Origin of the sequence: Curtobacterium sp. TC1 (genome assembly GCF_019844075.1) — a bacterium.
GTDB lineage: Bacteria > Actinomycetota > Actinomycetes > Actinomycetales > Microbacteriaceae > Curtobacterium.
In genome coordinates this window covers 1,822,236-1,937,578 of sequence record NZ_CP081964.1, presented here as the reverse complement: position 1 = coordinate 1,937,578, position 115,343 = coordinate 1,822,236, and the positions used below count along the sequence as shown (strand labels likewise).

General features: G+C 71.2%; 99 protein-coding genes and 1 other RNA gene (2 of these 100 cut by a window edge). 40 read left to right on the top strand and 60 right to left on the bottom strand.

Features of this window, described 5'->3' with window-relative positions; translation table 11 throughout:
- Positions 1 to 924, top strand: partial view of an aldo/keto reductase gene (locus KZI27_RS10240; protein ID WP_123312750.1) — the 3' portion only. 48 nt of this gene lie to the left of the window's left edge; 924 of the gene's 972 nt are visible here — the last part of the coding sequence; its start codon lies beyond the left edge, outside the window; it ends in the stop codon at positions 922 to 924.
- 139 nt (positions 925 to 1,063) lie between these two features.
- Here KZI27_RS10240 and KZI27_RS10235 read toward each other — a convergent pair whose 3' ends face one another.
- The 3 genes from KZI27_RS10235 to zapE form a co-directional block, all read right to left on the bottom strand.
- The gene (locus KZI27_RS10235) at positions 1,064 to 1,714 is read right to left on the bottom strand and encodes a tyrosine-protein phosphatase (RefSeq protein WP_222661049.1); all 651 of its coding nucleotides are present in this window, start codon (positions 1,712 to 1,714) and stop codon (positions 1,064 to 1,066) included.
- A gap of 127 nt (positions 1,715 to 1,841) precedes the next feature.
- Entirely contained in the window at positions 1,842 to 3,116 is a 1,275-nt protein-coding gene (locus tag KZI27_RS10230; RefSeq protein ID WP_111086361.1) for an ammonium transporter, read from the bottom strand.
- Between the two features lie 202 nt (positions 3,117 to 3,318).
- Positions 3,319 to 4,275 carry a cell division protein ZapE gene (zapE, locus tag KZI27_RS10225; protein ID WP_261784229.1) on the bottom strand — a complete coding sequence of 319 codons (957 nt, stop codon included), beginning with the start codon at positions 4,273 to 4,275 and terminating at the stop codon, positions 3,319 to 3,321.
- 185 nt (positions 4,276 to 4,460) lie between these two features.
- Between zapE and KZI27_RS10220 the strand changes: the two genes are divergently transcribed.
- The 9 genes from KZI27_RS10220 to KZI27_RS10180 all read left to right on the top strand — a co-directional run bounded on the left by KZI27_RS10220 (position 4,461) and on the right by KZI27_RS10180 (position 15,231).
- Positions 4,461 to 5,366, top strand: coding sequence for a sulfurtransferase (locus tag KZI27_RS10220; protein ID WP_222661045.1), 906 nt, complete (start codon positions 4,461 to 4,463; stop codon positions 5,364 to 5,366).
- Positions 5,363 to 5,812, top strand: coding sequence for a SufE family protein (locus KZI27_RS10215; protein WP_123312753.1), 450 nt, complete (start codon positions 5,363 to 5,365; stop codon positions 5,810 to 5,812). The genes KZI27_RS10220 and KZI27_RS10215 overlap by 4 nt, the downstream gene beginning before the upstream one ends.
- Positions 5,813 to 5,957: 145 nt before the next feature.
- Entirely contained in the window at positions 5,958 to 11,327 is a 5,370-nt protein-coding gene (locus KZI27_RS10210; protein ID WP_222661043.1) for a DUF6531 domain-containing protein, read from the top strand.
- A 1-nt stretch (position 11,328) separates the two neighbouring features.
- Positions 11,329 to 11,700, top strand: a complete 372-nt coding sequence (locus KZI27_RS10205; RefSeq protein ID WP_222661041.1) for a hypothetical protein — start codon at positions 11,329 to 11,331, stop codon at positions 11,698 to 11,700.
- A gap of 203 nt (positions 11,701 to 11,903) precedes the next feature.
- Entirely contained in the window at positions 11,904 to 12,608 is a 705-nt protein-coding gene (locus tag KZI27_RS10200; protein WP_222661039.1) for a hypothetical protein, read from the top strand.
- Positions 12,609 to 12,844: 236 nt separating this feature from the next.
- Positions 12,845 to 13,240 (top strand): DUF6188 family protein, encoded by a 396-nt coding sequence (locus KZI27_RS10195; protein ID WP_222661036.1) that lies wholly within the window; start codon positions 12,845 to 12,847, stop codon positions 13,238 to 13,240.
- Positions 13,241 to 13,255: 15 nt separating this feature from the next.
- Positions 13,256 to 13,624: a hypothetical protein gene (locus tag KZI27_RS10190; protein WP_222661034.1), complete on the top strand. Its 369-nt coding sequence runs from the start codon at positions 13,256 to 13,258 to the stop codon at positions 13,622 to 13,624.
- 85 nt (positions 13,625 to 13,709) lie between these two features.
- Positions 13,710 to 14,456 (top strand): hypothetical protein, encoded by a 747-nt coding sequence (locus tag KZI27_RS10185; RefSeq protein WP_222661033.1) that lies wholly within the window; start codon positions 13,710 to 13,712, stop codon positions 14,454 to 14,456.
- The gene (locus KZI27_RS10180; RefSeq protein ID WP_222661031.1) at positions 14,446 to 15,231 is read left to right on the top strand and encodes an immunity 26/phosphotriesterase HocA family protein; all 786 of its coding nucleotides are present in this window, start codon (positions 14,446 to 14,448) and stop codon (positions 15,229 to 15,231) included. Before KZI27_RS10185 ends, KZI27_RS10180 begins: the two co-directional genes overlap by 11 nt.
- Before the next feature lie 197 nt (positions 15,232 to 15,428).
- Here KZI27_RS10180 and KZI27_RS10175 read toward each other — a convergent pair whose 3' ends face one another.
- A complete protein-coding gene (locus KZI27_RS10175; RefSeq protein ID WP_222661029.1) occupies positions 15,429 to 16,652 on the bottom strand; it encodes an alpha/beta fold hydrolase in 1,224 nt (407 codons plus the stop codon).
- 23 nt (positions 16,653 to 16,675) lie between these two features.
- On the opposite strand from KZI27_RS10175, the gene KZI27_RS10170 reads away from it, so the two are divergent.
- The 4 genes from KZI27_RS10170 (at position 16,676) to KZI27_RS10155 (ending at position 21,999) form a co-directional block, all read left to right on the top strand.
- Complete coding sequence (locus KZI27_RS10170) at positions 16,676 to 17,257, top strand: DUF3000 domain-containing protein (protein ID WP_123312757.1); 582 nt, start codon at positions 16,676 to 16,678, stop codon at positions 17,255 to 17,257.
- A 71-nt stretch (positions 17,258 to 17,328) separates the two neighbouring features.
- Positions 17,329 to 18,510 (top strand): HRDC domain-containing protein, encoded by a 1,182-nt coding sequence (locus KZI27_RS10165; RefSeq protein ID WP_222661307.1) that lies wholly within the window; start codon positions 17,329 to 17,331, stop codon positions 18,508 to 18,510.
- Positions 18,511 to 18,637: 127 nt separating this feature from the next.
- Positions 18,638 to 19,858: a thiolase family protein gene (locus KZI27_RS10160; RefSeq protein ID WP_222661027.1), complete on the top strand. Its 1,221-nt coding sequence runs from the start codon at positions 18,638 to 18,640 to the stop codon at positions 19,856 to 19,858.
- Positions 19,855 to 21,999 carry a 3-hydroxyacyl-CoA dehydrogenase NAD-binding domain-containing protein gene (locus KZI27_RS10155; protein WP_222661026.1) on the top strand — a complete coding sequence of 715 codons (2,145 nt, stop codon included), beginning with the start codon at positions 19,855 to 19,857 and terminating at the stop codon, positions 21,997 to 21,999. Before KZI27_RS10160 ends, KZI27_RS10155 begins: the two co-directional genes overlap by 4 nt.
- 124 nt (positions 22,000 to 22,123) lie before the next feature.
- Here KZI27_RS10155 and KZI27_RS10150 read toward each other — a convergent pair whose 3' ends face one another.
- The 6 genes from KZI27_RS10150 to dut form a co-directional block, all read right to left on the bottom strand.
- Positions 22,124 to 22,858, bottom strand: a complete 735-nt coding sequence (locus tag KZI27_RS10150; protein WP_222661024.1) for a hypothetical protein — start codon at positions 22,856 to 22,858, stop codon at positions 22,124 to 22,126.
- Positions 22,859 to 22,929: 71 nt separating this feature from the next.
- On the bottom strand, positions 22,930 to 24,861 hold the full coding sequence (gene dxs, locus KZI27_RS10145) for a 1-deoxy-D-xylulose-5-phosphate synthase (RefSeq protein WP_222661022.1): 1,932 nt from the start codon (positions 24,859 to 24,861) through the stop codon (positions 22,930 to 22,932).
- Positions 24,862 to 24,993: 132 nt separating this feature from the next.
- Positions 24,994 to 27,810 (bottom strand): aconitate hydratase AcnA, encoded by a 2,817-nt coding sequence (gene acnA / locus KZI27_RS10140; RefSeq protein WP_222661020.1) that lies wholly within the window; start codon positions 27,808 to 27,810, stop codon positions 24,994 to 24,996.
- Positions 27,811 to 27,938: 128 nt separating this feature from the next.
- Positions 27,939 to 28,694 (bottom strand): DUF3159 domain-containing protein, encoded by a 756-nt coding sequence (locus KZI27_RS10135; RefSeq protein WP_222661018.1) that lies wholly within the window; start codon positions 28,692 to 28,694, stop codon positions 27,939 to 27,941.
- A 47-nt stretch (positions 28,695 to 28,741) separates the two neighbouring features.
- Complete coding sequence (locus KZI27_RS10130; protein WP_261784215.1) at positions 28,742 to 29,479, bottom strand: DUF3710 domain-containing protein; 738 nt, start codon at positions 29,477 to 29,479, stop codon at positions 28,742 to 28,744.
- Positions 29,476 to 29,967 carry a dUTP diphosphatase gene (dut, locus tag KZI27_RS10125; protein WP_222661016.1) on the bottom strand — a complete coding sequence of 164 codons (492 nt, stop codon included), beginning with the start codon at positions 29,965 to 29,967 and terminating at the stop codon, positions 29,476 to 29,478. The genes KZI27_RS10130 and dut overlap by 4 nt, the downstream gene beginning before the upstream one ends.
- Before the next feature lie 66 nt (positions 29,968 to 30,033).
- Here dut and KZI27_RS10120 point away from each other — a divergent pair, with 66 nt between their 5' ends.
- Entirely contained in the window at positions 30,034 to 30,465 is a 432-nt protein-coding gene (locus KZI27_RS10120; protein WP_111086383.1) for a DUF3093 domain-containing protein, read from the top strand.
- 104 nt (positions 30,466 to 30,569) lie between these two features.
- On the opposite strand, the gene KZI27_RS10115 is transcribed toward KZI27_RS10120, so the two are convergent.
- Positions 30,570 to 30,869, bottom strand: a complete 300-nt coding sequence (locus KZI27_RS10115; protein WP_031263038.1) for a DUF4193 domain-containing protein — start codon at positions 30,867 to 30,869, stop codon at positions 30,570 to 30,572.
- A 266-nt stretch (positions 30,870 to 31,135) separates the two neighbouring features.
- Here KZI27_RS10115 and sepH point away from each other — a divergent pair, with 266 nt between their 5' ends.
- Positions 31,136 to 32,170 (top strand): septation protein SepH, encoded by a 1,035-nt coding sequence (gene sepH, locus KZI27_RS10110; protein WP_222661014.1) that lies wholly within the window; start codon positions 31,136 to 31,138, stop codon positions 32,168 to 32,170.
- Between the two features lie 28 nt (positions 32,171 to 32,198).
- Here sepH and KZI27_RS10105 read toward each other — a convergent pair whose 3' ends face one another.
- Positions 32,199 to 33,365, bottom strand: a complete 1,167-nt coding sequence (locus tag KZI27_RS10105) for an alkaline phosphatase family protein (protein WP_222661012.1) — start codon at positions 33,363 to 33,365, stop codon at positions 32,199 to 32,201.
- A 62-nt stretch (positions 33,366 to 33,427) separates the two neighbouring features.
- Here KZI27_RS10105 and KZI27_RS10100 point away from each other — a divergent pair, with 62 nt between their 5' ends.
- Positions 33,428 to 35,914, top strand: coding sequence for a DNA topoisomerase (ATP-hydrolyzing) subunit A (locus tag KZI27_RS10100; protein WP_222661010.1), 2,487 nt, complete (start codon positions 33,428 to 33,430; stop codon positions 35,912 to 35,914).
- A 242-nt stretch (positions 35,915 to 36,156) separates the two neighbouring features.
- Here KZI27_RS10100 and KZI27_RS10095 read toward each other — a convergent pair whose 3' ends face one another.
- Complete coding sequence (locus KZI27_RS10095; RefSeq protein ID WP_222661008.1) at positions 36,157 to 38,283, bottom strand: type IIA DNA topoisomerase subunit B; 2,127 nt, start codon at positions 38,281 to 38,283, stop codon at positions 36,157 to 36,159.
- Positions 38,284 to 38,451: 168 nt separating this feature from the next.
- On the opposite strand from KZI27_RS10095, the gene KZI27_RS10090 reads away from it, so the two are divergent.
- Positions 38,452 to 38,676: a hypothetical protein gene (locus KZI27_RS10090; protein ID WP_071255055.1), complete on the top strand. Its 225-nt coding sequence runs from the start codon at positions 38,452 to 38,454 to the stop codon at positions 38,674 to 38,676.
- Between the two features lie 217 nt (positions 38,677 to 38,893).
- Here KZI27_RS10090 and KZI27_RS10085 read toward each other — a convergent pair whose 3' ends face one another.
- The 6 genes from KZI27_RS10085 to KZI27_RS10060 form a co-directional block, all read right to left on the bottom strand.
- The gene (locus KZI27_RS10085; RefSeq protein WP_222661006.1) at positions 38,894 to 39,217 is read right to left on the bottom strand and encodes a hypothetical protein; all 324 of its coding nucleotides are present in this window, start codon (positions 39,215 to 39,217) and stop codon (positions 38,894 to 38,896) included.
- 125 nt (positions 39,218 to 39,342) lie between these two features.
- Entirely contained in the window at positions 39,343 to 40,116 is a 774-nt protein-coding gene (locus KZI27_RS10080) for a type 1 glutamine amidotransferase (RefSeq protein WP_222661005.1), read from the bottom strand.
- A complete protein-coding gene (locus KZI27_RS10075) occupies positions 40,113 to 41,372 on the bottom strand; it encodes a MurT ligase domain-containing protein (RefSeq protein ID WP_222661003.1) in 1,260 nt (419 codons plus the stop codon). Before KZI27_RS10075 ends, KZI27_RS10080 begins: the two co-directional genes overlap by 4 nt.
- Before the next feature lie 4 nt (positions 41,373 to 41,376).
- Complete coding sequence (locus tag KZI27_RS10070) at positions 41,377 to 42,627, bottom strand: RNA polymerase sigma factor (protein WP_123312773.1); 1,251 nt, start codon at positions 42,625 to 42,627, stop codon at positions 41,377 to 41,379.
- 193 nt (positions 42,628 to 42,820) lie between these two features.
- Complete coding sequence (locus tag KZI27_RS10065) at positions 42,821 to 44,140, bottom strand: MFS transporter (protein WP_222661001.1); 1,320 nt, start codon at positions 44,138 to 44,140, stop codon at positions 42,821 to 42,823.
- 156 nt (positions 44,141 to 44,296) lie between these two features.
- Positions 44,297 to 45,226, bottom strand: coding sequence for a proteasome assembly chaperone family protein (locus KZI27_RS10060; protein ID WP_222660999.1), 930 nt, complete (start codon positions 45,224 to 45,226; stop codon positions 44,297 to 44,299).
- Positions 45,227 to 45,301: 75 nt separating this feature from the next.
- On the opposite strand from KZI27_RS10060, the gene KZI27_RS10055 reads away from it, so the two are divergent.
- From KZI27_RS10055 to sucB, 3 genes are all read left to right on the top strand, one after another.
- Positions 45,302 to 46,810 carry a leucyl aminopeptidase gene (locus KZI27_RS10055; protein WP_222660997.1) on the top strand — a complete coding sequence of 503 codons (1,509 nt, stop codon included), beginning with the start codon at positions 45,302 to 45,304 and terminating at the stop codon, positions 46,808 to 46,810.
- Between the two features lie 154 nt (positions 46,811 to 46,964).
- Positions 46,965 to 48,338: a dihydrolipoyl dehydrogenase gene (gene lpdA, locus KZI27_RS10050; protein WP_111086393.1), complete on the top strand. Its 1,374-nt coding sequence runs from the start codon at positions 46,965 to 46,967 to the stop codon at positions 48,336 to 48,338.
- A gap of 73 nt (positions 48,339 to 48,411) precedes the next feature.
- On the top strand, positions 48,412 to 49,908 hold the full coding sequence (gene sucB, locus KZI27_RS10045; protein ID WP_222660995.1) for a 2-oxoglutarate dehydrogenase, E2 component, dihydrolipoamide succinyltransferase: 1,497 nt from the start codon (positions 48,412 to 48,414) through the stop codon (positions 49,906 to 49,908).
- A 105-nt stretch (positions 49,909 to 50,013) separates the two neighbouring features.
- Here sucB and KZI27_RS10040 read toward each other — a convergent pair whose 3' ends face one another.
- On the bottom strand, positions 50,014 to 50,829 hold the full coding sequence (locus KZI27_RS10040; protein WP_222660993.1) for a hypothetical protein: 816 nt from the start codon (positions 50,827 to 50,829) through the stop codon (positions 50,014 to 50,016).
- A gap of 128 nt (positions 50,830 to 50,957) precedes the next feature.
- On the opposite strand from KZI27_RS10040, the gene KZI27_RS10035 reads away from it, so the two are divergent.
- The gene (locus tag KZI27_RS10035) at positions 50,958 to 51,671 is read left to right on the top strand and encodes a DUF4191 domain-containing protein (protein ID WP_222660991.1); all 714 of its coding nucleotides are present in this window, start codon (positions 50,958 to 50,960) and stop codon (positions 51,669 to 51,671) included.
- 330 nt (positions 51,672 to 52,001) lie between these two features.
- Here KZI27_RS10035 and KZI27_RS10030 read toward each other — a convergent pair whose 3' ends face one another.
- Positions 52,002 to 52,457 (bottom strand): RDD family protein, encoded by a 456-nt coding sequence (locus tag KZI27_RS10030; RefSeq protein WP_123312780.1) that lies wholly within the window; start codon positions 52,455 to 52,457, stop codon positions 52,002 to 52,004.
- A gap of 140 nt (positions 52,458 to 52,597) precedes the next feature.
- On the opposite strand from KZI27_RS10030, the gene glnA (KZI27_RS10025) reads away from it, so the two are divergent.
- Positions 52,598 to 54,022 (top strand): type I glutamate--ammonia ligase, encoded by a 1,425-nt coding sequence (glnA, locus tag KZI27_RS10025; RefSeq protein WP_123312781.1) that lies wholly within the window; start codon positions 52,598 to 52,600, stop codon positions 54,020 to 54,022.
- Positions 54,023 to 54,383: 361 nt separating this feature from the next.
- Here glnA (KZI27_RS10025) and KZI27_RS10020 read toward each other — a convergent pair whose 3' ends face one another.
- The 6 genes from KZI27_RS10020 to KZI27_RS09995 form a co-directional block, all read right to left on the bottom strand.
- A complete protein-coding gene (locus KZI27_RS10020; RefSeq protein ID WP_222660989.1) occupies positions 54,384 to 55,811 on the bottom strand; it encodes a UDP-glucose dehydrogenase family protein in 1,428 nt (475 codons plus the stop codon).
- Positions 55,808 to 57,430, bottom strand: coding sequence for a glycoside hydrolase family 26 protein (locus KZI27_RS10015; RefSeq protein WP_222660987.1), 1,623 nt, complete (start codon positions 57,428 to 57,430; stop codon positions 55,808 to 55,810). Before KZI27_RS10015 ends, KZI27_RS10020 begins: the two co-directional genes overlap by 4 nt.
- Entirely contained in the window at positions 57,423 to 59,051 is a 1,629-nt protein-coding gene (locus KZI27_RS10010; RefSeq protein ID WP_222660985.1) for a glycosyltransferase family 2 protein, read from the bottom strand. Before KZI27_RS10010 ends, KZI27_RS10015 begins: the two co-directional genes overlap by 8 nt.
- Before the next feature lie 580 nt (positions 59,052 to 59,631).
- Positions 59,632 to 62,583: a bifunctional [glutamine synthetase] adenylyltransferase/[glutamine synthetase]-adenylyl-L-tyrosine phosphorylase gene (locus KZI27_RS10005; protein WP_222660983.1), complete on the bottom strand. Its 2,952-nt coding sequence runs from the start codon at positions 62,581 to 62,583 to the stop codon at positions 59,632 to 59,634.
- Between the two features lie 13 nt (positions 62,584 to 62,596).
- Entirely contained in the window at positions 62,597 to 63,934 is a 1,338-nt protein-coding gene (gene glnA, locus KZI27_RS10000; RefSeq protein ID WP_123312786.1) for a type I glutamate--ammonia ligase, read from the bottom strand.
- Positions 63,935 to 64,042: 108 nt separating this feature from the next.
- Positions 64,043 to 64,222 (bottom strand): SPOR domain-containing protein, encoded by a 180-nt coding sequence (locus KZI27_RS09995; RefSeq protein ID WP_123312787.1) that lies wholly within the window; start codon positions 64,220 to 64,222, stop codon positions 64,043 to 64,045.
- Positions 64,223 to 64,407: 185 nt separating this feature from the next.
- On the opposite strand from KZI27_RS09995, the gene map reads away from it, so the two are divergent.
- The 3 genes from map (at position 64,408) to rnpB (ending at position 66,696) form a co-directional block, all read left to right on the top strand.
- On the top strand, positions 64,408 to 65,271 hold the full coding sequence (gene map / locus KZI27_RS09990) for a type I methionyl aminopeptidase (RefSeq protein ID WP_123313131.1): 864 nt from the start codon (positions 64,408 to 64,410) through the stop codon (positions 65,269 to 65,271).
- A 75-nt stretch (positions 65,272 to 65,346) separates the two neighbouring features.
- On the top strand, positions 65,347 to 66,096 hold the full coding sequence (gene ppgK / locus KZI27_RS09985; protein ID WP_123312788.1) for a polyphosphate--glucose phosphotransferase: 750 nt from the start codon (positions 65,347 to 65,349) through the stop codon (positions 66,094 to 66,096).
- Positions 66,097 to 66,335: 239 nt separating this feature from the next.
- An RNA gene (gene rnpB / locus KZI27_RS09980) (RNase P RNA component class A) lies at positions 66,336 to 66,696 on the top strand.
- Positions 66,697 to 66,847: 151 nt separating this feature from the next.
- On the opposite strand, the gene KZI27_RS09975 is transcribed toward rnpB, so the two are convergent.
- The 11 genes from KZI27_RS09975 to KZI27_RS09925 form a co-directional block, all read right to left on the bottom strand.
- Complete coding sequence (locus KZI27_RS09975; protein WP_222660981.1) at positions 66,848 to 67,582, bottom strand: zinc ribbon domain-containing protein; 735 nt, start codon at positions 67,580 to 67,582, stop codon at positions 66,848 to 66,850.
- Between the two features lie 2 nt (positions 67,583 to 67,584).
- Complete coding sequence (locus tag KZI27_RS09970) at positions 67,585 to 68,442, bottom strand: Nif3-like dinuclear metal center hexameric protein (RefSeq protein ID WP_222660979.1); 858 nt, start codon at positions 68,440 to 68,442, stop codon at positions 67,585 to 67,587.
- A gap of 71 nt (positions 68,443 to 68,513) precedes the next feature.
- Positions 68,514 to 69,548, bottom strand: a complete 1,035-nt coding sequence (locus tag KZI27_RS09965) for a hypothetical protein (protein ID WP_222660977.1) — start codon at positions 69,546 to 69,548, stop codon at positions 68,514 to 68,516.
- A 118-nt stretch (positions 69,549 to 69,666) separates the two neighbouring features.
- Positions 69,667 to 70,251 (bottom strand): RBBP9/YdeN family alpha/beta hydrolase, encoded by a 585-nt coding sequence (locus tag KZI27_RS09960; protein ID WP_222660975.1) that lies wholly within the window; start codon positions 70,249 to 70,251, stop codon positions 69,667 to 69,669.
- Positions 70,252 to 70,279: 28 nt separating this feature from the next.
- Positions 70,280 to 71,239: an AraC family transcriptional regulator gene (locus KZI27_RS09955; RefSeq protein ID WP_222660973.1), complete on the bottom strand. Its 960-nt coding sequence runs from the start codon at positions 71,237 to 71,239 to the stop codon at positions 70,280 to 70,282.
- Positions 71,240 to 71,346: 107 nt separating this feature from the next.
- Positions 71,347 to 71,760: an ATP-binding protein gene (locus tag KZI27_RS09950; RefSeq protein ID WP_123312794.1), complete on the bottom strand. Its 414-nt coding sequence runs from the start codon at positions 71,758 to 71,760 to the stop codon at positions 71,347 to 71,349.
- On the bottom strand, positions 71,760 to 72,095 hold the full coding sequence (locus KZI27_RS09945) for an STAS domain-containing protein (protein WP_123312795.1): 336 nt from the start codon (positions 72,093 to 72,095) through the stop codon (positions 71,760 to 71,762). The genes KZI27_RS09950 and KZI27_RS09945 overlap by 1 nt, the downstream gene beginning before the upstream one ends.
- 60 nt (positions 72,096 to 72,155) lie before the next feature.
- Positions 72,156 to 73,364 carry a multidrug effflux MFS transporter gene (locus KZI27_RS09940; protein ID WP_261784211.1) on the bottom strand — a complete coding sequence of 403 codons (1,209 nt, stop codon included), beginning with the start codon at positions 73,362 to 73,364 and terminating at the stop codon, positions 72,156 to 72,158.
- Positions 73,365 to 73,418: 54 nt separating this feature from the next.
- A complete protein-coding gene (locus KZI27_RS09935) occupies positions 73,419 to 76,076 on the bottom strand; it encodes a phosphoenolpyruvate carboxylase (protein WP_222660970.1) in 2,658 nt (885 codons plus the stop codon).
- Between the two features lie 220 nt (positions 76,077 to 76,296).
- Complete coding sequence (locus KZI27_RS09930) at positions 76,297 to 76,590, bottom strand: DUF2470 domain-containing protein (RefSeq protein ID WP_222660968.1); 294 nt, start codon at positions 76,588 to 76,590, stop codon at positions 76,297 to 76,299.
- Positions 76,587 to 77,270 carry a heme oxygenase (biliverdin-producing) gene (locus tag KZI27_RS09925; protein WP_222660966.1) on the bottom strand — a complete coding sequence of 228 codons (684 nt, stop codon included), beginning with the start codon at positions 77,268 to 77,270 and terminating at the stop codon, positions 76,587 to 76,589. Before KZI27_RS09925 ends, KZI27_RS09930 begins: the two co-directional genes overlap by 4 nt.
- Positions 77,271 to 77,328: 58 nt before the next feature.
- Between KZI27_RS09925 and KZI27_RS09920 the strand changes: the two genes are divergently transcribed.
- Together KZI27_RS09920 and KZI27_RS09915 are read left to right on the top strand one after the other, a co-directional pair.
- The gene (locus tag KZI27_RS09920; protein ID WP_222660965.1) at positions 77,329 to 78,174 is read left to right on the top strand and encodes a siderophore-interacting protein; all 846 of its coding nucleotides are present in this window, start codon (positions 77,329 to 77,331) and stop codon (positions 78,172 to 78,174) included.
- A 101-nt stretch (positions 78,175 to 78,275) separates the two neighbouring features.
- The gene (locus tag KZI27_RS09915) at positions 78,276 to 78,842 is read left to right on the top strand and encodes a GIY-YIG nuclease family protein (protein WP_222660963.1); all 567 of its coding nucleotides are present in this window, start codon (positions 78,276 to 78,278) and stop codon (positions 78,840 to 78,842) included.
- Between the two features lie 47 nt (positions 78,843 to 78,889).
- Here the strand turns inward: KZI27_RS09915 and KZI27_RS09910 are convergent, their stop codons facing one another.
- The 4 genes from KZI27_RS09910 to KZI27_RS09895 form a co-directional block, all read right to left on the bottom strand.
- Positions 78,890 to 80,440, bottom strand: coding sequence for a GMC family oxidoreductase (locus tag KZI27_RS09910; protein WP_222660961.1), 1,551 nt, complete (start codon positions 80,438 to 80,440; stop codon positions 78,890 to 78,892).
- Positions 80,437 to 81,819 carry an alpha/beta fold hydrolase gene (locus KZI27_RS09905; protein ID WP_222660960.1) on the bottom strand — a complete coding sequence of 461 codons (1,383 nt, stop codon included), beginning with the start codon at positions 81,817 to 81,819 and terminating at the stop codon, positions 80,437 to 80,439. Before KZI27_RS09905 ends, KZI27_RS09910 begins: the two co-directional genes overlap by 4 nt.
- Positions 81,820 to 81,895: 76 nt before the next feature.
- A complete protein-coding gene (locus KZI27_RS09900; protein ID WP_222660958.1) occupies positions 81,896 to 82,864 on the bottom strand; it encodes a hypothetical protein in 969 nt (322 codons plus the stop codon).
- A 61-nt stretch (positions 82,865 to 82,925) separates the two neighbouring features.
- Positions 82,926 to 83,177 carry a DUF4287 domain-containing protein gene (locus KZI27_RS09895; RefSeq protein ID WP_222660956.1) on the bottom strand — a complete coding sequence of 84 codons (252 nt, stop codon included), beginning with the start codon at positions 83,175 to 83,177 and terminating at the stop codon, positions 82,926 to 82,928.
- A gap of 131 nt (positions 83,178 to 83,308) precedes the next feature.
- Here KZI27_RS09895 and KZI27_RS09890 point away from each other — a divergent pair, with 131 nt between their 5' ends.
- The 3 genes from KZI27_RS09890 to KZI27_RS09880 are packed head-to-tail and all read left to right on the top strand — an operon-like array spanning position 83,309 to position 86,308.
- Complete coding sequence (locus tag KZI27_RS09890) at positions 83,309 to 84,457, top strand: amino acid ABC transporter permease (RefSeq protein ID WP_261784210.1); 1,149 nt, start codon at positions 83,309 to 83,311, stop codon at positions 84,455 to 84,457.
- The gene (locus tag KZI27_RS09885) at positions 84,457 to 85,230 is read left to right on the top strand and encodes an amino acid ABC transporter ATP-binding protein (protein WP_131846160.1); all 774 of its coding nucleotides are present in this window, start codon (positions 84,457 to 84,459) and stop codon (positions 85,228 to 85,230) included. Before KZI27_RS09890 ends, KZI27_RS09885 begins: the two co-directional genes overlap by 1 nt.
- Before the next feature lie 52 nt (positions 85,231 to 85,282).
- A complete protein-coding gene (locus KZI27_RS09880; protein ID WP_222660954.1) occupies positions 85,283 to 86,308 on the top strand; it encodes an ABC transporter substrate-binding protein in 1,026 nt (341 codons plus the stop codon).
- Between the two features lie 345 nt (positions 86,309 to 86,653).
- Here KZI27_RS09880 and KZI27_RS09875 read toward each other — a convergent pair whose 3' ends face one another.
- The 13 genes from KZI27_RS09875 to KZI27_RS09815 form a co-directional block, all read right to left on the bottom strand.
- The gene (locus tag KZI27_RS09875; RefSeq protein WP_222660952.1) at positions 86,654 to 87,832 is read right to left on the bottom strand and encodes an LLM class flavin-dependent oxidoreductase; all 1,179 of its coding nucleotides are present in this window, start codon (positions 87,830 to 87,832) and stop codon (positions 86,654 to 86,656) included.
- Positions 87,829 to 89,454, bottom strand: coding sequence for an ABC transporter substrate-binding protein (locus tag KZI27_RS09870; protein ID WP_261784209.1), 1,626 nt, complete (start codon positions 89,452 to 89,454; stop codon positions 87,829 to 87,831). Before KZI27_RS09870 ends, KZI27_RS09875 begins: the two co-directional genes overlap by 4 nt.
- Entirely contained in the window at positions 89,451 to 91,109 is a 1,659-nt protein-coding gene (locus KZI27_RS09865) for a dipeptide ABC transporter ATP-binding protein (RefSeq protein ID WP_222660950.1), read from the bottom strand. The genes KZI27_RS09870 and KZI27_RS09865 overlap by 4 nt, the downstream gene beginning before the upstream one ends.
- Positions 91,106 to 91,999, bottom strand: coding sequence for an ABC transporter permease (locus KZI27_RS09860; protein WP_222660948.1), 894 nt, complete (start codon positions 91,997 to 91,999; stop codon positions 91,106 to 91,108). The genes KZI27_RS09865 and KZI27_RS09860 overlap by 4 nt, the downstream gene beginning before the upstream one ends.
- Positions 91,996 to 93,054 carry an ABC transporter permease gene (locus tag KZI27_RS09855; RefSeq protein WP_222660947.1) on the bottom strand — a complete coding sequence of 353 codons (1,059 nt, stop codon included), beginning with the start codon at positions 93,052 to 93,054 and terminating at the stop codon, positions 91,996 to 91,998. The genes KZI27_RS09860 and KZI27_RS09855 overlap by 4 nt, the downstream gene beginning before the upstream one ends.
- Positions 93,051 to 94,073 carry an LLM class flavin-dependent oxidoreductase gene (locus KZI27_RS09850; RefSeq protein WP_222660945.1) on the bottom strand — a complete coding sequence of 341 codons (1,023 nt, stop codon included), beginning with the start codon at positions 94,071 to 94,073 and terminating at the stop codon, positions 93,051 to 93,053. Before KZI27_RS09850 ends, KZI27_RS09855 begins: the two co-directional genes overlap by 4 nt.
- The gene (locus tag KZI27_RS09845; protein ID WP_222660943.1) at positions 94,070 to 95,506 is read right to left on the bottom strand and encodes an NtaA/DmoA family FMN-dependent monooxygenase; all 1,437 of its coding nucleotides are present in this window, start codon (positions 95,504 to 95,506) and stop codon (positions 94,070 to 94,072) included. The genes KZI27_RS09850 and KZI27_RS09845 overlap by 4 nt, the downstream gene beginning before the upstream one ends.
- On the bottom strand, positions 95,503 to 96,717 hold the full coding sequence (locus tag KZI27_RS09840) for an LLM class flavin-dependent oxidoreductase (protein WP_222660941.1): 1,215 nt from the start codon (positions 96,715 to 96,717) through the stop codon (positions 95,503 to 95,505). Before KZI27_RS09840 ends, KZI27_RS09845 begins: the two co-directional genes overlap by 4 nt.
- Positions 96,718 to 96,727: 10 nt before the next feature.
- Complete coding sequence (locus KZI27_RS09835; protein WP_222660939.1) at positions 96,728 to 97,144, bottom strand: carboxymuconolactone decarboxylase family protein; 417 nt, start codon at positions 97,142 to 97,144, stop codon at positions 96,728 to 96,730.
- A 280-nt stretch (positions 97,145 to 97,424) separates the two neighbouring features.
- The gene (locus KZI27_RS09830) at positions 97,425 to 98,702 is read right to left on the bottom strand and encodes an LLM class flavin-dependent oxidoreductase (protein ID WP_222660937.1); all 1,278 of its coding nucleotides are present in this window, start codon (positions 98,700 to 98,702) and stop codon (positions 97,425 to 97,427) included.
- Positions 98,699 to 99,481, bottom strand: a complete 783-nt coding sequence (locus KZI27_RS09825; protein WP_222660935.1) for a hypothetical protein — start codon at positions 99,479 to 99,481, stop codon at positions 98,699 to 98,701. The genes KZI27_RS09830 and KZI27_RS09825 overlap by 4 nt, the downstream gene beginning before the upstream one ends.
- Positions 99,482 to 99,637: 156 nt before the next feature.
- Complete coding sequence (locus tag KZI27_RS09820) at positions 99,638 to 100,858, bottom strand: acyl-CoA dehydrogenase family protein (protein ID WP_222660933.1); 1,221 nt, start codon at positions 100,856 to 100,858, stop codon at positions 99,638 to 99,640.
- A gap of 95 nt (positions 100,859 to 100,953) precedes the next feature.
- The gene (locus KZI27_RS09815) at positions 100,954 to 102,438 is read right to left on the bottom strand and encodes a reverse transcriptase family protein (RefSeq protein ID WP_222660931.1); all 1,485 of its coding nucleotides are present in this window, start codon (positions 102,436 to 102,438) and stop codon (positions 100,954 to 100,956) included.
- A gap of 62 nt (positions 102,439 to 102,500) precedes the next feature.
- On the opposite strand from KZI27_RS09815, the gene KZI27_RS09810 reads away from it, so the two are divergent.
- Positions 102,501 to 103,061 (top strand): histidine phosphatase family protein, encoded by a 561-nt coding sequence (locus tag KZI27_RS09810; RefSeq protein ID WP_222660930.1) that lies wholly within the window; start codon positions 102,501 to 102,503, stop codon positions 103,059 to 103,061.
- 172 nt (positions 103,062 to 103,233) lie between these two features.
- Here KZI27_RS09810 and KZI27_RS09805 read toward each other — a convergent pair whose 3' ends face one another.
- Both KZI27_RS09805 and KZI27_RS09800 read right to left on the bottom strand, forming a co-directional pair.
- A complete protein-coding gene (locus KZI27_RS09805) occupies positions 103,234 to 104,043 on the bottom strand; it encodes a DUF1684 domain-containing protein (RefSeq protein ID WP_222660928.1) in 810 nt (269 codons plus the stop codon).
- Positions 104,044 to 104,135: 92 nt separating this feature from the next.
- Positions 104,136 to 105,383, bottom strand: a complete 1,248-nt coding sequence (locus KZI27_RS09800; RefSeq protein ID WP_222660927.1) for an ROK family transcriptional regulator — start codon at positions 105,381 to 105,383, stop codon at positions 104,136 to 104,138.
- A 134-nt stretch (positions 105,384 to 105,517) separates the two neighbouring features.
- On the opposite strand from KZI27_RS09800, the gene KZI27_RS09795 reads away from it, so the two are divergent.
- From KZI27_RS09795 to KZI27_RS09775, 5 genes are read left to right on the top strand one after another with little or no spacing between them, the layout of a single operon-like run.
- The gene (locus KZI27_RS09795; RefSeq protein ID WP_261784208.1) at positions 105,518 to 106,516 is read left to right on the top strand and encodes a carbohydrate ABC transporter permease; all 999 of its coding nucleotides are present in this window, start codon (positions 105,518 to 105,520) and stop codon (positions 106,514 to 106,516) included.
- A 3-nt stretch (positions 106,517 to 106,519) separates the two neighbouring features.
- The gene (locus KZI27_RS09790; protein ID WP_222660925.1) at positions 106,520 to 107,464 is read left to right on the top strand and encodes a carbohydrate ABC transporter permease; all 945 of its coding nucleotides are present in this window, start codon (positions 106,520 to 106,522) and stop codon (positions 107,462 to 107,464) included.
- Positions 107,461 to 108,852: an ABC transporter substrate-binding protein gene (locus KZI27_RS09785; protein ID WP_222660923.1), complete on the top strand. Its 1,392-nt coding sequence runs from the start codon at positions 107,461 to 107,463 to the stop codon at positions 108,850 to 108,852. The genes KZI27_RS09790 and KZI27_RS09785 overlap by 4 nt, the downstream gene beginning before the upstream one ends.
- A gap of 43 nt (positions 108,853 to 108,895) precedes the next feature.
- Positions 108,896 to 109,912 carry a Gfo/Idh/MocA family protein gene (locus tag KZI27_RS09780; RefSeq protein WP_222660922.1) on the top strand — a complete coding sequence of 339 codons (1,017 nt, stop codon included), beginning with the start codon at positions 108,896 to 108,898 and terminating at the stop codon, positions 109,910 to 109,912.
- 52 nt (positions 109,913 to 109,964) lie between these two features.
- Entirely contained in the window at positions 109,965 to 110,987 is a 1,023-nt protein-coding gene (locus KZI27_RS09775) for a Gfo/Idh/MocA family protein (protein WP_222660921.1), read from the top strand.
- 81 nt (positions 110,988 to 111,068) lie between these two features.
- Here KZI27_RS09775 and KZI27_RS09770 read toward each other — a convergent pair whose 3' ends face one another.
- Positions 111,069 to 112,076 (bottom strand): transporter, encoded by a 1,008-nt coding sequence (locus KZI27_RS09770; RefSeq protein ID WP_222660920.1) that lies wholly within the window; start codon positions 112,074 to 112,076, stop codon positions 111,069 to 111,071.
- Positions 112,077 to 112,155: 79 nt separating this feature from the next.
- On the opposite strand from KZI27_RS09770, the gene KZI27_RS09765 reads away from it, so the two are divergent.
- Complete coding sequence (locus KZI27_RS09765; RefSeq protein WP_222660919.1) at positions 112,156 to 113,382, top strand: cobalamin-independent methionine synthase II family protein; 1,227 nt, start codon at positions 112,156 to 112,158, stop codon at positions 113,380 to 113,382.
- Positions 113,383 to 113,483: 101 nt separating this feature from the next.
- Here KZI27_RS09765 and KZI27_RS09760 read toward each other — a convergent pair whose 3' ends face one another.
- Positions 113,484 to 114,446 (bottom strand): SDR family NAD(P)-dependent oxidoreductase, encoded by a 963-nt coding sequence (locus tag KZI27_RS09760; protein ID WP_222660918.1) that lies wholly within the window; start codon positions 114,444 to 114,446, stop codon positions 113,484 to 113,486.
- A gap of 75 nt (positions 114,447 to 114,521) precedes the next feature.
- On the opposite strand from KZI27_RS09760, the gene KZI27_RS09755 reads away from it, so the two are divergent.
- A complete protein-coding gene (locus KZI27_RS09755; protein WP_123312828.1) occupies positions 114,522 to 114,785 on the top strand; it encodes a hypothetical protein in 264 nt (87 codons plus the stop codon).
- A gap of 29 nt (positions 114,786 to 114,814) precedes the next feature.
- Here the strand turns inward: KZI27_RS09755 and KZI27_RS09750 are convergent, their stop codons facing one another.
- The gene (locus tag KZI27_RS09750; RefSeq protein ID WP_123312829.1) at positions 114,815 to 115,018 is read right to left on the bottom strand and encodes a hypothetical protein; all 204 of its coding nucleotides are present in this window, start codon (positions 115,016 to 115,018) and stop codon (positions 114,815 to 114,817) included.
- Between the two features lie 144 nt (positions 115,019 to 115,162).
- Between KZI27_RS09750 and KZI27_RS09745 the strand changes: the two genes are divergently transcribed.
- On the top strand, positions 115,163 to 115,343 hold the beginning of the coding sequence (locus KZI27_RS09745; protein WP_222660917.1) for an alpha/beta fold hydrolase. 818 nt of this gene lie beyond the right edge of the window; 181 of the gene's 999 nt are visible here — the first part of the coding sequence; it begins with the start codon at positions 115,163 to 115,165; the stop codon falls past the right edge of the window.

Here is a 115,343-nt window from a genome sequence, read left to right as displayed (position 1 = left end):
GTGCTCGGCACGATGAACTTCGGCCCGGAGACCACAGAGGACGACTCGCACGCCATCATGGACCGGGCCCACGAGCTCGGCGTCAACTTCTTCGACACCGCCAACGGCTACGGCGGCTCGGTGGGCAAGGGCGCCACCGAGGAGATCATCGGCCGCTGGTTCGCGAAGGGCGGCGGCCGCCGCGAGAAGACGGTCCTGGCGACCAAGGTCTACGGCGAGATGATCGACTGGCCGAACGGCGGCAAGCTCAGCGCGTTCAACATCCGCCAGTCGCTCGACGCCAGCCTGCAGCGGCTGCAGACGGACCACATCGACCTGTACCAGTTCCACCACGTCGACCGTGCGACGCCGTGGGACGAGATCTGGCAGGCGATCGACGTCGCCGTGCAGCAGGGCAAGGTCCTGTACGTCGGGTCGTCGAACTTCGCCGGCTGGCACATCGCCCAAGCACAGGAAGCGGCGAAGCGCCGCCACACCTTCGGCCTGGTGAGCGAGCAGTCGATCTACAACCTCGTGGTGCGCGACATCGAGCGCGAGGTCCTGCCCGCCGCCCGCGAGTACGGCCTCGGCGTCATCCCGTGGTCGCCGCTGCAGGGCGGCCTGCTCGGTGGTGTCATCGAGAAGACCGAGAACGGTTCCCGCCGCCTGTCGGGTCGCAGCGCCGAGTACGTCGAGGGGCACCGTGACCAGCTCACGGCTTACGAGTCGTTCGCGAAGGAGCTCGGCCACACCCCGGGTGAGCTTGCCCTCGCGTGGCTCCTCCACCAGCCCGGCGTGACCGCGCCGATCACCGGCCCCCGCACGATGGAGCAGTGGGAGTCCGCGGTCCGCGCCGTCGACATCCGCCTGGACCAGCGTGCGCTGGACCGGCTCGACGAGATCTTCCCGGGGCACGAGACCTCACCGGAGGACTACGCCTGGTGAGCTGACGGAACGGGCCGGAACCACGGCCCCCGATCAGGACCACGGACGGGAGGCACGGTGCGCGTCGGACGCGTACCGTGCCTCCCGTCCGTCGTTGCGACCACTGCACGTGGCGAGCCGCCAGGACGACGCACGCCCGTCAGAGTGACGCGATCTCCGCGTCCGTCAGTCCGGTCCAGCGCAGGTACGCGCCGACGCTCCCCCAGCGCGCCTCGACGTGCCGGACCACGGCCGTCATGGTCTCCGGCACGCACCGTTGCGCGACGGCGGTGGCCTCGGGGTCGGTACTGACCGCACGTTCCGCGGCGAACCGGTCGGCGAGTCCGACAGCGCTGGCGGCGTAGTCGACGCCGACGGTCTCGAGCGATGCGCCCCAGTGTCGGGCGAGCAATCCGCTGACGACGCCGGTGCGGTCCTTGCCGGCCGAGCAGCAGACGAGCACGTCGCCGTCGGCCCGGGCGATGGCGCGGAACGCCGCGGCGATCCCGGTGCGGTGCCGTTCGAGCCAGTCGACGTACTGCTCCTCGAGCTGCACGGCCCGGGCGCCGGACTCGACGGTCGACGGGTCGAACAGCGGGACGAGCCGGTAGCCGTCGGTGGTCGCGAGCGGGTGCGGGACGCGGGCGACCTCGTCGTCGCGGCGGAGGTCGACCACGGCGCTGAGGCCCGTCGGGTACGCGTCGGCACCGACGCGCTCGGTGTTCGCGCGGTACACGGTGCGGGGACGGGCGTCCTGCAGGCCCGGTCCTCCGACCTCGCGCAGGTTGGTGAGGGTCGACGTCGTCGTCATGCGACCACCCTGTCAGAAGACGGATGCCGGACGCCGGACGACGGACGCCCACACGCACGACGACGGGCCCCGCGCTTGCTGTGTGCGCGGGGCCCGTCGTCGTGCGGGTGGTGCTGGTGTCTGCCGGTTAGCGGACCGAGACCGGCGAGTCGTCGGTCTGCTCGTAGAGGACGTAGCCCTCTTCGCCGTGGACCGCGGTGTCGATACCGGCGACCTCGTCCTCGGTCTTGACGCGGAAGCCGATCGTCTTCTCGATGAGGAAGCCGATGACGAACGCCAGGACGAAGGAGTAGATGCCGACGGCCAGGGCCGCGGTGGCCTGCTTGCCGAGCTGCTCGAACGAACCGGAGTAGATCAGGCCGGTGTCGTTGGCGAAGAAGCCCAGGTACAGCGTGCCGACGATGCCGCCGACCAGGTGGACACCGACGACGTCGAGCGAGTCGTCGAAGCCGAGACGGTACTTCCAGTCGATGGCGAAGCAGCAGATGATGCCGGCGACGAAGCCGAGCAGGATGCCCCAGCCCGGGGTCAGGTTGGCACATGCCGGGGTGATCGCGACGAGACCGGTGACGGCACCCGAGGCGGCGCCGACCGAGGTGGCCTTGCCGTCCTTGAGCTTCTCGACGAGCAGCCAGCCGAGGATGGCGGCGGCCGGAGCGGCGAGGGTGTTGACCCAGGCGATCGCGGCGATGCCGTCAGCAGCGCCCTCGGAGCCGGCGTTGAAGCCGAACCAGCCGAACCACAGGATGGCGGCACCGAGCAGGACGAAGGGCGGGTTGTGCGGCTTGTGCGCACCCTTGGCGAAGCCGACGCGCTTGCCGAGGACGAGCGCCAGGGCGAGACCCGCTGCACCGGCGTTGATGTGCACCGCGGTGCCACCGGCGAAGTCGATGACGCCCCACGTGGCGGCCCAGCCCGAGGTCAGGTTGAAGACCCACGAGGCGACCGGGAAGTAGACGACGGTGACCCAGATGCCGGCGAAGACCATCCACGCGCCGAACTTGGCGCGGTCGGCGATGGCACCGGAGATGAGGGCGACCGTGATGATCGCGAACGTGGCCTGGAAGCCGACGAACGCCATCGACGGGTACGCCGCCTGGATGTTCGAGGACTGCGCCTCCTCGAAGGCCTGGCCGAGACCGATCTGGTTCCAGTCGATGCTGAAGAACCCGACCACACCGGAGACCGCCGTGCCGTCACCGTGGTTGGCGAAGGCGATCGCGTAGCCGTAGAGCACCCACAGGACGCTCACGAGTGCGATCGCTCCGAACGACATCATCATCATGCTGATGACGGACTTGGCCTTCACCAAGCCGCCGTAGAAGAAGGCCAGGCCGGGTGTCATGAACAACACCAGCGCCGCCATGACCAACACGAACGTCGTGTTGCCCTGATCAAGCATCTGTTCACCTCTCGATTGCACGAACGGCTCTTGGACCGCCTCGGGTGTCACCGAGTCTGGCGATGCGAGGTTTCGCGAGGGAGCACGATGTGTTTCGCGGATGTAACGCGACGGCGCGGTTTGTAAACGTCGTGTTTCGCACGGCCCGAAGCCCCCTGGAAAGGGGGTGCACCGACCGGTCAGCGGACGGTGAGGGCGAGCGTCAGTCCTGGGCGCGCGTCAGCGCCACGACACGGCTGGCTGCACGCAGGTACTTCTTCCGGTACCCGCCGTCGAGCATCGCGTCGGGGTACACCTGGTCGAGCGGGGTGCCGGAGGCGACGATCCGGACCTGGGCGTCGTACAGCCGGTCGACCAGGGCGACCCAGCGCAGCGCGTCGGTCTGGTCGGTGAACGCCCGGACGTCGGTGAGCCCGACGGCGTCGAGACCCTCGACCAGCGCGACGTACTTCGACGGGTGGACCGACCCGAGGTGCGCGACCACGGCCGAGAAGTCGTCGAGCGTGACGTCCCCGGACGGCAGGGTCGCGGCGACGTCGGACACCACACCCGCCGACTCGTCGACCGCGCGGCGCCGGTAGTCGAGCCCGTCGATCCGCATGGTGTCGAACCGGTCGGACATCGCCTGGATCTCGCGCAGGAAGTCCTGGGCCGCGAACCGTCCCTCGCCGAGCGCGCCCGGAGGCGTGTTCGAGGTGGCGGCGAACCGGGTGCCGGTCTCGGTGAGCTCCTTGATGAGGCGCGTCATGACCATCGTGTCGCCCGGGTCGTCGAGCTCGAACTCGTCGATGCAGACCAGCGCGGTCCCCCGCAGCAGGTCCACCGTGCCCTGGAACCCGAGCGCACCGACCAGGGCCGTGTACTCGATGAACGTGCCGAACGTCTTCCGCCCTGATGCGGCGTGGTACGCCGCGGCGAGCAGGTGGGTCTTGCCGACACCGAACCCGCCGTCCAGGTAGACGCCCGACTTCGCAGCGGGCTCGACCGACTGCTTCCGGCGGCCGAACAGCCCGCGACGGCGCGCCTCGGTCGGACCCGCCGCGACGAACGCGGCGACGGCGTCGCGCACGTCGGCCTGCGAGGCGTAGTCCGGGTCCGGCCGGTACGAGTCGAACGAGGCGTCTGCGAACTGGGGCGGTGGCACGAGTGCCGCGGCCATCTGCTGCGGGGTCACCTGGGGGTCACGGTCGACGAGGTGCGCTGGCAATCGAGTGGGCCTTCCGGGAAGCAAGTCGTGCGGTGTCACGTTGCGGCTGGGGCACGGTACGTCCGCGTACCGTTGCCCACAGGCACCGACGACCGATCCTAGTCCGGTGCCGGATGACCACCTGGAGGTAGCCCACCATGACCGCACCGGTCGACCCGTCCGAGAAGTTCACCGCCTACGCCCACCCGGAGCGTCTCGTCTCCACCGAGTGGCTGCAGGAACAACTGGACGCCCACACCCCCGACCTGGTCGTCGTCGAGTCCGACGAGGACGTCCTGCTCTACGAGACCGGCCACATCCCCGGCGCGGTCAAGATCGACTGGCACACCGACCTCAACGACCCGGTGCAGCGCGACTACATCGACGGCGAGGCCTTCGCGGAACTCCTCGGCAGCAAGGGCATCGGCCGCGAGACCACCGTCGTGGTCTACGGCGACAAGAACAACTGGTGGGCCGCGTACGCCCTCTGGGTCTTCTCGCTGTTCGGCCACGAGGACGTCCGCCTGCTCGACGGCGGCCGTGCGAAGTGGATCGCCGAGGACCGCGCCCTCATCACCGACGAGACCGCCGTCACGCCGGCCGAGTACCCGGTCGTCGAGCGGATCGACACCGAGATCCGTGCCTACAAGGACGACGTCCTCGCCCACCTCGGCAAGCCCCTCATCGACGTCCGCAGCGCGCCGGAGTACAGCGGTGAGCGCACGACCGCGCCGGACTACCCGGAAGAAGGAGCGCTGCGCGGCGGCCACGTCCCCACGGCGGTGAACATCCCGTGGGCCACCGCCGCCGCTCCGGACGGCACCTTCAAGCCGCGCGCGGAACTCGACGCGATCTACCGCGAGGGCGCCGGCATCGGCGACGCGGACGAGGTCATCGCGTACTGCCGCATCGGTGAGCGGTCGAGCCACACCTGGTTCGTCCTGCAGCACCTGCTCGGTTACGACAGCGTCCGCAACTACGACGGTTCGTGGACCGAGTGGGGCAGCGCCGTGCGCGTCCCGATCGTGCAGGGCGCGGAGCCGGGTACAGTCCCGAACCGATGAACGACGCCACCCTCCCCGCCACCCTCGCCGAGATCCGCGACGACTTCCTCGCCCTGGGCCAGAAGGACCGCCTGCAGCTCCTCCTCGAGTTCTCGAACGAACTGCCCGCGTTGCCCGAGCGCCTGCAGGGGCACGAGGACGAACTCGAACGGGTCGAGGAGTGCCAGTCCCCCGTGTTCATCACGGTCACCGTGGGCGAGGACGGCGACGCACCCGACGTCGTCCGCATGCACGCCACCGCTCCGCGCGAGGCGCCGACCACGCGCGGCTTCGCCTCGATCCTCGCGCAGGGCCTGAGCGGCCTGACGGCAGCGCAGGTGCTCGCCGTGCCGGCGGACTACCCGCTGACGATCGGGCTGTCCGAGGCGGTCAGCCCGCTGCGGATCCGCGGCATGGTGGGCATGCTCGGTCGCGTGCAGCGTCAGGTGCAGGCTGCGGTGTCGTAGACGCAACCGGAAGGCGGACGGGAGGCCCGTGGCGGATCCGCCACGGGCCTCCCGTCCGTCTCCCACTCGTCACGCATGCCGTCCTCTGGAATACCAGTCCGGATCCGTGCCAGGATGGTGCGGTCAGCACCAGGGGGGAATGACGATGGCGAAGATCCACGGGAACGATCCGACCGGTTACTCGTACAGCGCGGCGGATGCGCTGAAATCGGCCTCGACGGCGCTCGCGTCGTCGATCGGCGGCCAGTCCGGTTCGCGCTCGTCATCGGTGACGACTGCGCGTGCGGAGTTCCGCGGGTACTTCTCCGAGGTCTTCGCGGACAACGCCGACATCGGTTCGCGCAGCGCGACGAAGCTCGTCGAGTCGCTGCAGAGCCTGTCGGGGTTCGTGCAGCAGCTGCGCGACGCCGCGAAGGACGAGGACGACCGGCGGAAGCAGGCGAAGGAGTGGACCGCCCGCAAGCGTGAACGCGAGGAGAACTTCCTCGTCGCCGCCGGGCACGAGGTCTCGACGTGGTTCGGCGGGGGCGACGACCCGAAGCCGCCGGAGCCCGAGCCGGAGCCACGACTGCAGGCGGACGAGGTCAGCGTCACGGGGCGGGAGTTCCCGGCGGGCGGCGGGACCAGCGGTGGGACGTCGTCCGCCGTCCCCGCGGACCTCCGCTCCTTCGAGGCGAACACCCGGACACTCGACGCCGATCTGTCCGGCGCCGTCTCGACGTTCCGGAACGCCCTGAGCGACTACGAGGCCGAGTGCAACCCGTGCTGGGGCACCCTGAACGCCCAGTCGCTGCTGACCGCGGTGACCGACTGGCTCACGGCGAACGGGAAGGACGCCGACTGGGCGGGCACCGTCGCAGCGCAGTTCGAGGCCGCCGGTGGTGGTGCCGGGCCCGCGACGCTGTCGGACGCGGCGATCGCGGCCGCCCTGTCCTCGGCGGGGATCGACGCCGGACGTGACGACTTCACCATCGGACCGTTCTCGGCGATGGGGACGCCCCCGACCAACGGGTTCGCCGACGACCCGGTGAACACCGCGACAGGGAACTTCCTCGAGCCCGAGACCGACCTGTCCTTCGCGGGGCAGGCCGCGTCGCTCCGGCTCACCCGGATGTACAACTCGCTCGACAGCCGCATCGGGGTGTTCGGGATCGGATGGTCCTCGATCCTCGACGTCCGGCTCGAGATCAGTGACGAAGCCGCCTCGGTCGTGCTCGACGACGGTCGGCAGGTCGACTTCCCGCGACAGGGGGACGGGTGGAGCCGCGGCGTCGGCGAGGACCTGTGGCTCCGGGCCGAACAGGACTCGCTCGTCGTCCGGGACAACGCCGGCGGTCGGTGGGCGTTCACGCCGTCCGGACTGTGGCTGAGCAGCGATCGTGGAGCGGGCACCGCCGTGACCGTGCGACGCGACGAGCAGGACCGGATCACCCGGCTCGCGCACGTGTTCGGGCGGTTCGTCGACATCGAGTACCGCGCCGACCGGGTGGCGTCGGTGACGGCGTCGGACGGGCGACGCGTCGACTACCACTACGACGACGTCCGCCGGCTGGTCCGGGCGACCGATGCCGTCGGCAGTCGCGGGTACCGCTGGAACGCGGACGGCCTGATCGACCGGGTGACCGCTGCGACGGGGGTCATCGAGTGCGAGAACACCTACGACGACCGCGGCCGGGTCGTCGAGCAGCGCACACCGTTCGGTCGACGGGTCCGGTTCTCGTACCTGCCGGGTCGGGTTACCTCGGTCTCCGACGTCGACGGCGACCACGCGAACACCTGGATCGCCGACCGGAAGGGCCGCGTCGTCGGGATCATCGACACCGACGGGCAGCGCCAGTCGATGTCGTACGACCCGCACGGCAACCTCGTCTCGGTGACCGAGCGCGATGGTCAGGTGACCGTCCACGGGTACGACGACCGCGGGCGTCGGGTCCGGACCGTGACGCCGGAGGGCGCCGACATCACCTTCGGGTACGACGAGCAGGACCGCATGACCACGGTGGTCACCGCGAACGGCGGGGTCGCCGAGTACGAGTACACGGGCGACGACCGGAACCCGTCGGCCGTCGTCGATCCCGTCGGCGGACGCACGCTGCTCGACTGGCAGGACGGGGTGCTCGTCCGCACCACCGATCCGACGGGCGTCGTCGTCACGTTCCACCACGACGTGTCCGGTGAGCTCGTCGGCGTCGAGAACGCCGTCGGCGACACCGCGCGGTTGGTGCGCGACTCCGGAGGCCGGATCGTCGAGGCTGTCACACCGCTCGGCCACCGGACCCGGTACCGCTACGACGCCGCCGGGCTGCTCACCGCGCGCGAGGATCCGGACGGCGGACTGTGGCGGTTCGAGCACGGCGACGGCGGCCGGGTCACCGCGACGATCGATCCGACCGGTGCCCGCACCGAGGTCACCTACGGCCAGCACGGCGAGATCGTGTCCACCACAGATCCCCTCGGTCGCGTCGTGACGAAGGACTTCGACGCCTTCGGCAACGTCTCGACGATGACCCTGCCCGACGGCGCCGAGTGGGCGTTCGTCCACGACGCGCTCTCGCGGCTCGAAGCCGTGGTCGACCCGGCCGGTGGCACCTGGACACGCGAGTACGACGCGGTCGGAGCCCTCGACGCCACGGTCGACCCGACCGGTGTCCGCACCGAGGTGGGGCACTCGCGCACGGACGGCGTCTCCACGGTCCGCGACGCCTTCGACGCCGTGTCCGTCACGACCGACGAGTTCGGGCGTCCGACCCGGCTCGAGCACGCGGATTCCTCTGCTGAGCTGACGACGTACGACGCTTGCGGCCGCCCGGTCGAGCTCGTCGACGCGAACGGTGGGCTCACCCGCATCGAACGTGACCTCGCCGGACGCGTCGTCGCCGTCACCACCCCGGCGGGCCGCACCACCCGGTACGAGTACGACGCGTGCGGCCGACCGGTCTCCGCGATCGATCCCGCCGGCGCACGCACCACGCTGACCTACGACGCCGATTCGCGGGTCGTCGCGCGCACCCTGCCGACCGGCGAGGTCGCTCGGACCGAGTACGACCGCCAGGGTCGAGTCGTCCACGCCGACGTCCCCGGGGTCGACACCGTCCGGTACCGGTACGACCGGGTCGGTCGCGTGGTCTCGGCGCGGGACACCCGCTTCGGCCAGCGGACCTTCCGGTACGACGCCGCCGGACAGCTCGTCGCCGCGGTGAACGGGCTCGGCGGCACCACCCGCTACGAGTACGACCAGCGTGGACGACTCGTCCGCACCGTCGATCCGATGGGTGGCGTGACCATCCGGACGTACACGCAGCTCGACGAGGTGGCCTCGTCCACGGATCAGCTCGGGCGCACGACGACGGCGACCTACGACGCTGCCGGACGACAGCTCACCCAGACCGATCCGGACGGCACCGTGCTGCGGTGGGAGTACGACGCGGCCGGTCGGGAATCCGCGCAGTACGCCGGCGACCGTCTGATCGGCCGCATCGACCGCGATGCCCGCGCCCGCACGGTGACGATCACCGATGAGACCCGTCCGGGCTCCCCCACTGCACACGTCCTCGAGTTCAGCCGGCTGGGCCAGCTCGTCCGACGCTCGACCGGCGCGCGCGAAACGCGGTGGACCCACGACGCCGACGGACTCCGCACCTCGGTGCAGTCCCCCGACGGGTCCACGACCCGGTACGAGCACGACGCCACCGGACGGGTCGTCCGGGTCGAGCACTCCGCATTCGGCGAGGCCCGGTACGAACACGACGCAGCCGGTCGGATGCTGCAGGCCCGGGCCGGCGACCAGTTGCAGACCTGGGAGTACGCGAACGGACACGTCGTCCGGCACGCGCGCATCGACTCGGACGGCACGCACCTCAGCACCATCGGGCGCGACGCCGACGGGCGCATCACCCGGGTCGACGGACCCGGCGGCAGCACCACCTACGAGCACGACGATGCCGCGCAGCTGGTGGCGTCCGTCCAGGACGGCAATCGCACCGGTTGGGTGTACGACGGAGCGGGTCGCCTGGTCGAGGAACGAACGGACTCCGGGACCCGACGGTTCTCGTACGACGCCGCCGGACAGCTGACCAGGGTCGACGCCCCGGACGGGGCGCCCGAGGTGGAGTACGCCTACGACGGCGCAGGTCGACGGATCCAGGCGCTCCGAGCCGACGGCGTGACGACCACGTACGCCTGGACCCCGCAGGGTCACCTCACCGGGGTGGCGGAGACCACCGCGGCGGGCAGCACCACGACCCACCTGCACGTCGACGCCCTCGGTGAACTCGCCGATGTCGACGGCGTCCCGATCGACTGGGACACCGCCGCGTTCGCGCCGACGCTCCTCGCTGTCGGCGACACCCCGGTCGTCCGCGCTCCCGGTGGTCTCACCGGGACGGACGACCGGTGGATCACCAGCGGTCGGCGCACCACGAGAGCAGCCGACGACGCCGACCCGTGGCAGACGCTCGTCGACCTCGGCGGCTCTGGCCTGCCCGGCGGGATCGCCCTCGGCGCCGACGGTTCGCTGCAGGTCGCCAGCCTGGAGTGGATGGGTGCCCGCGCCTACGACTCGTCGTCGCGCGGCTTCCTGTCCGTCGACCCGGTCGCCGCGCCCGCCGGAGCAGCCTGGGCGGGCAACCCCTACTCGTTCGCCGGCAACGATCCGCTGCACGCCATCGACCCGCTCGGTCTCGCGCCCGTCACCGACGCGGAGCTGGAGGCCTACGCGGCGGCCGAACAGGGTCCGCTCGCCCGAGCGGCTGCGGCCACCGGCGACTGGTTCGCGGACAACTGGGAGTACGTCGCCGGCGGCGCGATGGTCGTCGCGGGCGGTGTGCTCGTCGCCACCGGCGTCGGCGGTCCGGTCGGCGCGATGCTCATCAGCGCCGGTGCCGACACCATCATCCAGAAGGCCACCACCGGCGAGGTCAACTGGGGCCAGGTCGCCGTCAGCGGGGCCTTCGGCGCCGTCGGGGGTGGTGCCGGAGCCCTGATCGGCAAGCAGCTGGTCAAGAACGCAGCAGAAGGTGCGGCCGAGAACGTCGCGAACTACGCGGTGAGCGGCCAGCCGGTGACCCCGGGTGGTCTACTCCGGAACGCTGCCGAGGGTGCGGCGACGTCGGCGGCGACCGGCGGCACGATGTCGAAGGTGCATCTGCCGACGGCGGTGAACAAGCTCGGCGACGAGCTCCCCACGCCCTTCGAAGGTCAGAAGATCTACCGTGTCTACGGCGGAGATGCTCAGGCGACCGGTGCCTCATGGTCGCCGTCCCACCCTGGTTCTGTTGCCAACTACCGCGACGTCGCAGGACTACCGTCAGGGAAGACTGGGCCCGATTACAGCGTGAACTCGGGGCGGTTCCTGCTCGAAGGGACGTTGCGCGACCCCAGCGCGGTGGTGAAGACGAGGGCAGCGCTTCCCCTGGACGGCAACCGAGGCGGACTTGACGAGTACATCATCCCGAACGGCATCGAGAATGGCGCCATCCAACTCGATCGCGTCAGCGGCATCAATCCGGAGTTCTGACATGCAAGAAGTCTTCTTTCTCTCGTCCATGGACAGCAAGCGGTTCTCGTCTGTCTTCCGGTGCGAAGTGCAACGACCGATCGAGCTACCGAACGGTCACCATGCGCTGATGGTCAGCTGCGATCCGCCGCTGAACGGTCAGGAGCTCGGCCACCCGCTGGGCGTCGGCGAGCTGTTGCTCTGGAGTCGCTTCGAAGACGAAGACCTCTGGACCTTCCCCACCTTCCCGCACTTCGTGCAGATCTGTCTCCCTGACGTCGATCTGCCTGTCCATGCCATGCCTCCGAGCATCGCATGGGGCGAGATCTACAAGACCGAGGCAGACGCGCACGCCCACGAGATGAGCGCTCGCCCGCGCTCCTCGACGAAGTGATCGATATGGGAACATCGATCCTTGAGTTGACCAATCCAAGTCGTTGGATCGATACGAAATCCGCCAAGAGGCCGCGGCGTGATCCTCAGCACAGATCTCGAGCCGTACCGGAGCAGGGTAGTTCCCGGGCCTGACGAGTTCGGTGAGTCCGAAGTCCTCATCCGCGGAGTCGTCCGTGGCGCAAAGGTGGAGCGGTACGCGAGTTGAGCGAAGTCATGACTGTCGAGGTGCTCGAAGGGATGATCGAGCGCTCGGGATTGAACGTTCCAGCAGATGCACTGACCCTGTTGACAGAACTGCCACCTGAACAGGAATTGTTTGTAGACCAGTTCGAGGCAGCAGAATTCGAGAGAATGGTGCGGGACAATTACCTGGTTCGAGCTCCGAACTTAGTTGAACTTCTAGCGCCAGTGCGTGATCTTGGCAATGGACCGATCCTGTTTTGCCAGGCCGAGGCGGGCGAGCGGATCGCGTCCTTCGTCGTAGACGCCGAACACCAAGTTCCGCTCGCAGCGACATACATCGATCGGGCACCGACGCAAAAAACAATCTCCGTAGGAGCACTTCGTCCTCTCTTGAAGGAATTGACAACCCCGGCCACTTTGAAGGCGTCCGCGGCGCTTCTGCCTCAAGCCTGTGAAAAAGATCTCCGACTCAGCGTACAGGACGCCTCGAGCATCGCGCGGACACTTTTGACGAAGTACAACTTGGCCAGGGAGAAAGGTGTCGTAGTGATTGGGTTGGAAGAATTCACGACGAATCTCGCTCTCCTCGGTTCCACCGAGGTTCGCCTGTGTTTCGTGTGGCTTGAGGACTCCCTCGTGACTGTCGCACTCGAAAAGGAAAGGGACCAGGTGATGGGTGCGCTGTTCGTCACCAACTTCATCGGGAAACCAGGCGAACGTTGAGAACCAGTCTGGTCGCGGCCGATGACGACACCGTGTATCACCCGCGACGGCGGATCCAGTTGTGCGCATCGATTCTGTCGACAGCACCACGGTGACAATCGTCTTCGACGAGGCAGCGGTCAACCCGACGATGAGATTGGACGACTTCCTGGGGCGGTGTTCCGCAACCTTGACGAATCCATGTACGCTTTCCGGAGCGGTAAGTACGTCGTTTGGCCAAAAGAAACGGAGATGACATGCGCCTGTCCGTTGTGGGAGAAACCGTCAATTTCATCGGAATCGACCACATGGTCACGTTGCGCTTCTCCAACGGTGCAAGCACGGCTTTCGAATCCACATTCACGGTGCGTGAGCCGAGCGGAGCCATTTCCCAAGTTGCCCCGGACGGCGACAAGTCTTCGCTCGTTCCAGCCTTGCGTCTGCACACCCAGACGGTAATCGAGGCCCGGATCGACGAAAGCTCTCTGGAGCTGACCTTCTCCAGCGGAGTCGTGCTGAGAGCCGATCCTGACGCGCAGTACGAGTCTTGGCACTACACCGGCCCGGAGAGACCGCCGGTGCGGGTGATCGCTCTCGGGGGCGGAGATCTGTTCACCTCGATCCCAGACGACGAAGATGACCGAGCTGAATAACGCTGAGGGCTGACGATGACCAGAACACAGCCAGACCTCTCGATCGCACACCTTCGAGCGGTCACCTGCAGGACGACCATCGAACCACCCGGCGGTGTCGTCTCGATGATCGCCGCGATCCCGGCCGACGCTGAGGTGCACTGCGACGCTGTCCCCTCGGACTTCACCGGTGCAGTCCGACGGCACTCCACGAAGAAGGAAGACCCTCTCCGACCGTTCATCGGTCCACTCGACGCCTTCGCGGACACGCTCGGTGACTACGCACCCTCGTCTCGCTCGGTCAGACCCCGATCGTCAGCGGGATCAATGAAACGCCTCACGAGAAGGCTGCGGATCATCGTCATGCCGAGCGAGGGGCCCGCGATCTGGCTCACCAACGCCTGATGACCGGCCGACGAGAGGCCGCTCAGCGATTCTGGTTCTTCCGGAGGGGCCCTCACACGAGGGGCCGCTGCCTGGCTTCCGGGACGTGTTCGAATCGTTGAACCTCACGCCCCTGTACTGGCTCGTCACGGAGCTCGACATGGTCATGCAACCGAGCTCGACTGTCGACGTGCACGAGTGGGACCGGCGACTCATGGCAGCGTCGGGACCCGGGCTGTGGTTCTCGCACGACGAGATGCTGACGCTCGTCCAGGAGAACCACCAGATGATCGACTGCGAGTTCTTCGGCGTTCCCGTCGCCGCCGGACCCGATCCGGCGCAGGCAGTGCTCCGCATCGACTTCTTCGACAGCACTGAAGTCACCGTGTGCATCGACGGATCAGTCATCGAGATCTCGAACGCGATCGAGCGGGCTCTCGGACCCGCGGTGGCTTCGCACGTGGTCGGCAGTCGGGAGGGCGACACCACGGCACACCACATCGCGGCGATCCTGCGGACGTGCTTTGACGCGTCGCCGGACCCCAGGTCCGCCTTGCTGCGCGACCAGGTCGAGGCGGTGCGGACCGTCGACGAGTCGGTCCCGCGGATCTTCGACATCGTGCTCGCCGAGGCACCTCGGTCCGACTACGCCGACGGTCCTCTCCCATGGGCCGTGTACTACTGCTCCGACGAGGCCCCCCTCGCGGGCGAGGTACTCGTCTGGATGCTCGAGGGTCGCATCAACTTCGTCGAGCTCCCGTGGTTCACCACCGACATGCCGGCCGAGCTGCCTCGACCGGACCAGCTCATCCTCACATCCACCGACGAAGACGGAGTCCGCGATGTTCGGTAGACGGAGCAAGCCCGATCGGTCGACGCAGCAGTTTCACCAGGCCGACAGCGGCGCACAACTGTTCGCGCAGCTCCTGACCGAGACGCGCGCTGACCCCGAAACGTTGTTCACAATCGAAGTCGTCGACCACGGATGGCCGGGTCGGGACCTCGACGAGCGCGCACGCCAGCTCCGGCGCACCAGGGTGCCACGGACACCACTCGCGGCACCGGATCCAAGGGGACCCAGCACCCCCTCCGGGACAGCCAGTGTGTTCTCCCCATGCAGCCGTCCGCCGTTCGCGGCCGCCGCTGGCGACGTCTTCCTCATACCGGACGGAGCGGGCGGTGTTTTGCTCGGGCACGTGATATCGGAACATTTCGATGCCGTCTACGTCGCCGTCTTCCAACGTCCCGAAGAAGTACCGCCGCCGGCGGATCCGCTCGTGGTGCTCGCGACGCAGCCCGTCATCGCCGGACTGACCCTGCCGGCGCGGTTCCAGCCAGGCATGTGGGAGGTCGTCGGCACCACGACGCCCGACTCTGACCGGCTCCTCCCCGCGTACTCCTGGGGCACTGCCACCGACGTCGAACACGTCACGGATTTCTCCGGCAAGAGGTCGCGGCCGGCGAGCGAGGTCGAGGCAGAGACCGTCCCCCATCGGATGGTCGTATCCCCGTTCTTCGTCGACATCGCCGTCCGTGCGGTGGTAGGCCTGGTCGACTGGCACCCGGACTTCGAACACCTGCGATACCGGGCTACGCCACGGTCAGTCGATCTCTTCCCACGGACCTGACGTGCGGGCGTGCGGCGCAAGCATCGCCGTCCTCCCAGCCTTCTTCCCACACCGTGCCGAGTGCCGGCCCATGTCTTTTTACCGTTCTGCGCGCTCGGCGGACCAGGGGTCACCGAAGTGGCGACGACATGAGCAGGTAACGGACGGGAGGCGCGGTGCCAGCTGGCACCGCGCCTCCCGTCCGTCTGCTCTTGCGCCTACCGCGCGCTGGCCGCCCCGCGCCGCTGGACCACCTCGGTGAGCCACGCGAGGATCCGGGCGTCGAACCAGTCGGCGTCGTGGTTCCAGAGCTTGGTGTGCCGGGCCGTGGTCTGCACCTCGAGCCGCACCAGGTCGGGTCGGGCGCGGGCCAGGTCATGCGATGCCGAGGACGGCACGAACCCGTCGTCGTCACTGTGCAGGAGCAGGATCGGCACCGTGAGCTCGGCGGACCGCGTGACCATGTCGAGCTCGCGCAGGTCGACGGGCCGCTGCAGCCCCGCCAACCGGTGGAGCACCGGCGTTCGGAGCAGGCGCTGCGCGACCTTGCGGACCGGCCGCGGCAGTCCTATCAACTGACTCTGCGACTTGAGCACCGCGTGCCAGTCGACGACGGGCGACTCGAGCACCACGCCGTCGACGAGCCCGGCGAAGCGCGAGCGCAACAGGGTCTGGAGCACGACAGCACCGCCCATCGACCACCCCATCAGCACGACGCTCTGAGCGTTCTGCGCACTGAGCCATCGGAGGACGGCGTCGACGTCCTCCCACTCGGTGCTGCCGAGGCCGTACCGGCCGTCGACGCTCGGCGGTGCGACGCCGTCGTTCCGCCACGACGCGAGCACGACCGAGTAGCCGGCGGCGCGGAACACCGGGACGGCGCGGATGGTCTCGGCGCGGGTGACGCCGCGCCCGTGCACCAGGACGGCCCACGGGGCATCCGAGTCGTCGGCACGGACGACCCAGGCGGGTGCAGGCCCGTTCGGGGTGGGGATGTCGATGTCCTCGACGGGTACGTCGAGTTCGCCGGGGGTCAGGTAGAACCAGCCGCCCCAGCGGCCGCGGCGTGCAGCGGTCGGGTCGCCGGCGTCGATCGCGATGATGCGGCGCGTGACGGTGGTGTCGGTGGCGCCGAGGACCTCACCGACGCGCATGTGCCCGGTGCCGGCGCCGAACCAGAGGGAGTAGCGGCCCTGCAGCTCGGTGTCGGCGGTCCGCTCGATGGTCACGGTCATCCGGACCGGGTCGACGGCGTGGATCGGGACGCGTTCGGTGCGCTTGCGGTCTGGGGTGACGACGGCGCGGGCGACGGCGGCGACGAAGCCACCGATGACGGCCGTTCCCACCGCGGCGGCGGCCAGACCGGCGCCGAGTGCGATGAACCCGGCCGATCGTGCGGTCTCCTGGACGGCGTCCTCGGCGGGTCGCGCGGATCGGGACATGGCCCGGAGCCTAGTCTGCATGTGTGTCCGAAACCCGAGAGCCCGACGCCTTCGCGCGGCTCCGCGCGTTCGTGTCCTCCGGCAGCAGCCGCTCCGAGACCACCGTCACCGAGATCCCCTCGCCCACGCGGATCGCACCGTTCTCGATCGCCCTGGCGGCGGACGTGTCCGGCACCGCGCACGGCGTCGAGTCGGACCTCGGCACCGGGCGCTTCATCGCCCTGTACGACCCCGAAGAACCCGAGGGCTGGGGCGGCGCGTTCCGGGTGGTCTCGTTCGCGCAAGCACCACTCGAACCCGAGATCGGCGTCGACGAGTTCGTTGCCGACGTCACGTGGAGCTGGCTCGTCGACGCACTCGAGACGCACGGCGCCGAGTACGACCACGCCTCGGGCACGGCCACCAAGATCATCTCGCGCGGGTACGGCGACCTCGCCGCACAGGGCGACGGCGCCCAGCTGGAACTCCGCGCATCGTGGACGCCGCGCGGTGACGACCTCACCGCGCACGTCAGGGCGTGGCAGGACATCGTCGCCATGCTCGCCGGTCTGCCTCCTGCCTCGGACGGCGTGACCCTGTTGGCCCCGAGGAGGCTCGCCAAGTGACCGACCCCGTCAGTTCGACCCCCGGTGCACCGGACCCCGCGTTCGAGGACTCGCACGAAGCCGTCAAGGTCATCGAGTCGCGCGACGACTACCTGGCCGCCGTCGCGGCGATCGCTGCGGGTCACGGCCCCGTCGCCGTCGACGCCGAGCGCGCCAGCGGCTACCGCTACTCGCAGCGCGCCTACCTGATCCAGGTGTTCCGCCGCGGTGCCGGCGCGTACCTGTTCGACCCGATCCCGATCGGCGACTTCTCCGAGCTGCAGGCGGCCATCGTCGACGAGGAGTGGCTCTTCCACGCCGCGTCGCAGGACCTGCCGTGCCTGCAGGAGGTCGGCCTCGTCCCGACCCGCATCTTCGACACCGAACTCGGCGCACGCATCGCCGGGTTCCCCCGGGTCGGCCTCGGCGCGGTCGTCGAGCAGCTGCTCGGGATCACGCTCGCCAAAGCGCACTCGGCGGCCGACTGGTCGACCCGACCGCTGCCGCAGTCGTGGCTCGTGTACGCATCGCTCGACGTCGAACTCCTGCCGGACCTGCGCGACGCCCTCGCCGCGAAACTCGACGAGGCCGGCAAGTCCCGCATCGCGGAAGAGGAGTTCGACGCGGTGCTGCACCGCGCCCCGAAGCCCGTCCGCGCCGAGCCGTGGCGCCGGCTGTCCGGCATGCACGCGCTCCGTGGCGCCCGCGCGCTCGCGATCGCCCGGTCGCTCTGGCTCGCCCGCGACGAGTACGCCCGCGCGGCCGACATCGCTCCCGGGCGCACCATCCCCGACGCCGCGATCGTCGCAGCGGCCGCCGCCGCACCCGCGTCGCGCGCCGAACTCGGCGGTCTGAAGGCGTTCACGGGGCGGGCCAGCCGGTCCGAGCTCGACCGATGGTGGGCCGCGGTGGACGAGGGCCGGACGACCGAGGACCTGCCGAAGCTCCGCGGATCCGGCGAGGCCACGCTCCCGCCGCCCCGCGCCTGGGCCGACCGCAATCCCGCGGCCGACCGCCGGTACAAGGCCGCCCGTGCTGCGGTGACGAAGCGGTCCGAGGAGCTCGACATCCCACTCGAGAACCTGCTCACCCCGGAGACCCTCCGGGTGGTGTCGTGGGCACCGCCGTCGCCACCGTCGACCGAGCTGGTCGGGGCTGCCCTCGCCGCGCACGAGGCCCGTCCGTGGCAGGTGGAGGAACTGGCCTCGGTCATCGCCTCGGCCTTTGTCGCTGCTGCACAGCAGCCCGCGGCGACGGATGACGTCGAGTCGTAGGAACCGCCCAACCGGCATGCGGCCGCCCAGCCTGGGGGCATAGCGTCGGGAGCGTCGCCGGGCGAGGCCCGGCCGGCCGGAGCGACCAGCGTTCCGGCCCGATCGAAGAGGATCTGGGAGGCCCGGATTGCCAAAGGCATCAGACGTCGTGTTCGTGGACGGAGTACGGACGCCGTTCGGACGAGCCGGCGAGAAGGGGGTGTTCTGGAAGACCCGGTCCGACGACCTCGCGGTGCACGCGATGCGCGGACTGCTCGACCGGAACGCCTCGCTCGACACCGCAGCGGTGGACGACGTCGCCGTCGCGGCGACCACGCAGCAGGGTGACCAGGGACTGACCCTCGGCCGCACCGTCGGCATGCTGGCCGGCCTGCCGAAGTCGGTCCCGGGGTACGCGATCGACCGCATGTGCGCCGGTGCCATGACGAGCGTCACGACGCTCGCGGGTGCCATCGCCTTCGGTGCCGCGGACATCGCGATCGCCGGCGGCGTCGAGCACATGGGACGCCACCCGATGGGCTTCAACTCCGACCCGAACCCGCGGTTCATCGCCGAGCGCATGGTGTCCAGCGACGCACTGGTCATGGGTTCCACCGCCGAGCGCCTGCACGACCGCTTCCCGGCGATCACGAAGGACCGCACGGACGCCTACGCCGTCCAGTCGCAGCAGCGCTACGCCGCCGCCTGGGCAGCCGGCAAGCTGCAGCCGGACGTGATCCCGGTCGAGGTGAACAAGGGCGACGGCTGGGACGTCGTCAGCACCGACGAGCCGCCGCGTCCGGGCACGACGCTCGAGGCACTGGCCGCGCTGAAGACGCCCTTCCGCCCGCACGGACGGGTCACCGCGGGCAACGCCGCCGGCCTCAACGACGGCGCGACGATGAGCCTGCTCGCCTCGGCCGAGGGCGCCAAGGAGCACGGCCTGCCCACGAAGATGCGGATGGTCTCGTTCGCCTTCGCCGGCGTCGAGCCCGAGGTCATGGGTGTCGGCCCGGTCCCCGCCACCGACAAGGCGCTGTCGAAGGCCGGCCTGTCGATCGACGACATCGGCTTGTTCGAGATCAACGAGGCGTTCGCGGTGCAGGTGCTCGCGTTCCTCGACAACTACGGCATCGCCCAGGACTCCGCGAACGTCAACGCGTGGGGCGGCGCGATCGCCGTCGGCCACCCGCTGGCGTCGAGCGGTGTCCGACTGATGACGCAGCTCGCGGCGCAGTTCGCCGAGCGTCCGGACGTCCAGTACGGCATCACCACGATGTGCATCGGGCTCGGGCAGGGCGGCACCGTCATCTGGGAGAACCCCGGTTTCAGCAAGTCCGCAGCACGTTCGGCTCGGAAGGGGGCATGAGCATGACCACCGTCGACACCGACCGTCTGTCCGAACTCAGCGAGGACGAGGTCGTCACGCACTCGTTCGTCAAGCACGTCACGATGCCCTCCGGCGGCACCCTGGCGCTCATCACGCTCGACAACGGCAAGGACTACAAGCGTCCGAACACCCTCGGGCCGCGCACCCTCCAGGAACTCTCCGGGGTGCTCGACACCCTGAAGACCGAGGCGGCCGCCGGGACGATCCAGGGCGTCGCGATCACCGGCAAGGAGTACTGCTTCGCCGCCGGGGCCGACCTGTCCCAGGCCGCGGCGGTGCCCTCGCGCGAGGCCGCCCACGACCTGGCCGCCCTCGGGCACGCCACCCTCCGCAAGTTCTCCGACCTCGGGGTGCCGTCGTTCGCCTTCGTGAACACCCTGGCCCTCGGCGGTGGGCTCGAGATCGCCCTGCACTGCACGTACCGGGCGTTCTCGTCCGCCGCGCAGGGCATCGGCCTGCCCGAGGTCTTCCTCGGCATCATCCCCGGCTGGGGTGGTGCGACGCTCCTCCCCCGCCTGATCGGCCCCGAACGAGCGCTCCGCGTCATCGTCGAGAACCCCCTCAAGAACAACCGCCTGATGGACGGCCCGGCTGCGGTCGAGATCGGCATCGGCGACGTGCTCATCCCGTCGGTGACGTTCCTGCCCGCAGCGGTGGCCTGGGCCGACGGCGTCATCACCGGCGCGACCAAGGTGGTGCGCAAGAACGAGCCGGGCATGCTCGAGAAGGCTGCCTGGGGCACCGTCGTCAAGGTCGCGCGCGGGCAGGTGGCGTCGAAGATCGGCACCGTGCCGAAGTCGCCGTTCCGAGCGCTCGACCTCGTGGCCGCCGCTCGCGGCGGCTCGTTGGACGAGCGGTTCGCCGACGAGGACGACGCCCTCGCGGACCTGCTCTCCGGCGACCAGTTCGCCGCGTCGATGTACGCGTTCGACCTCGTGCAGAAGCGTGCGAAGAAGCCCGTCGGCGCTCCGCAGGGCGTCGAGCCGAAGAAGATCACGAAGGTCGGTGTCCTCGGCGCCGGGCTGATGGCGTCGCAGTTCGCGTTGCTGTTCGCCCGTCGCCTCGGCGTCCCCGTGGTGATCACCGACGTCGACCAGTCCCGCGTCGACGCCGGCGTGGAGCGCATCCGTGGCGAGGTCGCGAAGCTGCTCGACAAGGGCCGGATCTCCCCCGACGACGCCAACCGCATCACGGCCCTCGTCAGCGGCTCGGTGTCCTACGACGCCTTCGCCGATGCCGACTGGGTGATCGAGGCCGTCTTCGAGGAGATGACCGTCAAGCAGGAGGTCTTCCGGAAGATCGAGCAGGTCATCGCACCGGACGCCATCCTCGCCACCAACACCTCGTCGTTGTCGGTCTCCGAGATGGGCTCGGTGCTGTCCGACCCGTCGCGCCTGGTCGGGTTCCACTTCTTCAACCCGGTCGCCGTCATGCCGTTGCTCGAGGTCGTCCGCACCGCCGACACCTCCGACGAGACGCTCGTCACGGCACTCGCCGTCGCGAAGACGCTCAAGAAGACGGCGATCATCACGGCCGACCAGCCGGGCTTCGTCGTCAACAGGGTGCTCGCACGGGTCCTCGGTGAGGCCATGCGCGGCGTCGAGCAGGGCACCTCGTTCGACGTCGTGGCGGCCGGCGCCGCACCGCTGGGACTGCCGATGTCGCCGTTCGAGCTGCTCGAGCTCGTCGGTCTGCCGGTCGGGGCGCACGTGCTCGACTCGCATCACGCCGCGTGGCCGGAGCGCTTCTACCCCGGTGACGGGCTGAAGAAGATCGCCGAGCACGGGAAGATCCTCACCCGCGACAAGAAGGGCAACGCGACCGGGTACGACCCCGCCGCCGTCAAGCTCGTCGCGCCGTCCAAGAAGGACGCGAAGCCCGTCGACGCCGCAGCGATGCAGCAGCGCTTCGAGGACGCCCTGGCCGACGAGCTGCACCGCATGCTCGAGGACGAGGTCGTCCAGCACGTCGAGGAGATCGACCTCGGCCTGATCCTCGGTGCGGGCTACCCGTTCCAGGCCGGTGGGATCAGTCCCTACCTCGACCGCAGCGGTGCGTCCGAGCGCGTCTTCGGCGGGAGCTTCCACGACCCGCTGATCGTCGGCCCGGCTTCGCGCTAGGCGGCGCGAGTCCGTCCCGCACAACAGAAGTCACCCCGAACCGCGGATCGCCGTGGTTCGGGGTGATCTTGGTTGTGCGCGGCTGGCTCGCTGCGGTGTTGTCCACCGCCGTCGTGAGCCGCCGTCAACCGCCGACGCAGTCGTTGCTGCCGCTGAAGCACGGCGGGATCGACGGCCGTGGTGCCGACGGTTCGGGCGGCTCGTTGTCGTACGACGTGAAGTACGCGGCGCTGTGCGTCACGACGAGCACGTAGTCCGCCCCGCTCGCCCGGACGGCGTCATCACGTGGGTCGTCGCCGAGACCCGGTGCGGACTGCACGACGGAGGATCCCTCCGACTGCCACAGTCCGAGTGACCCGTCCCAACCGCGGACCCGCACGACCGCGAACCGGTCCTGCCCGAGGTCGCTGCCGAGTGCGATCGACTGCCGCCCACCGATGTCGACCAGGGACGGCGTCGATCCGTCCGGCTGGATCGCCTGTGCCACGAGGTCCTCGTCGGTCAGGCCGCCCGCGCGCAGCGCCGGACCGACGATGCGCACCGCGTCAGCCGGTGTGGTCGCACCGTCGATCGTGTACACCGCTCCGGCGTCGATCCGGCACGTCGTCCCCGAAGCGGGCTGGAAGAACCCGGCGTTGCTCGCGTTGCCGCACGAGTCGGTCCAGGTGGCATCGACCCGGTGGACTGCGGCGGTGCCCTTCCAGTCGACCACACGGTGCATCGTCTGTCTGGCGCCGACCCGGGCGTCGGCACCGAGCTCCGGCGCGACCGAACCGTCGTTCATCGTTGCGCACCCTGAGGACAGCGCCACCACGGCGAGACCGATCGCCACCGCCGTCGTCCTGAACCCCCGTCGCATGGGGCGATCCTGCCAGACGTCCCCGAGGGACATGCCCCTGACGGCATGGGTGACCTTCCGGCGCGACCCGCCTAGCGGTCCGCGGACTCCCGCGATCGCACGGGCTTCGCCTGCGGCAACTTCGTCCCGACGACCTGGTCGATGACGTCGCGGGCGATCGCCTGCGCCGTCAACCCGACGTCGGCGAGGATCTGCGACCGGGTCGCGTGGTCGATGAACTCGTCCGGCAGGCCCAACTCGTTCACGCCGGTGTCGACCCCGGCGGCCCGCAGGTCCTGCCGCAGTCGTGTGCCGACGCCGCCGACCCGCACGCCGTCCTCGATCGTGATGACCAGGCGGTGCGTCCTCGACAGCTCGATGAGCGACGACGGGATCGGCACCACCCAGCGCGGGTCGACGACGGTGACGCCGATGCCCTGCGCCTCGAGCAGCCCGGCGGCCTCGAGTGCGGTCGGCACCATCGAGCCGACGGCCACGAAGAGCACGTCGTCGACGCCGTCCGCGGCGGCGTGCAGCACGTCCACACCGTCGGGGAGACGACGGACCGCGGGGATGTCCGGCCCGACCTGCCCCTTCGACCAGCGCAGCACGGTGGGGGCGTCGTCGACGGCGATCGCCTCGCGAAACTCCTCACGCAGGGTCGCGGCGTCGCGCGGAGCCGCGATCCGGATCCCCGGCACGACCTGCAGCAGTGCAAGGTCCCACATGCCGTGGTGCGAGGGGCCGTCCGGCCCGGTGATCCCGGCGCGGTCGAGCACGAAGGTCACGCCGGCCTTGTGCAGGGCGACGTCCATCAGCACCTGGTCGAACGCACGGTTCAGGAACGTCGCGTAGAGCGCCACGACCGGGTGCAGGCCGCCGTAGGCCAGACCAGCTGCCGTGGTGACGGCGTGCTGCTCGGCGATGCCGACGTCGTACACGCGGTCGGGGTGCTGCTCCTGGAACAGGTGCAGCCCGGTCGGCCGGAGCATCGCCGCCGTGATCGCGACGATCCGGGGGTCGGAGTCACCGGCCGACGCCAGCGCCGATGCGAACACCGAGGTCCACGACGGCCCCGACGCGGCGTCGAGCGACTCCCCCGTTTCCGGGTCGATGTGTCCGACGGCGTGGAACTGGTCGGCCTGGTCGCGCAGGGCGGGTTCGAACCCGTGCCCCTTCTCGGTGATCGCGTGCACGATCGTCGGAGCACCGTAGGCCTTCGCCTGGCGGAGCGCCGCTTCCATCGCACGTTGATCGTGGCCGTTGACCGGGCCGATGTACTTGATGTCGAGGTTCGAGTACAGCGCCTCGTTGTTCGTGAACCGCGACAGGAACCCGTGCAGGCCCCCGCGCATCCCCCGGTAGACCGCACGTCCGGGGGCACCGAACCGGTCCGCCACCGCCCGCGAGGTCTCGTACAGCGCCCGGTACTCGCGCCGCGTCCGCATCGAGCTGAGGAACCGCGCCATGCCACCGATCGTCGGGGCGTAGGACCGGCCGTTGTCGTTGACCACGATGACCAGCCGGCGGTCGTTGTCGTCCGAGATGTTGTTGAGCGCCTCCCACGTCATCCCGCCGGTGAGGGCACCGTCACCGACGACCGCGACGACGGTGCGGTCGGTCTGGCCGGTCTGCCCGAAGGCACGGGAGATCCCGTCGGCCCAGGACAGCGACGACGACGCGTGCGAGGACTCGACGATGTCGTGCTCCGACTCGCTCCGCTGCGGGTAGCCGGCGATGCCGCCCCGCTCGCGCAGCTTCGAGAAGTCCTGCCGCCCGGTGACGAGCTTGTGCACGTACGACTGGTGGCCGGTGTCGAACACGAACGGGTCGTTCGGCGAGTCGAAGACCCGGTGCATCGCGAGCGTCAGCTCGACGACGCCGAGGTTCGGTCCGAGGTGCCCGCCGGTCTTCGCGACCTCGGCCACCAGGAACCGGCGGATCTCGGCGGCGAGGTCGGTCATCTGCGCGTCGGAGAGACGCTTCAGGTCGCGCGGCGACGTGATGCTGCTGAGCAGGCTCACGGGCGCTCCTTTCGTGGGGCTGTCCGCACACTCTATTCTCGGGACCCGACAACGGACGGGAGGCGCGGTGCCAGCTGGCACCGCGCCTCCAGGCCGGTCGTCGGTCGCGTCAGCGACCCGTGCTCACGTCGCTCAGACGAGCGAGCGGAGCACGTACTGCAGGATGCCGCCGTTGCGGTAGTAGTCGGCCTCACCCGGGGTGTCGATGCGGACGACCGCGTCGAACTCGACCGGCTGCTTGCCGGCGGGCGAGTGCTCGCTCGGCATCGCGGTGACGTGCACGGTCTTCGGGGTGCGACCCTCGTTCAGCTCGGTCAGGCCGGAGATCGAGACGACCTCGGTGCCGTCGAGTCCGAGGGACTCGACCGTCTCACCCGCCGGGAACTGCAGCGGGACCACACCCATGCCGATCAGGTTCGAGCGGTGGATCCGCTCGAAGCTCTCGGTGATGACGGCGCGGACGCCGAGCAGGTTCGTGCCCTTGGCCGCCCAGTCGCGCGACGAGCCCGAGCCGTACTCCTTGCCACCGAAGATGACGAGCGGGATGCCCTGCTCCTGGTAGTGCTGCGAGGCGTCGTAGATGAACGACTGCTCGCCGTCGGCGGTGGTGAAGTCACGGGTGTAGCCGCCCTCGACACCGTCCAGCAGCTGGTTGCGCAGACGGATGTTCGCGAACGTGCCGCGGATCATCACCTCGTGGTTGCCACGACGGGAACCGTAGGAGTTGAAGTCCTTGCGGTCCACGCCGTGCTCCGCCAGGTACTTGCCGGCCGGGCTGTCCGCCTTGATCGAACCGGCGGGCGAGATGTGGTCGGTCGTGACCGAGTCGCCGAGCTTCGCCAGCACGCGGGCGCCGGAGATGTCCGACACCGCGTCGGGCTGCATGGTCATGCCCTCGAAGTACGGGGGCTTCCGCACGTAGGTCGACTCCTGGTCCCACTCGAAGGTGTCGCCCGTGGGGGTCGGCAGGTTCTTCCAGCGGTCGTCGCCCTCGAACACGGAGCCGTACTCGTGGGTGAACATCGCGGTGTCGATCGACTCGTCGATGACCTGCTGCACCTCGGCCGCGTCGGGCCAGATGTCCTGCAGGTAGACGTCGTTGCCGTCCTGGTCCTGCCCGAGGGCGTCCTTGTCGAAGTCGAAGTGCATCGACCCGGCGAGGGCGTAGGCGATGACCAGCGGCGGGGACGCCAGGTAGTTCATCTTGACGTCGGGGTTGATCCGACCCTCGAAGTTGCGGTTCCCGGAGAGCACCGCGGTGACGGCGAGGTCGTTGTCCTGCACGGCCTGCGAGATCTCGTCCGGCAGCGGGCCCGAGTTGCCGATGCAGGTGGTGCAGCCGTAGCCCACCGTGTAGAAGCCGAGCTGCTCGAGGTAGGTCGTGAGACCGGCCTTCTCGTAGTAGTCGGTGACGACCTTGGAACCGGGCGCGAGCGTCGTCTTGACCCAGGGCTTCGAGGTGAGGCCCTTGGCGGCGGCGTTCCGCGCGAGGATGCCGGCCGCCATCATGACGGACGGGTTCGACGTGTTCGTGCACGACGTGATCGCGGCGATCGCGACGGCGCCGTGGTCGATCGTGAACGGGTCGGCCCCGTCCATCGCGACCTTCGTCGGGGCCGAGGCCGTCGACGGGGCGCTCGACACGTGGACGTGCTCGTGCAGGTCGGTGTCCTCGTTGGTGGAGCCCGCGGCGATCGGGTCGGAGGCCGGGAAGGTCTCCTCCACCGCGTCGTCGAGGTCGGTCTGCTCGCTCGGGGTCGTGTAGTTGTTCAGGTCGACCTCGAACTGGCTCTTCGCGTTCGTCAGCTCGATGCGGTCCTGGGGACGCTTCGGACCGGAGATCGACGGCACGACCGTGGAGAGGTCGAGCTCCATGTACTCGGAGTAGTTCGGCTCCACCGAGGCGTCGTGCCAGAGACCCTGGGCCTTGGAGTACGCCTCGACCAGGGCGATCTGCGCCTCGTCGCGACCGGTCAGGCGCAGGTAGTCGAGTGTGACGTCGTCGACCGGGAAGATCGCCGCCGTCGAACCGAACTCGGGCGACATGTTGCCGATGGTGGCGCGGTTCGCGAGCGGGACGGCGCTGACGCCCTCGCCGTAGAACTCGACGAACTTGCCGACGACGCCGTGCTTGCGGAGCTCCTGCGTGATGGTGAGCACCACGTCGGTCGCGGTCACGCCGGCCGGGATCTCGCCGGAGAGCTTGAAGCCGACCACCTTCGGGATGAGCATCGACACGGGCTGGCCGAGCATCGCGGCCTCGGCCTCGATGCCGCCGACGCCCCAGCCGAGCACGCCGAGCCCGTTCACCATCGTGGTGTGCGAGTCGGTACCGACGAGGGTGTCCGGGTAGGCGTACATCTCACCGTCGAAGTCCCGCGTGTAGGTGACCTTCGCCAGGTACTCGATGTTCACCTGGTGCACGATGCCGGTGCCCGGCGGGACGACCTTGAAGTCCTCGAACGCGGTCTGGCCCCAGCGGAGGAACTGGTAGCGCTCACCGTTCCGCTCGTACTCGAGGTCGGTGTTGCGCTGGAGTGCGTCCGTGCTGCCGAAGAGGTCGGCGATGACCGAGTGGTCGATGACCATCTCGGCCGGGGACAGCGGGTTGATCTTGTTCGGGTCGCCGCCGATGTCCGCCATGGCCTCGCGCATGGTGGCGAGGTCGACGATGCACGGCACACCCGTGAAGTCCTGCATCACGACGCGCGCCGGCGAGAACTGGATCTCGGTGTCCGGGTCGGCGTCGGGGCGCCAGGAGCCGAGCGCGCGGATCTGCGCCTCGGTGACGTTCTTGCCGTCCTCGGTGCGGAGGAGGTTCTCGAGCAGCACCTTGAGGCTGTACGGGAGCTTCTCGTGCCCGGGCACCGTGTCGATCCGGTGGATCGCGTAGTCGACACCCCCAACCGACAGTGTGTCCTTCGAGCCGAAGCTATTGACTGCAGCCACCGTGCCGCCTCCCTACTGATCGGTTTGCCCTCATCCTCGCGGGCCGTGGACCGTCCCACCAGCAAGGCAAACCTAATCCCGGGAACGCGTGCGCGCTCTCCGAGAACTATCTCGATGTCGAGACAACGCTACACCGTGGCGGCGTCGTCCCCTCGCACGAACACGGTCCGGACCAGCAGCCACGTGACCCAGAGCACGGCGGCGTAGAGCGGCACGCCGAGGATGAGCTTGAGGCCCGCCAGCAGCTCGACCTGGGCGGTGAGGTACAGCGGCACCTCGACGGCCAGGCGGAGCGCGAACAGCCCGACCCAGATCCAGGTGGCGACCGTGAGCACGCGGCGCTTGACCGGGTCGGCGCGCCAGTCGACGTGCGAGCCGTCCTCGTTCGCCGGCAGCAGGAACCCGACGACCAGACCGATGAGCGGCCACCGCACGGCCAACGAGACCAGGAGGCCGACCAGCCACACCGAGTTGATGACGATCCCCGGGATGAAGTTGCTCTCGGCACGCCCCGTGATGAGCGCGAGCCCGGCCGACACCGCGACGCCGAGGATGCCGGCGAAGGACATCGTCAGCGACTGCCGCTGCGCCAGGCGCAGTGCGACGAACACCAGACCGACCACCACGGGGATCACGACGCTCGGCACGAGCTCCTTCGTGATCGCGTAGACGACCAGGAACGCGAACCCGGGCAGCACCGACTCGGCCAGCCCACGGATCCCGCCGACCGCACCGAGCAGCGCACGGCCGGACGGTGCCTCGCCGGGAGCGACCCGGGCGATGCCGGCGTTCTGCACCGCGTCGCGGAACTGGGAGGAGAACGACGGCGCGACGGGCTCGGACCCGGCCGTCTCGGGTCGTGGGGTGTCGTCGTGTTCCGGCACCGTGCCTCCAGGCGGGTTCGTCGTCAGGTCGTCAGCCGGCCGCAGCGTCAGATCGCGGTCTGCGTCGACTTCGGCATGTGCAGCGGGATGAGGTCGCGCGGCGGCATCGGCGTCGTGCCACGCACGACGACGACGCTGCGGAACAGCTCCTCGATCTCGCTCGCGTCGTCGGGCTGCTCGGCGGCCTTGCCGGCGATCACGCCGCGCAGGAACCAGCGGGGACCGTCGACGCCGACGAAGCGGGCCGGCCGGACACCGGCCGCGCCGCCGTCGCCGTCGACCGCGACGGGCACGGATGCACGGAGCTCGGGGCCGAACGGGCCGTCGACCTCGGTCACGACACCGCCCTGGCGCTCGATCTGCTCGGCGATCTGCGCACGGATCTCGTGCCACAGGCCCGTCGAGCGGGGTGCGGCGAACGGCTGGACCTGGAGTGTCGAGTCGTCGTAGTCGAGCCCGACCGCGACGACGCGCTGCGAGCCCTCCTCCACCTCGAGGCGCAGGTGCAGCCCCTCGCGCGGCAGGACCTTCACGCCACCCAGGTCGACGTACGGGCGGACCAGGTTCGCCTCGGTCTCGTCGTGCGGGCCGTTCTCGGCGCGGTCCTCGGGCGCGGACTTGTCCGTGGGGGCCACCGCGTCGACCTCGTCGAGGTCCGCGTCGGCGTCCGTCGCGATGTCGACCTCGGGAGACGTGTCCGCGATCTCGACCTCGTCGGCGACGGCCTCGGCCACCTCGACCTCGGCCACCTCGCCCTCGTCACGCTTGCGTCGACCGAACTTCATGCGTGCGTTCCTTCCTGAACATCGTCGGCGGCACCGGTCACGGCGCCGCTCCGGTCACCGTAGCCCGACGAGCCGAAGCCACCCTGGCCCCGGACGCTGTCGGGCAGCTCCTCGACGTGCGTGTACGTCACCCGCGGGACGGGCATCACGATCAGCTGTGCGATCCGGTCACCGACGTGCACCTCGTACGGCTCGGACCGGTCGGTGTTGAGCAGTGCGACCTTGATCTCGCCGCGGTACCCGGAGTCGACCGTGCCCGGGCTGTTGACGATGCTGATGCCGTGCTTCGCGGCGAGGCCGCTGCGCGGGACCACGAACGCGGCGTACCCCTCGGGGAGCGCGATCCGCAGCCCCGTGGCTACGAGGTGTCGCTCGCCCGGCTGCAGCACGAACGACTCGGCCGAGACGAGGTCGGCACCCGCGTCGCCGGGGTGGGCGTGTCCGGGGCGGTTCTCCCCGGTCCAGAGGACGTCGACTGGTTCGGTCACGTGTCGAGGGTAGTGCAGAGACGTGACCCGACCGTGACCTGGCCCGAGTCGTGGTCGAATGGACTCGTGACCCTGTACCGCGAACGACTCTGGGCCCCGCCCGCCCTGTACCTGGCGACGGCGCTCGTCATCCCCGCCACCCTGCTCGTGTTCCTGCCCATCAGCGTGCTCGCCGGTGTGCTCGTGGCGATCGGCATGGAGCTCGGCGTCCTCGTGCTCCTGTGGGCACTCGCACCCACCATCGAGGTCACGGACAGCGAGTTCCGCGCCGGCAAGGCGCACCTCCCCCGCGCACTCGTCGGCAGCGTCGAGGCGTTCGAGGGCGCCGAGGCGACCACGCAGCGCGGCCCGAAGCTCGACGCACGAGCGTGGACGCTCTTCCGCGGCTACGTGCGCGGGGTCGTCAAGGTCGAGGTCCGCGACGACGCCGACCCGACGCCCTACTGGCTGGTCAGCGTCCGGCAGCCCACCAAGGTGGTCGAGGCGCTCCGGTCCTGACGGACCGCGACGGGCGGACGGGAGGCCCGGCGCGCGTCCGCCCCGTACCGTACGACGAAGGCCCCGCATCCTGGAGGATGCGGGGCCTTCGGTGATCGTTGCGCCTAGAGCGCTGCGCATTCCGCGCAGACCGGCCCGAGCTTCGACTCGTGGTCGAGCTGGGAGCGGTGCTTCACGAGGAAGCACTCGACGCAGGTGAACTCATCGACCTGCGGGGGCAGCACCACGACGTCGAGGTCGACGTCGCTCAGGTCCTGCCCGGCGAGTTCGAAGCTGCCGGGGTTGTCCGAATCATCGTCGACGACCCCCGACATCTTGTCGGGAACGCGCTCCTTGAGGGCCTCGATCGACTCCGAATCGGAGTTGTCATCGGTCTTCCGGGGGGCGTCGTAATCGGTGGCCATGCCCATCCATTTCTCGTATCGAGAGGTCGTCGCCGGGTGATCGGCGGCGACAGTTTGCACGACGTCCCGCCAGAGTGCAAACCGAGATCTGCGGCGCGTCGTCACGGCCCTGCAACCCGTACCCCGTTCCGGACATTCCCGACACCCGTCGACGCTCGCCGCAGACTCCGCGGCACGCCCGTGCGCCTCCGTGGAAACCGTCCACGACCACTGCATACTCACGGGGTACGACGCACGACCGTACGCGACGCTGGGAAGGCTGGACCATGCAAGACGTGAGAGTCATCGGAGTCGAGGCAGGCGCACTCCTCCTGGCGACCGACGGCGGTACCGAGTTCCGGTTGCCCGTCACGTCCTCGCTGCCGGGGCAGGTCCGTCAGGCCAACCCCGACGCCGGGCCGCAGAAGCGGGTCTCGCCGAAGGACGTCCAGGCACGCATCCGCGGTGGTGCCGACGCCGCCGACGTCGCCGCCGCGCTCGACGTCGACGTCGAGTACGTCCGACGCTTCGAGGGTCCGGTGCTGGCCGAGCGCGCGTTCGTGCTCGACGCCTCGCACCGCGTCCCGGTGACCCCGTTGGACGACGAGGCCCCGGACACCTTCGGCGCGGCGATCACCGCGAAGCTCGAGGCCGGCGAGGCCACCGCGATCAGCTGGGGCTCGTGGAAGCACCCGGAGAGCGGCTGGCAGGTCCGGGTCCGCTACACCGCGGCCGAGGTCGAGCACGACGCCCAGTGGCGCTTCGACCCGAAGACCTCGACCCTCGTGCCGGACAACGGCGACGCGCACCGGCTCTCGCACACCGACGACGAGGGCATCGCGCCCCGCCTGCGCGCCGTGGAGTACGAGCAGCAGGACGACGACGGCACCCGCTTCGACTCCGGCGCCTTCCGCGTCGAGGAAGAGGACGAGGCCGTCACGAACCCCGACGTCCCCGACCGCGCGCCGCTCCGTGCACCGCTGCCCCGCATCGGACAGGCGGCCGTCGAGGAGCGCGCACCCGGCAACGAGACCGCCGACCTGCTCGAGGCCCTCCGCCGACGCCGGGGCGAGCGCGAAGCCGCCTCGTTCGGCGAGCAGCGCGACGAGCCCGCCCGCGGCACGTCGATCAGCGTCGTCGACATCCCGTTGCAGGGTTTCGAGGACCAGCCCGTGAGCGACACCGCCCCGTCGTCGGCCGACGCCCGCCCGGCATCGGCACCCGAGGCCGAGGGACGTGCCGAGCGCAAGAAGCGCAACCGCCGGTCGATGCCGAGCTGGGACGAGATCGTCTTCGGCACCCGCCCGGAGGACCCGGCCTGATCCGCTCGGACTGATCCGCGGCGGCCGGCTACTGCGCGAACGCCCCGGCGAGCCGGAGCGGCACGAGGGTCTCCTCGTCGGTCATCGCACCGTGCTGTCCGATCATGCGCTTCGGGACCTCGCCGTCGCGCAGCGCCCGGTCGTCGTTGAACGCCCACGAGCCGCGTGCCACGACGATCACGTCGCCGATGCGCGGGACCACCTCCGGCGAGACCGCACCGAACCAGCCGGCGGCGATCGCCTCGTCACGGCTCGCGACGTACGCCTTCTTGCCGTAGCGCGCACGGAAGGCCCCCACGAGCCCGCGCACGTCGGTGCCGGGCGCCACCGTGAACTGGCGGCACCGGGGGTCGCCCGCCACCCCGACGACGTCCGTCAGCAGCAGCGGGTCGACGGCGATGTTCGCGTGGTCCGGCACGTCGAGCACACCGTGGTCCGCGGTGACCAGGATGCCGACGTCGCGTGCACCACGGGCGTCGAGGCGGGCGAGTTCGCCGTCGAGCAGCTCGAGCGTCGCCGTCCACCGGTCGGACTGCCACCCGGACTTGTGGCCGATCGAGTCGAGCTCCGGCACGTACAGGTAGACGAGGGACCGGCCGGTGGCGGTCTCGGCCAGGGCGGCGTCGATGCGCTCCGGGATCGTGTCCGCTGCCACGTAGCGCGCGCCACCGAGGACGTTCGCGGTCATGCCGGACGCCCGGTAGCGCTCCGGACCGACCACGACGGGGTCGACGCCGAGTTCCGCGGCCCGGGTGAACAGCGTCTCGACGAGGAACCAGTCCGCCGGCACCTCGGTGTCCCACCCGCCGAGCAGGTTCATCACCGCGCCGGTGTCCGGGTTCCAGCCGCTGTAGCCGACGACGCCGTGCGTGCCGGGCGACCGTCCGGTCGTCAGGGTGCTCAGTGCCGCGGCCGTCGTGGTCGGGAACCCGCTGCGGAGCTTCTTCGCGGTGCTGGTGCCCTTCGCCGCGGTCAGCCAGCGGGCGTGGCCGGCGCGAGCCGACAGCGCGACCGAACCGAGGCCGTCGACCAGGACGACGATCGCGGAACGGGCGGGACGGAGGGCGATCCGGGCCTCCAGGCCGTTGGCACGCGACCACGCGTCGTCCGCAGCCCCGAGCGCCACGAGGCAACTCGGGAAGACGTCGGCGAGGTTCGCGGCGGCGTCGGGGGCCGTCGGTACGCTTGTTCCCATTCCACAGAGTCTTCCAGACGACCCCGGTCTTCCAGACGACTCCGGTCTCCCAGAAAGGTGCCATGGCACGCACGGACGCAGTCGGACTGCCCGACGGTGAGCGCATCGAGGACGTCGACGTCTCCGAGGAGATGCAGGGCTCCTTCCTCGAGTACGCGTACTCCGTCATCTACTCGCGGGCGCTGCCCGATGCACGTGACGGCCTGAAGCCCGTCCAGCGGCGCATCCTGTACCAGATGGCCGAGATGGGGCTGCGGCCCGACCGCGGGCACGTCAAGAGCGCCCGCGTCACCGGCGAGGTGATGGGCAAGCTGCACCCGCACGGCGACGGCGCGATCTACGACGCCCTGGTGCGGATGGCGCAGCCGTTCACCATGCGGGTGCCGCTGATCGACGGCCACGGCAACTTCGGCTCGCTCGACGACGGTCCCGCTGCCGCCCGGTACACCGAGGCACGTCTGGCCGAACCGTCGATGGCCATGACCGAGGGCCTCGGCGAGGACGTCGTCGACTTCGTCCCGAACTACGACAACCAGATCATGCAGCCCGGCGTGCTGCCGGCGGCGTTCCCGAACCTGCTCGTCAACGGCGCCTCGGGCATCGCGGTCGGCATGGCGACCAACATGGCGCCGCACAACCTGGGCGAGGTGGTCGAGGCCGCGAAGCACCTGCTCATGAACCCCCAGGCCACCCTCGAAGAGCTCATGGAGTTCGTGCCCGGCCCGGACCTGCCCTCGGGCGGCACGATCGTCGGCCTCTCCGGGGTCCGCGACGCCTACGCCACCGGCCGCGGCACGTTCCGCACACGCTCGAAGGTGAGCGTCGAGAACCTCACACCGCGCAAGGTCGGCCTCGTCGTCACCGAGCTGCCGTACCTGGTGGGCCCCGAGCGCGTCATCGAGAAGATCAAGGACGGCGTCCAGTCCAAGAAGCTCGTCGGCATCTCGGACGTCAACGACCTGACCGACCGCAACCACGGGCTCCGGCTCGTCATCGGCATCAAGAGCGGCTTCAACCCCACCGCGGTGCTCGAGCAGCTGTACAAGCACACTCCGCTCGAGGACGGCTTCGGCATCAACAACGTCGCGCTCGTCGGCGGGTCGCCCCGCACGCTCGGGCTGCGCGAGCTGCTCGACGTCTACGTGCAGCACCGGCTGTCGGTCGTCACCCGGCGCTCCGAGTACCGGCTCGCGCGTCGTCGCGAGCGGTTGCACCTGGTCGAGGGACTGCTCATCGCGATCCTCGACATCGACGAGGTCATCCAGGTCATCCGCACCTCGGACGACTCCGAGGCGGCACGCAGCCGACTCCGCGACGTCTTCGACCTGTCCGAGGTGCAGGCGGAGTACATCCTCGAGCTGCGGCTCCGGCGCCTGACGAAGTTCTCGCGCATGGAGCTCGAGGCCGAGCGCGACCAGCTGCTCGCCGACATCGCCGCGCTCGAGGAACTGCTGGCGTCCGACGAACGGCTCCGCGCTCAGGTCGCGCTCGAGCTCACCGAGGTGTCCGACCGGTTCGCCACCCCGCGCCGCACGCTGCTCACCGAGGCCGACGCACCCGTCAAGGGCGGTCGCAAGGCAGCCGTCGACCCGGAGTCGCTCCAGGTCGCCGACTCGCCGTGCCGTGTGCTGCTCTCGACCACCGGACGGCTCATCCGCGTCGACATCCCGACGTCGGAGCTCAGCATCGTCCGCGTGCCGAAGCGCTCCAAGCACGACGCCGTCCGGTCCGCCGTGGTGAGCACCGTCCGGGGCCAGGTCGGCGCGCTGACCTCCACCGGTCGGGTGCTGCGGCTCTCCCCCGTCGACGTCCCGGCGGTGCCGCCCGCAGCCGTCCGGCTCGACGCCGGCGTGCGGGTCACCGACTTCCTGGCGCTCACCAAGGGCGAGACGGTCGTCGCGCTCGTCGACCTGTCCGGCGCATCGTCGGACGCACTCGCCATCGGTACCGCACAGGGTGTGGTCAAGCGCGTCGTGCCCGGCACCTGGCCGGACAAGCCGGAGTTCGTCGCGATCGGCCTGAAGCCCGGCGACACGGTGATCGGCGCCGCTCAGGCACCCGAGTCCGACGACCTGGTGTTCATCAGCTCGAACGCCCAGCTCCTGCGGTTCCCCGCGGCCGGTGTCCGCGCCCAGGGGCTCCCCGCCGGCGGTGTCGCGGGCATGGCGCTGGCCTCCGGCGCCTCGGTGATCTGGTTCGGGTCCGTCGCCCGCTCCGACGACGCCGTGGTCGCCACCGTGTCCACGACGTCGACGGCGCTGCCCGGCACGGACTCCGGTCGCGCCAAGGTTTCCGCGCTGTCCGAGTTCCCCGCCAAGGGCCGTGCGACCCAGGGCGTCCGGGCGCACGCGTTCCTGAAGGGCGAGGACGGGCTCACCGTGGGCTGGGCGGGCATCGCTCCGCCGCACGCGGTCGGCACGGACGGCGCGGCGCGGACCCTGCCGGACTGGCTGTCGAAGCGTGACGGGTCCGGTGCGCCGCTCGAGGCCGTCATCGGCTCGATCGGTGGCAGTGCCGCTGCGCTCGACGGCACCGCCGGCGACGCGTAGGCGGGCGGGGCGCTGCGCCGCCCGCACCCTTCGCTGCGCCCACCCTTCGCGAAAGCGACAGTGTCCCGCGAACAGTTCGCGGGACACTGTCGCGTTGGCGGTACGGACGGCGCAGGGTGGCGGCACGGTGTCGCTCTGGCGGCACTGAGACTCGGCCTGAGCGACATCATTCGCGGTCCGGCGCCCGAGACGAGTCGCCCACCGCGAGACTCGGGCCGGCAGCTGCGCCGCGGTCCGGCGCGCTACGCGTCGATGCGGTCGCGGTCGAGGCCCTCGCCGGCCAGGATGAACTCCTTGCGCGGGGCCACGTCGTTGCCCATGAGCAGCTCGAACACCTTCGCCGCGCTCTCGGCGTGCGTGATGTTCACCCGCCGCAGGGTGCGGTGCGCTCGGTCCATCGTGGTCTCGGCGAGCTGGTCGGCGTCCATCTCCCCCAGGCCCTTGTACCGCTGGATCGGCTCCTGGTACTTCTTGCCGGTCTTCTCGAGCTTCTTCAGCACGGTCTGCAGTTCCTGCTCGGAGTACGTGTAGAGCGTGTCGTTGGGCTTGCCGCGGTTCACCACGACGACCCGGTGCAGCGGCGGGACGGCAGCGAAGACCCGGCCTTCCTCGATCATCGGTCGCATGTACCGGAAGAACAGGGTCAGCAGCAGTGTGCGGATGTGGGCGCCGTCGACGTCGGCGTCCGACATGATGATGACCTTGCCGTACCGCGCCTGGTCGATCTCGAACGTGCGACCGGAGCCGGCGCCGATGACCTGGATGATGGACGCGCACTCGACGTTCGACAGCATGTCCGAGACGGACGCCTTCTGCACGTTGAGGATCTTGCCGCGGATCGGCAGCAGCGCCTGGTACTCGCTGTTGCGTGCGAGCTTCGCGGTCCCGAGGGCCGAGTCGCCCTCGACGATGAAGAGCTCGGTGCCCTCGGTCTCCTGCGACCGGCAGTCTGCGAGCTTCGTCGGCAACGACGAGTTCTCGAGCGCGTTCTTCCGGCGCTGCGTCTCCTTGTGGGCGCGGGCCGAGATGCGGGTCTTCATCTCCGCGACGACCTTCTCGAGCAGGGTCGCGGCCTGGGCCTTCTCGGTACGCTGCGTCGACGTCAGGATCTCGGTGATGCGCTTCGACACGACCTGGTCGACGATCTTCCGGACCGCTGGCGTGCCGAGGATCTCCTTCGTCTGCCCCTCGAACTGCGGCTCGGGCAGTCGGACGGTCAGGACGGCGGTCATGCCGGCGAGCACGTCGTCCTTGTCGAGCTTGTCCTGCCCGACCTTGAGCTTGCGGGCGTTCGCCTCGACCTGTGCGCGGACGGCCTTGACCAACCCAGACTCGAAGCCGGCCTGGTGTGTGCCGCCCTTCGGTGTGGCGATGATGTTGACGAAGCTGCGGAACGCCGTCTCGTACCCGTCGCCCCACCGGAGGGCGAGGTCCACTTCGCAGGAGCGCTCGACCGCGGTGGAGACCATGTGGCCCTTGTCGTCGAGCATCGGGACGGTCTCGGTGAAGGTCCCGGTGCCCTGCACGCGCCAGACGTCCGTGACGGCGGTGTCGGTGGCGAGGTGCTCGACGAACTCGCCGATGCCGCCCTCGTAGCGGAAGCGCTCGACGACCGGACCGGCCTCGACGGCGGTGCCCGTCGCCTCGGCACGCGCGGCGGCGGCCTCGATCGAGGACACGCGTTCGTCGGTGATCGTGATGCCGAGTCCGGGAACGAGGAACGCCGTCTGCCGTGCGCGCGTGACCAGGTCGTCGGTGCTGAACCGCGCGTCGGCCGTGAAGATCTGCCGGTCCGCCCAGTAGCGGATGCGGGAACCGGTGACGCCCTTCTTCACCTTGCCGACCACCCGCAGCTCGCTGCCCGAGGTGAAGGGGCTGAACGGGGCGTCCGGACCGATCCCCTTCGTGTCGTCGAACGTGCCGGGCTCGCCGCGGTGGAAGGACATGGCGTAGGTCTTGCCGCCGCGGTCGACCTCGACGTCGAGGCGCTCCGACAGCGCGTTGACCACCGAGGCACCGACGCCGTGCAGACCGCCCGACGCGGCGTACGACCCCGACCCGAACTTGCCACCAGCGTGCAGCTTGGTGAACACGACCTCGACCCCGGTCAGGCCGGTCTTCGGTTCGACGTCCACCGGGATGCCACGAGCGGTGTCGCGGACCTCGACCGAGCCGTCGGCGTGCAGCACGACGCCGATCTCGTCGCCGTGCCCCGCCAGGGCTTCGTCGACGGAGTTGTCGATGATCTCCCACAGGCAGTGCATGAGCCCCCGGGAGTCGGTCGAGCCGATGTACATCCCCGGACGCTTCCGGACCGCCTCGAGCCCTTCGAGGACGGAGAGATGGCGTGCGGAGTAGTCGGAGCTCACCGTCCGATGCTACCGAGCCGCACCGACACCCCCGGCGTGGACACTCGCACTGGGGACAACCGGTCCGCGCTCAGCGAAACAGCGCTGCACAATGCATCGTTCTCAGGCATCACGTGTTGAAATGGTGCAACCACCCGGCACCACCTGCGATCCGTGAGGAGCACAGCAATGACCCAGACCGTGCAGGACCCCTCCATCGACGAAGTCAGCAACCACCAGCTGACCGCCGCCGACCGTTGCGACAGCTGCGGGGCGCAGGCCTACATCCGAGCCACCATGTCGAGCGGCGAGCTGTTCTTCTGTGCCCACCACGGCGCCGAGTTCAAGGACAAGCTCGCGGCGACCGCCATCGAGTGGCACGACGAGAGCAGCCGACTCTACGAGTCGAAGTAGCGCGCGAAGGCGCGAGCACAGCAAGACGGGAGGCCCGGTGCCAGCTGGCACCGGGCCTCCCGTCTGTCTGTTGCCCGTCTCAGAACGCGCGGTTCAGCGCCCAGGCGGCGCCGCGGTAGCTGTTCGGCCCCCAGACACCGTCGATGGGGCCGCTGTAGCGGCCGTGGGCGGCCGCCCATCGTTGCAGTGCTGCCACGACGTCCTTGCTCTCGTACCCCTACGCGATCGGGGCCTGGTAGTACCCGCCCTTCGCGAGCTGGTTGGACGCCCCGATCCACGAGTTCGGCCCCATCACGCCGTCGATGGGGCCGGTGTAGGTGGCCATGCTGCCGAGACACTGCAGCCGCTTGGAGAAGACGGAACCGGGGAAGCCGTCGGATTCGGTCGTGGTCGTCGGGACCGAAGCGCAGGCCGGACTGATCCGGGTCATCGCCGCCTCGGCCGTCGTCGTCTGTCCGACGGCACCGGCACCGGCACCGACACCGACCAGGGTCACGACGAGTGCACCGACCAGGGCGAGTGTGCGTGTGTTGCGTTGCATGGGACCTCCTTTGTCCGCACTCACATGTCACATGCACAACGCGACGTTCCGGAACTGGCAACAGTTGCCACCGCCCTCGGGAACGACGAAGGCCGGGCCCCTGCAGGCCCGGCCTTCGTCGTGTCTCACGCGATGCGCTTGAACGCCTTGTCGACGTAGCGGTCGACGGTGGCGCGCGCCTCGCGTGCGTAGCGGTCGATGGTCGCCGTCTGCTCCGGGTCCGGCGTGTACTCGCGGCCCAGCCGTGCGCCGGCTGCGGCGAGGACACCATCGGTCAGCTGCGGGTTGAGCGGCAGGATCGGGCCCTGGGTGTGCGTGCCGAAGGACGTGCCGACGATCGCACCCTCGACCGGGGCGCCCGCCTGGTTGCCGCCGCCGGACACGACGTCGGCGAAGGGAGTGACCCCGGCCGCGAGCTCGATGCTGGTGGCGTGGTCCTCGAACCCGGCGAGACGCGTCGGCGCTCCGGGAAGCAGCGGGTACCGGGTCTCCAGCACGAAGTAGTTCACGCGCCGCTCGGCACCGCGGACGGCGCGGGCGTCGAACACGCCGAATCCGGCGACCGGTGCGCCCTCGGTGGGGACGACCTCGTTCGTCGACAGGTCGAACCCGCCGCCGACCGCGATCACCGGCACCCCGTCGCTGGCGAAGGCGCGGAGCGTCGCACCGATGCGCGCGACGTCGGCGCCGAGGGACCGCATCGCGCTGAGCGGCCCGTTGCCGATCACGACGACGTCGGCCGCCGTGGGGAGTTCGTCGCCGGGCGCGTACTCGAGCACCTCGGTGTCGAGGCCGGCTGCAGCGGCACGGCGCACCAGGGCCGCGACGTTGCCACGGTCGCCCGAGACGCCCATCTGTCGGGGGTAGACGTGCAGGATGGTCAGCCGGTCGGCCGTCATGCGGTCTTCTCCATGTCCGGGTGGCCGAGGGCCTTGCGGGCGATCATCATGATCTCGTAGTTGACGATGAAGTTCTTCGTCCCGCTGGTCGTCGACCCGAGCTGCTCCATGTGCTTGATCGCCGCCTCGACGTCGGGTTCGACCCGACCGATGCGGACACCGGCGTGCTCGAGGGCGATCGCGATCTGCCAGGCCTTGTCACCGGAGACGACGTCGACGTGGTCGAGCTTGGAGAAGTCGATGTCGTAGATCCAGGAGATGTCCGGCGTGCCCTCGTCGATCGCCATGAGGACCTGCTCGGGGCGGTCCGGCAGCGCGTCGAGGTTGAGCTGGAGGCTCGCGGCGTTCTTGAACATCGTGAACTCGGCGGACTCGCCAGCGATCGGGAGTCGTTCCCCGCGGCCGTAGGCAGGCTTCATCGTGCCGAAGGCCTTCGTGACGGCGTCGGCGCGGAACTGCGTGCCGAGTGCCGCGCTGGCCGTGGCCGTGGCCGCGGCGGCGTCGACCGCGTAGTGCAGGCCGCGGGCGGGCAACCGGACCGGGATCTCGGTGCCGTCGAAGCGGATCGTCGCACCGTCACCGGTGTTCACGACGACCTCTGATTCGGCGGCGTTCGGCTGGGCGTCCTGCCGGTCGAAGTCGTCGGCGTTCTGCAGGCCGTTCGGCGCGGCGGCGACGACCTCGGCGCTCGCACCGAAGCGCAGCACCCGCTGGCCGGTCCGCGCCACGTAGGCGTCGAGGAACTGGTCGTCGCGGTTCGTGATGACGTTCGCCGTCGACAGTGCCGCGGTGTCGAGCATCATGTCGGCGACGCGTTCGGTCTCGAAGAACCGGTACAGCTGGTCGACCTGCACGTTGAGCATCGTCACCGTGGACGGCGACAAGATGCCGGCGAGTTCGACCGCGAAGGCCTCGTCCACCTCGAGGATGCCGATGTCCGCCTTCAGGCGACCGGTCAGCGAGACCTCGGACAGCAGCGCCGACGCGATGCCCTGCGGCAGGTTCGCGCCCGAGGGGTTGGTGAACACACGCAGCCCGTGCGCCCGGACGATGTCCGAGATCATGTGCGTCGTCGTCGACTTGCCGTTCGACCCGAGCACGAAGACGACACCGTTGGGGAACTGCTTCGTCACGTGCTGCAGGAAGTCGGGCACGAGCTTGAGCACGATGAAGCCGGGGTACGCGGATCCCCCGCCCCGCGCTCGCGCGAGGGCACGGAGGATCCGCCCGATCAGGATCGGGATGAAGAACCGCATCGGCCTACTCGAGGTAGTCGCGCAGCGACTGCGACCGCGACGGGTGGCGGAGCTTCGCCATCGTCTTGGACTCGATCTGGCGGATGCGCTCACGCGTCACACCGAACGTGTCACCGATCTGGTCGAGGGTCTTCGGCTGGCCGTCACCGAGGCCGAAGCGCATGCGGATGACGCCCGCCTCGCGCTCGGACAGGGAGTCGAGCAGGCTCTCGAGCTGCTTCTGCAGCATCGTGAAGCCCACGGCGTCGGCCGGCACGACCGCCTCGGTGTCCTCGATGAGGTCACCGAACTCGGAGTCGCCGTCCTCACCCAGGGGCGTGTGCAGGGAGATCGGCTCGCGGCCGTACTTCTGCACCTCGACGACCTTCTCCGGGGTCATGTCGAGCTCGCGGGCGAGCTCTTCCGGAGTGGGTTCGCGACCGAGGTCCTGCAGCATCTGGCGCTGGACGCGGGCGAGCTTGTTGATGACCTCGACCATGTGCACCGGGATGCGGATGGTCCGGGCCTGGTCGGCCATGGCACGGGTGATCGCCTGACGGATCCACCACGTCGCGTAGGTCGAGAACTTGAAGCCCTTGGTGTAGTCGAACTTCTCGACCGCACGGATGAGGCCCAGGTTGCCCTCCTGGATGAGGTCCAGGAACTGCATGCCGCGGCCGGTGTAGCGCTTGGCGAGCGAGACCACGAGGCGGAGGTTCGCGCCCAGCAGGTGCGACTTCGCACGCTGACCGTCGCGGGCGACCCAGCGCAGCTCGCGCTCGGCTGGCTTGGTGAGGCCGGTCGAGTGCTGCAGCTTGTCCTCGGCGAACAGGCCGGCCTCGATGCGCATCGCGAGCTCGACCTCCTGCTCGGCGTTGAGCAGGGCGACCTTGCCGATCTGCTTGAGGTAGTCCTTCACCGGGTCGGCGGTCGCGCCCGTGATGGTCGTGGAGTAGACCGGCGCCTCGTCGTCGTCGGTCTGCGAGATGACGAGCGCGCCGGCGGCGACCGCAGCGGCGGCGTCGGGCTTGATCGCCTTGTCGTCGGTTTCCTCGACGTCCTCGGTCGGCTCGTCGGTGGCTTCGTTCGCCTCGTCGACGGGGTCGACCTTCTTCGCCTTCGGGGCGGCCTTCTTGGCCGGGGCCTTCTTGGCGGGGGCCTTGGTGGCGCGCTTCTTCGGCGCGTCGGTTCCCTCGGTGTCCGTGGCGTCCTCTGCCACAGCACCTTCGGGCTGAGTGTCCTTCGTGGGATCGATCGTCGTGCTCCGGGCAGCCATGCGATCACCTCTCTCGTCGTGCCACGTTCGTGGGGTCGTGGCCTCCCTCGCCGCCCAGGGCCCGAGCCGCAGTCCCCCGCGTCGTCGAGTCCTACCGTTCCGGGCAGCACTAAGACCCATGTCAAGTCCCCCGTGTCGATCGGCGCTCCGAAGTGCTCCGACAGGAAGGGGGTCCTGAGTGGGTCCGTGATCATTATTGCACGTGCCGCTTCCGCAGGCGCGCAACGAGTGCAACCCAGAGCGGTCCGACGCCTATTCCCTCCTCCGCGTGGAGCACTCGCCGTGTCCGGCGCCGAGCGTGCAGGAGCATCGCGACGCCGAACCCGACCACCAGGTACTGCACCGTGAGGGCCACCCGGAAGTTGTCCCAGGCGAAGACGGTCTCGCCGGTGACGCGGGACACCACGTCGAGCAGCAGCCCGATCAGGTACATCATCACGAACGCCGCCAGGAAGCCGCCGACGTTGACGACGCCGTTCGCGGACCCCAGGGAACCGACCGGGTTGAACGTCCGGGCGAAGTCGAACCCGATCAGTGAACCGGGGCCACCGATCCCCATCGCGACGACGAGCAGCACGAGCAGCCAGGTGGGCGGGTGGCCGGGCCAGAGCAGGATGGCGGTCCAGACCACGGCGAGCAGTACGACGACCCCGAGCACGAGGTTCGAGCGGCGCATCGGGAACCGCGCGCACAACAGGCCCAGCACCGGTCCGGCGACGAAGCCCACGGCGACGATGATCGTCAGGAAGCCGGCGGCCTCGGCCGGGCTGTAGCCGAGTCCACGGAGCATCGGGACGCCCCACAGCAGCGAGAACACCGTGCCGGAGGACTGCGTCACGTAGTGCGACCAGAAGCCGAGCTGCGTGCCCGGACGCCGCAGCGCGTGCCCGAAGGTCCGGAAGGCGGCACCCCACGAGTGCGGCAGCGGGATCGTGCCGGTCCGGACGACGACCGGGCCGTTCCGGACGAAGACGAAGGCCAGGACGAGCCCGACTGCGCTCACCGCGGCGGCGACCCCGAACGCGGGCGTCCACCCTGCGGCGTGCAGGAGCACCGCGAACGGGAACGCCGACAGGATCTGGCCGATCTGCCCGAGGTTGCCCGTCCACTGCGAGATCTGCGGGAGGATCCGGCCGCTGAACCACATCGGCACCAGACGGATCACCGAGATGAAGGTCATCGCGTCGCCGGCACCCACGAGCACGCGTCCCGCGATCGCCGGGCCGATCGTCGGCGAGAAGGCCACCACGGCCTGCCCGACCACGAGCAGCGCGGCGCCGAGCAGGACGAGCTTGCGCGGCCCCACCCGGTCGAGCGCGACCCCCACCGGGATCTGGAGTCCGGCGTACACGGCGATCTGCACGACCGCGAGTGTGGAGAGCACCGCCGCCGACACGGCGAACCGGTCCTGCGCGTCGACGCCGGACACCCCGAGCGAGGACCGCTGGACGACCGCGAGGACGTAGGCGAGCACCGCGATGCCCCAGACCAGGAAGGCGCGACGGGAGTTCACCCCGACAGGTTACCGATCCGGCGGAGCCGGATACGCGACGACTGTCGTCGAGGCTCGCGACGCCCTGGTCACGACCGGACGACGGACGGGAGGCGCGGTGCGGGCCCGCCACGGGCCTCCTGGCCGCCGTTCCGGACCGTCCAGGGCCCGACCCGGCTACTCGCCGCCGTCACCCTGGGTGCGACGATCCGCCAGGAAGCGCTCGAGCTCGGCCGCGATCGCGTCCGCGGTCGGCACCTCGCCGTCGACGTCCGTGAGCGGCGACGCGACCGGGTTGCCCTCCATGTACGTGTCGTGCCGCTCCTCGAGCACACCGACGAGCCGCTGCAGCTCGGCGTTGCCGGCGACCTGCTCCTCGACCCGGGTGAGGAACTCGCGACCCGCCTCGCGCAGGGCGTCCGTCGGGAAGATGAGGCCGGTGGCCGCGGCGATGCCGGACAGTGCGGCGACGGCCGCGTCGGGGAACTCGGTGTCCGACAGGTAGTGCGGCACGAGGAGGACCAGGCCGGTGACCTGCGAGCCGGTGGACGCGAGCCGGTGCTCGACCAGGTGCAGGACGTTCGCCGGCGCCTGGGTCTCGGGCTTCCAGACGCTCATCTGCTCGACGAGGTCGGCGCGGGTGCCGGAGACGGTCAGGCTGATCGGCCGGGTGTGCGGGACGGGCATCGGGATCGACTGCACCCAGGTGGTGTCCGCGACCTGGAGCCGGGCGGCGAGGCCGGTGACGGCGTCCACGAACCGGTTCCACTGGAAGTCCGGCTCGTACCCGGACAGGAAGAGGAACGGCTGACCGATCTCGTCGCGCACCAGGTGCAGCTCGAGCCGGGGCGGCTCGACGGCGGCGATGTGGTCGTGCTCGAAGGTGATGACCGGACGTCGGGCGCGCCAGTCGAGCAGGACGTCGGGGTCGAACTCGGCGACGAGTTGGGTGTCGAGGTCCTCGAGCACGGACGTCGTCACCTGGGCCACGGCCGAGCCGGCATCGGCGAAACCGGTGAGCCCGGCGACCAGGTGCAGTCCGGCCGGGACGGTCGGGGCGGCCTCGTCGAACGTGTAGAGCTCCTCGGGGTGGTTCACCGTCCCCATGCTAGGCGGGCCCACCGACGCCCCCGCGCGGGACGGCCACGCCGACAGCGAACAGCGCGCGGATAGGGTTGGCGCATGGTCCGACCGACGCTCTCCACCACCAGTTCCGCCCCCGAGACCACCACCGCCGACGTGCTCGTCGTCGGGGTCCGTCCCGGGTCGTCCTCCGACGCCGCACCGTCCGGCGACACCGCTGCCGGCGCGTCCCTCGCGCCGAGCGCCGCCGGTGTCGTCGAGGCACTCGCCGGGCTCGACCTCGCCGCGATCGGCGTCACGGGCGCCAAGGACCAGCTCGTCCGGCTGCCCGGCACCGGCGTGGCCGCGTCCTCGATCGCACTCATCGGTCTCGGGTCGGCCACCGGAGTCGCGGCGATCCGTGCCGCCGCCGGCAGCGCCGTCCGCCAGCTCCCGCAGGTCGCCTCGATCACCCTGGCCCTGCCGACCGACTCGGCCGAGCTCGTCGACGCCGCACTCGAGGGCGCCGCACTCGGCGCCTACGCCTTCACCCGCCACAAGGGCGCCGGCACGACCACGCCGACGCGGGGTGACCAGCGCATCGAGGTCGTCGCGCCCGCCGACGTCGCCGCCGATGCGGCAGTCCGGCCCGCGATCGTCGCCGACGCCGCGTCGCTCGTCCGCGACCTGGTCAACACCGCCGCCGGCGACCTCGGGCCGCAGGACGTCGCCGACGTGGCGACCGGTCTCGCCGCGGACCTGCCGCTGACGGTCGAGGTCCTCGACGAGCAGGCGCTCGAGGAGCAGGGCTTCGGCGGCATCCTCGGTGTCGGCCGCGGTTCGGCCCGTCCTCCGCGCCTGGTCGTCGTCCGCTACGCGCCGGAGTCCGCCACGAAGCACCTCGCCCTCGTCGGCAAGGGCATCACGTTCGACTCGGGCGGGCTCTCGCTCAAGCCGGCGGCGTCGATGCTCGGCATGAAGACCGACATGACCGGCGCCGCCACCGTGCTCGCCGCGACCGTCGCCGCCGCGCGCCTCGGCCTCGACGTGCGCGTCACCGCCTGGCTCGCGCTCGCCGAGAACATGCCGTCGGGCACGGCGACCCGCCCGGGAGACGTCCTCACGCTGAAGAACGGCAAGACGGTCGAGGTCACGAACACCGATGCCGAGGGCCGCCTGGTGCTCGGTGACGGCATGGCCGCCGCCTCGCTGGAGACGCCCGACGCGATCGTCGACGTGGCCACCCTGACCGGCGCGCAGGTCGTCGCACTCGGCGACCGCACGACGGGCCTGATGGGCAGCGACGACCTCGTCGCGAAGGTCCGCGCCGTCGCCGAGGGCGTGTCGGAGCCGATCTGGCCGATGCCCCTGCCCGAGGAACTCGACGCACGGCTCGCCAGCGACGTCGCCGACATGGTCAACGCCACGGTCGGCAACCCTGCCGGCGGCATGCTGCTCGCCGGCAAGTTCCTGGAGCGCTTCGTCGGCGAGGGCATCCCGTGGGCGCACCTCGACATCGCCGGCCCGTCCGAGCACAAGGGCGGCGGCTACGGGTGGCTCGGGAAGGGCGCGACGGGTGTGATGGTCCGCACGCTCATCGCACTCGCAGAAGACCTCCAGTCCGAGTAGTAGGTTTGGTACCGGTGGGACGGGGCATCGACGCGCCTCCCACCGGTACTGCACGGGACGGGACCGGAACCACGCGGTCCGACCGTCGGACGCCGCCCCCGCGGTGTCCACGTAGGGCCCGATCGGCCCGACACGCACGAGGGAGTTGCACCAGGTGACGGAACAGACTTACGACGTCGTGGTCCTCGGTGGCGGGAGCGGTGGCTACGCCGCTGCGCTCCGGGCCGCCGAACTCGGCATGAGCGTCGCGCTCATCGAGGGCGACAAGCTCGGAGGGACGTGCCTGCACCGTGGCTGCATCCCCACCAAGGCGCTGCTGCACGCGGCCGAGGTCGCCGACGCGACCCGCGACGCCGAGAAGTACGGCGTGATCGCGGAGTTCGCCGGTGTCGAGGTCCCGAAGGTCATCGAGTACCAGCAGGGCGTCATCACCTCGAAGTACAAGGGCCTGCAGGGCCTCATCAAGGCCCGCGGCATCACCGTCGTCGAGGGCTGGGGTCGACTCACCTCGCAGAACACCGTGCAGGTCGGCGACCAGAACATCGTCGGCAAGAACGTCGTGCTCGCGACCGGCTCCTACTCGAAGTCTCTGCCGGGGCTCGAGATCGGCGGGCGTGTCATCACGTCCGAGACCGCGCTGCGCATGGACTACGTGCCGAACAAGGTCGTCATCCTCGGTGGCGGCGTCATCGGCGTCGAGTTCGCCAGCGTCTGGAAGTCCTTCGGTGCCGAGGTCACGATCGTCGAGGCGCTCCCCCACCTCGTCCCCGCCGAGGACGAGTCCATGTCGAAGCAGCTCGAGCGCGCCTTCCGCAAGCGCGGCATCGAGTTCTCGCTGGGTGTCCGGTTCCAGGGCGTCGAGCAGCACGAGAACGGCGTCGTCGTCACGCTCGAGGACGGCAAGACCTTCGACGGCGACGTCCTGCTGGTCGCCGTCGGTCGTGGCCCGGTCACGCAGAACGTCGGCTTCGACGAGGTCGGCGTCGCCATGGACCGCGGCTTCGTCACCACGAACGAGCGCCTCGCCACCAACCTGCCGAACGTCTACGCGGTCGGCGACATCGTCCCCGGCCTGCAGCTCGCGCACCGCGGCTTCCAGCAGGGCATCTTCGTCGCCGAGGAGATCGCCGGGCTCAACCCGGTGGTCATCGAGGACAAGAACATCCCGAAGATCACGTACTCCGACCCCGAGGTCGCCTCCGTCGGCCTGTCGCAGGCGAAGGCCGAGGCCGAGTACGGCGCCGACAAGGTGGACTCGTACGAGTACAACCTGGCCGGGAACGGCAAGAGCCACATCATCGGCACGTCCGGTTCGGTCAAGGTCGTCCGCGTCGTCGACGGCCCCGTCGTCGGCGTCAGCATGATCGGCGCCCGCGTCGGCGAGCTCATCGGCGAAGCGCAGCTCGCCGTGAACTGGGAGGCGTACCCGGAGGACATCGCTCCGCTCGTGCACGCCCACCCGACGCAGAACGAGGCGCTGGGCGAGGCGTTCATGCACCTCGCGGGCAAGCCGCTGCACGCGCTGTGACCCGCACGAGTCCGCGCCCTGTGACAATGACATCAACAACAACTGCAACCCCCCGCGAAGAGGAGTCCACCCGATGAGCGAATCCGTCAGCCTCCCGGCGCTCGGCGAGAGCGTCACCGAGGGCACGGTGACCCGATGGCTGAAGAACGTCGGTGACCGGGTCGAGGTCGACGAGCCGCTGCTCGAGGTCTCGACCGACAAGGTCGACACCGAGATCCCGTCGCCCGTCGCCGGCGTCATCGAGGAGATCCTCGTCCAGGAGGACGAGACCGTCGAGGTCGGCACCGCGCTGGTGAAGATCGGTGATGGCTCGTCCGACTCCGGGTCCTCCGACGCCGGTTCGTCCGACGAGTCCTCGAACGAGGCCGCCGCCGAGTCAGCGGCCCCCGAGGCCGAGCCGAGCACCGAGCAGGAGTCCGAGACCCCCGCCCCGGAGCCCACCGAGCCCGAGCCGGCTCCGGCCGGACAGACGCAGCCTGCAGCCCCGCAGGCACCGTCCGCGCCGCCCGCCGCCGCCCCGGTTCCGCAGGCAGCCCCGGTCCCGCCGCCCGCCGCCGCCCCGGCTCCCCCGGCCGCGGTCCCCGCCCCCGCAGCACCGGCCGCAGCGCCCAGCGCGACGACCGCCGCCGCGGTGCCGAACCCGTCGCAGGACGGCGCAGCCTCCGGCTACGTCACGCCGCTCGTCCGCAAGCTCGCCAACGAGCAGGGCGTCGACCTGTCCACCGTCACCGGCTCCGGTGTCGGCGGGCGCATCCGCAAGGAGGACGTGCTCGCGGCCGTCGCGAAGGCCCCGGCCGCCGGTGGTGCAGCTGCACCCGCCGCCGCGTCCGGCCCGTTCGTCGCCGAGGTCTCGCCGCTGCGCGGCACCCGCGAGAAGATGACCCGCCTGCGCAAGGTCGTGGCCGAGCGTGCCGTGCAGTCGATGACCTCGACCGCACAGCTCACGAGCGTCGTCGAGGTGGACGTCACGAAGGTGGCGCAGTTCCGCGACGCCCACAAGGCGGAGTTCCTCGAGAAGACCGGTTCGAAGCTCTCCTTCATGCCGTTCTTCGCCCTGGCTGCCTCCGAGGCGCTCAAGGCCCACCCGAAGATCAACTCGACGGTCGAGGGTGACGAGATCGTCTACCCGGAGTCCGAGAACGTCTCCATCGCGGTGGACACCGAGCGCGGCCTGCTGACCCCGGTCATCAAGGACGCGGCGTCGCTCGACCTGGCGCAGTTCTCCAAGTCCATCGCGGACCTGGCGGAGCGCACCCGGAACAACCAGCTCAAGCCCGACGAGCTCGCCGGCGGCACGTTCACGCTGACGAACACCGGTTCGCGTGGCGCGCTGTTCGACACCCCCGTCGTGTTCCTGCCGCAGTCGGCGATCCTCGGCACCGGCATCGTCACGAAGCGTCCCGCGGTCGTGAAGGTCGACGGCCAGGAAGCGATCGCGATCCGTTCGTTCGTCTACCTCGCGCTGTCGTACGACCACCGGATCATCGACGGTGCGGATGCATCGCGGTACCTGGTCGCGGTGAAGAACCGCCTGGAAGAGGGCAACTTCGCCCCCAACCTCGGGTACTGACACCCCGCAGCACGGCCGACGGCCCCGGTTCCCCTTCGTGGGGAGCCGGGGCCGTTCCCGTTCGTGGGGAGCCGGAGCGGTCCTCGTTCGTCGTCGGCGGGGGCGTCACCCGCCACCTCCCGGCGCACCGGCACCGAGCGCGGTGACGGCCGCGACGACCGTGCCGATCGCGACGACGACGCCGACCAGGGCGCGCCGGAGCGGCACGCGTCGCTCCATGCCGACGGGGATGCCGAGTTCGACGACCGCGCGCAGCCGAGCCGCCACGCCACCGGGATCGAGCGGCGGGTCGGACTCCGCGAACACCAGGTCGGCCGGGGGTGGCGTCCACCGGAACGGCCGTGGCGGCGCAGCGCCCCGCACCGTGTCGAGGGCCGTGCTCGCCGCGGTGCGGTCACCGTCCAGTGCCGCGACGAGTGCGGCGTCCACCTGCTCGCGCGACGGATCGCGCGGGTCCACCCGGTCCCAGACCACCCGCGCGGCAAGCACGAGGACGCGTGCGGCGTCGGTGCTGCCCGGGTCCGCGCCGTCGCGGACCGCCCCAGCCGGGTGGTCGCACAGCACGACGGCGCCGGCGTCGTCGACCAGGACGTCGTCGATCCCCGCGACACCGAGCCGCAGCGCACCGCCCACCGCCGCGACGAGCAGCTCGAGCAACGGGACGCAGAGGGTCACCGCGACCCCGGTCGTCGGGGCGCCGAGCCGTTCGAGCGCAGCCGGGAGCGGCGTCCCGCACGGGCGGTCGAGGAGCACCACGAGTGCGCCGTCAACGGTCCGACCGACCGCCGAGACGGGGACCAGGTGGCGGTGCCCGGTGGCGCACCGGTCCGCCACCCACGAGGCAGCTGCAGCGTCGTGGGCCTGCGCGACCCAGCGGTCGGTCCGGGCGCCGTGGGTGCCCTGGTCGGTGCTCGTGTCCATGGTGACGAGCGTGTCGGACGCGGGTCGGGCCTCCTGGCCGTCCGGCCCGACCTGTGGACAACGCGTGTTCGCGCACAGCCGGACCGGCTGCGGTCTCCCCCGGACCGCGGAGGCCGTATCCTGTCAGCATGGCACGCAGCACTTCCACAGACACGAAGGCGAAGGAGCCGGGGCGTCTCAAGCAGATGTTCCAGGTCTTCCAGATGACCCGGCGGGCCGATCCGTCGTCGGTCTGGTGGTTCGCCCTCGCATTCGTCGGCCCGGTCGTCCTCGGCATCGTGCTGGCGCTGGTGCTCCCCGGCCAGAACTGGCTCGCGATGATCCTCTGGATCGTCGCCGGTGTCCTGATGGGCGTGCTCCTCTTCCTGATCGTCCTCGGCCGGTTGGCCGAACGCGCCGCGTACTCCCAGATCGAGGGGCAGCCCGGCGCCGTCGGTGCGGTGCTCTCCAACTCGCTGCGTCGGCAGTGGCGCTCGAGCGAGATGCCTGTCGCCGTGCACGGCCGGTCGCAGTCCGCGGTCTACCGCGCGGTGGGTCGCCCGGGCGTCGTCCTCATCACCGAGGGCCAGCGCGGCAACCTGAAGCGGCAGCTCGACGAAGAGCGCCGCAAGGTGCAGCGCATCGTCCCGAACGTCGCGGTCCACGTGGTCAGCGTCGGTGACGGCGGCGACACCATCACCCTGCACAAGCTCCCCCGTGCGATGAACAAGTTCAAGAAGTCGCTCAACCGCAACGAGGTCCTGGCGGTCGCGAACCGCCTCGACTCCCTGACGCAGAGCCCCGCGGCCGCGATCCCGAAGGGCATGGACCCGATGCGGGCCCGCGCCGGCCGTCCACGCTGATCCGTCCCCGGAGCCGCACTGCAGAACGCCCCCGACCGTGCCAGGTCGGGGGCGTTCTGTGTGCGTGCGGCGGGTGGCTCTGGCCGAGCGCACCGTGCGGCTTCGGTTACCGGGTGCGGGGTTGGCCGCTCGGTGCGAGCCTGTCGCGCTGCACCGAGCGGGCAGCCTCGCACGTGCCGACGAACCTCGCACCGTGCGCCGCAGGACCCGGCCGCACCCCAGCGACGAACCTCGCACCGTGCGCCGTAGGGCCCGGCCGCACCCCGGCGACGAACCTCGCACGGTGCGCCGCACCCCCGCCGCACGAGGGCGAGCCGCACGGGACGCCGGTCAGCGCCGGACCAGCACCGTCCCGGCGATGCGGTCGTGCGCGCCGCGGCTGTCCCGGTCGATGATGAGCGCCGGCACCACCAGGCAGAGCAGGACGGTCCGGACGACCGGACGCCACACCCCGACGTAGCCTCCGCGCATCGGCACGACGCGAAGACCGACGCAGATGTGCCCGAACGAGCCGGACAGCAGGCAGATGAACAGCACCTGGAGCGCGGCGAAGATCGCCAGCTGCACCCACGAGTGCGCGATGTCCCCGGAACCGTTCACCGGCGACCAGACCCCGGTCACGTAGGCGATGAGGTCGGCGAGTGCTCCGTCGATCAGCAGGGCGACGATCCGCCGTCCGATCCGCCCGACGCTGCGGGGACCGTCCTCGGGCAGCCCCAGGTCCTTGCCGGGCCAGCCGTCCGGGTGCTCGGAGGGCGCGGACGGTCTGGAGGAGCTGCTGGCCATGCGACAAGCGTAGGCGACCGGCCGCCCGTAACACGCCCGAAACAATCCAGTCATGTCCGGGAAACCCCGTGTCAATAGCCTCGTCGGAGGTGCCTTGATCGGTGCCTCCGACATCACCCAACCCATTGGAGATCGGCCCCATGTTCAGCGATTCCTCCGAGGTCCTGGCCTTCATCAAGGACACCGACGTCAAGTTCCTCGACATCCGATTCACGGACCTGCCGGGTGTGCAGCAGCACTTCAACATCCCCGCCTCGACCGTCGACGAGGACTTCTTCTCGGTCGGCCAGCTCTTCGACGGCTCCTCGATCCGTGGGTTCGCGTCAATCCACGAGTCCGACATGCAGCTGATCCCCGATGTGACCACCGCGTACGTGGACCAGTTCCGCGCCGAGCGCACGCTCATCATGATCTTCGACATCTACAACCCGCGGAACGGCGAGATCTACGGCCGCGACCCGCGCCAGGTGGCGAAGAAGGCCGAGAAGTACCTCGCGTCGACGGGCATCGCGGACACCGCGTTCTTCGCCCCCGAGGCCGAGTTCTACATCTTCGACGACGTCCGCTACTCCGTCACCCAGAACGAGTCGTTCTACGCGGTCGACTCCGAAGAGGGCGCCTGGAACACCGGTCGTGACGAAGAGGGCGGCAACCTCGCCAACAAGACCCCGTACAAGGGCGGCTACTTCCCCGTGTCGCCGGTCGACAAGACCGCCGACCTGCGCGACGACATCACCCTCAAGCTGATCGACGCGGGCTTCGAGCTCGAGCGCTCGCACCACGAGGTGGGCACGGGCGGCCAGCAGGAGATCAACTACAAGTTCGACACGATGGTCCACGCCGCGGACGACATCCTGAAGTTCAAGTACATCGTGAAAAACACCGCTGACCAGTGGGGCAAGGTCGCGACGTTCATGCCGAAGCCGCTCTTCGGCGACAACGGTTCGGGCATGCACACCCACCAGTCGCTCTGGTCGGAGGGCAAGCCGCTGTTCTACGACGAGAACGGCTACGGTGGCCTGTCGGACCTCGCTCGTTGGTACATCGGCGGTCTGCTGAAGCACGCTCCGGCGCTGCTCGCCTTCACCAACCCGTCGATCAACTCGTACCACCGCCTGGTCAAGGGCTTCGAAGCGCCGGTCAACCTGGTCTACTCGGCCGGTAACCGTTCGGCTGCGATCCGCATCCCGATCACGGGCACCAACCCGAAGGCCAAGCGCATCGAGTTCCGCGCACCGGACGCCTCAGGCAACCCGTACCTCGCCTTCGCCGCGCAGCTGATGGCGGGCCTCGACGGTATCCAGAACCGCATCGAGCCGCACGAGCCGGTCGACAAGGACCTCTACGAGCTCCCGCCCGAGGAAGCCAAGGGCATCCCCCAGGTCCCCGGCTCCCTCGACGAGGCGCTCGACTTCCTCGAGGCGGACCACGAGTTCCTCACGAAGGGCAACGTCTTCACCGAGGACCTCATCCAGACCTGGATCGACTACAAGCGCGAGAACGAGATCCTCCCGCTGGCCCAGCGCCCGCACCCGTTCGAGTACGAGCTGTACTTCGGCGTCTGATCGTCGCTGACACACGAAGGCCCCGCACCGTCAGGTGCGGGGCCTTCGTCTGTGTGTCGCGACAGCGACAGTGTGCCGCGAACCATCCGCAGGAATGTGTCGCTTCGGCGGGGTGGGCGGTTGCGGCGACCGCCTGGAGGCCCGGCGCCGGTCCGGCGGGCCGGCGACGGGCCTCCAGGCTGGTCGCGACGCACGTTCCTTCCCAGCTCACCCGGACTGGAAAGCGGGATCGGGCGTACCTGGTCGGAAGTTCTGACCAGGTACGCCCGATTCGGCACGGTACGCCCGTTTCCGCACGGCTCAGCGCGCACGGGAACGGGGCCCGTGCCGCCCGGCACGGACCCCGCTTCGCGAACGGTGACTACCGAGCCGTGGCCAACGAGTCGTTCGTCCCCGCTGCGACGCTCACGGGTGCACCCGTGACCGGCGTGGGCCGTCCCAGGGAACGGACGGTCCACCCCGCTTTGACCCAGTCGTGGACCGGGAGGCAGTTGCGCGCGTCGATCACGACGCGGCGGCCGACGAGGTCACCGAGGGCGACCGGGTCGGCGGTGATGATCTCGTCCCACTCGGTGAGCACCAGGACGACGTCGGCGCCCTCGATCGCGTCCGTCATCGACGCCGCGTAGCTCAGCGTCGGGAACGAGCGCTTCGCCGGCTCCATCGCCTCGGGGTCCCAGAGGGTGACCTGGGCGCCGCGCAGGTGGAGTGCGGCGGCGACGTTGAGCGCCGGGGAGTCCCGCACGTCGTCGGTGAGGGGCTTGAACGCGGCGCCGATCACGGCCACGCGACGGTTCAGCACCGATCCCCCGGCCGAGTCGATCGCCATGTCGATGACCCGCTGACGCTGGCCCATGTTGATCTCGTCGACCTGCTGCATGAGCCCGACGACCTGGCCCGCGCCGATCTCGTTGGCGCGGTGCATGAGGGCTCGGATGTCCTTCGGCAGGCAACCGCCTCCGAAGCCGAGGCCGGCGTTCAGGAACTTCCGGCCGATGCGGGCGTCGTGACCGAGGGCGTCGGCGAGGGTCGACACGTCGGCGCCGGTGATCGCGCACATCTCCGAGATCGCGTTGATGAACGAGATCTTCGTGGCGAGGAACGCGTTCGCGCTCACCTTGACGAGCTCGGCCGTCGCCAGGTCGGTGGTGATGACCGGGGTGCCCTCGCTGATGGGTGCGGCGTAGACCTCGCGGATGACGGCGTCGGCGGCCTCGGACGCACCGCCCCAGACCAGGCGGTCCGGGTGCAGGGTGTCCTCGACGGCCTTGCCCTCGCGGAGGAACTCCGGGTTCCAGATGAGCTCGGCGTCGATCCCCGAGGGGGTGAACTCGCGGACGATGCCGCGCAGCCGCGTTGCGGTACCGACCGGGACCGTCGACTTGCCGACGATGAGGCCAGGGTGGGTCAGGTTCTCGGCGACACCGCGGGTGGCGCTCTCGACGTACGCCAGGTTGGCGGCGTGCGAGCCCGCCTTCTGCGGAGTACCGACGCAGACGAAGTGGACGTCCGCGGCGGCGACGGCCGACGCGATGTCAGCGGTGAACCGGAGCTTGCCGCTCGCGACGTGCTTCGTGATGAGCTCGGGCAGCCCGGGTTCGAAGAACGGGACCTCGCCGGCGGACAGTGCGGCGAGCTTCGCCGGGTCGACGTCCACGCCGATGGTCTCGAAGCCCATCTCGGCCATGGCGGCCGCGTGGGTGGCACCGAGGTAGCCGGTGCCGATGACGCTGATGACGGGTGCGGGACGGGTGTCGGCCTGGTCGGGCGACTTCTTGGACGCGGTCATGGCGTGACCTCCTGCAGGTCGTAGTCGATGTCGTTGCGCTTGATGCCCTCGGCGAAGGCCGCCAGGGAGTCGGCTCGTGAGTTGAGCCGCCAGTCGTTCGTGGTGCGTGTGCCGTCGACGATCGTGGTCGCGGTCTCGCTGAAGTACGCGAAGCCGATGATGTCCGAGTTGGCGGGGTCGGCCAGGGCGTCGAAGAGCGAGTCGATCCACTGGGTCTTCTGCGGGTTCGTGACGCTGCCCCCGGTCTCGGTGGCCCCGATCTCGTTGAGCACGATGCCCTTGCCCGGCGCGACCTGCCGGATCTGGGCGAGCGTCGCGCCGAACGTGTTCTCGAAGGTCGGCTGCTCGGTGGCGTCACGGTAGTAGCCGCTCATGCCGACCCAGTCGACGTACTCGGCGCCCGGGTAGTAGTTCTGCATGTACTCGAGCGTCTGGTACTTCGCGTTGCCGAGCTTGTCGATGCGCGACGGCGACCAGTCCCAGATGGCGTACTGGTTCGCCCCGTTGGCCTGGAAGACGTTCCAGACGTGCTGCCACATCGCGGTGTACGAGCCGGCGGCGTTCTGCTGCTTCGCCGATTCGGACCAGTTGTACCACTGACCGTTCATCTCGTGGTCGAACCGGATGACGAGCGGCTGGCCGTTGGCCGCCAGCGCCTTGGCGTACTGCGTCAGGTAGGCGTCGAACTTGCCGGAGATGACGTCCTCGTTGGTGTAGCCCTCGACGTACGGCTGGTCGTTGCCCGTCTTGGCGGGCACCGACTCCCACGTCATCATCGGCAGACGCCCGTTCGCCCACGACCGCTGGACGGCGTTCTGGTTGAAGTCCTGGTCGAAGCCCTGGAAGAAGCCGACCATGTTCGTCGCCTTCCCGACCTCTTGCGAGACCTGGTCGTACTCGGACCAGTTGAACGGGGACTGCGCCGTGTACAGGCCGTACCAGCGGGACTGCTGCGCGAGGATGTCCGCCTTGGTCGGGACCGCCACGGGTGTGGTGCCCGGGTCGGTCGACGGGCCGGGGTTCGGGTTGGTGACCCCACCGGAGCCGCCGCCGGAACCGTCGGACCCGCCAGACCCTCCGGAGCCGCCGCCCGAGCCGCTCCCGCTCCCGCTCCCCGAGCCGGACCCGTTGTCGGACACACCGGACCCGCCGGACCCACCGGACCCGCCGGTCCCGGATCCCGAGCCCGAGCCCGAGGTGCCGGCCCCGTTCGCACCGGAACCCGACGCGTTGACGGAGGACGAGCCTCCCGAGCCCTTCGCGGAACCGAGCTGGGACTGGAGCGACGCGATCTGCGCCTTGAGCTGCGTGATCTGGTCGCCGCGCGACCCGGCCTGGGCCGTGCGGGAGTCGAGCTTGCCCTCGAGCGCCCAGATGCGGTCCTGGGCGGCGTCGAGCTGCGTCTGCAGCTCGGCGGCGGACACCTTCTTGGCCTTCGGGGCGGTGACCCCGAGCGCCTGGTGGACGGCGGTGGAGACGGGGCCGGCCGGGGAGACCCAGACCGACCAGGTGATGAGGGCGAGGGCGAGGACGATGGCGGTCGTGCCGACGGCCGTCCAGCGGGCGTGCTTGCTCGACTGCGCCCACCAGGTACTCGAGGAGCGGATGATGTCAGACAATGAGGAACGCCTCCAGGGCGAAGATCGCGAAGCCGATGCAGTACGGGATCGCGGCGTACGGGTTGTAGCGGCGGGCCTTCACGGGGGCGGTCCGTGGGGCCGCGGGCTGCTGGTCGGCGAACGCCGCTGCTGCCTCGCGCCGGGTCGCGAGCACGGTCGCGGTGGAGTTGGTCGTGGCGTCGGCACCGAAGAGCTCGTCGAACGCGCGGTCCACGGCCACCTGCTCGTGCGCGGCGCCGGCCGGTGTGCCCTGCAGCTGGACGAACCCGTCGAGCGCCTGGGCGCGGTCCGCCGCGTCGATCGGGCTGAACGGGATCTGCGTGCCCGGGGTGGTCGGCTGGACGCTCTCGGCCGGGTCCTCCTCCTGCATCGGACCGCCGGCGTAGGCGCCGGCCCGGGTCCCCCAGCCGGACGCGTGCGCCAGGCGGAAGAAGCCGATGAGCCGGATCGGCATCAGGAAGAACGTCGACACGATGATGAACATCGGCAGACGGAAGAAGTCGCTCGGCTTCTCAGCCAGGTGCCGCATCTGCCGGATGGCCATGCTGAGCACCGACGACACGACCATCAGCGCGGCCACGTAGACGAAGCCGGTCGAGAAGCCGTACTGCGACAGGATGCCCTGGTACAGGTTCTCGCCCTGTCCGGTGAAGGCCCGGTAGACCCAGCCGGCGATCACGCCGAAGAGCATGAACGGCAGGATGATGTCGGTGATGAAGAACGCCGCCAGCACCGGGGCGTGGCCGAGCATCCACGGCAGCATGCGCAGCGTGTTGTACTGCGAGCCGCGGGCCCAGCGGAGCTGCTGCTTGAACAGCTTCTTCACCTGCAGCGGGGCGTCCGTGTAGACCAGCGAGGTGTACTGGTAGACGGTCCGGTACCCCTCCTTGAGCGTGAGGTTCGTCAGCGTGCGGTCGTCGGAGACCTCGAGGAAGACGCCCATGAACTTCTCGTGCATGAACTTGTCCATGACCCGGACGAGGATGTTCCGGCGGAACGCGATCGTGCGCCCGGGCAGGCAGCCGATCTGCCCGAGGACGCTCTGCGCGGGCATCGAGTACAGCGCTCGGGAGTTCTCGAGCCAGTCGGCCCAGCGCGTGATCCAGCTGCGCTCGGGCTCGAGGATGCGCTGCCGGGTCGTGACGCCGCCGACGGACTCGTCGGCGAAGGGCTTGAGGAGTTCCTCGAGCGTGCCGGGGGTCCAGACGGTGTCCGAGTCGACGAGCACCGTGATGTCGCCGTTGGACATCTCGGTGCCGACCTTGACGGCGTTGCGCTTGCCCGGGATGGGCGTGTGGGTCCAGCGGACGAGCGGGGCGAACTCGTCGCAGACGGCTTCGAGCGCCTCGTTGCGGGCGCCGTTGATGACGACGATGATCTCGCCGGGTCGCTGCTCGACCATGCGACCGATGACGTCGCGGAACAGGTCGAGCGGTTCGTCCACGACGGGGACGACGACGCTGGTGGTACCGACGAAGGTGCCGGTGAACGGGCGGTAGCGGGCGGAGATGACGACCTTGACCAACCAGAGCAACCAGATCACCGCGGAGTACACGGCGAACAGGTAGAACTCGGGGTGGCCTTCGACCATCTGCCTGATCTGCAGAATGAAGGTGAACACTGATCCCTGCTTCAACGTTCGAGGTGGAGATTCCGCGACGTTGGGGAATCAGGGTCGGTTCGGGTGATGCCATTGACGCAGAAACCTGAACCCCCGCGCAACGCGACCCCCGTCCGGGGGCGTTTCGAACGCGTTACGGGGTACACACTTGTCCCCATCTCCGCCGGGACCGGCGGTCCCCCCTCGTGCTGACAGCACTCCTGCGGACCGGGTCCACCCGGTCGGTCACCCTGGTACCCGACGAGTGATGCCGGGAGGCGCGGATCGCCACCCCGGGAAACCCCTGTTCAGGACATGGTCACCGGGCGAGTCGGCGCGCACCTCCGGCACGTCGGCCGGCAGACCGGAGCGGGGTGGTCACGACACGGTAACGACCGGCCCACTGACGGCGCTCGGGGTACAGTCCGAAACGAACGGGGGACGGTGCGCGACACGGGGAATTAACCTCCGACGTCCCGTCACCTTCGGCTCCGGGGAGCATGCCCGGGCGTGTCGCGGTCGTATCGGCGACGCGTCGCGGTCGCGCCGCCGACGCGTCGCGGTCGCGCCGCCGACGCATCACGGTCGCGTCGGCGGCGCGTCAGGCGCCGTAGAACTCGCGCTCGAACACCTGGCGTGCACGCCGGGTGACGCCGAGGTAGTCCTCTTCCAGCTGGCTCGCCGAGCCGGGCGGGTACTCCATCAGCCGCGCGACGCCCTCGAGCTGCACGCGGTCGACGGGCAGCACGTCCGTCGTCTTCCCCGACCAGAGCACCAGGGCGCTGCGCGTCCGCGAGGCGAAGCGCCAGGCCGCACCCAGCCGCTCACCGTCCTCGGCGCTGACGAACCCCGCCGACACCGCACCGTCGAGCGCCTCGAGCGTCGACGTGGTGCGGAGCGCCGGGACCTCGAGTGCGTGCTGGAGCTGCAGGAGCTGGACGAACCATTCGACGTCGCTCAGTGAGCCGCGACCGAGCTTGAGGTGGCGTGCCGGGTCGGCACCGCGCGGCAGCCGCTCGGATTCGACGCGCGCCTTGATCCGCCGGACCTCGCGCACCTCGTGCTCGTCGATCCGCTCCGGGTAGCGCGTGCGGTCCGCCAGGTGCTCGAAGTCGCGGAGCAGCTGCGCGTCCCCCACGGCGCCGCGGGCACGGAGCAGCGCCTGCGCCTCCCACGTCAGCGACCACCGGGCGTAGTAGGCACCGTACGACTCGAGGGTGCGGGCCACGGGGCCGTTCTTCCCCTCGGGGCGCAGGTCGATGTCGAGGTCGAGCGGGTGGACGGTGTCCTCGGTGAGCCGGTTCAGCTCGCGCACGATGGTCTGCGCCGTCCGGGAGGCCACCTCGGTCGCCAGGTCCGGGGCACGGTAGACGTAGAGCACGTCGGCGTCGGAGCCGAACCCGAGCTCACGGCCGCCGTACCGGCCCATCGCGATGATCCCGAACTCGAAGTCCGCCGGGGCGTCCCGTCGGGCGAGCGCGAGTGCCCCGGCGAGCGTCGCCTCGGTCACGTCGCTGAGCGCCGCACCGAGGGCGTCCACATCGAGGTGCCCGAGCACCGCGGCCATGCCGAGGCGCAGGGTCTCGCGGCGACGGGCCGAGCGCAGCAGGCCGGCCGCCCCGTCGACGTCGTTGCCGTGCCGCGCGGTCGTCGCGGTCATCTCGGCGAGCAGCGAGTCCATCGGGCGGGCGCGGAGGAGCGCTTCGGGTTCGTCGAGCCAGGCGACGGCCTCGGGGAAGCGTTCGAGGAGTCCGGACAGGAACGCCGACTCGGACAGCACCGTGGTGAGCGAGTGCGCCGCCCCGGACGAGTCGCGGAGCATCCGGAGGAACCAGCTCGACTCCCCCAGCGTGTCGCTGAGCCGTCGGAACGCCAGCAGTGCCCGGTCGGGTGCCGGCCCCTCGGCCATCCACCGCAGGAGCACCGGCAGCAGGTTCCGCTGGATCGCCGCCCGTCGGCTCGTCCCCTGCGTGAGTGCCCGGATGTGCCGCAACGCACCGGGCGGGTCGACGAACCCGATCGCGCCGAGACGATCGACGACCTGGTCGTCGGTCAGGACGATCTCGTCCTCGGTCGCGGCGACGGCGGACAGCAGGGGCCGGTAGAACAGCCGCTCGTGCAGGCCGCGGACCTCGAGCTTGACGGCACGCCAGCGGGTCTCGAGCGCGGAGGCCGAGGTGGCGACGCCGCTCGACCGGGCGAGGACACGCAGCTCTTCCTCGTCCGTCGGCATCAGATGCGTCCGCTGCAACCGGCGGAGCTGGATGCGGTGCTCGAGGACGCGGAGCAACGCGTAGTCCGGGCCGAAACGTGCGGCCTCGGCCCGCCCCACGTAGCCGGCAGCCGTCAGGGCGTCCATCGCCTCGAGGGTGGACCGGACCCGGACCGACTCGTCGTCGCGGCCGTGCACGAGCTGCAGGAGCTGCACGGTGAACTCGACGTCGCGCAGCCCGCCGGGACCGAGCTTCAGCTGCCGGTCGACCTCGCCGTCGGGGATGTGCTCGGTGACGCGTTCGCGCATGCGCTGGACCGACTCGACGAACCCGGGGCGCGCCGACGAGCTCCAGACGAACGGGGCGACGGCGTCGGCGTAGCGGGCACCGAGGTCGGCCGAACCGGCGATCGGCCGCGCCTTCAGCAACGCCTGGAACTCCCACGACTTCGCCCAGCGCTCGTAGTAGGCGACGTGCGAGTCGAGCGTGCGGACGAGGGCACCGTCCTTGCCCTCCGGTCGCAGGTTCGCGTCGACCTCCCACAGACCGGGCTCGGCGGCCAGGTCGGTGATCGCGTGGGTCGCGGCGATCGCGATCCGCGTCGCGATGAGGACGGCGCGGTCGGTGCTGACCTCGTCGGTGGACTCGGTGACGAAGATGACGTCGACGTCGCTGACGTAGTTCAGCTCACGGGCGCCGGCCTTGCCCATCGCGATCACGGCGAGCGGGGTCGCGGCGACGTCGGCCGCCGGGAACGGGACCTCTCGCCGGGCCACGTCGACCGCGGCGTCGAGCGCTGCCCCGGCCAGGTCGGCCAGTCCGGCGGCGACCGCCGGGAAGGCCTCCGTCGGCGACGGGTGCAGCACGTCGTACAGGGCGATCTGGGCGAGGTGCCGGCGGTACCGCACCCGCAGGCACATCCGCGCCTCCTCGCCGGTGGCGCCGTCGATCGCGTCGATCAGGGACGCCGTGTACCGCTCCTGCGACCAGGGTGCGACGACGGGCTCGAGCAGCAGCGCGAGCTCGGCCGGTCGGCGGTGCAGGAACTCCCCGAGGCCGACCGAGGCGCCCAGCAGCCGGATGAGCCGCTCGGTCGCTGCCTCGTCCGCCAGGACGGGGCGCAACTCGTCGGGAGCACGCTCGAGCAGCCGTTCCAGCAACCGCAGCGCACCGTCGGGATCCGCGGTGATGCCCCAGAGCGCAGGGGTGCCGCTGACCGGCAGCGGGACGACGGAGCCGAACCGCGCCTCCAGGTCGGCGATCCGCTCGAGGCTCTCCGACAGCTCGGCGAACCCCAGGCGGGCCAACTCGGAGCGCGACGACGTCGTCCGACCGGTCATGTGGTGCGCTCGCTCAGAGGGCGCCGAGGTTGGTGTCGAGCTCGAACGGCGTGACCTGGTCGCGGTACCGCTTCCACTCCTGCCGCTTGTTGAGCAGCACGAAGTTGAACACGTGCTCGCCGAGCGTCTCGGCGACCAGCTCGGAGTCCTCCATCAGGCTGAGGGCGTGGTCGAGGCTCGACGGCAGCTGGCTGTACCCGAGGGCACGGCGCTCGGCGTCGGTCAGGCTCCAGACGTCGTGCTCGGCCTCGGCCGGCAGTTCGTACTCTTCCTCGATGCCCTTGAGGCCCGCCGCGAGCAGCAGCGAGTACGCCAGGTACGGGTTCGCCGCCGAGTCGATGCCGCGGTACTCGATGCGCGAGGACTGGCCCTTGTTCGGCTTGTACAGCGGCACGCGCACGAGCGCGGAACGGTTGTTGTGACCCCAGGTCACGAAGGACGGGGCCTCGTCGCCACCCCAGAGGCGCTTGTACGAGTTGACGAACTGGTTCGTGACCGCGGTGATCTCCGGTGCGTGCTTGAGCACACCGGCGATGAAGTGCTTGGCGGTCCGGGACAGCTGGTACTCGCCGCCGGCCTCGTAGAACGCGTTCTGGTCGCCCTCGAACAGCGATACGTGCGTGTGCATGCCCGAACCCGGCTGCCCGGAGATCGGCTTTGGCATGAACGTCGCGTAGACGCCCTGCTCGATCGCGACCTCCTTCACCACCGTGCGGAAGGTCATGATGTTGTCCGCCATCGTCAGCGCGTCGGCGTACCGGAGGTCGATCTCGTTCTGGCCCGGACCGGCCTCGTGATGGCTGAACTCCACCGAGATGCCCAGGTCCTCGAGCATCCGGACGGAGCGGCGTCGGAAGTCGTGCGCGCTGCCGCCGGGGACGTTGTCGAAGTAGCCGGCCTGGTCGACGGGCTGCGGGCCGCCGTCCTTCCACTCACGGCTCTTGAGCAGGTAGAACTCGATCTCGGGGTGCGTGTAGAAGGTGAAGCCGCGCTCACTCGCCCGGGCCAGCGTGCGCTTCAGCACGTTGCGCGGGTCGGCGACGGCGGGCTGCCCGTCCGGCGTCGTGATGTCGCAGAACATCCGCGCGGTCGGGTCGATCTCGCCGCGCCACGGCAGGATCTGGAACGTCGAGGGGTCCGGGTGCGCGAGCACGTCGGCCTCGTACGAACGGGACAGGCCCTCGATCGCGGAGCCGTCGAACCCGATGCCCTCGGCGAACGCGCCCTCGACCTCGGCCGGGGCGATCGCCACCGACTTGAGGGTCCCGATGACGTCCGTGAACCAGAGTCGGATGAACTTGATGCCGCGCTCCTCGATGGTGCGGAGCACGAAGTCCGTCTGCTTGTCCATGCACGACCTTTCCGTGTATCGGGTGGCCGCGGGCGGGCCTCGTCCCAGGCTAGTGGTCCGGCGGTGTGCGCGGGGCCGTGCGACGCGCCGCCACGGCACGTGTCCGGCTCACTGGTCCTCGGCGTCCCACTTCTCGTTGTTCGCGGCGATCCGGTCGAGGGCGTGCTGAGCTTCCTCACGCGTGTCGAACGGGCCGATGCGGTCGCGCTGCGGGGACTGCGGCCCCTGCTCGACCTGACCGGTCTTGTCGTTGAACCACCACTGGGACTCGATGCGCTCGTCGCTCATGTCGCCCACCGTACCCAGGTGACGGCCTGGAAGCCCGGTGCCGGTCCGGCGGACCGGCACCGGGCCTCCAGGCGGTCGCGCCCACCCCGTCGGGCCGCACCGTGGGGCGGTCACGCCCACCCCGTCGGGCCGCACCGTGGGGGCGGTTGCGCTCGGCGCGTCGCGCCGCGGCTAGAGTGGTCGGCATGCCCCGGGACGAACACGGACACCTGACCGCTGGCCGCATCTCCCCGCACCGGGCAGTCCCGAAGGACATCGAGCGTCCGGAGTACGTCGGCAAGGTCGAACCGCACGAGCACGGCCTGGGCGACACGTACTCGCCGGACGAGGTCGAGCGCATCCGCACCGCCGGCCGCATCGCCTCGCAGGCCATCGACGCCGTCGGCGCCGCGATCCGCCCGGGCGTGACCACGGACGAACTCGACCGCATCGGCCACGAGTTCGTGGTGGCGCACGGCGCCTACCCCTCGACGCTCGGGTACCGCGGGTACCCGAAGTCGCTGTGCTCGAGCCTCAACGAGGTCATCTGCCACGGCATCCCGGACGACACCGTCCTGCAGGAGGGCGACCTCGTCAACATCGACATCACCGCCTACAAGGACGGGATGCACGGCGACACGAACCGCACGTTCGTCGTCGGGCAGGCGTCGCAGGAGGTCGAGGACCTCGTGACCCGCACGCGACTCGCCCTCGAGCGCGGCATCAAGGCCGTCGCCCCCGGCCGGCAGGTGAACGTCATCGGCCGCGCCATCGAGGCCTACGCGAAGCGCTTCGGCTACGGCGTCGTCCGGGACTACACCGGCCACGGCGTCGGTCGGGCCTTCCACTCCGGGCTGATCATCCCGCACTACGACGCACCGCAGTACGACACGGTGATCGAACCGGGCATGGTGTTCACCATCGAGCCCATGCTCACGCTCGGCGGGATCGAGGCCGACATCTGGTCCGACGACTGGACGGTCTCGACGCGCGACAAGTCGTGGACCGCGCAGTTCGAGCACACCCTCGTCGTCACCGAGCGCGGCGCGGAGCTCCTCACCGTCTCCTGACCGGATCCGTCTCCCTGACGGGACCCTCTTCCTGACCGGGCACTCCGGCAGGCAACCGAAAGGCACGACAACCTCATGACCTCCCTCGCAGTCGGCGTCGACATCGGTGGTACGGGCATCAAGGGCGCGATCGTCGACGTCGCGTCCGGTGAACTCACCACGGACCGCATCAAGAAGGCCACCCCGGAAGGCGGGAAGCCCCACGACATCACCGCCGTCGTCGCCTCGATCCTCGAGGAGCTCGCCCCCGCGGCCGACGTCCCCGTGGGCGTGTGCTTCCCCGCGATCGTGCGGGACGGCAAGACCATGTCCGCCGCGAACGTCTCGAAGAAGTGGATCGGCTTCGAGGCCGAGGCGCTGTTCGAGAAGGAGCTCGGCCGCGCCATCCACTTCGTGAACGACGCCGACGCCGCCGGGTTCGCCGAGCAGCAGTTCGGTGCGGCGAAGGGCAAGGACGGCCTGGTCATCGTGACCACCCTCGGCACCGGGATCGGCAGCGCGCTCATCAACGACGGGGTGCTCATCGTCAACTCGGAGCTCGGGCACCTGGAGATCGACGGGCACGACGCCGAGTCGCGGGCCTCGTTCGCCGCCAAGGAGCGCGACGACCTGTCCTGGAAGCACTGGGCGAAGCGCCTGCAGACGTACTACTCGACGCTCGAGGCGCTGCTCTCCCCCGAGCTGTTCGTCGTCGGTGGTGGTGTGTCGAAGCAGTACGAGGAGTTCCTGCCGCTGCTCGACCTGCAGGCGGAGATCATCCCCGCGACCCTGCGCAACAACGCCGGCATCATCGGCGCTGCGACCCTGGCCGCGCGCAGCGCCTGACCCGGCGATCCGCCCAGACCGCACTCCGGCCCGCACCGTGTGGTGTGGGAGTTGTTCGGCGCGGTTCGACGCACCCGGCCGGTCGCACCGAGGTTCCACGACTCGCCGTCTGCGGTGCGCCGAGGTTCCACGGAGACCCCTGGTGCGCGCCGACATGCCGAGATTTCGGAACCTCGGGGGCCGGGGCACGGGCCGGGGCACGGGCGCGGGCGCGGGGCCGGTAGACTCGGATCTGCGAATGGGTCGGTGAGACGGTCGCGTCACTCCCCCGGGAGTGCCGAGGAACGTCCGGGCTCCACAGAGCAGGGCGGTGGGTAACACCCACCCGGAGCAATCCGCGAGACAGTGCCACAGAAAGCAGACCGCCGGCGGCAACGTCGGTAAGGGTGAAACGGTGGTGTAAGAGACCACCAGGGGTCCGGGTGACCGGATCCGCTCGGTAAACCTCGCCCGGAGCAAGGTCAGACAGAGGACGCCGAGGCTGCTCGCCGAGTCCTCGGGTAGACCGCTGGAGGCCGACGGCAACGTCGGTCCGAGAGAGATGGCCGTCACCGCCGTGCAAGCGGCGGGACAGAACCCGGCGTACGGCCGGCCCATTCGCCCCACTTGCACGAGCCCCGTGCTCAACGCACGGTGCGGCGCTCGCTATCCCGTGCGAGGTTGCACGCTCGGTGCAGCGCCACAACGCCGCACCGAGCGTGCAAGCTCGCACCAGGCGACGGACCCCGCACCGTGCGAGCGCCGCGGCGCGCTACAGCCCCGACTCGGCCGTGCGCACCAGGATCGCGTCACTGTCCGGGCAGAGCACCACGTCGTCCGGAGCGGCCCGACGGATGTCCTGCAGGTCCGAGTTGTTCAGCGCGACGCCCGACGCCGTCGACACACCGCCCTGCAGCAGCGACGCACCGAAGCCGTAGCGGGCGCGCTGCCGGTCGTAGAGCGCGAGCAGCTCGGCCGGCACCTTCGCGGCGACGTCGGCGCGGGCCTGCTCGGCGGACGCGCGGTCCGACGACAGCCGCGCGATCTCGGCGTCGCGCTCGGCGACCAGGCCGGAGCGGGCTGCCTCGACGTCGGCGAGCTGGGCCTCGACGTCGCCGACCCGGGCGCGGAGCCCGTCGAGGTTCTCCATGACCTCGAGCTCGGCGGTCTCGAGGCCGCCGATGCGGCGCTGGAGCGACTCGAGCTCGTTCTGCAGCCCGGCCGCGTCCTTCGAGTTCGACACGTTCTGCAGCATCGTGGTGTCGCGTTCGACGCGGGCCTGCGCGGTTGCGGTGTCTGACTCGAGACGGGCGAGTTCGCGTTCGGCGTCCTCGACCAGGCCGGTCGCGGCGACGAGTTCGCTGCGCAGCCCGGCCGCCTTGGTGCCGAGTTCGGTGAGCTGGTCGCCCTTCTGCAGCGACGTGATCCGGTGCGCGATGCGGGTGACGTCGTTGTCGAGTCGTTGGACGTCGAGGAGGATGACCTGGTCCTCGGGTGCTGCCTTCATGGTCAGACTCCTTCAGTGGGGGTGGTGGGTTCGGCCGCCGGCAGGACCGCGAAGTCCCACGGGTCGGTGCGGAGGTCGCTCACGGTGACCCGGACGCCGGCGGCGTCGCGCAGTTGCGCGGCCGCGACGTCGAGCCAGAGCCACTCGGTGGCCCAGTGCGAGGTGTCGATGAGGGCGGGGCCGCCGCCGAGCAGGGCCTGTTCGCGGAACTCGGACGCCGGGTGGTGGCGGAGGTCGCTCGTGATGTACACGTCGGCCGCGAGGACGGCGGGGTGCCCGAGCAGCGAGTCCCCCGCGCCGGCGCACAGCGCCACGGTGCGGACGGGCTGGTCGAAGTCGCCGGAGACCCGCACGCCGGTCGCGGTGGGCGGCAGCAGGTCGACGAGCTTCCGCGCCAGCGCCCCGAGCGTGGTGCCCTCGGCGAGGACGCCGACGCGGCCGATGCCCGTCGCGGGGTCGGCGCCGGGGCCGGACCCGGGGTCGAGGGGGCGCTGGTCGGTCAGCCCGATGCGGTCGGCGAGCACCGCCGAGGTGCCGGTGGTGACGACGTCCGCGTTGGTGTGGGCGGCGACCAGGGCGCTGCCACCGCGCACGAGGGTCGCGAGGACGCTGCCCTTGTAGGTCGACTCGGCGATCGTCGTGACGCCGCGCAGCAGCAGCGGGTGGTGCGTGAGGAGGAGTCCGGCGCCGAGCTCGACCGTCTCGCGTGCGGTCGCGGGGACGGCGTCGACCGCCAGGTGGACGTGCTCGACGGCGGCGTCGGGGTCTCCGGCGACCAGCCCGACGGCGTCCCACGACTCGGCTCCTGCGGCGGGCCACAGGTCTTCGATCACGGCCTGGAGTTCGCGGAGCGTCGGCATCCGGTCAGTCTACCGAGGCGACCGCGTCGGCACCGGCAACCGGTCCGCGCGGGGTGATCCGGGCCTCCCGGTCAGCGGCGACCGAGCACACGCAGCAGGCCGGCGACGAGCCGCGACCACCAGCCGGGCCGGGCCGGCTCGTCGGTGTCGGTGTCGAGGTGCGTGGGAGCGGCCGTCTCGACGGGCACGGCGACCGCGTCCGGCAGGACGACGGGCGTGCTCGCGGTCGTGCCCTGGTGGGCGGTGAGGGCCGCCGCGAACGCGGCACGGTCGATGACCGTGGGTCCGGTGGCGGGCTGGACGAGCGGGGTCGGTCGCGTGTTCGCGGACACCGGCGACACGGCCGGGAGGCCCAGCACCGGTCGCACGGGCTCGTCGCGTTCCGGGGCGACCAGCGCCACGGCCGGGGTCGCCGTGACGACGTCGGCTGCGGGCGCGGCGACTGCCGCAGGCACGGGGCGGACGACCGCCGCCGGAGCTGGGGCTGGCGCGGTCACCACGGCGACCGGGGCGGTCGCGGCACGGCGGGCGGCCGCGCGGTCCTGACGGTCCGACTCGGCGGCGGCGTCCTCGAGCAGGTCGGCGAAGACCGTCCGGGCGAAGTCGCGAGCGGCGGCGAGCTCCGGGTCGTCGGCACCGGAGACCGTGGCCTCCCAGGCGGCGAGGCGCGCCAGGTCTTCGTCACGACGCCGGACCTCGGTCTCGAGCAGGACGATGCGCTCGATGGTGCTGCGGCCGGTGGACGAGGAGACCTCGATCGCGAGGTCCTCGATGCGCAGGGCCAGGCGCTCCGGGGGTTCGGGGAACGACGGTGCGCAGACGGCGGCGTGCCGAGCGCGGTCACGGCGGAACGCGGGAGCTGCCGGCGACTGGTCGACGACGAGCGTCGCGGTGCCCGGTGCAGTCGTCTCGCTGCCGGCTTCCGGCAGCTCGACGGCGGTGGCCTCGGCCGCGACGCCGGGGCGCTGCACGGGGCCGGTGACGGGCGGGACCACGAGGTCCGCCACGTACGGCGTGCGCGTCGCCGGGGCGTCACGGAGCCACTCCTCGACCTCGCGACCGAAGGGGTCGACGAGGGGGGTGCGTGCACCGGACTGGGTTTCCATGTCCGAAGGATAAATATCGCGCGCGTCGGAACTGCGGACATCCGCGGTGTGTCGCAGCAATCCCTGCCATATCGCCCGGAACGTGAACGGCGTGTCGCCCGTCACACCGGGGCACGTCTCAGAGGGTCTGCTCGAAGGCGTCGAGGAGCTCACGACCGGCCGGCCACTCGCCGACGCCGCTGGCGACGTTGACGTGGCCGAGGGTGCCGACACGGAGCACCGTGGCGCCCATCGTGTCCGCGAAGGCGACCGCACGGTCGACGGTGCAGTACGGGTCGTCGTCGCTCACGACCATGCGGATCGGAACGCGGCCCGCCGCGGTGCCGAGCGGGACGGGGCGGGGCGCCGTGAACCCGGAGGCAGCGGCGGGGAAGCCCGGTGCCGAGGGGTCCGGTGGTGCCACGAGGAAGGCACCGGCGACGGCGGTCTCGCCCGGGCCGGCGCGGTCCGCTCGGTCGACGGCGAGCCAGTCGGCGACCGCGAGCACGCCCAGGCTGTGCGCCACGAGCACCGGCGGCTCCGCGCACGCCGCGACGGCCTGGGAGATCGCGTCCCGCCAGTCCCCCGGGTCCGGCTCCCCCCAGGACGCCGGCGCGATGCGGACCGCGTCGTCGCCGCGCTCGCGTTGCCAGACGGACTGCCAGTGCTCTGCGTCGGAGTTCCAGATCCCGGGGACGATCACCCACGGTCGAGGTCTGCTCACCCGGGAATCGTAGCGAACCCGGCCGGCGCTAGCGCTGCAGTGTGTCGCGCGGGTACTCGGAGAACCGCGCTGCGTACGCCGCCGAGAACCGGCCGAGGTGCGCGAAGCCCCACCGCATGGCCACGCTGGCCACGGTGAGGTCGCCCGCCGACGCGCGGCGGAGTTCTTCGCGCACGCGGTCGAGGCGGATCCCGCGCAGCATCGCGTTCGGAGCGGTACCGACCTGGCGTTGGAACGCCTGCTGCAGACCGCGGACGCTCAACCCCACGTGCTCGGCGACGTCGGTGGTCGAGATCGGCGTGTGCGCGAAGGCGTGCATGTACTCGACCGCCTCGCGCACCCGGCCCGTCGCACCCTGCGGCAGGGGCACGTCCGGCGCCAGCAGCTTGTGCGGGAACGTGCGGAGCAGTGACCGGGCGGTGTCCTGGGCGACCTCGGCCAGGGCGAGCGGACTGACCGACGCCCGACCGAGCACGATCGACGCGGCACGCTGGACCTGCGCGTTCCAGCCCCGCAGTTCCGCCGTCCGGGGTGTCGCCGTGTGGTCGAAGACGAGCGGGCCCGGCTGGGCACCGTGGACCTCGGCGGCGACGCGCTCCAGAGCGGTCCGGTCGAACTGCACCAGGCTCTGCCGGACGTCCTGCAGGTCGAAGGCGAACGGCCGCCCGGTCGGGAACATCATCGGGGCGGCGGGCGTGAACGCGACCTCCTGCCGGCCGATGTCGACGCGTCCGCCCCCGTCGGTGGTCCACATGACCACGTACTCGTCGCGGACGTCCAGCTCGCCCTGCATCCGGGCGTCGAACCGGGTCGCGCGGAAGGACATCACGTCGTCACCCACGACGCGGAAACGGTACGCGAACGGCCGCTCCGTGCGCGTCGCGGTGAAGCCCACACTGGCGTAGGCGTCCTCGTACATGTGCACGGCAGCGTCGAGATCGACCCCCGACGTCTCGAAGCTGATCCTGGGATCCGGTTCGGCTGTCATCGCGCGAATCGTGACACGGCGGCCAGGTCGCCCGAGAATCCCCCGGGACACCTTGCGGATTGTGGCCCGTGGAGTGCGCGAGACGGACGAACGGCGGTGGGGCGGGGTCAGTGCCGGGAGCGCAGGACCGTCCAGCGGTTCTCGTCGGCGATCCGCTCGTACCGCAGGTCGTCGACGACCATCCGGACCAGGGCGAGTCCGCGGCCGCTCTCGGCGAGTCCGTCCGGCAGCTGGGCCGCCTCGGTGTCCACGGTCGCGGCGACGCCGTCGTCGGACAGCAGTGCGGAGAACCGGTCCGCTCCGATCTCCAGGCGCAGGCGGCAGGTCACGCCGTCCGGGCGCGTCCCGTGCTCGATCACGTTCGACGTCAGTTCGACGATCGCGAGCTCGAGGGCCATCCGGTCCTCGACGGACACCGACGGCTCGTCCTGCCACACACCGGCCAGGAACTCGTGCACGGCGGACACGTCGTCCGGCGGGCAGGACAGGGCGAGCGTGTGCTCGGCGGCGGAGGCGGTCATCACCAGTCGGTGACCGCAGCGTCCCCGTCGGGGTACGTGCGGAGGATCTTGTCGATGTTGGAGAGCTGCAGGACCATCTGCACCTGCTCGGACGGCGCGGCGATGCGGAGGTCGCCACCCGCCTGCCGCGCGGTCTTCAGGCTGCCGACCAGTGCGCCGAGTCCGGACGAGTCCATGAACTCGACACCCGAGAGCTCGACCACGACGCGGGCACGTCCGTTGCCGACGACCTGCGCGACCGTCTCGCGGAACGCCGGGGCGGACACCATGTTGAGGCGTCCACTGCACTCCAGTACCGCGGTGTCGGGCTGCGCTTCGTGTACGACGATGTCCATGCCGGGTGGCCTCCTCAGGTCGGTGCGCCTTGCAACCAGCAACCTACCGGCTCCGTCGTGTCAGGTCCCGGTGCGGTCCCGCCGCGTCGCGGTGATCTGCACCACGACGGCCGCCGCCATGAGCGCCGCCATGACGCCGCCCATCGCCAGCGCGGTCCCGCCGAGGGCGCCGGCGAGCGGTGTGCCGAAGCCGCCGATCCCGAAGGTGAGACCACCCTGCAGGGCCGCTGCGGTGCCCGGGTGCGCCGCGCCGACGTGCTGTGTGCGGGTCATCGCCGCGGGCAGCACGAAGCCCCACGCGCCCGTGACGACCGCCAGCGCGCACCAGACCGGCACCGGGCCGAGGTCGAGCAGCGCGGAGACGAGGACGGCGGCCGCGCCCGTGGTGCCGACGAGCAGTCCGGCGGTGAGCAGGGAGTCCTCGGAGAACCGCCCGACGACGCGACCGAACACCAGCGTCGTGACGATCATCATCGAGGCGTTCGTGGCGAAGACGAGCGTGTACATGCCCTCGGAGAAGCCGAACTGGGTCTGGAACACGAACGAGCTCGTCGCGATGTAGGCGAAGAAGCCCACCGTCGAGAGCACTCCGCTCAGCACGTAGGCGCGGAACCGCGGGATCGCGAGCAACTCGCGGATGCGTCGCCCGTTCGCCGCGAAGCCCACACCGCCGCGTCGCTCCGGTGGCAGGGTCTCGCGGAACCAGAGCAGCACCATCGCGAAGAACAGCGCGCCGAGCACCGCGAGCACGACGAACATGACCCGCCACGTTCCGAGCGTCAGCACGGCTCCCCCGGCGAGCGGTGCCACGACGGGGCCGATCGCGTTGATCGCCGCGAGCGTGCCGAAGACCTTCGCCATCCGGGTCCCGCTCGCCACGTCCGACACCATCGCCCGGCCGGCGACCGCACCGGCGGCGCCGCCGAGCCCCTGCGCGATGCGGGCGACGACGAGCGTGCCGACGTCCGGCGCGAGGGCGCACCCCACCGAGGCGAGCGCGAACATCGCCGTGCCGACGACGAGCATCGGCCGCCGGCCGACCCCGTCGCTGACCGGCCCGACGAGCAGCTGCCCGACGGCGAAGGCGACCAGGAACGCCGTGAGCGACAGCTGGACGGCACCGGGTGTCGTCCCGAGGTCGCGCGCGATCTGCGGCAACGCCGGGATGTACATGTCCGTGGCGAACGGTGACACCCCGACGATCAGCGCCAGTGGCACGACCGGCGGCAGGGTGGTCGTCGTCGGCTTCCGCATGCGCTCCGTCGTCACGGTCGACACGCTACGCGCAGCCGAATCGATTCGACGCACCCCGCCAGCCGCGGATCAGCCGGTGTTCTGCAGGCCGGCGGCGATCCCGTTCACGGTGAGCAGCAGCAGGCGGTGGTCGGCATCGGTCGGGTCGGTGCTGCCCGTCGTCCGGATGGACCGGAGCGCGCGGAGCTGCAGGTGCGACAGGGCGTCGACGTACGGGCTGCGCAGGCGGACGGCCCGGGCCAGGACCGGACGGTCCTCGAGCACGTCGCTGCCCCCCGAGATCCGGAGCACCCAGTCGCGGGTGCGTGCCATCTCGTCGAGCACCTTCGCGGCGAGGTCGTCGCGGTCGGCGAGCTCGAGGTACCGACGGGCGATGTGCTCGTCGGTCTTGGCGAGCGACATCTCGACGTTCTTGATCATCGCGCCGAACAGCGGCCACTCGGCGGACGCGGCGCGCAGGACGTCGACGTCGCCGACGGCCTCGAGCGCGGAGCCGAGCCCGTACCAGCCGGCCAGGTTGATCCGCGCCTGGGTCCAGGAGAACACCCACGGGATCGCGCGGAGGTCCTCGAGCGACTCGACCGACAGCCCGCGACGGGCCGGACGGGAGCCGAGCGGGAGCAGACCGATCTCCTCCATCGGGGTGACCCGCGCGAACCACGGGGCGAAGCCGTCCGCCTTGACCAGCTCGTAGAACGCCGCGCGCGACACGTCGTCCAGCTGCTGCGCGAGGTCGGCGAACCGGGTCGCCGCCGTGGCCGTGCGCGCCTCGTTCGACGGCGACGACGCGAACAGGGTGGCCGAGGCCATCTGCTCGAGGTGGCGGGCCGCGATGTCCTGGTCGCCGTACTGGGCGAAGATGACCTCGCCCTGTTCGGTGAGCTTCAGGCGACCGTCGATCGATCCCGGCGGCTGCGCGAGGACGGCTTCGTTGGCCGGTCCGCCGCCGCGGCCGAGCGAACCACCGCGGCCGTGGAACAGGGTCAGTTCGACCTCGTTCTCCCGCGCCCAGTCGGCGATGCGGGCCTGGGCGTCGTAGAGCGCCAGGTTCGCGGAGACGGGGCCGACGTCCTTCGACGAGTCCGAGTAGCCGAGCATGACCTCGAGTCGACGGCCGGTCGCGGCCAGGCGACGCTGGAACGTCTCGGTGCGCACGGCCTCGTCGAGGATGTCGACGCTGGCGTGCAGGTCGGCGAAGGTCTCGAACAGCGGGATCACGTCGAGCACCGGCGCGGCTTCGGGCGACCCGAGTGCGGCGACGGCGAGCTCGTGCACGTTGGCGAGGTCCGCCGCCGACTGCGTGAAGGACACGATGTACCGGCTGGCGGCACGGACGCCGTACCGCTCCTGCAGGCCGGCGATGGTCCGGAAGACCGCGAGGACCTCTTCGGTGGTCTCGCTCAGGGCGCCGCCGGCACGGATCTCGGCGAGGGCCGTGCGGTGCACCTGGGAGTGCTGGCGGACCTCGAGCTCCGCCAGGTGGAACCCGAAGGTCTCGACCTGCCAGATGAGGTTCTGCAGCTCGCCGTTCGCAGGCCGGATCGCGCCGGCGGCGACGAGCGACGCCTGGATCGTCCGGAGGTCCGTGAGCAGCGCGTCGGGGCCGCTGTACCCGAGCGGCGTGGCGCCCTGGCGGGTGGCGTCGATGCGCGCCGCGACGAACAGCAGGGCGCGACGGTGGGTCTCGTTCGGGGCACGGACGCCGATGCGCTCCGCGATGGTCGGGTCGAGGGACTCCTGCGCCGCCACGAGCGCGGTGAGCCCGGCGTCGGCCGGGGTGTCGCTCGCGTCGAGCGTCAGGGCGCTGCCGATGCGGGTCGTGGCACGGGTGAGGCCGATCAGGATGTGCTCGGCCGCGATCTCGGCGGCCTGGCGCGTGATGTCGGCGGTCACGTGCGGGTTGCCGTCGCGGTCGCCGCCGATCCAGGTGCCGAACCGCACGAACGCGGGGGCGGTCACCGGTGCGCGACCGGCGTCGTCGCCCTGCAGCCGGTCGTCGAGCAGGCGGTACACCTGCGGGACGATCTCGAACAGGGTCTGGTCGAACACGCTCATCGCGGTGCGGACCTCGTCGAGCGGGGTCGGCCGGGTGGTGCGGAGCGGCGAGGTGCGGAGGAGGGTCGTGATCTCCTCGAGCAGCCGCCGCTCGTTCTCGGCACGTGCCGTGGCGTTCTTCGCGCGGTCGCGCTCGTCGATCAGGTCCGTGATGCGCCGCACGCCCGTGGTCACCGCACGACGGCGGGCCTCGGTCGGGTGCGCGGTCAGCACCGGGTGGAACCGCAGCGTCCGGAGTCGCTCGGCCGCCTCGGCCTCGCCGACCTCGGCCACGAGTTCCGCGTAGGTCGCCGGGAACGAGTCGCCGGCGAGTCCCCCGTCGTCACCGCGCTGTCGGAGCACCCGCACGCGGTGGTGCTCCTCCGCCAGGTTCGTGAGGTGGAAGTACGTCGTGAAGGCCTGTGCGACCGCTTCGGCGCGCTCGGCCGACATCGCGGACACGAGGGTCTGCGCGCGGGCGGCGCCCTCGGCGTGGTCGCCCTCGTAGGCGTCGATCACGGCTGCGCGCAGCGACTCCACGTCACGCAGCAGCTCGTCGCCGCCGTTCTCGCGCAGCACCCGGCCGAGCAGGTTGCCGAGGTAGCGCACGTCGGCGCGCAGGTCACTGTCGACCGCGCCGCTGACGTCGTCCCGAGCGCGCTCATGGCGCGCCGATCCGTCGATCGCCGTCATGGGGTCCTTTCGGGGTCGTCCGGGAACACCGTCCCGGCTCCGAGCAGCGTATCGGCCAACGGGCGCCCGTGACGTCGACCGTCCGGACGGACCAGCCGGCCGTTCGTGCCGGGCGCGGGCACGCACGGAGGACGCCGGGATCGCGACGCGAGGCGGGAGCACCCCTGCAGTTGCGACGCGGTCCGCGATCCCGGCGGGTCTGTGGTCGGCGCGGCTCGGCTCAGCTCGGTTCGGCGAGCTGGGCCTGCGCGGCGGAGTGGACCTCGACGATCTGCACCCGAGCCGAACGGCGGTCGGTCAGCGGCGACGTCCACGGCACGATGACCTGTTCCTCGTCGCCGTCGTCGAGCCGGGCGAGCCAGACCCCGGCGACGGCGTCGATCTCGGTCATCGTCGCCGCCACGGCGGTCGCGGCACCGTTCGCGCGGACGATCGCCAGGTTGTCGCCGGCGTGGTCGGCGTTCATGTGCCGGAGGATCGCCCTGCGTGCCTCGTCGTCGAACGGCTCGGTCACGCGGTCACCGCCGCGTCGCCGACACCGTCCGTCACCGGCCGCCGACGGGCGTCGAGGCCCTCGAGCAGACCGCTGTTGAGCGAGTACGCCAGTTCGACCTCGGCGATGACCCGTTCCTGCTCGTCCGCCGACCACGGTGCCGCGTCGAGCTGCGCACGGTAGGTTTCCTTGAAGGCGCTGGGGTCCGCGACCTGGTCGAAGATGTAGAACAGGACCCCGTTCGTGTCGAAGCCGAACTGGTCGGACAGCATCCGCCCGATCATCTGCCCACCGGACAGGTCACCGAGGTACCGCGTGTAGTGGTGGGCGACGAAGCCGCCGGGCCACTCGGCCGCGACCTCGTTGAGCCGCCGCACGTACGCCGTCGTGGCGGGGAGCGGGCACACCAGCTCGGACCAGTCCGGACCGATCAGGTACTCGAGGTCGGCGCGGATCGCCGGCATCCGCGTGAGCTGCGAGGTGACGAACGGCGCCGCCACCGGGTGGTCCGCCATCCGCTCGGCCGCACGCTCGAGGGCGTCGTAGACGAACGAGTACTGTCCGAGCAACGCCGCGTAGTCGGCGACGTCGCACTTCCCGCCGAGCAGGTCGTGCATGAAGCCGTTCCCGGCCGAGGATCCGTGCGAGCGCCGGGTGCGCTTGCGCAGCAGCTCGGAGAACGGGGTGACGGTCGTGTCCATGAGGTAAGGCTAACCTTAGTTCGACAAACGTCAAGCAGGAGAGAGGACGCTCGTACCGATGAGCTCCAAGCCCAAACGCCCCCAGCACGTCTTCGTGGTCGACCGTACCGAGCGGCTGACGCCGCACATGGTGCGTGTCCACCTCGGCGGACCGGCCTTCGACGACTTCGTGGGCACGGCCGATGCGGACAAGCTGGCCGCCACCGACAAGTACGTCAAGCTCCTGCTCGCCAAGCCGTCGCTCGGCCTCGAGCCGCCGTACGACCTCGAGGCGCTGCGCGACACCCTGCCGAAGCAGGACCGGCCGGCCCGCCGCACCTACACGGTGCGGGCCGTCGACCACACCGCGAGGACGATCGCGGTCGACTTCGTCGTGCACGGCGACGACGGGCTCGCCGGGCCCTGGGCCGCAGCGGCGCAGCCCGGCGACAAGCTCGCCTTGTCTGGCCCCGGCGGTGGCTACGCGCCCGTGGACGACCCGGACGTGACGCACGTCCTGCTCGGCGACGACAGCGCCCTGCCGGCCATCGGCGCCGCGCTGGAGTCCATGGCCGACACGGCCACGGGCATCGCCCTGGTCGAGGTCGCCGGCCCGGCCGACGAGCAGCAGATCGCGCACCCGGCCGGGGTCGACCTGCGGTGGCTGCACCGCGACGCCACCGGCGCCCAGCCGGGCACGCTCCTGCTGGACGCGGCCCGGGCGCTGCCCCGCGCCTCCCGGCCGGTCCAGGTCTTCGCGCACGGCGAGCGGACCGCGATGAAGGCGATCCGTCGGCTGCTGCAGGACGACTGGGGGCTCGAGAAGCGCGAGATGTCGCTGTCCGCCTACTGGGCGCTCGGGCGGGGCGAGGACCAGTTCCAGGAGGAGAAGCGCGAGCCGGTCGGCGTGATCTTCACCGACTGACGGCCGGGCGCCTGCGCGGTCCTTCCCAGAGCGGGTGCGATGGGGAGCGGAGCAGCCGGGAGGCGCGGGGGACGTCGGTGGGTCCGGCTAGCGTTCCGGACATGGTCACCTCGTCGTGCTGCGTGCCGGGTTGCGCAGGCACCGCTGCGGACGCGCTCGCGGGCGTGCCCCTGTGCGCCACGCACGTCACGCTGGTGACCGAGTTCGCCGCCGAGCACGTCGGCGTCGAGGACGCACTCCCGGGGCCTTGCGCGGTCTGCGGGTCGCGCATCGGCGTGCGGTTCCCGTCCGGCTTCGTCTGCGCGCGGTGCGAGTGGCGGTGGGGCGACGTGCCCGACGGCGACCTCGCTCCCCCGCGGGTCGACGTCGTGTACTACCTCCGGATGCGCGACGACTTCGGCGACCGGGTGAAGATCGGCACGACGACGAACCCGCGCCAGCGGTTGGCCGCGATCCCGCACCAGGACCTGCTGGCGTTCGAGCGGGGCGACCGGTCGCTCGAACGCCGCCGGCACACGCAGTTCGCCGCCACGCGGTACCCCGGCACCGAGTGGTTCCGGGCGACGCCGGAGCTGCTCGCGCACGTCGACGCCGTCGCCGCCGGCGTGGAGGACCCGTGGGACCTGCACGCCCGGTGGACGAGCGAGGCACTCGCGCTGCGCGGCTGACCGGAGCGGGCCGTGGCACGATCGCGCCGTCGGCCCGCTCGCGCGGGTCAGGCGGCCCGGAGCATCCGGTCGGCGGTGCGGAGCGACAGCGCCATGATCGTCAGCGCCGGGTTCGCGATGACGGCACTCGGGAACACCGAGTTGTCGGCGATCCACAGGTTCGGGACGTCCCACGAGCGGCCGTCGGGGTCGACGACCGAGGTCTCGCGGTCCGCTCCCATGCGGGCCGTGCCGATGGTGTGCGCGGTGCGCTCGAGGACCCGGACGTCCTTGCCGCCGGCGGCCTCGACGATGGTGGTCATGGTGCGGACGGCGTGACGGCGGATCGCATCCTCGTTGGACCCCGGCGTGAACGACACCCGTGCGCGCGGGACACCGTGCTCGTCGACCTCGTCCGCGAGCACCAGGCGGTTGTCGTCGTACGGCAGGCACTCGGCGTTGATGCCGACGCCCGCCGAGTACGGGTAGTCCTGCAGCGCCCGCACCAGTTCGGCGCCGCGCAGGCCGCCGCCCCGGACGAGCGTGTTGGCGAAGGTCTGCGGCTGCACCCCGAGGCTCTGGATCAGGTACCCGCCGGCGAAGTCCGCGTCGGCGGGCCGGACGAAGTCCTCGGTGATGATCGACGAGGGGTAGCCGCGGTAGGAGCGCATCGACTGGTCGAAGCGGGCCCAGACCTGGGTGGCGCCGTGCGCGGTGAAGTTCCGGCCGACCTGGTCGCTGCCGTTCGCGATCCCGGTGTGCAGCAGCAGGCGCGGGGTCTCGACGCCGCCGGCGGCGAGCACGAGCGACCGGCAGCGCTGCCGGTGCTCGCGGCTGTCTCGGGTGTACAGCACGGCGCTGACCTCGCCCGCGGCGTCGAGCTCGATGCCGTGCACGAACGAGTCCGGCCGGATCTCGGCGCCGAAGGCCACGGCGGCCGGCAGGTACGTCGTGTCCATCGAGACCTTGGCGCCGTTGCGGCAGCCCTGGTGGCACGAGCCGCAGGACACGCAGGCATGCCGCAGACCGTGGTGCTCCTGGTGACGGTCCTCGGTGGTCAGGCCGACGGGGGCGTCGGTCGCGGTGATGCCGGCGGCCGCTGCCCCGCGCATCATCATGTCCGACGAGGCGTTGCGCGCCGGCGGACGCATCCGGTAGCGGCGCGACGGGTCCCACGGGTAGTGCTCGGGACCGGCCACCCCGACGTCGTGCTCGACCTGCTCGATCCAGCCGGTGAGCTCGGCGTGGCTGATCGGCCAGTCCTGGCCCTGGCCGCTCTCGGAGCGCAGGCGCAGGTCGTGCTCGCTCGGGCGCGGTGTGAACGCACCCCAGTGCAGCGTCGAGCCGCCCACGCCGGTCCCGCTGTTGTTCGGGCCGAACGCGGTCGGTGCTCCGCCGCCGCTCAGCCGCTCGTCCATCCAGTTGATGTCGCCGGGTGCGGCGACCTCGTCGGGCACGTGGTCGCCCGGCTCGGTGTTGCGCCCGGCCTCGAGGGCGACGACCCGCAGGCCGCGACGGGCCAGGGAGGCCAGCAGGGGGGCTCCGCCGGCGCCGGTCCCGACGACCACCACGTCGACGACGTCGTCCGTGCCGTAGGTGCGCTGTCCGTCGAGTCTCATCGTGCTGCTTCCGTCGTCGTGGTGTCGTCGTGGGTGTCGTCGCGGCGGTCGGGTGCCGGTGACTCCCAGGCCTCGCGCTGGTCGGCGGCGAGCAGCTGGAACCCCTGCTTGCGCACGCCGTCGCCGCCGTTCGCGAAGCCGTCGAAGTCGATCGCCGCCATCGTCGCGGGGTGGGCCAGCCAGTGCTTCACGAGGTCGACGCTGGCGTCCTCGAACCAGGCGCGCAGCTGCTCGGCGTCGAGCACGCCGTCGGCACGGTACCGACCGGCGGAGACGTCCTGCAGCGTGCGGTCGAGCACGCCGTCCTGCGTCGGTCCGGCGAGCACGTCGAGCGCCGCCCGGTACGCCTCGACGTCGGCCGGCATGCCGTCGACGCGCCACCCGTCACCGAGCCCCGCGGCGAGCTGGTCGTCGACGCGCAGGGCGAGGTCGACCTGACCGTCGCCGGGCTGTGGGACGACGATCCGGGCGATGGCGCGGAGGGTCTGCAGCTGGAGCGCCGTGAGCGCGCGCGGCGCGGCGGTCGGGTCGTCGGGCAGCGCGCGTGCCGCCAACAGGGAGCGCATGCGGGCGCTGACCCGCGGCGAGGCGATGACCCGTGCCTGCTCGACGGGCACGACGGGAGCCCCGGTGAAGCGGCGGGTCCAGAAGTCGCGGATGCGGTCGGCCACCGCCTCGGGCTGTTCCCACGGCAGCAGGTGTGCAGCGCCCTCGACGACGTGGAGCTCCGAGTCCGGCCAGTGCGGGAGCGTGAGGCGACGCTGTGCCTCGGCGTCGAGGTCGCCGTCCTCGGCACCGGCGAGCACGAGCGCCGGCACGGGGTTCGGCGCCGCGTCCGACCAGTCCTCGCGGCTGCCGCGCGTGAGCCACGCCGTCCACGCGCCGGGATCGGTGCGCTGGACGTCCTGCACGGCGGTCGTGTGCCGCTCGGGCGCCAGGGTGGACGCGGTGTTCGCGTCGACGAACTCGGCGGCGTGGGTGGCGCCGATCGGGCCGTCGGCCGCCCAGGACAGCATCGCGGCGCGGCGCTCGTCGTCCATCGGTTCCGGCGCCAGCGGGGAGGCCGCCAGCAGCACGACGGCGCGCAGGCCGAACAGGCCGTTCGCGCCCGACATGGTGCGGTCGGCGACGACCGTGGCCACCTTGCCGCCCATGGAGTGCCCGATGAGCACCCACTCGCTCGCGCCGCTCGCACCGATCGCGCGCTCGACGAGCACGGCCACCTCCTCGACGGTGGTACCGGACGACGCAGGGCTGCGGCCGAAGCCGGGCAGGTCGATGCCGATGAGTTCGAGGTCGTCACGGATCAGGGCGCGGCGGAGCAGGGCGAACTCCTCGGAGCTCGCCCCCAACGCGTGGAGGCAGAACGCAGGGGTCACCCCTCTTGCCTACCGGTCGCTCCGCGGCGAACCCAGGCGGCGTGTACCCCGTCGGCCGATCCTGTCCCCCGATCGGTCATCGTGCGTACGCGTCGACGAAGAGGTCGCCACGGATCTGCCGCAGGGTGTCGGCGAGCCGATCGACCGTCCGGCCGGAGATGCCGGACACCTGCAGGTCGTACGGGCCGAGCGCCGGCAGTCGTCCGGTGCGGATGCGCACGACCTCCCAGCCCACGGCGCGGACCGCGCGGTCCTTCTTGCGGTCGGTGTCCTGCCGCGGCCCGACGTGTTCGAGGCCGTGCCGACCGGTCGAGTCGTACTCGATCGCCACGCGGAGCTCCGGCAGGATGATGTCCGGCCAGACCTCGACGTGGTCGAAGAACGGTCGGTCGAGGCGGATCGCCGAGTGGTCGTAGGTGAACGCGAACCGGTCGGACAGGGCGGCACGCAGTTCGGCTTCGACCGCGGACGCCGTCGCCGGTGCGCAGACGCTCGCGAACGACTCACCCGACGGCAGCCGCGGGGTCTTCGGACAGATCGTGCGGGGCACCGGCTGGTCCGCGCGTCGCGGTACCCCCGGCACCGGTCGACGCGCACGGGTGCGGCTCGAGGCCACGGCGCCCGCCGGGGTGCCGCGGGAGGGCGCCGCCGGCAGGGTCTGGCGGCCGGTGGCACGGACCACCCGCTGCGGGACCGGCACCTGCGACGGCCAGTCGGACGGCAGGACCGGCCAGCGCTGCGGCTGCGCCTGCACCGCGCACTCCGGGCACCACACCGAGCGCCGACGTTCTCGACCGGGTCGGGACCGCTGCTCGGCGGGGGTGGCGACGAAGACGTGGCCGACGTCGCACTCCCAGGTCAGCAGGACCTCGGCCGCCGGTGGGACCTGGGTCAGGACGACACCGTGGTTCCAGTCGGGGTGGTACTGGCGGATGAGCACCGGGTACGGCGCCCAGTCGGCGCGGAACTGCCCGACGGCGTACGGCACCGCCTCGCCGCGCGACCACTGTCGGCGGCGCCACCACGCGTCGACGGGTTCGGCCACGTCCACACGCTAGGCACCGCCACCGACACTGCCGTCGACACCGCGGGCCGGCGACGGGCGCTCAGCGTGCGAGGGCCTGCTTCGCGTACGCCACGAGCGCGTTCGCGTGGCCGTGCCCGAGCCCGTGCTCGGTCTTCAGCCAGGCGACGACCTGCATGTGCGGGTGGTCGCCGAGCTGCTCGGCGACCAGATCGAGCCACTCCTGGACGGGGCGGCCGTACGTCGTCTCGATGCTCGGGAAGTACGACGCCGGACCCTTCGGCTTGCTGCCGTCCGCCGGGGGCACGGGAGCGGTCACGCGGTGCGCTGTCATGGCAGAACCGTACTGCGCACACGGCGTCACGGAACGTCATGCGCGACGCGACTGTGACGCCGCGTTCCGCCCCGTAGCGGTGTGTTGCACCGTGCGTTGTCCAGGCACCGCGACCCTTCTACGGTCGCGACATGACCGACACCAGAACGGGACCGTCCCGGGACGCGACCAGCGCCGTCGCCGGGACCGATGCGGTCGACGCGACCAGCGTCGACGACGCAGCAGGATCGCGGGACGCACCACGGGCCTCCCGGACGACGGACGCGACCGTCGACGCGGCCGGACGCGCCGCGCTCGACCGACCCGTCGTCCCGTTGCGGCACCCGCTGCGCTGGATCGCCGCAGCCGTCGTGCTGGTGGTGCTCCTGAACTTCGTCGAGACACTGTTCACGAACGAGTCGTGGGGCTGGCCGGCCGTCGGGAAGTGGCTGTTCAGCCCGGCGATCCTGACCGGCCTGCAGCTCACGCTCGTGGCGACGGCACTCAGTGCGGTCATCAGCTTCACCGGCGGCATCGTCGTCGCGATCGCCCGGCTCTCACGCAACCCGGTGCTGTCCGGGCTGGCGTGGGGCTACGTCTGGCTGTTCCGTTCCGTGCCGCTCATCCTGGTGCTCGTCTTCCTGTACAACCTCGGGTCGCTGTACCCGACCATCGGCATCGGGATCCCCTTCGGGCCGCAGGTCGAGGTCACCACGGCCAACGTCCTCGGCGACCTGGCGATCGGCGTCATCGGGCTGAGCCTGAGCGAGATCGCGTACGCCTCCGAGATCGTCCGTGCCGGGGTGCTGGCCGTCGACCACGGCCAGCACGAGGCCGCGCAGGCGCTGGGGCTCCCCCGCCGTCGCCAGTTCGTGCGGGTGATCCTGCCGCAGGCACTCCGGTCGATCGTGCCGGCGTTCGTGAACCAGGTCGTCGGGCTGCTCAAGGCGTCGTCGCTGCTGTTCTACGTGTCGCTGCTCGACCTGTTCGGCGTCGTCCAGAACCTGTCCAGCACCTACCCGACCGACATCATCCCGCTGCTCGTCGTCGCGACGCTCTGGTACCTCGCGCTCACCAGCGCGGTGTCGGTCGTGCAGTACTACGTCGAGCGGTGGACCGCTCGCGGGTCGGTGCGGGCGTTGCCGCCCACGCCGTTCCAGCGGGTACGGGCCGCGGTGCGTCGCGGTTCCGGACGCGGGCCGGGTCGGCTTGGAGGCCCGGATCGCTCCCGGCAGGCCGCCTCCGCCGCGGCCGTGGTCGCGTCCGGCCCCGGTTCCACCATCGACGACAGGACCATCTGATGAGCGCGGCGATCAGCATCCACGGAGCCGTCAAGGCGTTCGGCGACACGGTCGTCGTCGACGGCGTCGACCTGTCGTTGCCGTCCGGGAGCGTCACCGTGGTCCTGGGGCCCTCGGGGTCCGGCAAGTCCACGCTGCTGCGCGCGATCAACCACCTCGAACCGCTCGACCGCGGGGTCGTCACGGTCGGCGGCGAGACCATCGGCGTCCGGCTCCGGACCGGGCGCGACGGGGTCCCGCGCTACAAGGAGCTGCCCGAGCGCCTGATCCTGCGGCAGCGATCGCGGATCGGCTTCGTGTTCCAGCACTTCAACCTGTTCCCGCACCTGACCGCGCTCGAGAACGTGGCCGAGGGGCCGATCGCCGCCGGGGTCCCCCGTGCCGTGGCGCGCGACCGTGCGGCGGCGCTGCTCGAGCGCGTCGGACTCGGCGACCGTGGCGACACCCGGCCGCGGCAGCTCTCCGGCGGGCAGCAGCAGCGCGTGGCCATCGCGCGGGCACTGGCGCTCGAGCCGTCGGTCGTCCTGCTCGACGAACCGACCTCGGCGCTCGACCCGGAGCTCGTCGGCGAGGTGCTCGGGGTCATCCGGGGGTTGGCGGACACGGGCACCACGCTCGTCATCGTCACCCACGAGATCGCCTTCGCCCGCGAGGTCGCCGACCACGTCGTGTTCCTCGACCACGGCCGCGTCGTCGAGCAGGGCTCCCCCGCCCAGGTGCTCGACGATCCGCAGCACGCTCGCACGCGGGACTTCCTGTCCCGCGTCCGCTGACGCCGTCCCCTCGACGTTCCTTCTTCCCCTTCCACCCGATCCCAGGAGAACCATGTCCCCGATCACCCCCTCCCGCTGGCGGAACCGCGCCGGAGCCCTCGTCCTCGCCACCGGAGTCGTCGTCGCCCTCGCCGGGTGCGCCACGTCGGCGACGGCCGGCTCCGGCTCTGGCTCCGGCGCGTCCGACGGCACGGTCACGATCGGCGCCGCGTCGAACGGTGCCGCCACCGAGACGAAGGTCACCGTCGACGCGGACGAGAAGCTGCACGACGAACTCCCCGCGTCGATCAAGAAGTCCGGCAAGCTCGTCGTCGGCATCGGTGCGCTGCCGGCCGGGTTCCCGCCGCTCGCGTTCACCGGCGACGACCAGAAGACGCTGACCGGTTCCGAGCCCGACCTCGGCCGGCTCGTCGCCGCGAAGCTCGGCCTCGAGGCCCAGGTCGAGAACGCCACGTGGGACAACCTGTTCGTCGGGATCGACGGCGGCAAGTACGACGCCGGGTTCTCGAACATCACGGTGACCGAGCAGCGCAAGGAGAAGTACGACTTCGCCTCGTACCGCCAGGACAACCTCGCACTGCAGGTGCCGGAGGACTCCTCGTTGACGTTCGACGGCGACCCGTCCGTGCTCGCCGGCAAGACCGTCGCCGTCAGTTCCGGCACCAACCAGGAGCTCATCCTGCTCGGCTGGAAGGCCGACCTCGCCAAGCAGGGCAAGACGATCACGATCAAGTACTACCCGGACGGCAACGCCGTGAAGCTGGCGCTCGACTCCGGCAAGATCGACGCGTACTTCGGGCCGAACCCGACGGTCGCGTACCAGAACACGTTGAGCGCGGACGGCGCGAACCCGACGAAGACCGCGGGCACGTTCTCCGGCGCGGGCGGGGACCTGCAGGGGCTCATCGCAGCGACGACGAAGAAGGACAGTGGGCTCGCCGAGCCCATCGCGGACGCCATCGACGAGCTGATCGACGACGGCACGTACGCGAAGTGGCTCAAGGCCTACAACCTGTCGAACGAGGCCGTCGAGCACTCCGAGGTCAACCCCGAGGGGCTGCCGCTCGACGCGAGCTGACGCCGGGCGCGGGCTCGGGCGCGGGCTCGGGCCAGTCCGACGCGAAACGACTCCCTCGATGTCGCACGACGTCGAGGGAGTCGTTCCGTGCGCGCGCGGCGGTCGGCGCCGATGCTCGTTGCGGGCGCATCGTTGACACTGCACGAGGTGATCGACGCGTGCATCGTCGGAACATGTACGCGCACGGGCCACACGCGCACCGACCCCGGACGACTTCGTCGACGTCGGACGACGACCACGGTGTCGCTCGTTGCACGCGCCACTGGTTGCACGCGCGCACGAACGACGAGCCCGACGTCGTGCGACATCGAGCTCGTCGTTCCGGGTCGACACGGACCAGTGCGGTCAGCGCACCCCGGCACCCACGCCAGCCCCCGCACGGGCAGTACGAGCGCCAGCACCGGCACCCCGCGCGGCCCACTCCGCGGCGAGCAGCTCGTACGAGCGCACCCGGGCGTCGTGGTCGTGCGTGATCGTCGTCACGAGGAGCTCGTCCGCGCCGGTCGCCCGCTGCAGCACCTCGAGGCGGTCGGCGACGGCCGTGGCATCGCCGACGAACCGGGTGGCGAGCCGATCGGCGACCGACGCCGCCTCCGCCGCAGCGAGCGGCGCAGCCCGTGCCGCGGACGGCGTCGGGTACTCGATCGCCCCGACGCCGGAGCGGATCGAGTACACCCACTCCGCGTACCCGAGCGACAGTTCCGCGGCATCGGCTTCGGTGCGCCCGACGACGACGTCCGCCGACACGATGACGTGCGGTGCCTCGAGCACGCCGGGGCGGAACGCGTCGCGGTAGGCCTGCACCGACGCCAGGACCGTGCCGGGCGACGTGTGGTAGTTCGCGCCGTACGGCAGTCCGCGTGCTCCGGCGACCCGGGCGCTCTCGCCTCCGGTCGACCCGTGGATCCAGAGCTCGACGGCGGCTCCGGTGGCGGGCGGCGCCTCGACGACGGCGCCGTCCCGCGACCAGGTGCCGGCGAACAGCGCACGGACGAGGTCCAGCTCGCCCTCGAACCGGTCGACGTCGCCGGGCACCCTCCCGAGCAGCTCCCCCTGCAGGGCGAACCGGCTGCCCGGTGCGATGCGGAAGTCGAAGGGTGCGGGGACGAGCAGTCCGTCGACGACCTCGTCCGACCGAGGCGCGAGCGACGGCGGCTTCGGGGTGCCAGGAGCCGGCGCCCCGGAGCGGCCGAGCCCGAGGTCGATCCGCGGCCCGTACAGCGCAGCGAGGGTGCCGAAGGTCTCGGCGATCTGCAGCCCGCGGACGTTGCCGACGAGCGTCGCCGCACTGCCGACCCGGATCGTGGACGTGGCGGCGGCGACCGCACCGATCACGATGGTCGGCGCGCTGCCGGCCACCCCGGGGTTGAGGTGGTGCTCGGCGAGCCAGTAGCGGGCGTACCCGGCTCGCTCCGCGGCGACGGCCAGGTCGACGGTGCGGTGCAGCGCCGTGGCGGCGGACGACCCGGCGGTGACCGGTACGAGGTCGAGCACCGAGAGCGGCACCCGTCCAGCGGCGCTCACGAGGCGTCCTTCCACGCGCCGGTCAGCTGGTCGAGCCGGGTGTCGGCCCCGAACACGATGCCGTGCACGGTCGGCGCCGGCGCGATGATGCTGGTGAGTTCGTGCACCGGGACGAAGTCGACCTGGGACGCGATGCGCTGCTGGATCTCCCCGAAGGTGGCCGACCGGTCGGACGCCGACGACTGCGACAGTTCCTTCGTGAACAGCGCGTCGAGCGTCGTGTCCGACGCACCGATCGACTGGGCGCCCGAGCTGGAGAACTTCGACCGCAGGACGTCGCCGTCGGCGCGCGAGCTGTTGTCCCACGACAGGTCCCAGTCGCCGCTCGTCAGGTTGGCGAGGTACTGCGGCACGGTCCCGCTCTCGAGGGTGACGCCGACGCCGATCTTCTTCAGCTCCTGCTGGATGAGTTCGAGCGAGGTCTGGTTCGGCCCGAAGTTCGTGATCCAGACGAGCTTGAGCTGCAGCTTCTGGCCGTCCTTCGCGCGGATGCCGTCCGAGCCCTTCTCCCACCCGGCGGCGTCGAGCGCCTTCTTCGCCGCGGCGGGGTCGTACGAGATCGTCGACGAGGTGTCGGTGTAGCCCGGAGTGGTCGAGCCGAGGACCGAGTCCGCGACCTTGAAGAGGCCGTTGAGCGAGGTGTCGCGGACCGCCTTCGGGTCGACGGCCTGTGCGATCGCCTTCCGGACGACCAGGTCGGACACGATCGGCCGCTTCTGGTTGAACGTCAGACCGAACACCTGACCCGGGTTGGCGCGGGTGACGAGGTCGTACTGCGCCTGCAGGGTGTCGACGTCGCTCGGCTGCACGCTGCTGATCGCGTCGAGCTGGCCGGACTGCAGGCTGCCGGTGCGGACGCTGGCTTCGGGGACGACCTGGAACGTCACCTCGGACAGGTGCGCCGCCCCCGCGTTCGACCGCGCGGCGGGACCCCAGTCGTAGTCCTTCCGCTTCGTCAGGACCGTGGACGTGTTCTTCGTGTACGACTGCAGCGTGAACGGCCCGGTGCCGATCACGGCCTTCCCGTCAGCGCGATCGTCGAACGGGGTCTCGGTGGTCTTCGGGGCGACGATGCCGAGGGCGACCGACGCCGTGGCGTTCGGGAACGCGGCGTTCGGCGCCCCGAAGTCGACCTCGACCGTGTCGTCGTCGACGACCTTCGTCCCCGTGTAGCCGGAGAAGTACGCGGCGGCCGTGCTCGACGCGCCGGCCGAGGCGATGTCGTCGAAGGTGTCCTTGACGGCCGTCGCGTCGAACGCGGTGCCGTCCGAGAACGTGACGCCGGAGCGCAGGTCGAACGTGAACGCGGTGGCGTCGGCGTTCGCCGAGTACTTCGTCGCCAGCCACGGCTTGAGCGAGCCGTCGGACGGGTCCTGCCAGAGCAGCGAGTCGACGAGCTGCCGGGTGATCGCGAGCGTGTCGTTGCCCGCGCCGGTGCCCGTCGGGTTGAGCGTGATCGGGTCGTTCGCGATGGCGTAGGTGAGCGAGCCGCCGTCGACGGGCTTCGACGACGAGGACGTCGACGCGGTACCGCCCGACGAGCAGCCCGCCATGACCAGGGCCGCCGCGGTGCCGGCCGCGATCGCGGCCACCAGACGGAAGGGGGTGCGGTGGGTGGTCATGAGACTCCTTCGGTGGTGGGGACGCGCCGGGATCGTCCCGGGATCGCGTCGAGCAGTGCGCGCGTGTACTCGTGCTGCGGGTCGTGCAGCACCTGTGCCACGTCGCCGTGCTCCACGACGCGGCCGCCCCGCAGGACGGACACCTCGTGCGCGATGCGACGGACGACGGCGAGGTCGTGCGAGATGAACAGGTAGGAGACGCCGAGCGTCGACTGCAGCTCCGCGAGCAGGTCGAGGATCTGCGCCTGGACGGACACGTCGAGTGCGGAGACGGGTTCGTCGAGGACGATGAACGACGGGTCGAGTGCGAGCGCGCGGGCGATCGCCACACGCTGCCGCTGTCCGCCGGACAGCTCTGCCGGTCGACGACCGAGCACGGACGACGGCAGCGCGACGAGGTCGAGCAGCTCCGCCGCCCGTACCGCGCGGGACCGCCGGGTGCCGATGCCGAAGGCCGCGAGCGGGTCCGCGATCACCGCACCCACCGACAGCCGCGGGTGCAGCGCCGCGTACGGGTTCTGCTGCACGATCTGCGCCTGCCGCCGGTACGCCCGCAGCGCCGCACCGCGGGCTCCGCCCACGTCGGCACCGCGGGCTCCGCCCACGTCGGCACCGTAGAACCGCACGCGGCCGGCGTCCGGGCGTTCGAGCCCGAGCACGAGGCGCGCGGTGGTCGACTTGCCCGAACCGGACTCCCCCACCAGCGCCAGGGTGCGGCCCCGCGGGACGGTCACGTCCACCCCGTCGACGGCGGTCACGCGGTCGAAGGACTTCCGCAGTCCGGTCGCGACGACGAGTGGGTCGCCGTCTGCCGGGAGGCCCGTGCGGAGTCCGACGGACACGGTCACGTCGTCGAGACTGGGCGCCGCTGCGATCAGTGCGCGCGTGTACGCCTCACGGGGTGCGCCGAGCACCTCGGCCGGGGTGCCCTGCTCGATGATGCGCCCCTCGGACATCACGACGATGCGGTCGGCCCGGTCGGCGGCGACCCCGAGGTCGTGCGTGATGAACAGCACGCTCGTGCCCCGTTCGGCGACGAGCCGGTCCAGGTGGTCGAGGATCGTCCGCTGGACCGTGACGTCGAGCGCGCTCGTCGGTTCGTCCGCGACGAGCAGCTCCGGGTCGCCGATCAGGGCGATCGCGATGAGCACCCGCTGCCGCATCCCGCCGGACAGCTCGTGCGGGTACTGCCGCGCGCGGAGTTCGGGTCGGTCGATGCCGGCACGGCGGAGCTCCTCGACGGCGCGTTCCCGAGCCTCGGCACCGGTGGCGAGCCCGTGGATCCGGAGCACCTCGGCGACCTGGGTGCCGATCCGCGTCACGGGGTTCAGCGACACCGTCGGGTCCTGCGGCACGAAGCCGATCCGGACGCCGCGCACGGACCGCACCTGGCGGTCGGTCGCGGTGACCAGGTCGAGGTCCCCGGATCCGTCGGCCGCCCCGGAGAGCCGCACCGTGCCTCCCGTCAGGTCCGCCGCTGCGGGCAGGAGCCGGAGGACCGCGTGCGCCGTCGTCGACTTGCCCGAACCGGACTCACCGACGATGGCGACGCGCTCGCCGCGGCCGACCTCGAGCGAGACGCCGTGGAGCGCGGTGCGCGCACTGCTCCCCCGGCCGTAGGTGACGGTCAGGTCCTGGATGCTGAGCAGGCTCATCGGACGGCCCTCCGCTCGGTGTCGAGCGCGCGGGCGACGCGGTTGCCGGCGAGCACCGTGACGGCGATCACGAGGCCGGGGATGGTCGTGAGCCACCACGAGGACGCGATGTAGTCGCGCCCGGTGGCGACGAGGGAACCCCACTCGGGCCGCGGCGGCTGCGCGCCGTAGCCGAGGAAGCTCAGGCTGGAGACGGCGAGGATCGCGGTGCCGAACTCGAGGGCGGCGAGCACCAGGACGGGACCGGCCGCGTTGGGCAGCACGTGCACGGCCAGCACGCGCCACCAGCGGTTGCCGTTCGCGCTCGCCGCCTCGACGTACGGCGCGGTGCGGACCCGGACGACCTCGGAGCGCATGATGCGGGCGATCGTGGCGATGCTCGCGACGCCGACCGCCACCGCGACGTTCACGGTGCCGAAGCCGAGCACGGTGACGATCGTCAGCGAGAGCAGCAGGCTCGGGATCGCGAGCAGGACGTCGGCGACGCGCATGAGCACGGCGTCGACGACCCCGCCGACGAAACCGGCGACGAGCCCGACGAGCGAGCCGCCGACCAGCCCGATGACGATCGCGAGGACCGCGGCCTGCAGTGTGAGCGCGGTGCCGTGCACGACGCGGGCGTACAGGTCACGGCCGAGCTGGTCGGTGCCGAACCAGTGCGCGGCGTCGGGAGCGGTGAGCTTGGCAGCCGGGTCGGCGGCGAGCGGGTCGTGGTGGGTGAGCGTTCCGGGCAGGAGCGCGGCGAGGACGACGAGGGCGAGCCAGACGAGGGCGACGGTGAGCGTCGGACGGGCGACGAGCGCACGGAGCGCTGTCGTGGTGCCGCCGGGGAGGCGGTCGGTGGCGAGCGACGCGGGGCGCCCGATGGCGAGCTGCGTGGTCTCGGTCATGCGGGGACCGCCTTCGGTTCGGTGGCGCTGGACGGGGTGGTGCCGGACGGGGTGGTGCCGGACGGGGTGGTGCCGGACGTCGCACCCGGTGTCGCACCGTCCTGGTCGCGGAGCTTCCGACGGCTGCCGGCGACCACGACGCGCGGGTCGAGCAGCGGGTACACGAGGTCGACGACCAGGTTCACGACGACGAAGACCGCGGCGGCGAGCAGCACGATGCCCTGCACGACGGGGCTGTCCTGCTGCTGCACGGCGGTGGCGGTGACCCGGCCGAGGCCAGGACGGGAGAACACCGTCTCGGTGACGACGGTTCCGGAGAACAGCTGTCCGACGATGAGTCCCGTCACGGTGAGTGCGGGCAGCGCAGCGTTCTTGAGCGCGTGCCGGAGCTGGACGCGCCACCGCCCGGCACCCTTGGCGTACGCGGTGTCCACGTACGGCTCACGGAGGGTCTGGACGAGGGACTTCGACAGCAGCTGGGCGATCGTGGCACCGGTCGGCAGCGCCAGGGTGATCGCCGGCAGCACGACCGACGCCGGCCCTTCGCCACCGAACGCCGGGAAGACGTGCAGCCCGAACGAGAACCACTGCACCAGCAGCAGCGCGAACCAGAACCCGGGGATCGCGACGCCGATCGGGGGCAGCTGGAGCAGGAACTGGCCGAGGGCCCGGTTCCGGGTCCACGTCGCCAGGACCGCGATCCCGCCGCCGGACACGATCGCGAGCACGAGGCCGGCGACCGCGATCTGGGCGGTCGGCGCGATCGCTTCGCCGATGACGTCGGCGACCGGTCGACCGACGCCGATCGAGCGGCCGAGGTCGCCGGTGAGCAGGGCGCCGAGGTGCTGGACGTACTGCACGAGCACCGGCTGGTCGAGGCCGTACTGGTGCCGGAGCGCGTCGAGCTGCGCCGCCGTCACGTCGGTGGCGTCCGGACCGACCATGATCCGGGCCGGGTCGCTCGGCAGCACGTACAGGACGAAGAACGAGATCGTCCACGCCGCCCAGAGCACGAGCACGGCCTGGCCGATGCGGGAGAAGACGTAGCGGGTCATGCCGCCACCGCCGTCCGGGCGGGCGACCACCCGAGCGCCGGTGCGACCTTCGCCACGACGTCCGAGACGATCTGCTCGTACTCGTCACCGGCGAACTCGTAGGGCAGCTCGATCCGGAACTCGTCGACCTCGGCCAACGTGGCGTCGTGCGCGAGCTGCTCGACGATCTGCTCGGCGGGACCCACCAGGTCGGCGGAGAACAGGGTCCGCCGCGGTCCCTGGGGCGCGGTCTGCCGTGCGAGACGGGACTCGTGCCAGGTGCGGTACCGTTCGCGCGAGACCCGGTCGGCCGAGTCGGTCGGGACGACGCACCGGCCCCAGGCCACGCGGGGCATGCGGCCGGTCGGCAGCGCGGCGTGGTACGCCGCGAGCTGGTTCCGCTGGGCGGTGCCGTAGTCGTCGGTACCCTCGCCCGAGGTGAGGTTGCCGAGCAGCAGGTTGAGGCCGGAACTGCCGGCGAAGGAGGCCGACCGGAGCGACCCGCCGCCGTACCAGACCCGGTCGACCAGACCCGGCGCGTACGGCTGCAACCGGGGTCGTTGGACGTTCCCGGGGCTCTGGATGACGGTGTCGTCCGCGCCGAGGAACGCGCCGCGCAGGTTCTCCACGAACCGGGACACCCGCCCGTACCCGCGGTCGAACGCGCGCCAGTCGCCGTCGAACACCAGGTCGCCGAGGATCTCGGCGTGCGGCGACCCGGTGGACAGCCCGACCTGCAGCCGACCGTGCGCCAGGACGTCGGCGAGCGAGAAGTCCTCGGCCAGGCGGAAGGGACTCTCCCACCCGATCGGCACGACGGCAACGCCGAGCTCGATGGACGTGGTGCGCTGCGACGCCGCCGCCAGGAAGACCGCGGCCGAGCCGATGCCGTGCTCGAGGTGCCGGTGCCGGACCCAGGCGCCGTCGACGCCGAGCCGCTCGGCCGTGGCGAAGAGGTCGAGGGTGGCCTCGAGACCGTCGACGGGGGCGTTGTCCTCGAAGTTGCCGGGGACGAGGATCGCGAGGCTGGAGATCGTCACGCGAGCACCCCGGCGGACGCTGCCGCACGCGCCGGCGCCGCCGCAGCGGCCGTGCGTGCGGCGGCCGATCGGTCGCGGATCGTGCCGGGCAGGTCGAGCGTCTGCCGGAGGGTCGCGCCCTCGTCGTAGGACTGCCGGTAGACGCCGCGCTCCTGCAGCAGCGGGACGACCGTGTCGACGAACTCGTCGAGGCCGTACGGGTTGGTGTGCGGCACGACGACGAACCCGTCGGTGGCGCGCTCCTGCACGTACCGGTCGATCTCGGCGGCGATGTGCGACGCCGTCCCGACGAACCCGCCGCGGGTCGAGGCGCGGATGACGAGGTCGCGGATCGACAGGTGCTCGGCCTCGGCCAGGTCCCGCCACGACCGCACCAGGGCGGGGACGTCGCGGGTGTGCCGTGCGCGCCCGCGGGTGATCGCGGCGCCCTCGTAGTCGGGCTCGATCGTCGGCAGCGGGCCGTCGACGTCGTACGAGGACAGGTCGCGGTTCCAGACCTGCTCGAGGAACGCGATCGCCGTGGCCGGGCTGACCTGGGCGCGACGGATGGCGTTCGACCGCTCCTCGGCGTCCTCCGCCGAGGAGCCGATCACGAAGGTCGCACCGGGCAGGATCTGCAGCTCGTCCTTCGACCGTCCGACCCGCTCGAGCCGCTCGGTGACGTCGCGGTAGAACGCCTGCGCGTCGTCGAACTCGGTGTGCAGCGAGAAGATCACCTCGGCGTTCGCGGCGGCGAGGTCGCGCCCCTCGTCGGAGTCACCGGCCTGCACGATCACCGGGTGCCGCTGCGGACTGCGGGGCACCGGGAACGTGCCGGTGACGTCGAACTGCGGGCCGTGGTGGTCGACGTCGCGGATGCGGGACCGGTCGGCGAACACGCCGTCCGCGAGCGCGCTGCCCGCGGCGGTGTCCGCGACGACGGCGTCGGCCTGCCACGAGTCCCAGAGTTCGCGGGACAGCGCGATGAACTCGGCAGCGCGCGTGTACCGGTCGGCGTGGTCGAGGAACCCGCCGCGGCGGAAGTTCGCACCGTGGAACGCGTCCGAGCTCGTCACGACGTTCCACCCGGCACGACCGTCGGTCAGGTGGTCGAGCGTGGCGAGCTGCTTCGCGAGCTCCACGGGCTCGTTGAACGTCGTCTGCAGGGTGCCGACCAGACCGATGTGGTCGGTGACCCCAGCCAGGGCGGCCAGGACCGCGAGGGTGTTCGGACGCCCGACGACGTCGAGGTCGTGGACGCGGCCCTTCTGCTCGCGGAGCCGCAGGCCCTCGGCGAGGAACAGGAAGTCGAAGAACCCGCGCTCGGCGTTGCGGGCGAAGTGCTCGAACGACGAGAACGCGATCTGGCTCTCGGCGCGGTCGTCGCTCCAGATCGTGGTGTTGTTGACGCCCGGGAAGTGGGCGGCGAGGTGGACCTGACGCTTGCTGCTCATGCTGAGACCCCCGAGGAGACGGAACCGACACCAGCACCGGTGACGGAAGGACGCGCGTACCGGCTGACCGCCGGGGCGACGCCGAGCCGCGTGCGCAGGTCGGCGGTGGGACGGGACGCCACGTCGGCGCGGAGCCCGGCGGTGACGAGGGCGGGGACGAGCTGCCGCGCGATGGCGGTGCTGTCGAGCGGGATGCGCAGGGGGCGGAGCCGGACGCCGGCGAAGCCGAGGCTCCGCAGGTCGCCGATCAGCGACACCAGTTCGGGCACCGTCGTCGCGAGCACGGACGTGTCCGACGCCGCCGCGTACGCGCTCCCGGCAGTGCCGTCGAGCGCGGCGAGCTCGTCGGCCGCGGCAGCGGACGAGGACCCGATCAGCACCGCGAGGTCGGCGAGGACCGAACGACGGACGTCAGACCCGGCCGCCTGCTCGAGGTGACGGACCTCGTCCAGCAGGTCCCGCGCCTCCCGTCCGTCGAAGCCGGGCGTGACCAGCACGACATCCGCAGCGTCCACGGCGAACGCCGCAGCGTCGGCGCGGTGGGCCAGGGCGAAGACCGGCGGCCGCCCCTGCGGCGACCGCGGCACGATCGACGCGCCGTGGACGGACAGGTGGCGGCCCGCGTACTCGGCGTTGTGGATCCGGTCGCGGTCGATGAAGCGGCCGGTGGTGACGTCGCGGATGATCGCGTCGTCGTCCCAGCTGTCCCAGAGGCGCGAGACGACCTCCGCCGCCTCGCGGGCTTCGTCGAACAGCGTGGCCGCGTCGTCGCCGCCGGGTCGACGGCCGAACAGGGCCGCCTCGCGGGTCGTCGGGCTCACCTGGATCCGCCAGCCGGCTCGCCCGAGCGAGACGTGGTCGAGGGTCTGGAGGCCCGTGGCCACGTGGAACGGTTCGGTGTGCGTCACCGAGACGGTCGGCACCAGACCGACGGCGCGGGTCGCGGGGGCGACCGCGTTCGCGACGAGGAGGGCGTCGAGTCGTCCGACGACGGTCGTGGTGTCGAGGTCGCCCGCCGCGTCCGCCGGACCGGCGGTGAAGGAGTCCTCGATCGTGACGGCGTCGACGCCGAGGCGGTCCTGCTCCACGACGACGTCGCGCCAGTGCCGGAGACTGGTGAGGCGCTGCGCGACCGGGCCGGCGACGCGCCAGGCGGCGGGGTGCCAGCCGGCGCCCTGCAGCGCGGTGACGAGGGTGGTGCGGTCGGGCATGGCAGTCCTCCTAGTGGGTGTGCGCGGCGTGGTCGGCGGCGGCCGGTGCCGCGTCGGCGGGGGTCGCGTGGGCCGGGGACGCGTCGGCGGGGGTCGCGTCGGCGCCGAACTTGAAGCCGAGTCGGCCGTGCGCGAAGCCGCCACCGGCGCGGATCGCGGTGGCGACCCAGGCGGCCTCGGCGAGCTCGGCCTCGGTCGCACCGGCCGTCACCGCGCGCTGGCTGTGGCCGTCGATGCAGTAGACGCACTGCGTGGTGATGCCGACGGCGAGGGCGATGAGCTCCCGGTACTTCAGCGGGATCGCGCGGCCCTCGGACTGGAACACCGACTCGTCGAACTGGACGAAGGCCTTGAGGATGTCCGGGGTCTGCTGCTTGTAGACCTTCGTGAAGGTCTTGTCCTGCTCGCGGTCGAGGTAGTCGGTCATGTCGGCGACGCTAGGGCGGTCGCGGCCCCGAGGCGACGGGTGTTGCGGACCGTGACCGGCGGTGTCGCCGTGTGACGCGGGCCGCGGTGCCGGCCGTCACACGGCGTCACGCGGGCGCGGGGCGCGCGGTCCGCACGGTGCGGCCTCCGCCGGTTGGTGCGAGGTTGCCCGCTCCGTGAGCGGCTGCAAGCCCGCACGGTGCGACCAACCTCGCACCGGATCAACGCACTCGCACCGTGCGGCAGGCGCGGCCGCTCCGCGGTCCTCGCACGGTGCGACGTCAGAGCCCCCGGACACGCTTCGCGAACCGCCCGCGCAACGTCACGTCCTCGTACGACCGGTGGAACACCCCGCGGCGCTGCAGGATCGGCACGAGCTCGTCCACGACGGTCTCGAGGCCCCGCGGGAACTCGTCGATCATCAGGTTGAAGCCGTCGGCGGCACCGGTGCGGTACCAGTCCTCGATGGTGTCGGCGGCCTGTTCCGGGGTCCCGACCACGATCCGGGCGCCGTACCCACCGAAGCCCCGCAGCACGTGCCGCAGCGAGGTGTTGTTGGCGCGCACCCACCGCACGACGGTCTCGTGGTACCCGAGCGAGGGCCCGTAGGTGACCGGGTCGACCTCGCGGTCGAGGATCGCCGACGGGATCGGCGCGTCCGGGTCGAGCCCCGACAGGTCGGCGTCGAGGTGGGTCCCGAGCGCCCGGAGCGAGTAGCCGTCCGGCGCGAGGGCCTCGAGTTCGTCGAACCGGCGCTGCGCCTCGGCCTCGGTGCTGCCGAGCACGAGCGACAGCCCCGGCACGATCGCGACGTCCGCCGCGCTCCGCCCGTGCGTCTCGGCGGCGGCCTTGACGGCGCGGCGGTGCTGCCGCGCCGGTTCCGGCGTCAACTCGACGGCGAAGACCCCCTCGGCGACGCGTGCCGCCAGGTCGCGGCCGTGGGGCGATCCCCCGGCCTGGAACACGACCGGGTGGCTCTGCGCCGACGGCGGGACCCGGAGCACCCCCTCGAGGTCCAGGAACTCGCCGTGGTGCACGACGGGGACCCCGGTGGCGGCGGACCGCCAGAGCGCCGTCACCAGGTCCACGAACTCCCCCGCACGGGCGTAGCGCTCGGGCCGGTCGGGGTTCGTCGCGACGCCGAAGTTCGCGGACACCGAGCGGTCGTAGGTGGTGACGGCGTTCCAGGCGACGCGCCCGCCGGACACCGTGTCCAGCGACAGCAGCCGCTCGGCGACGTCGAACGGGTCGTTGTACGTCGTCGACGCGGTGCCGACCAACCCGAGGTGACTCGTCGCGTCGGCGATCGCCCCGAGCGCCACGAACGGCTCGAGCAACCCGTACGCGCGGACGTTCGGGTCGCCGAACGCCGGGTGGTCGGCGAAGAAGACCATGTCGAGCAGGCCGCGTTCGGCGATGCGCCCGAGGTCGCCCCAGAACGCCGCCGAGAGCAGGTCGGTGGGCTCGACGTCCTGGGTCCGCCAGGCCGCGGGGCGCTGCCCGAAGCCCTGCAGGTTCACGCCGAGGATCAAGCCGGCGTCGCCGCCTGCGCCCGTCACGCGGTCACCGCCGTCGGGTCCGGGAGTCCCAGCAGGGTGCGGAGCGTCGGTCGCGCTGCTCGCGGTGGTCGTGGTGGTCGCGTCGCGGTCGACCGGGAGGCCCGGTGCGGCTCCGCCTCGGACCTCGCCGCCGGCAGCGGTGCGAGCGGGTGCGCGGTCCCGCCCAGGACGAGGTCCGCTCCGGGCAGGTCGACGTCGTGCCAGACCGCGAGGACGGGTTCGCCCTGCCGGCTCGACGGCGTCGTGAGCGGTCCCCGGACGCGGTAGCCGTCCGGTCCGCCGTCGTGGTCGAGCGGTCGGATCCGGTCGGTGTGCGCGAAGAGCCCCGACGTGCGGTCCCCGACGATGCTGTCGAGCGGCCAGGTGCGCCACAGCCCGCGGAGCACCCGGGCGAACTCGGCAGGGTCGTGCTGCTCAGCGGTGCTCGCTGCGCCGTGGTCGCGGGCACCGACGACGGCGCCCACCCGACCGTCCAGGACGTGGTCGAGCGAGAGGACCCGGCGGGCGGCGTTGTACGGGTGCTCGCGGGTCGGGGCCACGGCGACGAGGAACCCGTGGTCCGGCAGCGCGCGGCCGAGGGCGAGCGTCGCGGTGGTGGGGTCCAGTCGGTGGCCGGTGCTCGTCGCCAGATCGAAGCGGTCGGTGCCGACGGCGACCACGGCGGCACCGGAACCGGCGAGGCGGTCCGCGAGTCGGGCGATGCCGCCGAGCGTGGCTGCCGCTGCTGCGAGGTCCGCGTCCGGCACGGCGACGACGGGTGGTGCGGGGGCGGTGGTCACGGTGGTCCTCCCGTTCGGGTGCGCAGAACGGCCCGCCACGGTCGCCTCCCCAGCGTCCGTGGCGAGCCGGTGCACCGACCGTAGGGGCTCGCCTCGGCGCGGCGCACACAGGTGTCGGCGGGTTGCGCCCCGTGACGGTCCGTTACGGCCGAGCGGTCAGCGGTCCAGCGGAGTCGCACCGTTGACGAGCAGGTCGGCGACGATGCGGCGCTTGTGCACCCGGGGGTTGTGCGACGACAGGGTGCGGGCGTTCCGCCAGTGCCGGTCGAGGCCGAGCGAGCGGAACGTCCCCGAGGACCCGAGGGCGTCGAACACCAGCGTCGTCGCGTCGAGCACCGCGTCGGTGACGACCGTCTGGGCGCGCGCCACGGCGACCCAGCTGCGTTCGAGCGCCGCCCGGAGCACCGGGTCGGTCGACGGTTCCGCACCGGCCGCACGCAGGGCGGTGTGCCGGTGGACGGCCGCGTCCACCGGGCCGAGACTCGCGGCGAACGCAGCGTCGGCGGCGTGCACCCGGGCGTCGACGGTACCGATCACGCTCAGCAGCTCCGGATCGCGGGTCGGGTCAACAGCGGTGCCGTTGTGGTGTCCGCGTGCCCGGGATCGGAGTGCCTCGACGCCCTCGCGCAGCGCGGCGCGACCGATGCCGACGAGGATCGCGTGCATCACCGTCTGGTAGTACTGCTCCTGGTACGGGTACCGGGTCGCGTACGGCAGCACCCGCTCGTCGGGCACCGGCACGTCGGTGTACGTCACGCTCCCGCTGCCGGTGATGCGCTGGCCGAAGCCGTCCCAGTCGTCACCCACCACGACGCCGGGGTCCTGGGCGTCGACGAGCGCGACGAACCGTGCACCGGTGTCGTCGAGCGCCATGACCGTGATCCACCGGGCGTAGACGCTGCCCGTCGAGTAGAACTTCCGACCGGTCAGCCGCCAGGTGCCTCCCGCATCGCGGACGATCCGCGTGGTCAGGTCGCCCCCGGCCGGGTTCGGCGACTCGCTCCACCCGCCGCCGACGAACTCGCCGTCCCCGAGCCGCGTGACGATCGCACGGTCGAACGCGGTGCCCTCGGCGTGCACGCGGTCCTCGACGAACGAGAAGTGGTTCCGCCACACGTGCGCCAGGTTCGGGTCGACCTCGGCGATCTCGGCGATCGCCCGGAACACGTCGGACAGACGGGCACCGACCCCGCCCCACGCGACCGGCGTCCGCCACCGTGCGAAGCCGGCGTCGACGAGCCAGCCGAGCTGTTCCGTGGCGAGACGCTCCTCGCGTTCCCGCTGGCGGGCGTCGATGCCGATCCGCTCGATGACGGGCCGGAGCGGTGCGATCAGCTCGTCGTAGCGGTCGTCGGCCGGGATCTCACTCGGACACATGGCGGCACGCTACCCAGGTGCGATCACGGCGCGGCCGGCCGCCGCAACGCGGGGCAACGGAGCGCAACCGGACGTCACACGGTCCGCCGACGGCATCACCACACGATGCGGGCGAACTCCTCGCGGAGCCGTCGGGCGCGGCCCGGGTTGACCTGCTCGACCCACCCGATGCGCCCGAGCAGGTGCGCCCGGAACTCCGGGTGACCCGAACGGTTCTGCGAGGCTGGCCCGTGCACCGCGGCGTTGTGCAGGACGGCGTGCAGCCGGTCGACCTCGCGGCGCCCGGGCGACGGCCGCTCGTTGACCACGACACCCGTGACCGACTGCCGGACCCCGCGGCGCCGCACCCGGGTCTTCGACGGGTTGAGCCGGTACCCCTGCTCGGTCACGATCCGGTCGACGCCCCGCAGGAACGCGTCCGGGCGCGCGGCGAGCCGGTCGCCGCCGCTGAACGTCAGGTCGTCGGCGTAGCGGGTGTACACCGCGTCGACGGCCCCGGCCCACCCGGCCAGCCGGGCGTCGAGGTGCCGCAGCGAGGTGTTCGCCAGCGCGGGCGACGTCGGTGCGCCCTGGGGCAGGTGCGCCGTCGCCAACGCCTGGCGGAGCGCGTGGCGTTCCTCCGGCGAGCCGCCGGCGGGCATCGCGCTGAGCACGTGGACCGGTACCCGGTGGGTGCAGAGCCCTGTCAGCACGTGCGCGAGCGGCTCCGCGAACCCGGCAGCCCGGAAGACGCCGTAGACGGTCGGCGCGGAGACGCTCGCGAAGAACGTGGTGAGGTCCGCGGTGACCACGACCTGCTGACCGGTGTGCACCGCTGCTCCCGTGACGACGCTCCGGCCGGGTACGAAGCCGTGCGCGGCGTCGTGCACCGGCAACATCGTCAGGAGCTCGTCGAGGATCGTCCGTTGGGTGCGGCGGAGCATGTCCATCGGCTTCTCGAGCAGGCGAGGCGCACGACCGGGCCGGGTGATCCACTCGTGCCGGTGGTGGTGGAGCGGGCTCGAGGGCCCGGAGCGGCGGTTCCACGCGCGGGTGTCGGCGAGCCAGAGCAGCCGGCCGACGGTGAGGTCGAGTGCCCGGGCGAGCTCGGGCAGGGTGTCGACGAGCAACCGGCTCGCGGTCTCCGGACGGGCACGGACCGCGGTGGCCCGGCGCACGAGCACCCGGACCGGCCGACGGTCCTCGCGCGACCGGTGCAGCGCGACGAGGCGCGGCGCAGCGGCGAGCACGGCCGCGAGCCGGCGCGGAGCGTCCACCGGCGGCCGCGGGTACGCCTCGAGCGCGGCAGCGACCGCGAGCCCGACGTAGGCGCGCTCGACGCCGACGACCACGTACCCGACGGCCGTCAGCTCGTCCGCCTCCCACCGCTCGGCGGTCAGGAACGCATCGGCCAGCGCCGCGGTGACGACGGAGAGGGGCGTGGGGTTCCCGGAGGACCTGTCGGTGCCTCCGTGCAGCGTCGCGCGCGGAGCGCGCTCGCCTGCTCGGGGCGTGTCGTCCTGCTGGTCCTGCGTGCCCCGGGGTGCCCCCGGAGAGGTCGACGCGTCACGCGCGCCGGCCGCCTCCCCCGGGAACTCCACGCGATCACCCTACGACGGGCCCCCGACGCGCACACCACCCCGGTCCGTGCCAGGATCGCCTGATGGTCTCGTACTTCCTGAGCCACGCCGAGGTCGTCGTGGAACCCGCCGAACCGATCGAGTCGTGGGGACTGTCCGTCGTCGGGCGCACCCGTGCCGGGCGGGCGGACGCGCTGGCGTGGGACTCGGGTGTCGATCGCATCGTGTCGAGCACGGAACGCAAGGCCGTCGAGACCGCCGAGCTGCTCGGGGCCGCGGTCGGGCACGTGCCGACGCAGGACGAGCTGCTCGGCGAGATCGACCGCAGCGCGACGGGCTACCTGCCACCGACCGAGTTCGAGGGGGTCGTCGACCGGTTCTTCGCCGAGCCGGTCCGGTCGGTCCGCGGATGGGAGCGCGCCGTCGACGCCCAGGCCCGCATCGTCGGAGCGGTCCGGCGGCTCACTGCGGCGGGCGACGCGACCATCGTGTCGCACGGTGCGGTCGGGGCGCTCCTGCTCGCCGACCTGACGGGAGCGCCGGTGTCACGCGCGCTCGACCAGCCCGGCATGGGCAGCGTGTTCGCGTTCGATGCGCGGGCGTGGCGGGCGACGGGCACCTGGGAGCGCATCCCGCTCGCCTGACGCGCGCGCCGACCGCCGACGCCGAACGACACCGTGGCCGTCGTACGACATCGACCTCGTCGCTCCCGCGCGGCTGCAACGACCCGCGCGCGCAACGAACGACGTCCTCGACGTCGTACGACATCGAGGACGTCGTTCCGCGTCGGGAGTCCGCGGCCCTCAGCGACACCGCTCAGGCGGGCAGCCGCTCCCCCGCCTCGATGGCCACGTCGAGCCGGTTCTCGGCCGGGGGCAGCGGGCACGTCGCGTGCGCCGTGTACGCGCACGGCAAGTTCGTGGCGCGGGTGAAGTCGATCCGGGTCGCGCCGGTGGCATCCGGGGCGGCGATGTCCAGGCTCCGGTTGGCGGCGTACGTCGTGACACCGCTGGTGCGGTCGGTGAACAGGACGTGCAGGCCGTCGCCGTGCCCGTTGAACGCGAGCAGCGACCGCGGCCCGTCGAGGTCGAAGGTCAGCACGCCCGGCGCCGAGTAGACGTGCTGCAGGCCGTCGACGACGGAGCCGACGGTGACCTCGCGCGGTTCGTCGAACGGTTCGAAGTGCGCGTCGACGACGAAGCGTTCCGACGGCTCGTACGTCGGGGTCCCGGGGTACTCGGTCCGGGTCGGGTTGCCGGGGTGCCGCGGGCGGATGACGTCGCTGCCGCCACGTCGGGCGACCTCGATCACGACGGACTCGTCGCCGTCCTGCCACACCACGGCGGTGCTCGACCGTTCGGGCAACGGCCCGAAGCGGTGGGTGCCGGTGACCGGCTGCCCGTCGACCTCGACCGTCTCGCCCTCGGCGAGTTCGACGACGGGGCCGCCCTCGCCGGTCGACCACGTGCCGGGTGCGTCGTCGAAGCGCTCGGGTGTCGCGGCGAGCCACCGGATGCTCGTGATGGCCAGGAAGCCGTGCTCGCTCGCCCGAGCCCGCTCGTGCTCGTCGTGCCAGGCGGCCCACTCGGTGGCGAAGTCGGATGCGGTCGGCGTCGTCGTGCTCATGCTCCGACGCTACGGCGTCGCGACGGCGGCCGCGCCGACGTCGTCGCACGGCGTCACGCGCGCGGCCGGCCCCGCGCCCTGGACGCTCCCGCTCACCAGGGGTGGGCGATGCTGCGGAGGTGCACCGGGCCTCCCGGTCGACGCCCCGGACCGGCACCGCGGACGGCGGGGGCGGGCACGGCGAGGTCGGCCTGCAGCACCGCGCAGGCCACACCGCGGGCGACCGAGGCCTCGCCGAAGGCGGTCGCCGCGACCGTCGGGAACGGCCCCTGCGGCAGGCGGACGGCCAGCCGCTCCCGGACGGCCGCGATGAAGACGTCGCCGCCGGCGAGGGCCGCGCTGCCACCGATCGTGACCTGCGGCACGTCGAGCAGCTCGACGACGTGTGCGAGCGCGGATCCGAGGGCGGCCCCGGCCTCGGCGACCAGCGGTGCCGCGGCCGGCGTCGCGCAGAGCCGCGCGAACGCGTGTCGGACGTCGGTGGCCCGGTCGAGCGGGATCCCCGCGGGGAGCAGCCCGGCGGTGACCGCGCGCCGGACCTGCTGCAGGGGCTGACAGGCCTCCCAGACCTCGGTCCAGCGGCCGTGCGCCTCGACCGGCATGCCCCCGAACTCGCCGGCGTTGCCGGTGGCGCCGCGGACCACCTCGCCGGCCGCGACCGTCGCCGCGCTGATCCCGTGCCCGAGGAAGACGGACACCAGGTCGTCGGCAGCGGGCTCGGCCCAGACCTCGCCGAGGGCGCTCGCGACGCCGTCCTTCTCGAGGAGCACGGGCAGACCGGTCCGGGCGGTGAGCTCGTCGGTGACGGGCAGCGACCACCAGGCGGGCAACTGCGCTGGGGTGCCCATCCGGACGCCGTCCGGGTCGATCGATCCGGGGACGGCCAGGCCGATGCCGGCAGGGGCGGACCGGCGGCCGCGGACGCGCCGCACGGCCGCGGCCATCGTGTCGAGCGTCCGCGCCGGGTCGTCGGTCGCGTCCAGGTCGACGTGCTCGACGGCCAGCACGGCACCGGTCAGGTCGGTGCGCACCACGACCAGGTGCGCCGGGTCGAGGTGCACCCCGATGGCCGACCGCGACCCCGCGACGACCTCGAGCCGTCGCCCACCGCCCGGTACCTCGCGCACCAGCCCCGCCCCCACGAGTCCGGCGGCGATGTTCGACACCGTCTGCGCGCTGAGCCCGGTCGCACGCACCAGATCGGCCCGGGCGAACGGCCCCCGGCGGCGGACGAGGTCGAGCACGAGCGCACGATTCTGGACCCCGACGCGCACCAGGTTGGTGCCGCCCGTTCTGCCCTGCACCACGGTGTCAGGAAGGGGTTGACGCGGCTCGGACATGGTCCCTAGCGTCTCTGGTCATACGAATTTGTCAATCAATTGGATTGAAACCGCGACGGCGCGAACGGTTCGCCCGTCCGACGACGGATTCGCCCGAGCCACACCGGCGTGGCACGGGGTCGGAAGGGACGCTCGTGACGACGACGACACGATCCGGGACCACTGCACCACCACGGATGCGCACGGGCGGTGACGCTCCGGCCCGTCGACGACCACGCGAGAAGCATCCGTGGACCCCGGCCGAGAAGCGCCGGCTGCGCGTCGGCATCGCGTTCATCTCGCCGTGGATCCTCGGCGTGCTCGTGTTCATCGCCTACCCCCTGATCTACTCGTTCGCGATCAGCCTGACCCGGTACTCGGGCATGGCCGACATCACGTGGGTCGGGTTCGCCAACTACGTCGCCGCGTTCATCGACCCGCTCGTGCACACCGCGGTCGGCAACACCCTGTTCTACGCCGTGATCGCGGTGCCCGTCGGCATCGTGATCGCCATCGTCATCGCCATCGCGATGAACCAGGACGTCCGCGAGATCGGCTGGTACCGGACCGCGCTGTACATCCCCTCGCTCATCCCCACCTTCGCGCTGGCGTTCATCTTCGTGGTGCTCGTCAACCCGCAGACCGGCCTGGTCAACCAGGTCATGAAGCTCGTCGGGATCCCGGCGACGAACCTGCTCGGCGACCCGACGACGGCGAAGCTCGTCATCGTCGCGCTCGCCCAGATGGGTGCCGGCAACGCGGCGCTGATCTTCCTCGCCGGACTGCGCGGGATCCCGAAGACCCTGTACGAAGCCGCTCGCGTGGACGGCGCCGGACCGATCCGGCAGTTCTTCGCGCTGACCCTGCCGCTGCTGTCGCCCGTGATCCTGTTCAACCTGATCACCGGCATCAGCAACGGCCTGCAGGTCTTCACCGAGGCGTACGTGATCTCGTCCGGCACCGGCGGCCTCGGCAGCCCGGACAACGGGACGTTGTTCTACATGCTCTACCTCTACAAGAACGCGTTCAGCTACGCGCAGCTCGGGTTCGCCAGCGCCATGGCCGTGCTGCTGTTCCTGGCCGGCATGGTCCTGTCCGGGCTCGTGTACTGGCTGTCCAAGCGCTTCGTCAACTACGACGTGACCGGGGAGTGACCGATGACACTGCGCACTGAACGACAGCCGGACCGCGACACCGTCACCTCGTCGATCGAGGCCGTCCGGCCCCGCGGTCGCACGGGCGCGGACGACCGCTCCCGCAACGCCGACGGCTCGATCCGCTCGCCGTGGTCGTCCGCCCTCGCCCGCGTGCTCCTCATCGCGATGAGCCTGCTGTTCCTCATCCCCATCTACTGGATGGTCATCTCGGCGCTGAAGGGCAACTCCGAACTCGGTGCCTTCCCGCCCACCTGGTTCCCGCAGTGGCTCGACTGGTCGAACTTCGGCAAGGCGATCGACGCGATGCCGTTCTTCACCTTCTTCCGGAACACGCTCATCATCACGGTCTGCGTGACGCTGTTCTCGATGGTGTCGAACCTCGTGATCGCGTACGGGTTCGCGTGCCTCGAGTGGCGCGGCCGCGACAAGGTGTTCTACGTCGTGCTCGCCACGCTGTTCATCCCGTTCCCCGTCACGCTCATCCCGATGTTCGACCTCTACGCCCGACTCGGCTGGATCAACACCTTCCTGCCACTCATCGTGCCGAGCCTGTTCGGGTCCGCGTTCTACGTCTTCCTGCTCCGGCAGTTCCTGCTGCAGATCCCGAAGGACCTGCTCAACGCAGCGCGGATGGACGGCGCCTCCGAGTGGGGCATCCTCTGGCGGATCGTCTTCCCGCAGGCCCGGGCGGCGCTCGTCACCGTGGGGATCTTCGCGGCGGTGGGTGCCTGGAACGACTTCCTCGGGCCGCTCATCTACCTGCAGGACGAGAACGTGCAGACGCTGTCCATCGGGCTGCAGATCTTCCGCCTCAACAACTCGCAGGACTTCCAGTTCAACCAGCTGATGGCGGCATCGGTGCTCATCATCCTGCCGCTCGTGGTCCTGTTCTTCGTGTTCCAGCGGACGTTCATCAAGGGCGTCCAGATCGGGAGCTTCAAGTGAGCAGCGCATTCGACCGACGAACGTTCCTCCGCGGTGCCGCGGCCACCGGTGGGGCCGGCGCGCTCGCACTGCTCGCCGCCTCGTGCGCGAGTGGCTCCGGGGCGCGCAGCAACCCGAACCAGGTCACCATCTGGGGCGTCACGGGCACCTTCGTGCCGTTCCAGACGAAGGTGATCAAGGACTTCAACGAGCTCCACCCCGAGGTCGACGTCAAGGTGAACGTCGTGCCGTCGCAGGGCACCGGCGACGCCACGAGCATCATCACGGCCGTGCGCGGCGGTACCGCGCCCGACCTGTGGCTCCTCGACCGGTTCAGTGCGGCGCAGTACGCGGCCATCGGGCTCATCGAACCGATCGACGACATGATCGAGGAGTTCGAGGACCAGCCGAAGGACGAGTTCCTGGCGCAGTGGCTCGGGTTCACGATCGGCGAGGTCAGCTACCAGGGCAAGACCTACGGCCTCCCCCACGACACCGACGCCCGCGGCATGTTCGTGAACCGGACGATGCTCACTGGCGCCGGGATCGACCCGGACGAGTTCGACTGGGAGCACAACGGTCCGGTGAGCATGGACCGGATGTGGGAGGTCAGCGAACGCCTCACGAAGAAGTCCGGCGGGAACTACACGCACGTCGGACTGCTCCCCTGGTACGGCGAAGGCTGGCCGTTCACGTGGGGGCTCGGCCTGGGTGCGTCGTACTTCGACCAGCAGGACTCGAAGATGACGATGGACTCGGCGAGCGTCCGCAGCATCTTCGAGTTCTACGAGGACTGGGCGAAGCGCTACGGCTACAAGGACGCCGACACCTTCATCGCGACCTACGAGCCGACCGGGCACCCGCCGGGACAGACCGCGTTCATGGCGGACCGGATGGCGTTCATGGTCAGCGTCCCGTCGACGATCCAGACCTTCGACAACTACGGCCCGAAGGACCTCGACTGGGGCACCGCGTACCTGCCGACCCAGCAGGACGGCGGCGACAAGTACACCTGGTCGGGCGGCTTCGCGCTGTGCGTGCCGAAGGGCTCGAAGAAGAACAAGGCCGTGTGGGAGCTCATGAAGTACTTCACGAGCAAGCAGGGTCAAGAGACCTACATGGTGCCGGCCACGAGCGTGCCGTCGAACATCGCAGCGCTCGAGGACCCGAAGGGCTCGGCCAAGTCGATCCGCTTCTTCACCGAGTCGATCGGCGCGTCCACCTGCCGCCCGCCGCTGCCCGTCGGCGGCGCGTGGTGGGACTCCCTCGCCGACGCGCGGTCGAGCGTCCTGCTCGGCACCGCGAGTCCGCAGGAGGCCGTCGAGCGTGCGCAGAACCGCGTCGACCCGATGATGCAGACCTACTCGCCCTTCACCCTGCCGAAGGACTACGACACGGTCCGGATCTGAGCAGGAACGCACCGCCCGTCACCACGAGAGGAACCACCGACACATGCCCTCCACCCCCTTGCGCGTCGCCGTCCTCGGCTTCTGGCACGTCCACGCCGGCGACTACGCGCAGCAGACCGTCGACCACCCCGGCACCGAGCTCGTCGCCGTGTGGGACGACGACGCCGAGCGCGGCCGGGCCGGCGCCGAACGGTTCGGTGTCGAGTTCACCGACGACCTCGACGCCCTGCTCGCCCGGCCGGACGTCGACGCCGTCACGATCACGACCTCGACCGACGTCCACCGCGACGTCATCGTGCGCGCCGCCGCGGCCGGCAAGCACGTCTTCACCGAGAAGCTCCTCGCCCCGACCGTCGAGGAGTGCGAGGCGGTCATCGCCGCCTGCGACACGGCCCGCGTCGCGCTCGTCGTCTCACTCCCGCGGCTGTACCACGGGTACACCGCCGCGATCCTGCGCGAACTCGACGCGGGTCGCCTCGGCGACGTCACGTCCACCCGCGTCCGGCTCTCGCACGACGGTGCCGTCGCGCCGTGGCTGCCGGAACGCTTCTTCGACCCGGCGACGGCGATCGGCGGCGCACTCACCGACCTCGGCTGCCACCCCGTGTACCTGACCCAGCTGTTCCTCGGCGCACGGCCGGACAGCGTCGCGGCCGTCTACCGCTCGGTCACCGGGCGGGCGGTCGAGGACCACGCCGTGGTCACCGTCGGCTACCCCTCGCAGGCGATCGGTGTGATCGAGGCCGGCTTCGTCGCCGGCACCCCGTTCACGATCGACGTGGCCGGTACGCGGGGGTGGCTCGCCTACTCCGACCTGGAGGCCCGGCTCACCGCCGGCGGACCGGCCTACGGCGACGAGACGGTCACCCTCGACGTCCCCGCCGACACCCAGGACGCGTTCGGACAGTGGGTGGACCACGTCGCCGCCGGCACGCGTGCCGACGACAACCTCGCCCGCGCCGTCGAGCTCACCCGCCTGGTGGTCGCCGCGAACGACGCCGCGGGTTATCCCGCGGGCCACGCCGCGGGGCACGCCGCCCCCGTCGGCGCACCCGTCTGACGGCCCCAGCAGTCCAGCAGTGCAACGCCACGAACCCACCACAGGAGTCACCATGTCCAGCGACATCATCCGCGTCGGCCTGATCGGCGGCGGGGGCATCGCCACCTTCCACATCAGCGGGTACGCCCAGCACCCGGAGCTGATCCGGGTCGCCGCGGTCGCCGACGCGTTCGCGGCCACGGCCGAGGAGCGCGGCGCCGAGCTCGGCGTCCCCTGCTTCACCGACTACCTCGAGATGCTCGAGCAGGCGGACATCGACGCCGTGGACATCTGCCTGCCGCACCACCTGCACCGCGACGCGATCGTCGCCGCCGCGAAGGCCGGCAAGCACGTGCTGTGCGAGAAGCCGCTCTGCCTGAGCCCCGACGAGGCCGCCGACGTGCAGCGTGCGGTGTCGGAGTCCGGCATCACCCTGATGTGCGCGCACAACCAGCTGTTCATGCCAGCGGTCGCGAAGGCCAAGGAGCTCATCGACGGCGGCGCACTCGGCACGGTGTACGAGGTCCGCACCACCGACTCGTTCCGCAACGAGTTCGACCCGTCGAACATGGGGTGGCGCGCCCACGCTTCGACGAGCGGCGGCGGCGAGCTCATCGACACCGGGTACCACCCGAGCTACCTGCTCATGCACCTGGCCGGCGGCGTCCCGGTGCAGGCCACCGCGATGCTGTCCACGCACCGACTCGCCTTCATGGAGGGCGAGGACTCGGCACAGGCCCTGTTCCGCTTCGACAACGGCGCCGTGGGGCAGCTCGTGACGAGCTGGGCGTACGACCCGGCCGCCGGCACCGAGCGGTTCAGCGTCGTCGGCGAGCACGGCTCCCTGACGAGCGACGGCACCACGCTGCGGTGGGACCTGCGGGACGGCACGAGCGAGTCGGTGACCTTCGACGAGGTCGACACCTTCGCGGCCGAGATCGGCGCGTTCGGGGCGTGCCTGCGTGACGGCACGCGGCCGATCCACTCCGAGCGGGAGGGCATCGCGGTGCTCGGCATGATCCTGGCGGCGTACGAGGGCGCCCGGACGGGCACGATCGCCCCGGTCCTGACGGCGGACGAGACCGTCAGCGCCTGACCCGCGCGGATCGACCCCGGACGACATCCTCGACGTCGCACGACGTCGAGGATGTCGTTCCGCGTCTCGGGGCTCCGCGCGTCAGCTCGTCGCCGGCCCCGCGTCCTCGTCGTCGGCGGCGTGCAGCACCGACTCCGCCTGCCCGAGCAGGTGGCGCGCGGCCAGGTTCAGTGACCGCACCCCGACCACGGCGACGAGCAGGGTCAGCAGCACGAGCAGCACGGTCGTGGGCACCCAGGCCGCCGGCAGGTCGAGCACCCGGAACCACTCGATCGCCGCCGTCGCGACCGCCGCCGCCGGGAACACGAACGACCAGAACCCGAGCGAGAACCCCAGCCGGACGTACCGGGTCAGCAGGGCGAGCTGCACGAGGAGCATGAGGACGCCGAGGCCGGCGATCGCCTGCACGGGCAGGGTGAGGGCGTCGTGGGTGAGCGCGAACAGGGAAACGGTCGCCACCGCGGGCGGGGCCACGAGGATCGCCATGGTGGGGACGAGGGGGTCGGGCAGTGCCGGACGGAAGGACAGCCGGATGAGCAGCAGCCCGGTCATCACGCCCCAGAAGAACACGCCGACGCCGAAGCAGGCCCACGACGACCAGCCGGCCCCGACCTCGTGGGTGGCGACGGCGGCCACGAGGGCGGCGGCGACGGTCGGCAGCAGGTAGCCGCCGTGCACGGCCTCGAGACTGAGGCGCCCCTCGAACCACGTGCTCAGCAACCACGCCGCGAACACGGCGGCGACCGCCACCGCGAGCAGCACGAGGACCTGCCCGCCGAGCCCCCAGAAGCGAGCGAGGTCGACACCGAGGAGCATCGCGGTCGCGGGGACGAGCGCAGCGATCGGCCCCTGAGCGGGGTGGCGGAGCTGGTCGACCAGGCGTTCCTCGACGCGGACGCCCCGCAGGACGTGCGCGCCGAGCAGCCACACCCACGCGACGGCCGCGACCGCCCAGAACACCTGCGGGACGACGGCCGGGAGTCCGAGCACGGGTGCTGCGTAGGACCAGGTCTCCGCGAAGCCGGCGAGGCCGAACGGTGCGGCGAGGGTGTTGAGCGGGATGCGGGAGGTCGGGCGCGCGCTGGGCATAGGGGTCCCATTCTCCCCGGACCGCGTCGCGTCGCGTAACGCCCCGGCCACCGTGACGCCCCCGTGGCACATTGGGCCCATGCCCTTCGAGAACACCGACCACGTCCAGGCCACCACGGCCGGCTCGCTCCCCCGCACGCCGGAGCTCATCGCCGCGAACGCCGCCCGCCCCGTGGGCGCGGACGGCTTCACGCTCGAGACCACCGACGAGGTCCGTCAGCTGACGAGCGCGGCGGTCGACGACGTCGTCGCACGCCAGACCGCCCTCGGCATCACGCAGCCGGGCGACGGCGAGTTCGGCAAGGCGATGTCGAACGGCGTCGACTACGGCGCGTGGTGGGGCTACTCGTTCCAGCGGGTCAGCGGCCTCTCGCTCACCGAGGAGAACGTCTTCACGCAGGAGCCGGTCCGCTCGAGCCCGGGCAACGTGCAGCTCACGAGCTTCCCGGACCGCCGCGACTGGACGATCTTCCGCGACGCCTACACCGACCCGGAGTCGGGCATCGGCACCGGCAAGAACGCCACCGCGTTCCCCACCACGACCGGCCCGATCACCTACACCGGGCACGACGCCGCGCGCACCGACGCCGCCAACCTCACGCACGCGGTCGCGGCCGCCGGTGCCGACAACGGGTTCATCACGGCCCTCTCGCCCGGCTCGGCAGCCCGGGTCGCGAACGACTACTACGCGACCGACGAGGAGCACATCTGGGCCTGGGCCGACGCCCTGCGCGAGGAGTACCGGATCATCCTCGACGCCGGTCTCGTGCTGCAGATCGACGACCCGTCGATCGCCGAGAACTGGGACCAGATCAACCCCGAGCCGAGCCTGGAGGACTACCGCGCCTTCACCCGCATCCGCGTCGAGGCGCTCAACCACGCGCTCAGGGGCCTCGACACCAGCCGCGTCCGCTTCCACCTGTGCTGGGGCTCGTGGCACGGCCCGCACACCACCGACATCGAACTCCGCCACATCGTCGACCTGATGCTCGACATCGACGCCGGCGCCTACTCGTTCGAGGCCGCGAACGCCCGCCACGAGCACGAGTGGACCGTCTGGCAGGACGTCACGCTGCCCGACGGCAAGGTCATCGTGCCGGGTGTCGTCGGCCATGCCACGAACGTCGTCGAGCACCCCGACCTCGTCGCGCAGCGCATCGAGCGGTTCGCCTCGGTCGTCGGGCGCGAGCGCGTCATCGCCGGCACCGACTGCGGGCTCGGCGGCCGCATCCACCCGCAGATCGCCGCGGCCAAGCTCGAGTCCCTCGGCGAGGGTGCGCGCCGGGCGAGCGCGAAGCTCTTCTAGCCGCCCGTTCCTTCCCAGAACGGCTGCAGTACCGAGCGAGATCGGGCGTACTTGCCGAGAAGAACACGGCAGGTACGCCCGGTCACGGCAGGTACGCCCGGTTACCGACGCGCGCGGCCGAGCACGACCGCCGCGCCCGCTGCAGCGACGCCGAGCCACACGAGCGGGCGGGTGACGCGTCGCCGCTTGGCGACCCAACCGCCGTTCGTGGCGTTGTCGGCGTCAGCCGGGGCGTAGAGGTTGCCGTCGGTCGGCGCGGCCTTCCCGCGCAGGGCGAAGGTCTCGACCATCGGCTTCGTGATCTTGTGGAACAGGCCCGGGAACACGTACTGCAGCGGCACGAGCGACGCCTGGATCCGGCCGACGAAGCGGTACCGCTTCGGGTGCGTGGCGGCGGTGACGACGGCACGACCCGCGCGTTCGACCGACACCGTCGGCGGCAGCGGGTGCGAGTTCTTGCCGGTGTAGTTGGCGCCGTTCTGGTAGATCGGGGTGTCGATCGTCGACGGCAGCAGCGCGGTGAAGTGGATACCGGTGCCGGCGAACTCGTCACCGAGGACGTCGATCAGGCCGAGCGCGGCGTGCTTGCTCGTCACGTAGGCCGACTGGTACGGCGCGGATAGCAGCGACTGGATCGAGCCGACGAGCACGTACGTGCCCTTCCCGCGCTGCTTCCAGTGCGGCAGCAGGTGGGTCACGGCGTTGAGGTGCCCGTACAGGTTGGTGTCGACGACGCGTTTGAAGGCCTCGGTGGGGGTCTGTTCGAACAGGCCGTAGACGAACAGGGCGGCGTTGCCGACGAAGACGTCGATGCGGCCGTGCCGGCTCGTCACCGTGCCGATGAGGTCCTTGACCTGGTGCTCGTCGGCGACGTCCGTGGGGATCGCCACCGCGTCGGCGCCGAGAGCCCGGCACTCCGCGGCGGCGGCCTCCAGGGACTCGTGGCCGCGTGCGGCGAGCACGAGCGTCGCGCCCTGCCGGGCGAACTCGTGTGCCGCGGCCCTCCCGATGCCGCTCGATGCTCCGGTGACGACGACGATCTTCCCGCGGTACCGATGTCCCATGCGTCCTTGGTACGCGCCGCTGGTCCGTTCCCGCACAGACGCGCCGTACCCCTGCGCCCGGTGCGAGGATGGAGCATGCGCAAGGACGACCTGACCGTCGACGAAGCCACGGTGATCGCCGAACACGCCCGGTCCGGTGCCCTCGAGCTGGACGACCCCGAGGTCCGCCGGGTCGTCGAGCAGGCGAACCGCGTGCTCGTCCGTGCACAGATGTGGGGCGAGGAGCGGAGCCCGAAGCTCCGTCGCCGCCGCCGTTTCATCGCGATCGGCGCGCTCGTGATGGTGCTCGTCTGGGTGGCCGGACTGTTGGTGCCGCTCGCCCTGCGGTTCGGGGTGTAGCCGGAGCCGACCCCGCGTCGCCGTTCGACTCAGCGGCCGGCGCGGGCGTTCCGGGCGAGGAGCCAGAGGTACGTGCTGTGCCCGACGAGCGCCAGGCCGAAGAAGATCGCGGCAACGGCGTAGACGCGGTCGAGCTTGCCCTGCCCGATCACGAGCATCACGACGCAGAACGCCACGGCGATCGCGAGCACGCCGACCTGCACGGTCGACCAGATCCGTCGGAAGCGCGGCATGCCCGTCTCGTTCACCCGGCCATTCTCCCCCATGCCGAGCGTGTTCCGCGGACGGCCGACGTCGGCCCGCGGTACGACACGGACGTCGCGCGCCGGTACCGTGCTCCGATGCGCGGCGGTCCGAGCCGGACCTAGCGTGCAGGCATGGACACGCACCACCCCACGGCCACCCCCACCAGCACCCCGGCCCGACCTGCACGCCGACGCCGCCGCCCGTTGCGGATCATCGGGTTCTCGCTCGTCGGGCTCGTGGGCCTCGGCGCCCTGACGCTCGGCGGCACGGCCACCTACGACGCGATCGCGACCGCAGCCGAGCGGGACGACA

Bases quoted from the DNA above. Each gene is read 5' to 3' on its own strand.
- KZI27_RS09845 (WP_222660943.1), bottom strand. From the start codon at position 95,506: ATGAGCAGCAAGCGTCAGGTCCACCTCGCCGCCCACTTCCCGGGCGTC.
- KZI27_RS09880 (WP_222660954.1), top strand. From the start codon at position 85,283: ATGTCCCCGATCACCCCCTCCCGCTGGCGGAACCGCGCCGGAGCCCTC.
- KZI27_RS10175 (WP_222661029.1), bottom strand. From the start codon at position 16,652: ATGTCCCGATCCGCGCGACCCGCCGAGGACGCCGTCCAGGAGACCGCA.
- KZI27_RS10005 (WP_222660983.1), bottom strand. From the start codon at position 62,583: ATGACCGGTCGGACGACGTCGTCGCGCTCCGAGTTGGCCCGCCTGGGG.
- KZI27_RS09755 (WP_123312828.1), top strand. From the start codon at position 114,522: ATGCGCAAGGACGACCTGACCGTCGACGAAGCCACGGTGATCGCCGAA.
- KZI27_RS09910 (WP_222660961.1), bottom strand. From the start codon at position 80,440: ATGAGACTCGACGGACAGCGCACCTACGGCACGGACGACGTCGTCGAC.
- glnA (WP_123312781.1), top strand. From the start codon at position 52,598: ATGTTCAGCGATTCCTCCGAGGTCCTGGCCTTCATCAAGGACACCGAC.
- KZI27_RS09885 (WP_131846160.1), top strand. From the start codon at position 84,457: ATGAGCGCGGCGATCAGCATCCACGGAGCCGTCAAGGCGTTCGGCGAC.
- KZI27_RS10085 (WP_222661006.1), bottom strand. From the start codon at position 39,217: ATGCAACGCAACACACGCACACTCGCCCTGGTCGGTGCACTCGTCGTG.
- KZI27_RS09955 (WP_222660973.1), bottom strand. From the start codon at position 71,239: ATGACAGCCGAACCGGATCCCAGGATCAGCTTCGAGACGTCGGGGGTC.
- KZI27_RS10210 (WP_222661043.1), top strand. From the start codon at position 5,958: ATGGCGAAGATCCACGGGAACGATCCGACCGGTTACTCGTACAGCGCG.
- sepH (WP_222661014.1), top strand. From the start codon at position 31,136: ATGCAAGACGTGAGAGTCATCGGAGTCGAGGCAGGCGCACTCCTCCTG.
- KZI27_RS09935 (WP_222660970.1), bottom strand. From the start codon at position 76,076: ATGACGGCGATCGACGGATCGGCGCGCCATGAGCGCGCTCGGGACGAC.
- KZI27_RS10080 (WP_222661005.1), bottom strand. From the start codon at position 40,116: ATGACGGCCGACCGGCTGACCATCCTGCACGTCTACCCCCGACAGATG.
- KZI27_RS10155 (WP_222661026.1), top strand. From the start codon at position 19,855: ATGAGCATGACCACCGTCGACACCGACCGTCTGTCCGAACTCAGCGAG.
- KZI27_RS10235 (WP_222661049.1), bottom strand. From the start codon at position 1,714: ATGACGACGACGTCGACCCTCACCAACCTGCGCGAGGTCGGAGGACCG.
- KZI27_RS10030 (WP_123312780.1), bottom strand. From the start codon at position 52,457: ATGGCCAGCAGCTCCTCCAGACCGTCCGCGCCCTCCGAGCACCCGGAC.
- KZI27_RS09975 (WP_222660981.1), bottom strand. From the start codon at position 67,582: ATGAAGGCAGCACCCGAGGACCAGGTCATCCTCCTCGACGTCCAACGA.
- map (WP_123313131.1), top strand. From the start codon at position 64,408: ATGCCCCGGGACGAACACGGACACCTGACCGCTGGCCGCATCTCCCCG.
- sucB (WP_222660995.1), top strand. From the start codon at position 48,412: ATGAGCGAATCCGTCAGCCTCCCGGCGCTCGGCGAGAGCGTCACCGAG.
- KZI27_RS09865 (WP_222660950.1), bottom strand. From the start codon at position 91,109: ATGAGCCTGCTCAGCATCCAGGACCTGACCGTCACCTACGGCCGGGGG.
- KZI27_RS09965 (WP_222660977.1), bottom strand. From the start codon at position 69,548: ATGGAAACCCAGTCCGGTGCACGCACCCCCCTCGTCGACCCCTTCGGT.
- KZI27_RS09760 (WP_222660918.1), bottom strand. From the start codon at position 114,446: ATGGGACATCGGTACCGCGGGAAGATCGTCGTCGTCACCGGAGCATCG.
- KZI27_RS10020 (WP_222660989.1), bottom strand. From the start codon at position 55,811: ATGACCGCGTCCAAGAAGTCGCCCGACCAGGCCGACACCCGTCCCGCA.
- KZI27_RS09750 (WP_123312829.1), bottom strand. From the start codon at position 115,018: ATGCCGCGCTTCCGACGGATCTGGTCGACCGTGCAGGTCGGCGTGCTC.
- KZI27_RS09810 (WP_222660930.1), top strand. From the start codon at position 102,501: ATGGTCTCGTACTTCCTGAGCCACGCCGAGGTCGTCGTGGAACCCGCC.
- KZI27_RS09780 (WP_222660922.1), top strand. From the start codon at position 108,896: ATGCCCTCCACCCCCTTGCGCGTCGCCGTCCTCGGCTTCTGGCACGTC.
- KZI27_RS10055 (WP_222660997.1), top strand. From the start codon at position 45,302: ATGGTCCGACCGACGCTCTCCACCACCAGTTCCGCCCCCGAGACCACC.
- zapE (WP_261784229.1), bottom strand. From the start codon at position 4,275: ATGGCCGCGGCACTCGTGCCACCGCCCCAGTTCGCAGACGCCTCGTTC.
- KZI27_RS10115 (WP_031263038.1), bottom strand. From the start codon at position 30,869: ATGGCCACCGATTACGACGCCCCCCGGAAGACCGATGACAACTCCGAT.
- KZI27_RS09820 (WP_222660933.1), bottom strand. From the start codon at position 100,858: ATGTGTCCGAGTGAGATCCCGGCCGACGACCGCTACGACGAGCTGATC.
- KZI27_RS09790 (WP_222660925.1), top strand. From the start codon at position 106,520: ATGACACTGCGCACTGAACGACAGCCGGACCGCGACACCGTCACCTCG.
- ppgK (WP_123312788.1), top strand. From the start codon at position 65,347: ATGACCTCCCTCGCAGTCGGCGTCGACATCGGTGGTACGGGCATCAAG.
- KZI27_RS09970 (WP_222660979.1), bottom strand. From the start codon at position 68,442: ATGCCGACGCTCCGCGAACTCCAGGCCGTGATCGAAGACCTGTGGCCC.
- KZI27_RS10100 (WP_222661010.1), top strand. From the start codon at position 33,428: ATGGCACGCACGGACGCAGTCGGACTGCCCGACGGTGAGCGCATCGAG.
- glnA (WP_123312786.1), bottom strand. From the start codon at position 63,934: ATGGACAAGCAGACGGACTTCGTGCTCCGCACCATCGAGGAGCGCGGC.
- KZI27_RS09840 (WP_222660941.1), bottom strand. From the start codon at position 96,717: ATGCCCGACCGCACCACCCTCGTCACCGCGCTGCAGGGCGCCGGCTGG.
- KZI27_RS09890 (WP_261784210.1), top strand. From the start codon at position 83,309: ATGACCGACACCAGAACGGGACCGTCCCGGGACGCGACCAGCGCCGTC.
- KZI27_RS10130 (WP_261784215.1), bottom strand. From the start codon at position 29,479: ATGAAGTTCGGTCGACGCAAGCGTGACGAGGGCGAGGTGGCCGAGGTC.
- KZI27_RS09925 (WP_222660966.1), bottom strand. From the start codon at position 77,270: ATGGACACGACCGTCACCCCGTTCTCCGAGCTGCTGCGCAAGCGCACC.
- KZI27_RS10220 (WP_222661045.1), top strand. From the start codon at position 4,461: ATGACCGCACCGGTCGACCCGTCCGAGAAGTTCACCGCCTACGCCCAC.
- KZI27_RS09835 (WP_222660939.1), bottom strand. From the start codon at position 97,144: ATGACCGACTACCTCGACCGCGAGCAGGACAAGACCTTCACGAAGGTC.
- KZI27_RS10035 (WP_222660991.1), top strand. From the start codon at position 50,958: ATGGCACGCAGCACTTCCACAGACACGAAGGCGAAGGAGCCGGGGCGT.
- KZI27_RS09920 (WP_222660965.1), top strand. From the start codon at position 77,329: ATGAGCTCCAAGCCCAAACGCCCCCAGCACGTCTTCGTGGTCGACCGT.
- KZI27_RS10075 (WP_222661003.1), bottom strand. From the start codon at position 41,372: ATGCGGTTCTTCATCCCGATCCTGATCGGGCGGATCCTCCGTGCCCTC.
- KZI27_RS09775 (WP_222660921.1), top strand. From the start codon at position 109,965: ATGTCCAGCGACATCATCCGCGTCGGCCTGATCGGCGGCGGGGGCATC.
- KZI27_RS09800 (WP_222660927.1), bottom strand. From the start codon at position 105,383: ATGTCCGAGCCGCGTCAACCCCTTCCTGACACCGTGGTGCAGGGCAGA.
- KZI27_RS10190 (WP_222661034.1), top strand. From the start codon at position 13,256: ATGACCAGAACACAGCCAGACCTCTCGATCGCACACCTTCGAGCGGTC.
- KZI27_RS10060 (WP_222660999.1), bottom strand. From the start codon at position 45,226: ATGGGGACGGTGAACCACCCCGAGGAGCTCTACACGTTCGACGAGGCC.
- KZI27_RS10090 (WP_071255055.1), top strand. From the start codon at position 38,452: ATGACCCAGACCGTGCAGGACCCCTCCATCGACGAAGTCAGCAACCAC.
- KZI27_RS09860 (WP_222660948.1), bottom strand. From the start codon at position 91,999: ATGACCGAGACCACGCAGCTCGCCATCGGGCGCCCCGCGTCGCTCGCC.
- KZI27_RS10150 (WP_222661024.1), bottom strand. From the start codon at position 22,858: ATGCGACGGGGGTTCAGGACGACGGCGGTGGCGATCGGTCTCGCCGTG.
- KZI27_RS10070 (WP_123312773.1), bottom strand. From the start codon at position 42,627: ATGGCTGCCCGGAGCACGACGATCGATCCCACGAAGGACACTCAGCCC.
- KZI27_RS09765 (WP_222660919.1), top strand. From the start codon at position 112,156: ATGCCCTTCGAGAACACCGACCACGTCCAGGCCACCACGGCCGGCTCG.
- KZI27_RS09770 (WP_222660920.1), bottom strand. From the start codon at position 112,076: ATGCCCAGCGCGCGCCCGACCTCCCGCATCCCGCTCAACACCCTCGCC.
- KZI27_RS09995 (WP_123312787.1), bottom strand. From the start codon at position 64,222: ATGAGCGACGAGCGCATCGAGTCCCAGTGGTGGTTCAACGACAAGACC.
- KZI27_RS10195 (WP_222661036.1), top strand. From the start codon at position 12,845: ATGCGCCTGTCCGTTGTGGGAGAAACCGTCAATTTCATCGGAATCGAC.
- KZI27_RS09870 (WP_261784209.1), bottom strand. From the start codon at position 89,454: ATGACCACCCACCGCACCCCCTTCCGTCTGGTGGCCGCGATCGCGGCC.
- KZI27_RS09915 (WP_222660963.1), top strand. From the start codon at position 78,276: ATGGTCACCTCGTCGTGCTGCGTGCCGGGTTGCGCAGGCACCGCTGCG.
- KZI27_RS09945 (WP_123312795.1), bottom strand. From the start codon at position 72,095: ATGGACATCGTCGTACACGAAGCGCAGCCCGACACCGCGGTACTGGAG.
- KZI27_RS10105 (WP_222661012.1), bottom strand. From the start codon at position 33,365: ATGGGAACAAGCGTACCGACGGCCCCCGACGCCGCCGCGAACCTCGCC.
- KZI27_RS10205 (WP_222661041.1), top strand. From the start codon at position 11,329: ATGCAAGAAGTCTTCTTTCTCTCGTCCATGGACAGCAAGCGGTTCTCG.
- KZI27_RS10180 (WP_222661031.1), top strand. From the start codon at position 14,446: ATGTTCGGTAGACGGAGCAAGCCCGATCGGTCGACGCAGCAGTTTCAC.
- KZI27_RS09950 (WP_123312794.1), bottom strand. From the start codon at position 71,760: ATGACCGCCTCCGCCGCCGAGCACACGCTCGCCCTGTCCTGCCCGCCG.
- KZI27_RS10230 (WP_111086361.1), bottom strand. From the start codon at position 3,116: ATGCTTGATCAGGGCAACACGACGTTCGTGTTGGTCATGGCGGCGCTG.
- KZI27_RS10040 (WP_222660993.1), bottom strand. From the start codon at position 50,829: ATGGACACGAGCACCGACCAGGGCACCCACGGCGCCCGGACCGACCGC.
- KZI27_RS09805 (WP_222660928.1), bottom strand. From the start codon at position 104,043: ATGAGCACGACGACGCCGACCGCATCCGACTTCGCCACCGAGTGGGCC.
- KZI27_RS09855 (WP_222660947.1), bottom strand. From the start codon at position 93,054: ATGACCCGCTACGTCTTCTCCCGCATCGGCCAGGCCGTGCTCGTGCTC.
- KZI27_RS09895 (WP_222660956.1), bottom strand. From the start codon at position 83,177: ATGACAGCGCACCGCGTGACCGCTCCCGTGCCCCCGGCGGACGGCAGC.
- KZI27_RS10215 (WP_123312753.1), top strand. From the start codon at position 5,363: ATGAACGACGCCACCCTCCCCGCCACCCTCGCCGAGATCCGCGACGAC.